At 65.8% G+C, this 115343-nt stretch carries 56 protein-coding genes and 2 pseudogenes (2 of these 58 only partly in view); 31 read left to right on the plus strand and 27 right to left on the minus strand.

The genetic code is table 11. The features are described from left to right. The 4 genes from ACQPXH_RS20230 to ACQPXH_RS20245 all read right to left on the minus strand — a co-directional run. Nucleotides 1–1369, minus strand: the beginning of a protein-coding gene (locus ACQPXH_RS20230; RefSeq protein ID WP_433598099.1) for a type I polyketide synthase. It extends 3953 nt beyond the left edge of the window; the window shows 1369 of its 5322 coding nt (coding positions 1–1369); it begins with the start codon at nucleotides 1367–1369; its stop codon lies beyond the left edge, outside the window. A gap of 29 nt (nucleotides 1370–1398) precedes the next feature. After that, nucleotides 1399–16923, minus strand: a complete 15525-nt coding sequence (locus ACQPXH_RS20235) for an SDR family NAD(P)-dependent oxidoreductase (protein ID WP_433598100.1) — start codon at nucleotides 16921–16923, stop codon at nucleotides 1399–1401. Nucleotides 16924–16971: 48 nt separating this feature from the next. Continuing rightward, nucleotides 16972–18189 carry a cytochrome P450 gene (locus ACQPXH_RS20240; RefSeq protein WP_433598101.1) on the minus strand — a complete coding sequence of 406 codons (1218 nt, stop codon included), beginning with the start codon at nucleotides 18187–18189 and terminating at the stop codon, nucleotides 16972–16974. A 69-nt stretch (nucleotides 18190–18258) separates the two neighbouring features. Then, entirely contained in the window at nucleotides 18259–19152 is an 894-nt protein-coding gene (locus tag ACQPXH_RS20245; RefSeq protein ID WP_433598102.1) for an alpha/beta fold hydrolase, read from the minus strand. A gap of 141 nt (nucleotides 19153–19293) precedes the next feature. On the opposite strand from ACQPXH_RS20245, the gene ACQPXH_RS20250 reads away from it, so the two are divergent. Next, complete coding sequence (locus tag ACQPXH_RS20250; protein WP_433598103.1) at nucleotides 19294–20529, plus strand: NAD(P)/FAD-dependent oxidoreductase; 1236 nt, start codon at nucleotides 19294–19296, stop codon at nucleotides 20527–20529. On the opposite strand, the gene ACQPXH_RS20255 is transcribed toward ACQPXH_RS20250, so the two are convergent. Genes ACQPXH_RS20255 through ACQPXH_RS20265 form a run of 3 tightly spaced genes read right to left on the minus strand, consistent with a single transcriptional unit; the run spans nucleotide 20507 to nucleotide 22999 of the window. Further along, entirely contained in the window at nucleotides 20507–20833 is a 327-nt protein-coding gene (locus tag ACQPXH_RS20255) for a ferredoxin (RefSeq protein ID WP_433598104.1), read from the minus strand. The two genes, ACQPXH_RS20250 and ACQPXH_RS20255, sit on opposite strands and share 23 nt — an antisense overlap. Next, nucleotides 20749–21948, minus strand: a complete 1200-nt coding sequence (locus tag ACQPXH_RS20260; protein WP_433598105.1) for a cytochrome P450 — start codon at nucleotides 21946–21948, stop codon at nucleotides 20749–20751. The genes ACQPXH_RS20255 and ACQPXH_RS20260 overlap by 85 nt, the downstream gene beginning before the upstream one ends. A 37-nt stretch (nucleotides 21949–21985) precedes the next feature. Further along, complete coding sequence (locus ACQPXH_RS20265; protein WP_433598106.1) at nucleotides 21986–22999, minus strand: methyltransferase; 1014 nt, start codon at nucleotides 22997–22999, stop codon at nucleotides 21986–21988. A 241-nt stretch (nucleotides 23000–23240) separates the two neighbouring features. On the opposite strand from ACQPXH_RS20265, the gene ACQPXH_RS20270 reads away from it, so the two are divergent. Continuing rightward, nucleotides 23241–24806 carry an AMP-binding protein gene (locus ACQPXH_RS20270; protein WP_433598107.1) on the plus strand — a complete coding sequence of 522 codons (1566 nt, stop codon included), beginning with the start codon at nucleotides 23241–23243 and terminating at the stop codon, nucleotides 24804–24806. 18 nt (nucleotides 24807–24824) lie between these two features. Here the strand turns inward: ACQPXH_RS20270 and ACQPXH_RS20275 are convergent, their stop codons facing one another. Further along, nucleotides 24825–26318 (minus strand): long-chain-fatty-acid--CoA ligase, encoded by a 1494-nt coding sequence (locus ACQPXH_RS20275; RefSeq protein WP_433598108.1) that lies wholly within the window; start codon nucleotides 26316–26318, stop codon nucleotides 24825–24827. A 186-nt stretch (nucleotides 26319–26504) separates the two neighbouring features. Between ACQPXH_RS20275 and hemA the strand changes: the two genes are divergently transcribed. Further along, nucleotides 26505–27719 carry a 5-aminolevulinate synthase gene (gene hemA / locus ACQPXH_RS20280; protein ID WP_433598109.1) on the plus strand — a complete coding sequence of 405 codons (1215 nt, stop codon included), beginning with the start codon at nucleotides 26505–26507 and terminating at the stop codon, nucleotides 27717–27719. A gap of 31 nt (nucleotides 27720–27750) precedes the next feature. On the opposite strand, the gene ACQPXH_RS20285 is transcribed toward hemA, so the two are convergent. The 4 genes from ACQPXH_RS20285 to kynU all read right to left on the minus strand — a co-directional run bounded on the left by ACQPXH_RS20285 (nucleotide 27751) and on the right by kynU (nucleotide 31954). Next, nucleotides 27751–28791, minus strand: a complete 1041-nt coding sequence (locus tag ACQPXH_RS20285; protein ID WP_433598110.1) for a methyltransferase — start codon at nucleotides 28789–28791, stop codon at nucleotides 27751–27753. A 28-nt stretch (nucleotides 28792–28819) separates the two neighbouring features. Beyond that, nucleotides 28820–29671, minus strand: a complete 852-nt coding sequence (locus ACQPXH_RS20290; RefSeq protein WP_433598111.1) for a tryptophan 2,3-dioxygenase — start codon at nucleotides 29669–29671, stop codon at nucleotides 28820–28822. Then, the gene (locus ACQPXH_RS20295; RefSeq protein WP_433598112.1) at nucleotides 29668–30336 is read right to left on the minus strand and encodes a DUF6875 domain-containing protein; all 669 of its coding nucleotides are present in this window, start codon (nucleotides 30334–30336) and stop codon (nucleotides 29668–29670) included. Before ACQPXH_RS20295 ends, ACQPXH_RS20290 begins: the two co-directional genes overlap by 4 nt. Before the next feature lie 379 nt (nucleotides 30337–30715). After that, nucleotides 30716–31954, minus strand: a complete 1239-nt coding sequence (kynU, locus tag ACQPXH_RS20300) for a kynureninase (protein WP_433598113.1) — start codon at nucleotides 31952–31954, stop codon at nucleotides 30716–30718. Between the two features lie 122 nt (nucleotides 31955–32076). Here kynU and ACQPXH_RS20305 point away from each other — a divergent pair, with 122 nt between their 5' ends. Beyond that, on the plus strand, nucleotides 32077–32925 hold the full coding sequence (locus ACQPXH_RS20305) for an alpha/beta hydrolase (protein WP_433598114.1): 849 nt from the start codon (nucleotides 32077–32079) through the stop codon (nucleotides 32923–32925). Here the strand turns inward: ACQPXH_RS20305 and ACQPXH_RS20310 are convergent. Beyond that, the gene (locus tag ACQPXH_RS20310) at nucleotides 32912–33733 is read right to left on the minus strand and encodes a crotonase/enoyl-CoA hydratase family protein (protein ID WP_433598115.1); all 822 of its coding nucleotides are present in this window, start codon (nucleotides 33731–33733) and stop codon (nucleotides 32912–32914) included. The two genes, ACQPXH_RS20305 and ACQPXH_RS20310, sit on opposite strands and share 14 nt — an antisense overlap. Nucleotides 33734–33940: 207 nt before the next feature. On the opposite strand from ACQPXH_RS20310, the gene ACQPXH_RS20315 reads away from it, so the two are divergent. Genes ACQPXH_RS20315 through ACQPXH_RS20345 form a run of 7 tightly spaced genes read left to right on the plus strand, consistent with a single transcriptional unit; the run spans nucleotide 33941 to nucleotide 40907 of the window. Continuing rightward, on the plus strand, nucleotides 33941–35266 hold the full coding sequence (locus tag ACQPXH_RS20315; RefSeq protein WP_433598116.1) for a beta-ketoacyl-[acyl-carrier-protein] synthase family protein: 1326 nt from the start codon (nucleotides 33941–33943) through the stop codon (nucleotides 35264–35266). After that, entirely contained in the window at nucleotides 35263–36396 is a 1134-nt protein-coding gene (locus tag ACQPXH_RS20320) for a beta-ketoacyl synthase N-terminal-like domain-containing protein (RefSeq protein WP_433598117.1), read from the plus strand. Before ACQPXH_RS20315 ends, ACQPXH_RS20320 begins: the two co-directional genes overlap by 4 nt. Next, nucleotides 36393–37310 carry a beta-ketoacyl synthase N-terminal-like domain-containing protein gene (locus ACQPXH_RS20325; protein ID WP_433598118.1) on the plus strand — a complete coding sequence of 306 codons (918 nt, stop codon included), beginning with the start codon at nucleotides 36393–36395 and terminating at the stop codon, nucleotides 37308–37310. The genes ACQPXH_RS20320 and ACQPXH_RS20325 overlap by 4 nt, the downstream gene beginning before the upstream one ends. Continuing rightward, nucleotides 37307–38137, plus strand: coding sequence for an alpha/beta fold hydrolase (locus tag ACQPXH_RS20330; protein ID WP_433598119.1), 831 nt, complete (start codon nucleotides 37307–37309; stop codon nucleotides 38135–38137). Before ACQPXH_RS20325 ends, ACQPXH_RS20330 begins: the two co-directional genes overlap by 4 nt. Next, complete coding sequence (locus tag ACQPXH_RS20335; protein WP_433598120.1) at nucleotides 38134–39123, plus strand: hypothetical protein; 990 nt, start codon at nucleotides 38134–38136, stop codon at nucleotides 39121–39123. Before ACQPXH_RS20330 ends, ACQPXH_RS20335 begins: the two co-directional genes overlap by 4 nt. A 24-nt stretch (nucleotides 39124–39147) precedes the next feature. Beyond that, nucleotides 39148–40206, plus strand: a complete 1059-nt coding sequence (locus ACQPXH_RS20340) for a beta-ketoacyl synthase N-terminal-like domain-containing protein (protein ID WP_433598121.1) — start codon at nucleotides 39148–39150, stop codon at nucleotides 40204–40206. Further along, complete coding sequence (locus ACQPXH_RS20345; RefSeq protein WP_433598122.1) at nucleotides 40203–40907, plus strand: 2-hydroxychromene-2-carboxylate isomerase; 705 nt, start codon at nucleotides 40203–40205, stop codon at nucleotides 40905–40907. Before ACQPXH_RS20340 ends, ACQPXH_RS20345 begins: the two co-directional genes overlap by 4 nt. A gap of 12 nt (nucleotides 40908–40919) precedes the next feature. Here ACQPXH_RS20345 and ACQPXH_RS20350 read toward each other — a convergent pair whose 3' ends face one another. From ACQPXH_RS20350 to ACQPXH_RS20370, 5 genes are all read right to left on the minus strand, one after another. Continuing rightward, nucleotides 40920–41588, minus strand: a complete 669-nt coding sequence (locus ACQPXH_RS20350) for a methyltransferase domain-containing protein (RefSeq protein ID WP_433598123.1) — start codon at nucleotides 41586–41588, stop codon at nucleotides 40920–40922. A gap of 135 nt (nucleotides 41589–41723) precedes the next feature. Further along, nucleotides 41724–42671, minus strand: a complete 948-nt coding sequence (locus ACQPXH_RS20355; protein ID WP_433598124.1) for a beta-ketoacyl synthase N-terminal-like domain-containing protein — start codon at nucleotides 42669–42671, stop codon at nucleotides 41724–41726. Nucleotides 42672–42714: 43 nt separating this feature from the next. Beyond that, nucleotides 42715–43878 (minus strand): beta-ketoacyl-[acyl-carrier-protein] synthase family protein, encoded by a 1164-nt coding sequence (locus ACQPXH_RS20360; RefSeq protein ID WP_433598125.1) that lies wholly within the window; start codon nucleotides 43876–43878, stop codon nucleotides 42715–42717. Nucleotides 43879–43892: 14 nt separating this feature from the next. Beyond that, nucleotides 43893–50240, minus strand: a complete 6348-nt coding sequence (locus tag ACQPXH_RS20365; RefSeq protein ID WP_433598126.1) for a type I polyketide synthase — start codon at nucleotides 50238–50240, stop codon at nucleotides 43893–43895. 38 nt (nucleotides 50241–50278) lie between these two features. Beyond that, complete coding sequence (locus ACQPXH_RS20370; protein WP_433598127.1) at nucleotides 50279–58552, minus strand: type I polyketide synthase; 8274 nt, start codon at nucleotides 58550–58552, stop codon at nucleotides 50279–50281. A 361-nt stretch (nucleotides 58553–58913) separates the two neighbouring features. Between ACQPXH_RS20370 and ACQPXH_RS20375 the strand changes: the two genes are divergently transcribed. The 3 genes from ACQPXH_RS20375 (at nucleotide 58914) to ACQPXH_RS20385 (ending at nucleotide 62422) form a co-directional block, all read left to right on the plus strand. Beyond that, on the plus strand, nucleotides 58914–60077 hold the full coding sequence (locus tag ACQPXH_RS20375; protein WP_433598128.1) for an acyl-CoA dehydrogenase family protein: 1164 nt from the start codon (nucleotides 58914–58916) through the stop codon (nucleotides 60075–60077). A 322-nt stretch (nucleotides 60078–60399) separates the two neighbouring features. Beyond that, on the plus strand, nucleotides 60400–60864 hold the full coding sequence (locus ACQPXH_RS20380; protein ID WP_433598129.1) for an Lsr2 dimerization domain-containing protein: 465 nt from the start codon (nucleotides 60400–60402) through the stop codon (nucleotides 60862–60864). Nucleotides 60865–61687: 823 nt separating this feature from the next. After that, nucleotides 61688–62422 (plus strand): hypothetical protein, encoded by a 735-nt coding sequence (locus ACQPXH_RS20385; RefSeq protein WP_433598130.1) that lies wholly within the window; start codon nucleotides 61688–61690, stop codon nucleotides 62420–62422. A gap of 18 nt (nucleotides 62423–62440) precedes the next feature. Here the strand turns inward: ACQPXH_RS20385 and ACQPXH_RS20390 are convergent, their stop codons facing one another. After that, entirely contained in the window at nucleotides 62441–63919 is a 1479-nt protein-coding gene (locus ACQPXH_RS20390; protein WP_433598131.1) for a MutS-related protein, read from the minus strand. Next, nucleotides 63916–65433, minus strand: a complete 1518-nt coding sequence (locus ACQPXH_RS20395) for a MutS-related protein (protein ID WP_433598132.1) — start codon at nucleotides 65431–65433, stop codon at nucleotides 63916–63918. Before ACQPXH_RS20395 ends, ACQPXH_RS20390 begins: the two co-directional genes overlap by 4 nt. Nucleotides 65434–65576: 143 nt before the next feature. On the opposite strand from ACQPXH_RS20395, the gene ACQPXH_RS20400 reads away from it, so the two are divergent. The 10 genes and pseudogenes from ACQPXH_RS20400 (at nucleotide 65577) to ACQPXH_RS20445 (ending at nucleotide 79261) form a co-directional block, all read left to right on the plus strand. Next, a complete protein-coding gene (locus ACQPXH_RS20400; protein ID WP_433598133.1) occupies nucleotides 65577–66164 on the plus strand; it encodes a TetR/AcrR family transcriptional regulator in 588 nt (195 codons plus the stop codon). 209 nt (nucleotides 66165–66373) lie between these two features. Then, the gene (locus ACQPXH_RS20405; protein WP_433603704.1) at nucleotides 66374–67351 is read left to right on the plus strand and encodes a hypothetical protein; all 978 of its coding nucleotides are present in this window, start codon (nucleotides 66374–66376) and stop codon (nucleotides 67349–67351) included. A 246-nt stretch (nucleotides 67352–67597) separates the two neighbouring features. Beyond that, on the plus strand, nucleotides 67598–68638 hold the full coding sequence (locus ACQPXH_RS20410; protein ID WP_433598134.1) for a hypothetical protein: 1041 nt from the start codon (nucleotides 67598–67600) through the stop codon (nucleotides 68636–68638). A 755-nt stretch (nucleotides 68639–69393) separates the two neighbouring features. After that, a pseudogene (locus tag ACQPXH_RS20415) lies at nucleotides 69394–70142 on the plus strand (transposase family protein). Between the two features lie 969 nt (nucleotides 70143–71111). Further along, nucleotides 71112–73859 (plus strand): TIR domain-containing protein, encoded by a 2748-nt coding sequence (locus tag ACQPXH_RS20420; RefSeq protein WP_433598135.1) that lies wholly within the window; start codon nucleotides 71112–71114, stop codon nucleotides 73857–73859. Beyond that, complete coding sequence (locus ACQPXH_RS20425; RefSeq protein WP_433598136.1) at nucleotides 73856–74794, plus strand: D-2-hydroxyacid dehydrogenase; 939 nt, start codon at nucleotides 73856–73858, stop codon at nucleotides 74792–74794. Before ACQPXH_RS20420 ends, ACQPXH_RS20425 begins: the two co-directional genes overlap by 4 nt. Continuing rightward, complete coding sequence (locus tag ACQPXH_RS20430) at nucleotides 74794–76029, plus strand: DegT/DnrJ/EryC1/StrS family aminotransferase (RefSeq protein WP_433598137.1); 1236 nt, start codon at nucleotides 74794–74796, stop codon at nucleotides 76027–76029. Before ACQPXH_RS20425 ends, ACQPXH_RS20430 begins: the two co-directional genes overlap by 1 nt. Further along, nucleotides 76026–77036, plus strand: a complete 1011-nt coding sequence (locus tag ACQPXH_RS20435; protein WP_433598138.1) for an ATP-grasp domain-containing protein — start codon at nucleotides 76026–76028, stop codon at nucleotides 77034–77036. The genes ACQPXH_RS20430 and ACQPXH_RS20435 overlap by 4 nt, the downstream gene beginning before the upstream one ends. Next, a complete protein-coding gene (locus ACQPXH_RS20440; RefSeq protein WP_433598139.1) occupies nucleotides 77026–77793 on the plus strand; it encodes a class I SAM-dependent methyltransferase in 768 nt (255 codons plus the stop codon). The genes ACQPXH_RS20435 and ACQPXH_RS20440 overlap by 11 nt, the downstream gene beginning before the upstream one ends. A 481-nt stretch (nucleotides 77794–78274) precedes the next feature. Continuing rightward, the gene (locus ACQPXH_RS20445) at nucleotides 78275–79261 is read left to right on the plus strand and encodes a DUF4231 domain-containing protein (RefSeq protein ID WP_433598141.1); all 987 of its coding nucleotides are present in this window, start codon (nucleotides 78275–78277) and stop codon (nucleotides 79259–79261) included. A 52-nt stretch (nucleotides 79262–79313) separates the two neighbouring features. Here ACQPXH_RS20445 and ACQPXH_RS20450 read toward each other — a convergent pair whose 3' ends face one another. Together ACQPXH_RS20450 and ACQPXH_RS20455 are read right to left on the minus strand one after the other, a co-directional pair. Next, nucleotides 79314–79970, minus strand: coding sequence for a TetR/AcrR family transcriptional regulator (locus ACQPXH_RS20450; RefSeq protein ID WP_433598142.1), 657 nt, complete (start codon nucleotides 79968–79970; stop codon nucleotides 79314–79316). A 522-nt stretch (nucleotides 79971–80492) separates the two neighbouring features. After that, a complete protein-coding gene (locus ACQPXH_RS20455) occupies nucleotides 80493–80717 on the minus strand; it encodes a hypothetical protein (protein ID WP_433598143.1) in 225 nt (74 codons plus the stop codon). Between the two features lie 321 nt (nucleotides 80718–81038). Here ACQPXH_RS20455 and ACQPXH_RS20460 point away from each other — a divergent pair, with 321 nt between their 5' ends. Together ACQPXH_RS20460 and ACQPXH_RS20465 are read left to right on the plus strand one after the other, a co-directional pair. Continuing rightward, nucleotides 81039–81401, plus strand: a complete 363-nt coding sequence (locus ACQPXH_RS20460; protein WP_433598144.1) for a hypothetical protein — start codon at nucleotides 81039–81041, stop codon at nucleotides 81399–81401. Between the two features lie 41 nt (nucleotides 81402–81442). Next, complete coding sequence (locus ACQPXH_RS20465; protein WP_433598145.1) at nucleotides 81443–81991, plus strand: hypothetical protein; 549 nt, start codon at nucleotides 81443–81445, stop codon at nucleotides 81989–81991. On the opposite strand, the gene ACQPXH_RS20470 is transcribed toward ACQPXH_RS20465, so the two are convergent. Continuing rightward, a complete protein-coding gene (locus ACQPXH_RS20470; RefSeq protein ID WP_433598146.1) occupies nucleotides 81979–82662 on the minus strand; it encodes a TetR/AcrR family transcriptional regulator C-terminal domain-containing protein in 684 nt (227 codons plus the stop codon). The two genes, ACQPXH_RS20465 and ACQPXH_RS20470, sit on opposite strands and share 13 nt — an antisense overlap. A gap of 123 nt (nucleotides 82663–82785) precedes the next feature. On the opposite strand from ACQPXH_RS20470, the gene ACQPXH_RS20475 reads away from it, so the two are divergent. Beyond that, nucleotides 82786–82941 carry a hypothetical protein gene (locus ACQPXH_RS20475; RefSeq protein ID WP_433598147.1) on the plus strand — a complete coding sequence of 52 codons (156 nt, stop codon included), beginning with the start codon at nucleotides 82786–82788 and terminating at the stop codon, nucleotides 82939–82941. Nucleotides 82942–84075: 1134 nt separating this feature from the next. On the opposite strand, the gene ACQPXH_RS20480 is transcribed toward ACQPXH_RS20475, so the two are convergent. Together ACQPXH_RS20480 and ACQPXH_RS20485 are read right to left on the minus strand one after the other, a co-directional pair. Continuing rightward, the gene (locus ACQPXH_RS20480) at nucleotides 84076–84399 is read right to left on the minus strand and encodes a hypothetical protein (protein ID WP_433597582.1); all 324 of its coding nucleotides are present in this window, start codon (nucleotides 84397–84399) and stop codon (nucleotides 84076–84078) included. After that, nucleotides 84396–85112 (minus strand): hypothetical protein, encoded by a 717-nt coding sequence (locus ACQPXH_RS20485; protein WP_433597583.1) that lies wholly within the window; start codon nucleotides 85110–85112, stop codon nucleotides 84396–84398. The genes ACQPXH_RS20480 and ACQPXH_RS20485 overlap by 4 nt, the downstream gene beginning before the upstream one ends. 311 nt (nucleotides 85113–85423) lie before the next feature. Here ACQPXH_RS20485 and ACQPXH_RS20490 point away from each other — a divergent pair, with 311 nt between their 5' ends. Continuing rightward, nucleotides 85424–85912, plus strand: coding sequence for a hypothetical protein (locus ACQPXH_RS20490; RefSeq protein ID WP_433598148.1), 489 nt, complete (start codon nucleotides 85424–85426; stop codon nucleotides 85910–85912). A 126-nt stretch (nucleotides 85913–86038) separates the two neighbouring features. Further along, nucleotides 86039–86350: pseudogene (locus ACQPXH_RS20495) on the plus strand (cytochrome P450); the annotation flags it as partial. Nucleotides 86351–86476: 126 nt separating this feature from the next. Here ACQPXH_RS20495 and ACQPXH_RS20500 read toward each other — a convergent pair. Beyond that, nucleotides 86477–86935 carry a YbaB/EbfC family nucleoid-associated protein gene (locus ACQPXH_RS20500; protein WP_433598149.1) on the minus strand — a complete coding sequence of 153 codons (459 nt, stop codon included), beginning with the start codon at nucleotides 86933–86935 and terminating at the stop codon, nucleotides 86477–86479. 641 nt (nucleotides 86936–87576) lie between these two features. Between ACQPXH_RS20500 and ACQPXH_RS20505 the strand changes: the two genes are divergently transcribed. Both ACQPXH_RS20505 and ACQPXH_RS20510 read left to right on the plus strand, forming a co-directional pair. Further along, the gene (locus ACQPXH_RS20505) at nucleotides 87577–87882 is read left to right on the plus strand and encodes a transposase (protein WP_433603521.1); all 306 of its coding nucleotides are present in this window, start codon (nucleotides 87577–87579) and stop codon (nucleotides 87880–87882) included. A 355-nt stretch (nucleotides 87883–88237) separates the two neighbouring features. Continuing rightward, nucleotides 88238–89053: a hypothetical protein gene (locus tag ACQPXH_RS20510; RefSeq protein WP_433598150.1), complete on the plus strand. Its 816-nt coding sequence runs from the start codon at nucleotides 88238–88240 to the stop codon at nucleotides 89051–89053. A gap of 858 nt (nucleotides 89054–89911) precedes the next feature. Here ACQPXH_RS20510 and ACQPXH_RS20515 read toward each other — a convergent pair. After that, on the minus strand, nucleotides 89912–115343 hold the 3' portion of the coding sequence (locus ACQPXH_RS20515) for a PfkB family carbohydrate kinase (protein WP_433598151.1). It continues 2783 nt past the right edge of the window; the window shows 25432 of its 28215 coding nt (coding positions 2784–28215); the start codon falls outside the window, past its right edge — the gene reads right to left on this strand; its stop codon occupies nucleotides 89912–89914.

Genomic DNA, 115343 nt, shown 5'->3' on the forward strand with positions numbered 1-115343 from the left:
GTTCGGCTACTGTGGGTGGCTCGAGCTGGGGTGGTTGTTCGAGGATGATGTGGGCGTTGGTGCCCGAGATCCCGAATGAGGAGACTGCTGCTCGGCGTGGATGGCTGGTGTCGGGCCATGGTTGGTGTTCGGTGAGTATTTGGACATGTCCGGTGGTCCAGTCCACATGTGGTGTGGGCTCATCGACGTGCAAGGTCTTCGGCAATACACCGTGGCGCATCGCTTCGATCATTTTGATGATCCCGGCCACACCCGCGGCTGCCTGTGTGTGGCCGATGTTGGATTTGATCGAGCCCAGCCACAGTGGTGGACGGCTGTGGTCGCGTTGGCCGTAGGTGGCCAGGATGGCTTGGGCTTCGATCGGGTCGCCGAGGCGGGTGCCGGTGCCGTGGGCTTCGACCACATCCACCTGGCCCGCCGAAAGGTTCGCGTTGGCCAGTGCTGCTTGGATGACTCGTTGTTGGGCAGGACCGTTGGGTGCGGTCAACCCGTTGGAGGCCCCGTCCTGGTTCACCGCCGACCCACGCACGACCGCCAATATCTCGTGCCCGTGGCGTTGGGCGTCGCAAAGTCGTTCCACCACAAGCACACCCACACCCTCGGCCCACCCCACCCCGTCCGCGGCAGCGGCGAACGATTTACAGCGGCCATCCGGAGCCAGGCCGCGTTGGCGGGAGAACTCGACGAATATTTCCGGGGTGGCCATCACCGTGACCCCACCCACCAACGCCAACTCACACTCCCCGGCCCGCAATGACAACCCCGCCTGATGCAGTGCCACCAGCGACGAGGAACACGCCGTGTCCACCGACACCGCCGGCCCACCCAACCCCAACACATAGGCCAGCCGTCCCGACACCAACGACCCGGCCTGCCCGATCAACCCGTAATCGTGATACATCACCCCCATGAACACCCCCACCTCGGCACCGCCCAATCCCCGCGGGTCCAGCCCCGCGTTCTCCAACGCCTCCCACCCCACCTCCAACACCAACCGCTGCTGAGGATCAATCTCCAACGCCTCACGCGGACTCACCCCGAAAAACCCGGCATCAAACAACCCCGCCCCTTCCAAAAACCCACCCCACCGCGAATACGACCGACCCACCACACCCACCCGCGGATCGAACAACCCCTCATCCCAGCCCCGATCCCCCGGCCACCGCCCCACCACATCACAACCACCCGAAACCACACCCCACAACCCATCCACCGAACCCACACCACCAGGAAAACGACACCCCACCCCCACCACAGCCAACGGCTCACCCGCCGCGTACTCGAGTTCACGAATACGTTCCCGGACCTGTCGCAGTTCCTTCGTCGTACGCTTCAGGTACTCCACGTATTTGTCGTTGTCCGAACTCATTTCGGCGCCCCCTTTCTCGGTCACGAAACTCAGAGCTCGCGGTCGATGATCGCGAGCAGCTCGTCGCCGCTGGCGGAATCGATATCGTCAGCGGCCGATGCGGCGCCGTTGCCCCACTTCGTGGTGATCGCATGTAGTCGCCGCAGCACTCGGGTTCGCCCGGTTTTGTCGGCGGCGCGCGCGAGTACCGTGTCCAAGCGGTCCAGCAGTTCGTCGACCGAACCGACCGGAGTGCCGTCGAATCCGTTGTTCTGTTCGAGCAACACTTCGTGCAGATAGGTGCTCAGCGCCGCAGGCGTCGGCTGGTCGAAGACGACGCCCGCGGGCAATTTCAGTCCGGTGGCCTGGGTCAGCCGGTTACGGAACTCGACGGCGCTGAGCGAGTCGAAACCGATGTCCTTGAACGCCTGGTCAGGATCGATGGCGTCGGTGTCGGTGCGACCGAGTACGACTCCGGCATTGGTGCGAACCAGATCCAACACCGCGTCCCGCTGCTGAGTGGGTGCCAGCCCGTGTAGACGTTTGCGCAGTGCTGCTGGTCCGGGCCTGGACCCGTTGCGCGCCAATGGCTGTGCCGGTACGAGGTCGGCCAGGATCGGCGGTAGCAGGTCCGCGGCGGCGCGGGCACGCAGCCCGGTCGGATCCCACCGAGCGGCGACGACGCAGTCGGTGTCGGTGCGCACCGCACGATCGAAGAGGTCGAGTGCTCGATCGCGGGCCATGGCCGCTATCCCGGCTCGCTCGAAGCGGTCGACATCGGCGGCGGCCAGATGACCGGTCATGCCGGTGGTCTCGGCCCATAGTCCCCACGCGATCGAGGTGCCGACGCGCCCGCTCGCCCGGCGATGGGCGGCGAGCGCGTCGAGGAAACGGTTGGCGGCGGCGTAGTTGGCCTGGCCTGCGGCACCGATCGTCCCGGATACGGAGGAGTACAACACGAACATGGCGAGATCGGTGTCGGCGAGGAGTTCGTGCAGATGCCAGGCACCGTCGACTTTGGGTGCGAATACGGTGTCGATTCGGTGCCGCGACTGCGAGACGAGGACGGCGTCGTCCAGGACGCCGGCGGTGTGCACGACACCGACCAGGGGCATGTCATCGGGTACGGTCGCGAGCGCCTGCCGCAGCGATTCCCGGTCGGCGACATCGGCGGCGACGGCCCGGACGCGCGCACCGGTGGCCGCCAGCTCGCGCAGCAGATCGTCGACGCCGGGGGCGGCCGGGCCGCGCCTGCTCAGCAGCAGCAGGGAGCGCACACCGTATTCGGTCACCAGATGCCGCGCCAGCACGGCGCCGAGGCCGCCGGTGCCGCCGGTCACCAGCACTGTTCCCGAATCCAATGCGGGACCGGGCATGGGCGCTTGCGCCAGCGTGGTCAGCCGCGGGACAAACTGACGGCCCTTCCGCAGGGCGGCCTGCGGTTCAGTGCAGCGTGCGATCGACGCGGCATCGAGTTCTGCCCCGGAAGCCAGGTCGACCAGGCCGATCCGGTTCGGATATTCAGCCTGGGCCGCGCTCACCAGACCCCACAGCGCGGCACCCGGTAGCGAGGCCGGTGCGCCCGCCTCGGTGTCGATCACGTCGCGGGTTACCACGATCAGCCGGGACCGCTCGCAGCGCGGATCGGTGAGCCACGTCTGCAAGGTGGCCAGTATCTCGTGTGCCAGCGCGTGCGTGTCGGCGATGGATTCGCCTGTGCCCGTGGCATATTCGACGATCACAGTATCCGGAACCACCGGCTTTCGGCCGGGTACGGCGGCCGGCTCGGTCGCCTCGACGACGCTGACGACACCGGGTGCGGCGGTTGCGGTCTGAGGTCGCGGCACCCATCGGGTGACGAACAGCCGTGCGCCCGCACCCGGGTTCAGCTGTGCGACAGCGACGGGGCGCGATCGGAGTTCGCCGATGTCGAGCACCGGTCGGCCGGTCTCATCGGACACCTCGACGCGCACCGTATCCGCCCCGGTTGGGACGATCCGTGCGTGCACATGCGTCGCGCCGGTGTCGTGCACCCGCACGTCGCGCCAGTCGAACGGCATCAGCAACGAGTCGTCGTCGCGGGCACCGCCGAGCAGGATCGCGTGCAGCAGCGCATCCAGCAGCGCCGGGTGCATCGCGTATCCGTCGGGGTCCGCAGCGGACGGCAACACTGCCTCGGCATACCGCTCGTCGCCGTGCCGCCACGCCTCGAGCATGCCGCGGAAGGCCGGGCCGTACTCGTAGCCTCGGTCGGCGAGGTAGGCATAGGTGTCCGGTGTGTCGATTCGCTCGGCCTGCGCGGGCGGACGTGTGTCGGATCGGGCCGGATCGAGCGAATCCTGCTCGGTCAGAACACCTTCGGCGTGCTGTTGCCACTGCGCCGTGTCGTCGGGCGGGCGCGAGTAGATCGCGACCGGCCGTTCGCCACCGCCGGTGTCCGCACCGATGACGACACGTATCCGCGCGCCGCGTCGATCGAGCGGCAGCGGCGCGGACAGGGTCAGCTCACGCACCACAGCGCAGCCGACTTCCCGGCCCACCCGGAGCGCGAGTTCGACGAACGCGGTGCCGGGCAGCAGCGTCCGACCGGTGATCGCGTGCTCGGCGAGCCAGGGCTGGGTTCGCGACGACAGTGTGCCGGTGAAGGTGAGCTCGGCGGTTCGGGGACTGTCCATGGCGCCCGCGAGCAACGGGTGGTCGATCGGAATCAGGCCGAAATCTGCCGCGTCACCGGCCTCCATACCGGGCAGCCAGTAGTTCTGATGCTGAAATGCATAGGTGGGCAGGGCTATTCGCCGTGCCGCCGCACCGTCGAAGAGACGTGGCCAGTTCACGTCCTGACCCGCGACGAACATGCGGGCGAGCCCCTCCAACAGTGACTCCGGTTCGGATCGGTGCTTGCGCAGGGTCGGCACCGTGAGGGTGTCGTCGACGCATTCGGTGATCGCCGCGGACAACCCGCTCTCCGGGCCGATCTCGACGAACCGGACGACGCCCTGTTCGCGCAGGGTGGCGATGCCGTCGGCGAAACGCACCGTCTGTCGCACGTGCCGTACCCAGTAGTCGCTCGATCCGTAGTCTGCTGCGGCGAGTTCGCCGGTCGAGTTCGTCGCTATCGGAATCGTCGGGACGGCAGGGGTTATCCCCGCGATGGCGGCGGCGAACTCGGCAAGCATCGGCTCCATCGCCGCCGAGTGGAAGGCATGCGAAACCGCGAGCCGCTTAGTCCGGCGGCCCTGCTCTGTCAGGCGCGCGACCACCCCCGCTACCTGCTCGGCCGCGCCGGAGAGCACCACGGAGTGCGGGCTGTTCACCGCGGCGAGATCGACACCTGATACCAGCAGCTGCCGGACCGTATCCTCGTCGGCCTGTACGGCGACCATCGCGCCACCGACCGGCAGCGCCTGCATCAATCGGCCGCGCGCTGCCACCAGTGCCGTCGCGTCCGCGAGCGAAAGGACGCCGGCGACATGCGCGGCCGCGATCTCGCCGACAGAATGGCCGATCACGAGATCCGGTACCGCGCCCCATGATTCGAGCAGCCGAAACAGTGCGACCTCAACGGTGAACAACGCGGCCTGCGCGTGCGCCGTCTGCTCGAGCGCGTCGGGGTCGGCACCCCAGACGATCTCGCGCAGCGACGAGTCGAAATGCTTCGTCACGGTGTCCCATGCCGTGGCGAACGCCGGATATGCCTCGTACAGTTCGCGGCCCATACCCAGTCGCTGCGATCCCTGACCCGGGAACACGAACACCGTCCGGCCCGAGTGACGCATTGGTGTCTCGGTGTGCACCGCCGCGAGGCGGGACAGCAGCTCGGCACGATCGACGCCGAGCACAACCGCCCGATGCTCGAACGGGGTTCGTCCTGCCGCGGCCATGCCGACATCCACGGCGTCGAGTTCGTCTCGTGCCGCGACGAATTCGTGGAGTCGAGCCGCTTGTTCCGCCAGTGCCTGTGGTGTCCGCGCCGAAATCACCCAGGGGATCACCGGGAGCGGTGCGCCGGTCGGCTTCGGTGCCTCGGCTGGTGCTTGTTCGAGGATGACGTGGGCGTTGGTGCCCGAGATGCCGAAGGATGACACCCCCGCTCGTCGGGGCTTGTCGTCGGGCCAGGGTTGTTGCTCGGTGAGTAGGGCGACGTGTCCGGTGGTCCAATCCACGTGTGGTGAGGGTTCGTTCACGTGCAGCGTCTTCGGGAGCACGCCATGGCGCATCGCCTCGACCATCTTGATGACCCCGGCTACCCCGGCCGCAGCCTGCGTGTGGCCCATATTCGACTTGATCGAGCCCAGCCACAGTGGTGCGCCGCTACGGTCGCGCTGTCCGTAGGTGGCCAGGATGGCTTGCGCTTCGATCGGGTCACCGAGGGTGGTTCCGGTTCCATGCGCTTCGACGGCATCGACATCACCCACGTTTAGACCAGAGTTCGCCAAAGCAGTACGGATGACGCGTTGTTGGGACGGGCCGTTCGGTGCGGTCAATCCATTCGACGCGCCGTCCTGATTGACCGCTGATCCCCGCACCACCGCGAGTACTTCGTGGCCGTTGCGTTGGGCGTCGGAAAGTCGTTCCACCACAAGCACACCCACGCCCTCGGCCCAGCCGGTTCCATCCGCGGCTTTCGCGAACGATTTACACCGACCGTCTGCGGACAGCCCGCCCTGCAACGAGAACTCGACGAACACTTCCGGGGAAGCCATCACCGTGACCCCACCGACCAGCGCCAACTCGCACTCACCGGCCCGCAACGACAACCCCGCTTGATGCAACGCCACCAGTGATGAGGAACACGCGGTATCCACCGTCACCGCCGGACCCTCCAAACCCAGCACATACGACACCCGGCCGGATGCGACGCTCGCCGCGATCGCGGGGATCCCATACCCTTTGGCTCGGTATCCCTGCGGGGAGGCAACGCCCGCGAACACTCCGGTCGCACTGCCCCGCAACGACTTCGGGTCGATACCGGCGGATTCCAGTGCTTCCCAGGAAACTTCGAGCAACTGCCGCTGCTGCGGGTCCATGCCGACCGCCTCGCGCGGTGTGATACCGAAGAAGCCGGGGTCGAACCGGCCCGCCTCGTGCAGAAAACCGCCCTCGCGCACGTACGACTTGCCGGGCACGCCGGGCTCGGGGTCGTAGAGCTCTTCCAGGTCCCACCCGCGGTCGTCCGGGAAACCGCCCATTACGTCGAGCCCACGGGCGACGATGTCCCACAGGTGTTCCGGTGAGCTCGCGCCGCCGGGGAACCGGCACGCCATGCCGACGATCGCCAACGGGTCGTCGCTACGCGTCGCGGTGGGCGCCGGTGCGCGCTCGCGCGGTGCGTTGCCGGTCAGTTCGCCGACGAGGTAGCGGGCCAGCGCCAGCGGGGTAGGGTAGTCGAAGACGGCACTCGCGGGCAGTCGCACGCCGGTGGCGATCTCGAGCTGATCACGGAAGGCCACCGCGTCGAGCGAATCGAAGCCGAGATCCTTGAAGGCCTGCCCGGATTCGATCGACGCGGCGTCGGCGTGTCCGAGCACGATGGCCACCCGGGCTCGCACGATATCCAGCACGCGTTCGAATCGCTGCTTCTCGTCGAGACCCGCGAGATCGCCTGTCTGAGCACTGGCACCCTGGGCGCGGGCGGCGACGGCTCGCGGCTTGGGCGCAAGGTCGGCGAGGATGCGCGGCAGCGTGTCCGCGGCGGCACGGGCGCGCAGTTCGGGCAGGTTCCAGCGTGCGGCGAGGATGACGTCGGCATCGGCGCGCACGGCCTCGTCGAAGAGCGCGAGGCCGTGTTCACGGGTCATCGCCGCCAGCCCGGCCCTGGACAGTCTGCCGAGATCGGCGTCGCAGAGCCGACCGGTCATTCCGGTGGCCGCTGCCCACAGCCCCCACGCGAGGGACGTGGCGACCAGGCCGCGCGCCCGCCGATAGGACGCCAGGCCGTCCAGAAACCGGTTAGCCGCTGCGTAATTGGCTTGTCCAGGCGCGCCAAGTACGCCCGCCACCGACGAGAACACGACGAACAGCGCCAGGTCGGCGTGTGCGGTCAGGTCGTGCAGATGCCATGCCCCATCGACCTTGGGTGCGAATACGGCATCCATCCGCGGGGCCGACTGTTCGGACAGGAGCGCGTCGTCGAGCACCCCGGCGGCATGAACGACGCCGACGAGGGGCGCATCGTCCGGGACGGCTGTCAACGCCTGGCGCAACGATTCCCGATCGGCGACGTCGGCGGCCACCACACGGACCAGCGCGCCCGCCGCGGTCAGTTCGTCGATCAAACCGTCGACACCGGGTGTTTGCGGGCCGCGACGGCTGACCAGCAGCAGCGAACGCACCGCGTGTTCCAGCACCAGATGCCGGGCGAGCACGGCACCGAGCCCGGCGGTGCCACCGGTCACCACTACGGTCCCCGAGTCCAGCCGCACTGCGAACGGGTCGGCTTCGGGCGCGGACTCCGTGTCGAGCGTGACGATCCGTGGCGCGAGTACCCGCCCGGCGCGGATCGCCAGCCTGTCCTCACCCACGCCCAGGTACTCGGCCGGTTCCGTCGCAGTGTCGGTGTCCACCAGGAGGATCCGGTCTCGGTACTCGGACTGCGCCGAACTCACCAGGCCCCAGACGGCCGCGGCGGCGAGGTCCTCGACCGGTGCGCCCGGCGTCGCGACCGCGCCGCGCGTCTCGACAACGAGGCGCGTACCGACAAAGCGTTCGTCGTCCAGCCAGACCTGCAACGCCGCGAGTATGCGGTGGGTGACGGCGTGCACATCGGGCAGCACGGCATCGTCGTCCGGGTCGGCGGGGGTTGGGCAGCGGAGCACGACGACGTCGGGCGCGGTATCGCCGAGCCGTTCGACCTGCGCCGCGAACTCGGTGAGTTCGACCACGCGAACCTCGGTGTCCAGTGACTGGATCTTGTCCTGCGCCAACGGTATCCAGCGCAGGTGGTGCAGCGAGTGGTTGGCGGTGTGCAATTGCTGCGGGGTGATGGGCCGCGTGTGCAGTGTGGCGGTGAGGACGAGTTGTCCGGCGGGATCGGTCAGGCGCAGAGCGTAGGTGTCGGGGCCGACGGTGGCGAGGTGGGCGCGTAGCCGTGTCGCGCCCGCGGCGTGCAGGGTGGTGTCGGTCCAGGTGTAGGGCAGCGGGGTCTGCTCGGTGTCGGCGGTGGTGAGCAGTGCGGCGTGCAGGACCGCGTCGAGCAGGGCGGGGTGTATCCCGAAACCGGCGGTATCGGTGTCGGCGGGTAGTTCGATCTCGGCGTAGACCTGTTCGTCATGGCGCCAGAGTTGTTGCAGGCCTTGAAAAGCGGGGCCATAGTGGTAGCCCCGTTCGGCCAGTGCGCTGTAGGGCGCGTCCAGCTGCACCGGGTGGGCCTCGGTGGGCGGCCAGGTGAGCTCTGTCGTGGGTATCTCGGTGTGTTGCGCGGTGAGCAGGCCGCGAGCGTGCAGTTGCCACGGGGCGGAATCGGTCGAGTCGAGGCGGGCATAGATCTGGATCGAGCGGTGCTCGGGCTGCTCCCGGCCACCGACCACTACCTGCAGTTGCATGGGACCTTGATCGAGTAGTAGCGGTGTGGTGAGGGTGAGTTCCCGTAGCACCGGGCAGCCGATCTCGTCGCCGGCGCGAATGGCCAGTTCGACGAAGGCGGCTCCGGGTAGCAGGGTGCGTCCGAAGACGGCGTGCTCGGTCAGCCACGGCTGCGTGGTGAGTGAAAGGCGACCGGTCAGGCGGAGGCCGTCCGTTTCGGGGGCGTGGATCGCCGCCGCGAGTAACGGATGTTCGGTGGGCCGTATGCCTGCTGCCGCCAGGTCGGGAGTGCCGGTGGTGTTGTCGGTCCAGTAGCGTTGATGTTGGAAGGCATAGGTGGGCAGGGGAATTCGTCGCGCACCGGCTTGTTCGAACAGTTTGTGCCAGGTGACAGGGATGCCGTTGATCCAGGCGTCGGCGGCGTTGCCGAGCAGTTGTGCCCAGCTGCCGTCGTCGCGGCGTAGCGAGGCGATGGTGGTGAGGCCGCGATCGTGCACGCTCACGTCGTGGGTGGTCGCGTCGTAGGTGTCGTGTATCGCGGCGAGTAGAGCCGGGTGTGTGCTGGTTTCGATGAACATCGACCAGCCCTGGGTGAGCAGGGCGCGGGTGGCCGCTTCGAATCGTACGGTGGATCGCAGATTCCGAAACCAGTACTGCGCTTTCAACTCCGAGCCGTCGAGCCGATCACCGGTCACCGAGGAGAAGAAGGCTACCTCGGATGCATGCGGGTCGATATCGTGCAGGGCGGCGACGAGTTCGGATCGCACCTGGTCGACCTGCGTGGAATGGCTCGCGTAGTCGACCGGGAGTCGGCGCACCTGCACTTCATCGGCTTCGCAGCCTGTGACGAACTCGTCCAAGGCTTGCGCCGGACCGGAAACGACTGTCGCCGTGGGGCCGTTGATCGCCGCGATGCTCAACCCATCGTTCAACCGTGCGCCCACCGCCTGCTCGGACAGTGCTACGGCGGCCATGCCTCCTCGTTCGTCGAGACCGGTCAGCAGTCGTGATCGCACAGCGACTACTCGCGCGGCGTCCTCGAGGGAGAGCACACCGGCAACACACGCGGCCGCGATCTCGCCTTGGGAATGCCCGACCACCGCAGAGGGCTTGACTCCCAATGATTCCCACACTGCCGCCAGTGACACCATCACCGCCCACAACACCGGCTGCACCACATCCACCCGCGCCAACAACTCCTCATCGCCCTCGCGTACCACCTCGAGCAACGACCACCGCACCCACGGCGCCAACGCCCGCTCACACGCACTCATCCGCTCGGCGAACACACTCGACTCCGCCAACAGCTCACGACCCATCCCCAACCACTGCGACCCCTGACCCGGAAACACGAACACAATCCGGCCCGAGTGACGCGCGGGTGTCTCGGTGTTCGCGGCCGCGAGGCGGGACAGCAGTTCGGCACGATCCGCGCCGAGCAGCACCGCCCGATACTCGAACTCCGAGCGCCGCGCCAAGGACGCACCGATGTCGATCGCATCCAATTCCGGTCGTGCGGTGGCGAATTCGAGCAGGCGCGCGCACTGCGCCGCCAACGCCGCTCGCGATCGGGCCGATATCAGCCACGGCACCACTGACATCGCGTTCCGCTCCGGGGCGCCGATTTCGGCGGGTGCTTGTTCGAGGATGACGTGGGCGTTGGTGCCCGAGATGCCGAAGGATGACACCCCCGCTCGTCGGGGCTTGTCGTCGGGCCAGGGTTGTTGCTCGGTAAGTAGGGCGACGTGTCCGGTGGTCCAATCCACGTGTGGTGAGGGTTCGTTCACGTGCAAGGTCTGCGGTAGTACACCGTGGCGCATCGCCTCGACCATCTTGATGACCCCGGCGACCCCCGCGGCTGCCTGGGTGTGACCGAAGTTGGACTTGATCGAGCCCAGCCACAACGGCCGATCACCGTGGCGGTCCTGCCCATAGGTCGCCAGAATTGCTTGAGCTTCGATCGGGTCGCCCAGGGTCGTCCCTGTGCCGTGTGCCTCGACGGCGTCGACATCACTGGCGTCCAGGCCCGCGTTGGCCAGCGCCGCTCGGATGACCCGTTGTTGCGAAGGCCCATTCGGTGCGGTCAATCCGTTCGAGGCGCCGTCCTGGTTCACCGCCGACCCGCGCACCACCGCGAGTACTTCGTGGCCGTTGCGTTGGGCATCGGAAAGCCGTTCCACCACAAGCACACCGACGCCCTCGGCCCACCCGGTTCCATCCGCTGCTTCCGCGAACGGCTTACACCGGCCGTCGGCGGATAGCCCGCCCTGTAGTGAGAACTCGACGAACACGTTCGGGGAGGCCATCACGGTGACCCCGCCGACCAAAGCCAACTCGCATTCACCGGCCCGCAGCGACAACCCAGCCTGATGCAACGCCACCAGCGACGATGAACACGCGGTATCCACCGTCACCGCCGGACCCTCCAAACCCAGCACATACGACACCCGACCCGAAGCGATCGAGCCCTTGCCGTCGCTGGCCGGATAGTCGTGGTACATCAGTCCGGTGAAAACACCGGTGTCGGTGCCGCGCAGCGACGCCGGGTCGATACCGGCGGATTCCAGTGCCTCCCAGGTGACTTCGAGCAGCTGCCGCTGTTGCGGATCGGTCTCCACCGCTTCATGCGGGCTGATACCGAAGAACGCCGCGTCGAACTCGGCGATGCCATCGAGGAACCCGCCCGAGCGGGTGTACGTCTTGCCCGGCACACCGGGTTGCGGGTCGAACAATGTCTCGACATCCCAACCTCGGTCGGTGGGGAACTCGCCCACCACATCTCGGCCCTCGGCCATCAGGCGCCACAGATCCGATGGTGATCCGACTCCACCGGGAAAACGACAGCCCATTCCCACGATCGCCAGCGGCTCGTCGCGGCGTGCGCGGACCGGAACGGGACGCCGCTCCGGTTCCTGGTCACCGATGAGTTCGGCGATCAGGAACCGGGTCAACGCCCGTGGTGTCGGATGGTCGAAGACCAAACTCGACGGCAGGTTCAGTCCCGTCGCCGCGCCGAGCCGGTTGCGGAATCGCACCGCGGCGAGCGAGTCGAAGCCGAGCTCCTTGAACGCCTGCCCCGGCTCGATCGACGCGCTGGCGCTGTGGCCGAGGACAGTGGCAGCGTGGGTGCGACACAATTCGAGCACCAGGTCGAAGCGGCGGTCGACGTCGAGTGTATGGAGCCGACCACGCAGGTCGGGCTCCGCGGGACCGGGGTGCGCGATGGCACGCCGGTTCGGCACGAGCGCGGACAGCATCGGCGGTAGTTGCCTCGCCGCGGCTTGGGCATGCAGGGCGGCGGTGTCGACGCGGGCGGCGACAACCAGAGGAGCGTCGGCGGCAAGGGCATCGTCGAGCAGGCTCGTGCCTTGTTCGGCCGACATGGGCGCGATGCCGGTGTGCCGGAACCGGTCGGCGGATACGTGCGCGGTCATCGAGGTCGCCTCGGCCCACAGCCCCCACGCGATGGAGATGCCGGGCAGACCACGCTCGCGGCGGTAGGCGATCAGTCCGTCCAGAAAGCGGTTCGCGGCAGCGTAATTGGCCTGCCCCGCACCGCCGAGCACGCCCGCGACGGAAGAGAAGACGACGAACGCGGCCAGTCCGGCGTCGGCGGTCAGTTCGTGCAGATGCCACGCACCCTCGGCTTTGGGCGCCAGCACCTTGGCGATTTGTTCCGGAGTGATGGTGTCGACGAGGCCGTCGTCGAGCACACCCGCGAGGTGCACCACGGCCGAGAGCCGCAGCGGTGCGAGCAGCCGGGCGAGCGCCGCGCGATCGGCGACATCGCAGGCGGCGACCTCTACCCGCGCGCCGAGCTCGGCCAGTTCGGCGACGAGTTCTGCGGCCCCAGCAGCTTCCATTCCACTGCGGCTGGTCAGCACGACGTGCCGGATCCCGTGCCGACGCACCAGATGGCGTGCGACGATCGCCCCGAGACCACCTGTCCCGCCGGTGATCAGCACGGTACCCGCGCCGAAAGCAGCTTCCGCGGAAGGCGATAGCGGCGGCATCGGCCGCAATCGCGGTATCCGTGCCTGCCTGCCGCGCAGCGCGATCTCGGGCTCCCCCGCGGTCGCGGCCGTGGCGCAAAAATACTGTGCGAACTCCTGGTCGTCGGTATCGACCAGGACGAAGCGGCTAGGGTGCTCGGTCTGCGCGGCCCGCACCAGTCCCCATACCGCCGCGGCGACCGGATCGATCGACTCGGTGCCCGTCACCGCGACCGCGCCCTGGGTGATCACCAGGAGCGTGGATCGGTCGTAACGAGTGTCGGTGAGCCAGCGCCGCAGCGTCGCCGATATCGCCTTTGTGGCGCTCGCGAGCCGGTCTGTCATGCCGGTCTCCGGAGGTGTGCAGCGCGTGACCATGATCTCGGCGACATCGTCGCCCGCCGCGTCCCATTCGAGCTGGGACAGTGTGGCCGGTCCGCCGAATTCCGCAGGTAGCCAATCGAGTTGATACAGCGGGCCGGTTGCCGTCGGGAGTTGTCCCGGGGTGACGGGCCGGGTGCGCAGCGTGGCGGCGAGAACCGGTTGTCCGGCGGTGTCGGTCAGGCGAAGCGTGTACACGCCGGGATCGGTGGTGACGATACGAGCGCGCAGACTCGTGGCACCCGTGGCATACAGCGCGGTATCGGTCCACGTGTAGGGCAGCGGTGTCCGGTCGACGTCAGCGGTGGTGAGCAGTGCGGCGTGCAGGACCGCGTCGAGCAGGACGGGGTGGATCCTGAAGCCGGTGGCGTCGGTGCCATCGGGGAGCTCGATGTCGGCGTAGGTGTGCGCACCGTGACGCCAGAGTCGTTGTAGTCCTTGGAAGCAGGGGCCGTACTGGTAGCCGCGTTCGAGCAGGGTCTCGTACGGCTGGTCGAGCGGAACCGGTTCGGCATCAGGTGGCGGCCAGGTCGCGGTTTCGTCCGGAATTGCCTCGATGCTGTGGTATTCGGCGAGGACCCCTTCGGCGTGCAGCCGCCAGTTGGCCGCCTGCTCGGCGTCCGGCCGCGAGTAGATGCGCACGGATCGGCCCACCTGCTGCCGATCCCCGACCACGACGTGCAGTTGCACCGGACCTTGATCGAGTAGTAGCGGTGTGGTGAGGGTGAGTTCCCGTAGCACCGGGCAGCCGATCTCGTCGCCGGCGCGAATGGCCAGTTCGACGAAGGCGGCTCCGGGTAGCAGGGTGCGTCCGAAGACGGCGTGCTCGGCCAGCCACGGCTGTGCTTTCACCGACAGCTGCCCGGTGAGACGGATCCCGTCGAAATCCGGGACCGCAACGACGGCGGCGAGTAGTGGATGTCGCGCTGCCCGCATCCCGGCTGTGTCCAGGTCCGCGGGTGTCGAGATGGCGTCGGTCCAGTAGCGTTGATGTTGGAAGGCATAGGTGGGCAAGGGGATTCGCCGTACGCCCGCCTGCTCGAACAGTTTGTGCCAGGTGACAGGGATGCCGTTGATCCAGGCGTCGGCGGCATTGCCGAGCAGTTGCGCCCAGCCGCCGTCGTCGCGGCGCAGCGAGGCGACCGTCGCGATGCCGCGGTCACGGATAGTGTCGTCGGTGACGGTCTCGTAGGTGTCGTGTATCGCCGCGAGTAGGGCCGGGTGTGTGCTGGTTTCGATGAACATCGACCAGCCCTGGGTGAGCAGGGCGCGGGTGGCCGCTTCGAATCGTACGGTGGATCGCAGATTCCGAAACCAGTACTGCGCTTTCAACTCCGAGCCGTCGAGCCGATCACCGGTCACCGAGGAAAAAAACTCGACCTCAACCGATCTCGGATCGATGCCGTCCAATGCGGCAACCAGTTCGGCCCGCACGGCATCGACCTGGCCGGAGTGACTCGCGTAATCGACCGGAAGTCGGCGCACCTGCACTCCATCGGCTTCGCAGCCTGTCACGAACTCGTCCAAGGCTTGCGCCGGACCGGAAACAACTATCGCCGCGGGTCCGTTGATCGCGGCTATACCCACGCCGTCGATCAGCCGCGTCCGCACCGACTCCTCCGACAACGCGACAGCAGCCATACCCCCGCGTTGCGGCAGATCGGTCAGCAGTCGTGATCGCACCGCGACTACTCGCGCGGCGTCCTCGAGGGAGAGCACACCGGCAACACACGCGGCCGCGATCTCGCCTTGGGAATGCCCGACCACCGCAGAGGGCTTGACTCCCAATGATTCCCACACTGCCGCCAGTGACACCATCACCGCCCACAACACCGGCTGCACCACATCCACCCGCGCCAACAACTCCTCATCGCCCTCGCGTACCACCTCGAGCAACGACCACCGCACCCACGGCGCCAACGCCCGCTCACACGCACTCATCCGCTCGGCGAACACACTCGACTCCGCCAACAGCTCACGACCCATCCCCAACCACTGCGACCCCTGACCCGGAAACACGAACACAATCCGGCCAGGCGCCACCGTTCGCCCGCTCAGGACTGCTCTGCCATCCGCGATATCGGCAAGCCCGGCCAGCAGTTCGGCACGATCGCCGCCCAGCACCACGGCCCGATGCTCGAAACCGGTTCGGCGCGAAAGCGCCGCGCCGACTTGCGCCGAAACTGACTCGGGTCGGGATTCGGCGAATCCGAGAAGCTGAGCCGCCTGCGCCGCCAGTGCCTGTGCTGTCCGCGCCGAGATCACCCACGGGATGATCGGCAGCGGCCCGCCTACCGGCTCGGATGCGGTCGCCGGTGCTTGTTCGAGGATGACGTGGGCGTTGGTGCCCGAGATCCCGAACGACGAAACACCCGCCCGCCGCGGCCGATCCAACTCCGACCACGGTGCCTGCTCGGTCAGCAGTTCGACGCGACCCGTCGTCCAATCGACGTGCGGGGTCGGCTCGTCCACGTGCAGCGTCTTCGGGAGCACGCCATGGCGCATCGCCTCGACCATCTTGATGACCCCGGCTACCCCGGCCGCAGCCTGAGTGTGGCCTATATTCGACTTGATCGAGCCGAGCCACAACGGTCGATCGGCCGGCCGATCCTGCCCATAGGTCGCCAGGATCGCCTGAGCCTCGATCGGGTCACCCAGCCGAGTGCCGGTGCCGTGCGCCTCGATCACATCCACGTCCGTCGCCGACAATCCGGCGTTGGCGAGTGCTGCGCGGATGACGCGTTGTTGGGACGGGCCGTTCGGTGCGGTCAATCCATTCGACGCGCCGTCCTGATTGACCGCTGATCCCCGCACCACCGCGAGTACTTCGTGGCCGTTGCGTTGGGCGTCGGAAAGTCGTTCCACCACAAGCACACCCACGCCCTCGGCCCAGCCGGTTCCATCCGCGGCTTTCGCGAACGATTTACACCGACCGTCTGCGGACAGCCCGCCCTGCAACGAGAACTCGACGAACACTTCCGGGGAAGCCATCACCGTGACCCCACCGACCAGCGCCAACTCGCACTCACCGGCCCGCAACGACAACCCCGCTTGATGCAACGCCACCAGTGATGAGGAACACGCGGTATCCACCGTCACCGCCGGACCCTCCAAACCCAGCACATACGCAACGCGCCCCGACACCACACTCGCCGCCGTCGCCGGAATCCCGTATCCCGGCGCGGCATACTCCTGCGGCGACGCCACGCCGACGAACACCCCGGCTGCGCTGCCGTGCAACGTCTCCGGGTCGATACCGGCGGACTCCAGCGCCTCCCAGCTCACCTCGAGCAGTAATCGCTGGCGCGGGTCCATGCCCACCGCTTCGCGCGGGCTGATATCGAAGAACGCCGCGTCGAACTCGGCGACGCCGTCCAGGAATCCACCCGAGCGGGTATACGACTTGCCTGGCACGCCCGGTTCGGGATCGAACAGCGCGTCCACAGCCCAGCCGCGATCGATCGGGAACTCTCCCACCACATCCCGGCCGTCGGCCACCACCTGCCACAGATCCTGCGGCGATCGAACACCACCGGGGAAACGACAGCTCATCCCCACAATCGCCAGTGGCTCCGGCGCTCGGCCCGCCTGCAGCTGCCGGTTCTCCCTGCGCAGCCGCTCGACCTGGCGCATGGCAGCGCGCAGCGCGTCGACGACTTTGTGGTCCGGATTGTCAGTCATTGCGTTTCCCTTGGAACCGAACGGATGTGGGATCGTCGGCGGCCGCGCTCAGACCGCGATCGGCAGGGTCTCCGGCCCACGCAGATTCACTCGGCCGTTCCACTGGACGTCGCCGTCGAGCCGCAATTTGTCGAACCGCTGCACCAGGCCGCCGATCGCGGTCCTGCCCTCCAAACGGGCCAGCGCCGCGCCGAGACAGAAGCGGGAACCGGCGCCGAAGGACAGGTGGGCGCGGGCGTTGTCGCGGTTCAGCCGGAGCTGATCGGCGTCCGGGCCCCAGAACCGCTCGTCCCGGTTCGCCGAGCCGAGACTGATCAGCACGAACGAACCCGCCGGGATGACGGTGTCCTCGACGGCGAAGGGCCGCAGTGTGATTCGCCGCAGCGCCTGCGTCGGCACGTCGTAACGCAGCAGCTCATCGATGGCGGTATCGATCAATCCCGGATCGGCGCGCAGCAGCGCGAGCTGGTCCGGATTCCGCAGCAGCGCGAGCGTCCCGTTCGCGATGAAGTTGACCGTGTTGTGATAGCCGGCCAGATAGATGAGCTCGACCTGGGCGACGAGTTCGTCGTCGTCGAGGACGTCGCCGCTGTCTTCTGCGGCGATCAACGCCGACATCAAATCGTCGGTCGGGTGCGTGCGCTTCCAGGTGATCACCTCGCGCACGATGTCGGCGAGCTCCCGGTCCGCATCGGTGAGCGCGCGGGCAACATCGGGCGTGACACCCGGCTCGAACGACCCCGCCAGCACACCCGCCAGCTCGCGCACTCGGACGTGGTCCGTCTCGGGCATGCCCAGCATCGCGGAGATGACATCGAACGGTAGGGGAAAGGCCAGTGCGGCAACCAGATCCGCGCTGCCCGACGCGGCGATCTCGTTCAGCTGGGATTCGACAAGGGATGCGATGGTGGTCTCGAGCGCGTTCACCGCTCGCGGTGTGAACGCCTTCGTCACCAACTTGCGCAGCCGGGTATGCGTCGGCGGATCCCGGTCCAGCATCGACAAGCCGCCCAGACGTGGTGTGCCGACCGCACCGTAGAGTTGCTCGGTCATATCCCGATACCGGCCGGGCCCGAGATTGGTCAATTCCGCGGACTGATCGGACTTCAGGATCGCCTGTACATCGGCATATCTCGAGAGGAACCAGAAGCCGAGCGGATGCTCGTGGGCGGGTGCGAGCGCTCGCAGCCGGGCGTATTGCGGATAAGGGTCATCGGTGAACCCGGGTTCGAAGGGGTTGAAGACGGCCTCGGTGGTCTGGCTCATTGCTGGCGTACTCCTGTCGATCGATGCCTGCGGGTCGCGCCGGGATGACTCGCATCCGGCGCCGACGGATCACTGCGGAGCCACGGCTGCCCGCACCGAGCGCTGCTCGAGCACCTCGCGCAGGCGACGCGCGTACTCGACCGGATGCGTGAAATGCGCGTTGTGGCCGCCGGGGAAACGCACCACGCCGGCGCCGACTGCCGCGCCGAGCGCGTGCGCGCAGCGGCTGCCGAACAATTCCGGCGGCGTCGCCGCACCGACCGCCGCCACGACGCGCGGTGCCACCTCCCGCAGCGCGGCGGTATCGAGCACGGCCGTTCGGGCACAGGGGATCTCGTTGCGGAGGATGAAGTCGAAGTTCGCGGTGCGCTGTCCCGCCACCGCCGGATCGGACGGCGCGGTGCGGGCCCCGGCATCCCGGTCGAGGCTGTCCTGCACGCGGCGCTGATTTGCCGCGCCCGCGCCAAGCATCCGGGAAATCCGCACGACGGCGGCCGGCAGGCCGTGGGTGCGGTAGTCCGCCTCCAATTCCTCGAAGGCGGCGATGTGTTCGGCACGGTCCGCACCCGTGAGCAGCGCCGGCGCGAGCGGCTCGTGCGCGATCACCGTGGCGAAGAGATCGGGCTGCTCGAGTGCGGCGGTCAGCGCGGGCAGCACGCCGAGGGCACAACCCAGCACATGCGCGGGCCTCTCCGTCAGCTCGATCAGTAGGAGTCGCAGATCCTCGGCGTGCGTAGCGACCGGCACCGCAGTGCCCGGTTGGTCCTGCGCGCTGCGCGCGAAACCGCGCCGATCGTAGGTGACAACGGTGAAGGCATCGGCCAGCTCGGCCGCTATCTCGTTGCTGCGCCGCACCTCGCCGCCCCCGCTGTCGGAGATGAGCAGCACGGGCCCGGCGCCGCGCGCTTCGTAGTGCAGGTCGGCCCCGGGTACCCGCAGAGTCGCCGTGCGGACGTTCGCCATCGTCATTCTCCTTCGTCGACGGATCCGGTCGCGGAAACAATGTCGTTTGGCGGCCGAACAATGTATCCGGATCACAAACCCACCATTGCACGCTACAGTGATTTCAGCTCCGAATCACGCATTCTCAGGAGGATACGAGCAATGACGGCAGAATACGACGTAATTGTCGTCGGCGCTCGTTGCGCCGGTGCTACGACCGCAATGCTGTTGGCCCGCAAGGGGTATCGTGTACTCGCCGTGGACAGGGCGACATTCCCGAGCGACACGGTGTCCACCCACATGGTCCAGGCTCCGGGCGTCGCATTGCTCGAACAATGGGGATTGCTGGACGCCGTGGTGGCCGCCGGAACACCACCGATCGAGAAATACACCTTCGACTTCGGCTTCCCGAGCGGGTCGGTGCGCATCGCGGGTACCGCCCGGATGCCGGACGGCTTCTGCACCGCCTACGCGCCGCGGCGCACCATCTTGGACAAGATCCTGGTCGACGCCGCGGTCGCCGCGGGCGCCGAGGTGCGGGAGAACTTCACGGTCGACTCACTCGCCTTCGAGGACGGCCGAGTCGTCGGCATCAACGGGCATCGGGCGCGCGGCGGGCCGGTGACCGAGCGCGCGCGGTTGGTCGTCGGTGCGGACGGGCGCGACTCCAAAGTGGCGAAAGCCGTTGCCGCGCATCAGTACAACGACCATCCCAAGGGCCAATACCAGTACTACAGCTACTGGCGGAACCTGCCGACCGATGGCTTCGAGGTAGTGATCCGCCCGAGCCGAGTGTGGGCCGCGCAGCCGACCAATGATGAACTGACCATGCTGGTGGTGGCCTGGCCGATCACCGAGCGTCACGCGTTCCGCGCCGATATCGAGGGCAATTACCTGCGCACGCTCGACCTCGCCCCCGAATTCGCGCAACGTGTGCGCGCGGCGACGCGGGTCGAACCGTTCGTCGGCGCCGCCGTCGCGAACTATTTCCGCAAGCCCTACGGACCGGGCTGGGCGCTGGTCGGCGACGCGGCCTACAACAAAGATCCGATCACCGCCCTCGGCATCACCGACGCGTTCCAATGCGCCGAGTTGCTCACCGGTGCGATCGACGAAACATTCGGCGGTGCAACGACATTCGATGACGCGATGGCCGCTTACCAGCGAGCGAGGGACGAGCGGTACACGGCGGTATACGAGCACACCGCGCATATGGCTCAGCTCGAGCCCGCCTCGGCCGACTTCGAGCGACTGATCCGGGCGATGCGGGGGAATCAGGAGGCGATCGACGCCTTCGCCGGCATCAACGCGGGCATCGTCTCCCCGCTCGACTTCTTCGACCAGGCGAATATCGACCGGATTCTCGGCAACGACATCATGGCGCGGGCACGTCACTGACCAGGGCGATGGCGCCCGACGGGCACAGCTCGACCGCCCGGCGCACACCCTGCTCCTGCGCCGCCTCATCGATCAGGACGACCAGACCGGATTCGTCCTGATCGAAGATTTCCGGCGACACCGAAACGCATTGTCCCGCACCGATACAACGATTCCGGTCGATGACGACTCGCGCGCTCACCCCGCCTCCACCACCGGATCCCCGCCCCGCGCCGGCGGTCACCAGCGCACCGGCAACGCGTGCAGGCCGTAGATCCGCATATCGTGTTTGTAGGGCAGATCCGTCGGCTCGCCGTCGAGGCACATGGTGGAGATCCTGCGGGTCAGCGTGGTGTAGGCGACCTGCAGTTCGACCCGGGCCAGTGCCTGAGCCAGGCATTGGTGTGGGCCGAAGGCGAAGGCGAGATGGTTGCGCGGAGCCCGGGTGAGGTCGAGAACGTCCGGGTCACCGTCGAAGGCGCGCGGATCTCGATCTGCCGATTCGATGGCGAGGATCAGGCCCTCGCCCGCGCGGATCAGCGTGCCCTCGACATCGATGTCTTCGCGGGCGACCCGGCGCCTGCCGTGATGGACGATGGTTAGGTAGCGCAGTATCTCGTCGACCGCCCCCGCGATCGACTCCGGGGCGTCGCTGTCGCGCAGGTAGTTCCACTGATCCGGATTGGCCAGCAGCGCGGCCGCGCCGAGCGCGATCATGTTCGCGGTGGTCTCGTGCCCCGCCAGCAGCAGTACCCGGCCTATGCCCGCGATCTGCCGCGGCGCCAACTGTCCCTGGGACACCAGGTGACTCAGGATGTCCTCGCCCGGCTCCCGTGTCTTCAACGCGACCACCTCCCCGATCAGTCCCAGCATCTCGTCCGCTGCGGCGAGCGCCTGCTCGGCCGTGGTCGTGGTCGAGATCGACGTTCTGGCCAGGCGCTGGAACTGCTCCCGCTCGGCGTAGGGCACACCGAGCAGTTCGCAAATGACCATGGAAGGCAATGGCAGCGCGTAGGCGGACACCAGATCGGCGGCGTTTCCGGCGGCCAGCATGGCATCGATCAGGTCATCGGCCATGCGCTGGATATCCGGGCGCATCCGCTCGATCCGCTTGATCGAAAAGTAGCTGGTCAGCATGCGCCGGTACACCGCGTGCTCCGGATCGTCCATCGACATGAAGGTGTTGCCGCGCTTGACGCTCGCGGCCAGAGCGACGGTCGAGAACGGGTACCCCGGTCGCGTCGCGTCGGCGCTGACCCGCGGATCGGCCAGCAGCGCGCGCACCGAGTGATAGCCGGTGACCAGCCACGGCTCGCTGCCGTCCCAAATCCGCACCCGGGAAACGGATGGCACTGTCCGCAGTTCCGGCGGCGGGTCGAACGGGCGGCGCGGGTCGCGCGGCATCGGGAACGGGCGGACCTCGGCGATGGATTCGGTCATCTCGACTCCTGAGCTTTTCGGTGACGGCCCGCCACTGTCAGGCGAGCCGGGCTTCGAGCACCGACACCGCGGCCGGCGTCGGCACGATGCCGGTGATCTCGAATCCCGCCGCCGCCAACAAGTCTCGGTACTCCCGCTCGGTGCGTTCCTTACCGCCGAAGAGCGCGAGCAGGTTCAGATCGGTCAGGAAGCCGAGATTCGGCGCGTTGCCCTCGGGCAGCAGGATCTCGATGACCAGCAGCCTGCTCTGCGGTGACATCACCTGTTTGACATTGCCCAGGATCGTCAGCGCTTGCTCGTCGTTCCAGTTGTGCAGGACATGTTTGAGAATGTAGGCATCGCCACCGGCGGGCACGCCGTCGAAGAATGATCCACCCTCGATCGAGCAGCGATCCGCGACGGGGGTCAACCGCTCGCTCGCGCCCGCCACCACGGGTGGGGTGTCGTACAGAATGCCGCGTGATCCGGGTGTCTGCGCCAGGACTTCGCCGATCAGCCTGCCGTTGCCGCCGCCGATATCGACGATGGTGGGGAACGGTGCGAAGTCGTAGGAGGCCAGCACCGCGCGCAGGGTCAGCTCGGAGACACTGGTCTGCGAGTCGTTGAATACCTTCCCGAATTCGGGGTTGCTGCGGGTGAATTCGAAGAAGGACATGCCCCGCAGCGCCGGAACGACGGCGGCGCCGGTGCGCACCGCATCGTCCAGATGTGACCAGTGCTCACGGTGTTCGGGGGAGCCGATGAACAGCGACCAGGGACGGATGGAGACCTCGGCGTCGGAGCGCAGTGGATCCGAGAGTTCGTTGAGGGCGAAGCGGCCGTCGGGCTCCTGTTGAAAGACACCGCGACTGGACAGCAGGCGCAGCAGGCGGAAGACCGCGTCGGCGTCGGCATCGATCCGGGTCGCGATCGCGGTGGCGTCCAGCGGCCCCGCCGCCAGTGTGTCGGCGATGCCCAGTTTGGCGGCGACGTAGATGGCCTGCGCGAACGAACCGTTGCCGATCATCTCCATCAGTGCCATCGGCGCGGGAACCTTCGGATTGGAATGCACAGGGAACCTCCCTTTCGGCTGCCGATGCAACCGGCGACGATGCACGCCCGAGCGCGGGATAGGCTCGTAGCGGGGAACTTTCACATTGTTCGCGCTCCACAGTAACGGACGGAACCGGCCCGCCGCATTGTTCTGGCCCGGAAAGAATGTTCCGTGGCGGCTGTCGCGCATTGTCTTCTACCATGACATGGTCGAAGCGCCGCCATCACGGTGCCGGTCCTGCTGGCCGACAGGAGCACAAATGACCAGTACAGCAGCTACTTCCACCGCGCGCAGCGGCGCCTACCAGTATGTGACCAGCATTCTGGACGCATTGTCGGATCGGCCCGACGAGGTCGCGATCCGCTGGCGCGACGGCACTTTCACTCGCCAGGAATGCGCGAAAGCGATTCGGACCGCAGCCGATGTACTCCGGCGCCACGGTGTAGGCCCGGGGCACACCGTCGCGGTGCTCGCGGAATCGAACAGTCCGATGATGCTGTTCGTGCGGCACGCCGCCAATTCGGTCGGCGCGGCCGTGGTCTACCTGCGCTCGACCAACGCGGCGAGTTCGGTGCAGCCGTTGCCCGACGATCAGCAGTTCGCCATTCTGCGGGAGACGGGCGCGACCTTCCTCGCGGTCGACGGCGCACATCTCGCCCGCGCACACGAATTGCGCGCCCGGCTCGGCCATCCGCTGCGGCTCGGCGCCTACGGCGGCGGTCCGGAAGTACTCGACCTCGCAGCGGGCGAATCCGGCACGCCGACAACGGATGTCGCGGTAGCCGACGACGACCTCGCGGTGATCACCTACACCACCGGAACGACCGGGCGACCCAAAGGGATCTGTCGCTCGTTCCGCGCGTGGAACTATGCCATCACCACCATGCTCGACGACGCGTGCACGCGCATGCTTGTGACGACACCGCTGAGCCACACCGTCGGCCCGATGGCCGACGCGGTGCTCACCGCCGGTGGCGCACTGCACGTGCTCGAGGGTTTCGATCCGGGGACGGTGCTCGAGATCATCGCCACGCACCGCATCACGAAGGTGTTCTGGGCAACCCCGCAGGTGTACCAGTTACTCGACCATCCCGATCTCGGCGCCACCGATCTGTCCAGCCTGAATACGCTGATGTACGGCGGGATTCCCGCGGCACCGGGCCGATTGGCGCAGGCGGTGGCCGCGCTCGGTCCGGTCCTCGTGCAGTCCTACGGCACCACCGAGTGCTGGGAGATCGGCTGCCTCGACCGTGCCGACCACACCGACGAACAGCGCCTCGCCTCGGTCGGACGTCCGTCCGCTGACGCCGAGGTCGTCATCCGCGACCCGGACACCGGGGCCGACGCGGCGGCCGGGGAGGTCGGCGAGATCTGCGTGCGCTCGCCCGGCATCCTCACCGAATATTTCCGCGATCCGCAGCGAACGGCACAAACATTGCGCGACGGCTGGTTCCACACCGGCGATCTGGGCTACTTCGACACCGACGGTTACCTGTTCCTGGTGGACCGGCTGCAACACCGGATCAAATTCGACGGTGTGAACATATATCCGGCCGAGGTGGAGAAGACGCTGCAGGCCCATCCCGCGGTCGCGCAGGCGGCCGTCTTCGGCGTCGTGGACGACGATCGCGTGGAACGGATCCACGCCGCCGTGGTGCCCAGATCCGGGACGTCGGTGACGGCGGAGGCGCTGCGCGCACATGTCACGGAGCTGATGTCGCCGCGGCATGCGCCCGCGGTCGTCGAGTTCCGGCGCGAGCTGCCGATCATCGGCTCCGGCAAGATCGACAAGCAGCGCCTGCGTCGCGAGGCCGCCGCGCGCTAGCGGCAGCCTGGGCGCGAATCAGGCCAGCAGCGCGGACAATTCGCGCTTGAGCACCTTCCCGCTCGGACCGAGCGGGAACTCGGTGACGAATACGACCCGGCGCGGATATTTGTAGGCGGCCAAGCGGCACCGGCCCCAGGCGAGGATGTCGTCGGCCGCCGCGTCGTCCGGGGTGACGCCGCGGCGCGGGATCACCACCGCGCACACCTCCTCGCCGAGCCGCTCGTCGGGAATGCCGAGCACCGCGACTTGCGCGATCAGCGGATGGTCGATCAGCACATCTTCCAGCTCGCGCGGGTAGACGTTGTACCCGCCGCGCAGGATCATGTCCTTCTTCCGGTCTACCACGACCAGGTAGCCATCGGCGTCCTTGCGCCCGAGATCGCCGGTGCGGAACCAGCCGTCGATCAGCACCTGCGCGGTCGCCTCCGGTCGGTTCAGATACCCGGACATCACATTGTGCCCGCGCACGACGATCTCCCCCACCGCGCCGTCGGGCAGCAACTCGATGCGATGCTCCAGATCCGCGCGAGCGATCTCCACCCGAACCCCCCAGATCGTCCGCCCGACAGTTCCCGGCTTCACCGGCGCGCCAGGATCGTTGTAGGCGACCACCGGTGAGGTCTCGGTCAGGCCGTAGCCCTCGTAGATCTCGCAGCCGAACACCTTCCGAAACCGCTGCAACACCTGCGGTGACAAGGCCGCACCGCCGCAATAGGCCCGTGAAAGTGGGACCGAGACGTCGTCGCCGACCGCGTCCAGCAATGCGAAATACATTGTCGGGACACCCATGAATACCGTGCAATGTTCGGTCGCGATCAACTCCAGGGCGCGGACCGCGTCGAAGCGGGGCATCAGCACGAGTGTCGCGGCGGCCCGGAAGCACACACCCATGCCGCAGATCTGGCCGAAGGTGTGGTGCAGCGCCAGCGCGCCGAGCAGAACGTCGTCCGCGGTGAACGCGAACGGCGAGAGCATGGTGACCGTAATGTTCAGCACGAGGTTCGCGTGCGTCAGCAGTACGCCCTTCGGCTGCCCCGTGGTGCCCGAGGTATAGAGAATCACCGCGGTGTCGGAGTCTGCGGTGCGCACATAGTCGCCGATCGCGTAGCCTGCCTCGCCGCGCATATCGTCGAATAGCGTTACCCCGGCCGAATCGGCCGCCGCCGTGGCCAATTCGCGCAGCGCCGGTTCGGTCACCAGTGCCACCGCGCCGGAGTCGCGTAGCACGTAGGCGATCTCCTCGGCGCGCAGCAGGATGTTCACCGGGACCACCGCGGCACCGGCCGCGAGAATGCCGAAATAGGCCGCTGGGAAGTCCGGCGTGTTTGTCATCAACAATGCGACCCGATCGCCCCTGCCGATGCCGCGGTCGAGCAGGAATGCGGCGCGACGGCGGGCGCGTTCCCACAGCGTGCCGTAGCTCAGCCGCAGGTCGCCGCACACCACCGCGATGTCTTCGCTTGTCCGACTTGCGGTCTCGGCCAGCACGGCCGCCAGCGACAGTTCCACGACTGCCTCGCCTTCTCACGTCCCCTGGGCAGCGGCCACCCACGCACCGGCCGTGCGCGCTACCGAAGAAAAGGCCGGAACAACATTCTTACATTATCTTGCTGAGAAATGTCGCGCGCCGCTAATGTGGTGAATGCCCTTGCACGGCAAGGTCGCCGGACCCAAGCAGAGAGTGACGCGATCGCCATGACACAACTGCTCGAATTCTTCTCCCGTGAAATGGAGCAGCTCGGTGCGGGCCGGCGCGACTTCCTCGAGATCGGCCGTCGCGCCGGACATTTCCCGAGTGCGATCGCGCGCGGCGGGCCGGGCGGCGAACGCGAGATCAGCGTCTGGTGCAGCAACGACTACCTCGGGATGGGCCAGGCGCCGTTCGTCCTGGACGCGGTCAAGGACGCGGTCGACCGGTTCGGCGCCGGCTCCGGCGGGTCACGCAACATCAGCGGGACGAACCGATACCACGTCCTGCTGGAGCGGGAGCTCGCCGATCTGCACGGCAAGGAGTCCGCACTGCTGTTCAGCACCGGCTACACGGCCAATGACGGCGCATTGTCCATTCTCGCCGGACGAGCCGGGGACACCATTGTCTTCTCCGACGAGAAGAATCACGCGAGCCTCATCGACGGCATCCGGCACAGCCGAGCCGAAAAGCGCATCTTCCGGCACAACGACACCGCGCATCTGACCGAACTACTCGCCGCGGCCGATCCGGCCAAGTCGAAGTTGATCGTCTTCGAATCGGTCTACTCGATGGACGGTGATATCGCGCCACTCGCCGAGATCGCTCGGATCGCAAAAGAATTCGGCGCGACGACCTATGTGGACGAAGTGCACGCCATCGGCATGTACGGCCCGCGCGGCGCGGGAATCGCGGCCAGGGAGGGGCTTGCCGACGAGTTCACCGTGGTCATGGGCACGCTCGCGAAGGCCTTCGGCACGATCGGCGGCTACGTGGCGGGCCCGGCCCCGCTCATCGAGGCGGTGCGCGCGTACTCGCGCTCGTTCATCTTCACCACATCGTTGCCGCCCGCCATCGCGGCGGGCGCGCTCGCCGCGGTCCGGCATCTGATCGGCTCCGAGGTGGAGCGCACCAGACTGCGGGACAACGCCCAATTGCTGCACCGGCTGCTCGACGAGCGGGCCATCCCCTACATTTCACCGATGTCGCACATCGTGTCCGTCTTCATCGGTGACGAGCGGCTGTGTCGTCAGGCCTCCGCATTGCTGTTGCAGCGCTACGGGATCTACGTACAGCCCATCGATGCGCCCAGCGTCCCGGCGGGTGCCGCCATCCTGCGGGTAGCACCATCGGCCACGCACGATACGACCGACGTCGAGAAGTTCGCCACCGCGATCGATGACGTCTGGCGCGAGCTGGAGATCCCGCGCGCGAGCCGATGAGTGCCGCGATCCGGGCCGCGCGGGCCTGGGCTCAGCGGTAACCCTCGACGACGCCGTGCGGCGTCCACGAGGCGCCGCGAACCTCGCGCGTGCGTCCGAATCCGCACTCGGCCAGCCACTTCCGGTAGGTCGACCATGGATACAGAGTGCTCTGTGCGAACGGCAACGTCGCGAAATACACATTGTCCAGTGCGGAATAGAGCGGGCCGCGCCCGTCGTCGTCGGACATCGCGTTGAAGATGAGCACGCGCCCGCCAGGACGCAATGCGCGGTGCGCCTTAGCGAGCAGACGCCGATTCTGCTCCGGGGACCAGATCACGAGTTGATGCGCGAAGAGCACACAGCAGTAGCCGTCGGGATAGTCGTCATCGAAGATGTCGGCGGCGAAAGTACCTATGCGCGCCGACAGACCAGCCTGCTCGATATTGCGCCGGGCGATGTCGAGCGCCGGAGCCCGATCGAGCACCGTCACGCGTACATGCGGTTGTGCCTCGGCGAGGGCGATGGCGTTCACCGCGTCGCCGCCGCCGACGTCGAGTACGTGCTCGATGCCGGTGTAGTCGACGGCCTCGACGAGTACCGGATTGGACAGCTTCGACCACGAGTTCATGCAGCGATAGAACAGATCCTCCAGCCCGGGAACATTGGCCAGACGGCTGTACAGGTCCTCGGTGTCCCCTGGGAAGTGCCGAATTCCCACATTGCGGTCCTGCCGTAAGGATTCGGTGTAGTCCGATGCGGGCAGATAGGACACCCGCGCCTGGAACTCGATGATGTCGCGCATGATCGGCCACTGCTGCGCGGCGAACAACTCGGCGATGACGCCGCCATTGCGGTATCCATCGGCCTGCTTATCGGTCAGCCGCAGCGCGGTCGTTCCCAAGAGCAGCAGGTCGGTGGAGCGCGCGCTCAGGGCGAGCGATTCGGCGATTGCCGCCTTCGTGAGTTGTCCCTTGGCATCGAGTAGTTCGAACAACCCGAGTTCGGTGGCCGCGTGTAATTGCTGAAATGCCGCGTGGCCGAACAGGATCGGAACGAATCCGGCCATCATCGGGTGTGCGTCGTCTGCCATGCGCCTGTTCCCCTTTGCTCGATCGGTACTAGAGCCTGGTCCGCATCGACCAGAGCTCGGGAAAGAATCGGTGGTCGTTGACCGTACGCAGCCAGTCCAGCCCTTCGGTGCCGCCCGTGCCCGGCTTGCGCCCGAGCTTGCGCTCGACCACCAGCAGATGCGTCGCCCGCCAGTGTGAGAACTGGTAGGCCACCTCGGTGAGCAGCTCGGCGATGCGGTATTCGGCGGGATAGGCGGCCGGCGAACGGTAGATCGTCAGCCAGACGTCTTCCACGGCCAGGTGGCCCGCATAAGGTTGCTCGAAATCACGGGTGAGCAGTTGCTGCGGTACCGGGAATCCGCGGCGCGCCAGGAACCGCAGCGTCTCGTCGTACAGGCTCGGACCGCCCAGCTCCGCACGCAGATCCGGGTACAAATCGATGAACGCCGAGGCGAGCCGCACCATGTCCGGATCCTTATTGCCCATGGCGAATTCGAGCGTGCGGTACATGTAGGACTGGATACCGGACGCGTCGCCGAGCACGTCGCGGAAGGCAAGGAACTCGTCCGGCGCGATGGCGTTCATGCCCTCCCACGTCGTCACCAGGATTCGCTGCGTGCGGATCATTCGTTCCAGCGCCCGGCAGGCCTGTTCCACCCGATCGGCCCGCAGCTGGCTGCGGGCCTGTCCGAGATCGACGTAGGCCATCCGGAACAGCAGTTCTTTCACATGGCTGAGCAGGATGAAGGAGAGCTCCTGCGCGGATTCGGTGCGGGGATGGGCCAATTCGTGCAGCCGGTCCATATGCGCGTAGGACACATATTCAGGAGGTATCGGCTCGGCGTCACTTGCCGCACCGCCGAGGGGACAGCTCAGCGGGCGCTCGAGATGCTCGGTCATTCGCCTTCTCCTTCCGTATACCCGTACCGCCGTGCCGCGGCGCCGTACAGGTCGCGCAGGAATCGGTCGACACGAGTGGTGCCGGTGTAGTGGTGCCCGTACGCGCGCCGATAGCGCTCGAACCAGCGCCGTTCGTGGTGCAGGAACAGGATGTCGTGCACGGCCATCTGCCGGATGGCGTACAGCGGATACGGCGCGCGGTTGACCGGGAAGAGCGGGTTGCGGGCGGCGGGCTCCTGGCAGCGGGGGTGGAATTGACCGAGCATGTACCCCTGCTCGATCACCGAACCCTTTGCGGCGCGGTGTCCTTCGTCGACCAGATCGAAGTGGTTCTCCGGCAGGCCCGCGATGACCACGACCATGGCGTGCAGCTTCCGGTTCGGCGAAATCGGTTCGGATTCGCGGTAGCGCCGGGTGATGTCGTCGATCAACGAGACCATCCCGGTGACGTCGTGCGGCCCGTGCCAATCGTGGATCAACACCGACAGCGCGTCGGCGCGCAGGGCCGGGAGTACGAACGGGCAGACCGGTCCGGCGCGTCCCAGCCCGGGATGCGGCTGGCTCACGACATTTTCGAGCCAGTCGGAAACGGTCTCGGCGATCTCCCGGTCGACTTCCGACAGGTTACGAACCACGGATTCCCGCCCCTCCCACAATGTGCTCACGCACATTGTTTCCGCGGAACGACACGAGGTCGTTCCCGACCGACAGCACGCTGCCCGTGGGGTGCCCGGCGACGATCAGAGTGACGGAAATGTCTGTACGGCGACGCATCCGATGTTCTCGCGACATCCATCCACACCTCCTCCCGGTGCGCGGCAGGCACCCGAGACGGGCCGTCCACACCGATCCGGCGGAGAGTTGCATTCCCTCCGAACAATGACAGTACCGAAAAGAATCCATTTACATCACCCGTAGGGAACAGTCGGCCGACCATCGGCCGAACATTGTTGCCCGGTGTCCGCGCGACACGACAATGACGGCTGCGTTGCCGGGATGCGCACCGATCAGGTTGTGCCAGCGATGGTTTCGAATGATTACCGATCAGGTGATCAACCTGCGCGTCGCGAACCTGGCATCCAGGTACACCCCGGACGCCACAATATCGCGCAATTCCGCCGCGGCCCGGTGCACATCACGGAATGAGACGTAGAGGCCGTTGAAGCCGAAGCGAAGCAGATCCGGCGGGCGCATATCGCCGATGACATCGCGTTCGATGAGCGCGGTGATCATCTCGTAGGCCGCGCGATGGCGCAGGGCGAGCTGGCTACCACGCCGGTGCGGCGCACGCGGCGTGACGACCTCGAAGGTGCCGTCGAGCACGAGATCGCCGAGGCAGTCCAGGAAAAAGTCGGCCAGCGCCAGGCTTTTCGCGCGGACATCGGCCAGGTCGGCCTTGTCGAATACGTCCAGCGCGCTGTCGAGTGCGAGCAGCGACAGCACGTGCGGGGTGCCGATCCTGGTGCGTGAGATGCCTTCGGCCGGACGGAATTCCGGTTCCATGGCGAACGGCGCCGCATGGCCGTGCCAGCCCGTCAAGGGCGGTTCGAAGGCGCGCTGATGCCGGTGCGCCACATAGACGAACGCCGGCGCACCGGGACCGCCGCCGAGGTATTTATAGGTGCATCCGACGGCGAAGTCGACGCCGTCCTCGTCCAGCGAAAGCGGCACCGCGCCCACCGCGTGACACAGATCCCAGACGGCCACCGCACCCGCGGCGTGCGCGGCGGCGGTGATACCGGCGACGTCCCACAGCTCGCCGGTGCGGTAGTCCACCGCAGGCACGGCGACGACGCCGACCCGGTCCGCCCATTCGGAGATCGCGTCGGCCAATTCCGCTGCGGGAATGGCGATTACCCGCAGACCGAGTAGTCGGCCCACCGAGTCGGCCAGATATCGATCGGTCGGAAAATGGCCCGCGTCGGTGAGGAGTACATCGCGATCGCGGTCCAGTCGCGCGGCGGCGGCGAGCGTGTTGAACAGTTGCACCGAGGTCGACTCCCCCACGCTGACCTGCCCGGGTGCGGCACCGATCAGCCGTCCGATCCGGTCGCCGACCCGTAACGGCGCGCTCCACCAGTCGTGGTCGGTCCAGGCCCGGATGAGCGAACCACCCCATTCCTCCCGGATCACCCGCGCCAAGCGGTCGGGCACGGCCGCGGGTAAGGCACCGAGCGAGTTCCCGTCGAGATACACCACACCGGCGGGGAGATCGAAAAGCTCACGCATCGGCCCGAGGGCATCGGTTGCGTCGCGTCGCCCGGCGTCGTCACGAGTCGGCATTGCGGTCGCCCTTTCACCTGCGCCGCCGCGTGCGCGGCCGGGCGATTGATTCGGTTCCAATGACAATTATGTGAAATGATGACTCGGTTCGCCATTGTTCGAGACGATCCGGAGTCACCGCGATGTACGAGCAGCTGACCAGGCAGGAGCTCGACCAGCAGTATTCGCCGAGCTCACGAGCACCGGACTACCAGGCAATTCTGCGGCGCTACCGGGAGCTGAGCGATGGTGCGCGCCAACGGTTTCGACATGAGGCCGACGTTTCCTACGGCACGTCCGCCGCCGAGACCCTGCATTTCTTTCCGTCGGCGCGCCCGTCCGCGGACATTCATGTCTTCGTGCACGGCGGGCATTGGCAGGAATCGAGCAAAGAAGACGCCTGCTTCGCGGCCCCCGCATTCCTACGGGCGGGCGCGGCATTCATCGCGCTCGGTTACGGTCTGGCGCCCGAGCGCACACTCGACGATATGGTGCATTCGGTGCGGCGCGGGCTGTGGTGGGTCGCCGAGCACGCCCGTGACCTCGGCGTGCGCCCCGGCGGCGTCTACGCGGGCGGCAGTTCGGCGGGTGCGCATCTGGTGGCGATGGCGGTGGCCCACACCGGCGCCACGCCACCGCCGGTGGCGGGTGTCGCGCTGCTGAGCGGGGTGTACGACCTGGAGCCGGTGCGGCACAGCTATGTCAACGAACGGGTCGGCATGAGCAGGTGCACCGCGCAGGCCAACAGTCCGGTCGGCCATCTGCCGCTGGCCACACCGCGCGTCCTGGTGGCGCGCGGTGTGGCCGAGACCCGCGAATACGCCCGTCAGCAACAGCTTTTCGTCGACGCGCTGCGTGCCGCGGGACAGGCGTGCGCGGATCATGTGATCGAAGGACGCAACCATTTCGATCTACCGCTGGATCTGGGCGACCCGGCGACCCGGCTCGGCCGCGCCGTGCTCGCGCAGATGGATCTGCTCAGCGACCGATGAAGCGGGACTCGCGACCGGTCGCTACCGCGTCCAGCGCCTCGATCAGGTCCTCGGAGGGCAGGAATGCCGAATTCCATGCCGCCACATAGCGCAATCCGGACGCTACCGCCTCGCGGCGGCCGTGCTCGGCGATCTCCTTGACGCCCTGGACGACCAGTGGCGGGTTCGCCGCGATCTCCCGCGCGGTCGCCCTCGCCCGTCGCAAGGCAGCCACCGCGTCCGGCAATACGTCGTTCACCAGCCCGATCTTCTCGGCGCGCGCGGCATCGATCTCCTTGCCGGTGTAGGCGAGTTCCCGAAAGTGCCCCTCGCCGATGATCGCGGGCAAGCGTTGCAGCGAGCCGACATCGGCGACGATCGCCACCTTGACCTCGCGGACGCTGAATTTCGCATCCGCGCTCGCGTACCTGATATCGGCCGCGGCGATGAGATCGATCCCGCCGCCGATGCAGACGCCGTGCACGGCGGCGATCACGGGTTTGCGGCAGTCGGCGACCGCGGTAATGGCCTGCTGCATCCGGCGCAGCGCCGTATGAAAGGCGTTGCGCTGCGCGGCAAGCGAGCGATCCGCGAGCACCGCCTCGAAGACCGGCTGCATGGCCCGCAGGTCGAGCCCGACGGAGAAGTTTCGCCCCGAACCCGTGACGACGACGGCGTGCACCTCCGGATCCGCGTCGAGTTGCGCGAAGACCTGCGGTAGTTCGCGCCAGAAGTCCGGACCCATCGCATTGTGCTTCCCCGGTCCCGTCAAAGTCACCTCGGCGACCCGATCGGCGATCCGGAGCGTGCACGACTGCCATTCGGTCATCAGGGCATCCCTCCTTGCCGAACAATGCTAGCGCAACAATGCCGTTGTGCACGGCTATGACGGCGTGGAAGTCGCGTCTCCGCGTACCTGCCCCGGTCGCCGTCCGATCATTTCGAGCTGATCACCACATCATCGAAACATGCTCTGAGACAACAAGTTGCACAATGCGGGATGCTGGATGACGGACGTCCGGGTATGGTCGAATAAATGTCGGAGAATGCGTTGACGCATTCCCGGTGTCCGCACGGTGACTCGCGGGTCGAGCACGAGCAGGAAACGGAAAGTGATCACATGCCGGTCACCGAACACGATGAGCGCAGGGTTGTCGTCACCGGACTCGGGCCGATCAGCAGCGTCGGCGTGGGCGGCGCGGAATTCCTCCGCGCGCTGGAGTGCGGTCGCTCCGGTGCACAGCCGATCATCGGCTTCGACACCACCGGCTTCACGTACAGCACCGGCTGCGAGGTCGTCGGCTTCGACCCGGCGCCCTACCTCGAGCGTAAGAAAATGGATGAACTGGGCCGTGCCACCACCTTTTCGGTCGCCGCGGCGCGGATGGCCGTCGCCGACGCCGGGCTGGCGGTGGCCGAGTTGCGGGCGATGCGCAGCTTGATCGCGATCGGCACCACCGATGGCGAGTCGCGTGATCTCGACGCGTTGATCGAATCCTGGATCGCTACCGAACCGCGCCTGCTCGCCGGCGATCGCGCGCGACGGGTCCCCGCCGCCCGCCTCTCCGCCGCCATCGCCGAGGAACTCGACCTGCGCGACACCGAGGCGGTGACCCTGCCGACGGCATGCGCGGCCGGGAACTACGCCATCGGCTACGGCAGCGACGCGGTGCGCGCAGGCGACGTGGATGTCGCGCTGGTCGGCGGTGCGGATGCCGTCTGCCGCAAGACTTTTGCCGGATTCTACCGGCTCGGGACGATCGCCCCGCACCGGTGCCGTCCGTTCGATATCGACCGCGAGGGCATCCTGACCGGTGAAGGCGCGGCCGTCCTGGTGTTGGAGCGCCGCGACCGTGCGCTGGCACGCGGTGCGCGCATATACGCCGAGATACTCGGATACGGCTTGAACTGCGATGCTGATCATCCGGTCGCGCCCAACCGCGCGAGCGTGGCACGGTGCATGTCCCTGGCCCACGCCAATAGCGCGATCGCACCGGCGCAGGTCGATTTCATCTCCGCGCACGGCACCGGGACCAAGGCCAACGACATCACCGAGGCGGCCGCGATCCGCGAGGTCTTCGGCGCCGATCCACCGCCGACCATCTCCACCAAATCAATGATCGGGCACACCATGGGCGCGGCCAGCGCGCTGGCCGCGGTGGCCTGCTGTCTCGCCCTGACCCATCAGTTCATTCCACCCACCATCAACCACCGGCACACCGACCCCGAATGCGGTCTGGACTGCGTGCCCAACCACGCGCGCCCGGCCACGCTGCACGTTGTGCAGAACAATGCTCTTGCCTTCGGCGGCAACAACGCGGTGCTGATGTTGGGGGCCGACACCGGGCGGGCGGTCGCGTGACGAGCCCGGCGGCCGTGGCGATCGCGGGAGTCGGCGCGATCGCCTGTCTCGGCGATGACTCGGCGAGCCTGTATCAGAACCTGTGCGCGGGGCGGTCCGGCCTCGCACCGCTGCGCCGCTTCGCGCCGGAACAGCACCTCTCCGGTCACGCCTACGAGATCGATGCGCGTGACGACGCGGCCGACGGCGCGCGCAACGCCGGGCGGTGGTTGGCCCGCGCGATCGCCGAGGCGATCGACACGGCGGGACTCGACGCGGCCGAGCTACCCGATATTCCGGTCCTCGTCGGCACCGGGCTGCGCGAGCTGCGCAGTGCCGAATTGTGGTGGACCGGCCGGGCCGAGCTATCCGCCGCGGACCTGCATTTCGGGCCCGCACTGCGGAAGCGCTTCGGCTTCACCGAGATTCATACCCTCAACAACGCCTGCTCGGCGGCGCTGTATGCGCTCGGTCTCGGCTGTGACCTGGTGACCTCGGGCGAATCCGAGGCGGTGATCGTCGCGGGCGTCGACACCATCACCGAGAGCATGTTCGGCCTGCTGGCTCGGGCGAGCGGGCAAGGGGTGGATCGGATACGCCCGTTCGATGTCGACCGGCGCGGTGTCCTGATGGGCGACGGCGCGGCGGCTGTCGTCCTTCGCCGCGGCGGTCCTGCGCGCGGCTGGCTACGCTCGGTCGGGCTGAACTGCGACGCCCACCACGTGACGGCGCCGAACCGCGACGGCATCGCGGCGGCCATGCGCGAGGCGTTCGAGCGCGCGCACCTAGAGCCCCGCGATATCGACGTCGTATTCGCGCACGGCACCGGCACCGCGCTCAACGACCGGGTCGAGGCCGAGGTACTCAGCGACCACTTCGACTTACCGAACGCTCCGCTGGTCACCGCGATCAAGTCGATGATCGGCCATACCTCGGGGGCGTCGGGGCTGCACAGTGTCGCGGTCGCCCTCGAGACGCTCCGGCAAGGCGTCGTGCCTCCGATTGTCGGACTGCGGAAACCGGCGGCCGAGGCAAGCGCCCTGCGACTGTGCCGAACGGCCACACCGGCGTCCGACCTCCGGATCGCGCAGGTGGACGCCTTCGGCTTCGGCGGCGTGAATGCCGTTGCCCTGCTGGAGGCGGCTTCATGACCGACCGCACCGCCGAAAACGCACTACCGGTGGGGATCACCGGTGTCGGGGTGGCCTCGGACCGCCACGACACCGTCGACCAGTTGCTCCTCCCGGACGCCCCGCGACGCGCCGACGCCGCGGATCGGCTGCGGCGCGAACTCGGCCGCGGCTTCCGCTACAAGGACCAGGCCACCAAACTCGGTGTGCTCGCGGCCATTCGGGCGCTGAGCACCGCCGCGCATGATCAGCAGCCCGATACCGGCATCGTGGTCAGCAGCAATTTCGGCAATCTGCAGACGGTTTGCGATGCGGCACGGCTGATCCGGACCGAGGGCGTCGCCGCGACCAGTCCGATGGATCTGCCGAACGCGTCGAGCAATGTGATCGCCTCGACCATCGCCATTCACCTCGGACTACGCGGCCCCAACCTCACGGTGTGCAATGGCGCGCCCGCAGGTCTGGACGCACTGCGCTGGGCGATGCTCTTGATCCGTGCGCGGCGGGCTCGACGGGTCGTCGTGGTCGGCGTGGAGTCGGCCACCGAGGCCGCCGCCGCGCTACAGAGTTGCGCACCGAGCGAGTTGTTCGAAGGGGCCGCGGCCGTGGTCGTGGAGCCGCTGGTGCGCGAGACGGCGGCGGTCGTGGTTCGGCACTGTGGCCGCGGTACGGATGAAAAAGACGCTGTCACAAAGGCACTCGCCGCGGCCGCGGATCCTCCGGTCGACCTGTGGCTCGGTACGCAAATCGGCTCGGCGGGCACGGTGCTCGATGTCGAGACGTATCTCGGCCGGGCGAGCGGCGCACTCGGCGTCCTGCAGTGCGCGGTGGCCGCGCAATGGCTCGGCACCGGCGGGCGGACCGCGGTCGCGGTGGCGGGCGGCGACGATGAAGGCGCGGCAGCGACCGTCTTGACTCACGCGGAGCCGTCGTGACCACCCGGCCGGTCGTCCCGGTAGTCCTGCGGCGCGCCGCGGTCGCGGGCCGGCGCAAGCCGCCGATGCGGGTGCTGCTGTTGCACGGTATGGCCGGTGGCGCGGCGAGCTGGACGCCGCTGGAACCGCTTCTCGATCCGGCCGTCGAACTCTGGGAGGCTACGTTGCCGTGGGCGGCGCTCACCGACCCGGGCTGGGCGGTCGAGGGTGACGCTGCGGGCTGGGTGCGCAAGGCGCTCGCGCACTTTCCCGGGCACGGGCCCGATGTGGTGGTGGCGCATTCGTTCGGATGCAACGCGTTGCTCGAACTCATCGATCGCGAACCGGGCAGACAGATCGCCACCGTGCTCATCGCGCCGTTCTTCCGCCCCGCCACCGAAGACTTCGAATGGGACAGCGTGCGTTACTATTTCGAAGGCTTCCGGCTGATGCTCGACCAGGGACTTGCCCTGTGCGCCGCCGACCGGCTCGCCCCCGACATCCGCGCCGAGATGGTCCAGCGGCTGTGCGCCCGGCTCGGGCCGTATACCTGGCTCCGGTTCTTCGACACCTACCTGCGCACGCCACTGCTGCGACCCGCCCGATTCGGCGCGCCCGCCTTGCTGATCGGCGGTGCCGACGACCCCGGCGCGCTTGCCAGCGGCGTTCGCGCGCTCGGGACTGCCATGCCCGGCGCGAACACGGTAATCCTCGACGGCACCGGTCATTTCGCGATGCTCGAGCGGCCGGAGCGCGTCGCCGAGCTGATCAACGATTTCGTCGGTCGCGTTGCCGCAGCCAGCCGCGTTCGCTCCCGTCCCGCCGATCCATCAGGAGTTGCCTCATGACCAGTGAGCTGATCAGCCTGCCCACACCGCTGCTGCGGGAGTCGACCACACACCGGCTCCGGCCCCGATTCGAGGGCTCCAATATCTGCACCTGGATCGGCTTCAAACACGTCAACTATCTGGTGGAAGAGGCTGTGCTGGCACACTTCCGGCACGTCGGACTGCCCGCGCGGACGCTCTACGAAGCGCACGGGCTGTGTGTGGAGTTCATCGACCTGGACACCCGGATCCGCTCGGCATTCCATCTCGACGACGAAGTATCCGCCGAGGTGTCGCCCGCGCCGCACGCCGATGCGGACCAGTTGCGCTTCACAGTGGTCCTGCGCAGGCTGGTCGATGGCACTGCCACCCGCGCCGCGAGCTCGACCGTCGCGGTGGTGCTGCGGGGCGATGAGCGCGGGGGTGCCCCGGCCCACCCGGGCCCATCGCATCTGGCCCCGTATCAAAGGTCCCACCTGCGCCGTCAGCTGCCCGAGCGGCATCCGCTGCCGGCGATCCGCCGCAACTCACTCGGTCGCGGCGGCGTCGGCGGCGATGCGGTTCTGCAGGAATTGACCGGGGGGACAAACAGTTTCGCATGGCGGTGGCGGATACCGTACCCGTACTGTCACTTCACCGAACGGCTGCAGATGTCGGGCTACCTTCGCCAGCTCGAGGAAGTGGTCGATCTGTTCCTGATGTCACGGGGGGTGTCGATCAAACGGCTGCTCGACGAGCAGAACTACATCCCGGTTGTCCCGCGCTCGAATATCTCGATCATCGATGAGGCGCTGATGGAGGAGGATCTGTATACCGTATTCACGGTGGAGGAGGTCTTCAAGCGCGTCACCTACACCGCACGGATGGACTGTTACGTGCTGCGCGAGGAAATGCTGGTGCCGACCGCGACCGGACGGATCACGCACGGCTACGCCGAGATTCGCGATCGCACCGACTGGGCACTGGTCGACTTCGACGACCGGCTGCTCACCGCGCTGCGCGGCTGACCGTTCGGTGTCGAGGAGGAGCCGATGACTGCCACGCTGGCGATTACCGGATGGTCGGTGTTGTCACCGTACGGACCGGACCGCGACGCCTTCACCCGCGGCCTCACCGAACGGCGCTGCGCCTTGCGGGCAGTGCGCGACGAGGAGGGTTTGCCGCACGCGAGGGTCGGTGCGATCGATACGTTCGAGACGCGAGCTCATCTCGGCCGCAAGGGAACTCGGGCGATGGACCGCGCGACCGGTCTCGCGGTGGCGACGGTCGGCATGATTCTGGCCGCGCGCACGATCGAGCCGGCCGACACCGCGCTGGTGCTGGGCACGACCACCGGCAGTGCCCGCTCGATGATGGAGTTCACCCGCGATTCGCTCACCGAGGACAAGCCGTACCACGTCGACCCGGCGCGGTTCCCGAACACCGTGATGAACTGCGCCGCGGGTCAGTGCGCCATCTGGCATGGGCTGACCGGACCGAACACCACCATCTCCAGCGGCCGCGGGACCCTGCTCGCCGCGTTGAATTACGCCGAACGACTGCACCGCAACGGTCACACCGAGCGGGTGCTGTGCGGGGCGGTCGAGGAACTGTCCGAACACCGGGCCTGGCTGGAGTGGCATGGGACGGCTGATCCGGCGCGACGGACCGAGGCCTTGTCCGAGGGCTGTGCGATGTTCCTGCTCGAGCCCGCGGCGCGGGCCGAAGCCGATGGGGGCGCGGTCTACGCCGAGATCCTGGCCGTCACCTTCCGTCGTGGCGCACCGGAGCAGCGTCGGGATTCGGCGGCCACGGCGATCCGGGCGTGCCTGGATCGCGCGGGGATCGCGCCGGAACAGGTCTGGGCGCTGGCCATCGAGGACGACATCGACTCCGTCGCATCGGTATTCGGCACCCATACCGATGCGCTGCGGCACCTCCCGATCGCCGAGTTGCTCGGCGATCTCGGTGCGGTGAGCGCCGGCATGCAATTGGCCGCCGTCCTCGCCCACGCCCGTGCGGATGAGCGCGGACGCGCGGCGGTAGTGGCGACGACCGATCCCGATGGGGCGGCCACGGCGCTGGTGCTCAGGCTCGGCAATCCGCGATGACCGCCCGTCGTCGTCCGCCCCCGCGCTTCTACTTCAACCTGCGCAGCCCCTATTCCTGGTTGGCGGTAACCGATTTGGTGCACGGGTATCCCGACGTCGCCGCGTCCATCGAATGGCGGCCGTTCTGGGAACCCGGTGAACGCGACCTGCGGTGGCTGCGCGCGGCCGGTGGTGAGTTCCCGTACGCGCCGATGACCAAAGACAAGCACCTCTACATACTCCAGGACGTGAAACGGCTTGCGGCGGAACGAGGTCGGACGGTGCACTGGCCGGTCGACATCGAACCGCGCTGGGAGGTAGCGCATCATCCGTACTTCATCGCCCGACGGCACGGCTGCGCGGTGGACTACGTGCGGGCGATGGGTCGCACGCGCTGGGAGGAAGGCCGCGATATCTCCGATATCGAGGTGGTCGCCGCGTGTGCGGGCGGGCTCGGCCTGGATCCGGACGAGGTGCGTGCCTGCGTCGACGCGGAGGTGACACGCGGCGAGGCGACCGAGGCGCTGTTGGATGTCTATCGCGATGGCGTCTTCGGTGTGCCGTTCTGCATCGCCGGGCGGGAGAAGTTCTGGGGTGTCGATCGGCTGGACCGCTTCGTCACCGCGGTCCGCGCCACCGGAGTGACCGAGGTGGCCTCGCCCGCCGGAGTACCTGGTTCGCCGCCCGGATTCGACGACGGTCACGCCGGCGGGTGCGGGTGAGTTCGCCGTAGGTCAGGCGGGTTTCGTCGCGACGACGCACCCCGTCCACGGCTTGAAGAAGGTGAACTCGACGTTATCGGCGCCCGCTTCGCGCAGCGGTTCCACATACCGACGCGGGTCGATGGCCTGCATGACGGCACGGCGCCGCCTGCCGTAAGCAGTGCGCTCCTGCGGGTGCAGATCGGCGATCAGTAGCCTGCCGCCGGGGCGGACCACGCGGTACATCTCCGCCACGGTCGGCAGCCGATCCTCTTCCGGCACATGGTGCATGGCGAAGGTGGCGGTGACGGTGTCGAAGGCGCCATCCGGCGCATCGATGGCTTGCGCGTAGCCGACCCGGAATTCGGTGTTCGGATGCCGCTTGCTCTTCTTCGTCGCGAACCGCACCATCGGCTCGGACGGATCGAGGCCGACCACGTGCCCGTTCGGGCCCACTCGCTCGGCGAGCAACCGGGCCAGGATTCCCGGCCCCGCCCCGACGTCGAGTACCTGGTGACCGCTCGCGGCCCCGCTCTTCTCGACGAGCGCGCGGTCGAGCTTGCCGCGGCCACCGAAGAAGAACATGGTGATGATCGCGTTGTAGATGCGTACGTGGGTGACGAGCTCGCCCCCGTACTTGCGTGTCTTGGTCTGGTCGGCGGCCGATCGCTCCTGCGAGGAGCGCATTTCATTTCGCGACATGGAACAACGATAGCCGATGAAACACATTTATTCGCGGCCGTCGAAGAATTCGTCGACTACATTCATTTGCGCCACATATGAGCTGCAAAAATGAAGAGCGCCAAGACATTTGGCGACCAGGCAAACAATGCGTGTTCAGGCCGACAATTGTCTACGATCGACATGCGCGACGGCAATGTTCCCGGTGCTCGCCGCGGTGATCAGCAAGGACTGCGGCGGCCCCTCCGCGAGGCACCAGGCCAAGCGCAGCAATGGTTCGAGGCAACCAGGTCCCGCGATCACCGGCTCCACCTCCGGTGCGAGTGCCCGCGCCACCGCGGCGCCCACCGCCGAGTCGTCCAACACCGCGACCACGGGCAGCGCCGCCGAGCTTACGCCGCCGACAAACAGCGTGTCGAGCCGAGTGCGCGCACCGGCGGCGGTCACTTCATCCGGTGGCAGAAAACCCGAGCGCACCGTGCAGCGGCCATACGCCGTCGCACCCCTGGCCCACACCCGCTCGGCCGGTTCCACGACGAGAATCGCGGCGCCCTCCTCGGATTCGGCCGCGCCCGGCTCGGCGGCGTCCAACCTGGCTTCGGTGGCCCCGGCCAGTAGCCACCGGGTGCGTCCCAGCGCGAGCGCGCCCGACCCGAACCCCAGCGCCTCGACACCGGCGACGCGGGGGCTGGTGAAGGTCAGATTGAACCCGGTCAGCTCATGTTCGATGGCGAGCTGACCCGCCACCAGATTGATCGAGAAGAAGGTGGCGGTCATCGGGCTGAGTTCGTCCGCGTCCGCGCCGACGATGGTGCGGTCCAGCTCCGATTGCCAGACCGATCCGGCATTGTTGGTACCGATCGCGGCGGCGGCGGGCAAATCCTCGGCCGGACAACCGGAATCGGCTACCGCCCGGCGGGTCGCGGCGAGCAGATAGTGGCAGGCGGGCGGAAAGTACTTGTAACCGTGACGGCCGAGCTCGGTGCGGTAGTCGAACCACGGCTCGGGGCCGATCGGGCTCGGCGGCTCGACCATCTCACTCGGTGTGCGACCGCGCGGGCTCACCACACCGATTCCGCTGACCACCGGTTCCGTCGGAATCACGGCCACATCCCTCCGTCGTACCCGGCCATGCGCATGCCGCCGGTCATGGACTCGTGAGCACAAGCGAGACATTGTTTCCGCCGAACCCGTACGCGTTCACCAGGATCGCCGGACTGCGCAGCGGCACCGCCCGCGCCGGAAGCCACACCGGACACTCCGGATCCTGCGCACCCAGTGGCGGATTCGGCGGGACCAGCTGATGCTCGAGCGTCAGGATCGCGGCCACCGCGGCGAAAGCACCCGCGCCGCCACCGGTGTGCCCGGTGAGTGCCTTCAAGCTGTACAGCGGAGTCGTTTCGGTGCTCGCGCCGAGAACGCGCCGCAGTGCCCGCGCCTCGATGACGTCATTGAGGATGGTGCCGGTGGCGTGCGGAACGACGCAGCCGACGCGGTCCGGTGCGATGCCCGCCGCCGTGAGTGCCTCGTCCATCGCCCGCGCGATCTGGGTGCCCTCCGGTTCCGGCGCGGTGAGATGGAAACCGTCGCAACTCCAGCCGACGCCGGCGAGCCGTGCGTAACGGCGGGCCCGCCGCTCGGCGGCGTGGTTGGCGGATTCGACCACCAGCATGGCCGCGCCTTCGCCGAAGATCGTTCCCTTCCGGTCGGCGTCGAACGGACGACAGCGTTCGGGATCGACCGCGACGAGCCGGTTGAAGCAGCCCATAGAGGTGCGATGGTAGGTTTCCACGCCCCCGGCGAGCACCACGTCGGCCTGACCGGTCCGGATCAGATCCGCGGCGAGTGATAAGGCGTAACCGCCTGCGGCACAGGCATTGCTGATGCTGATATTGGCGCCGAGCGCGGGCAGTTGCGCCCCGACGGCGGCGGCGACCGAGAAGGTCGGAGCCCAGCCGCCGAAGGTGGGGAAGCCCTCGGTGCGCCAGTGCTCATGCAGCCGCCAGTCACCGAAACCCGAACCGACGACGACCGCCGTGCGGGCCGGATCGCGGTCCGCGAGCCCGGCGTCCGTGAGCGCCTGCCGAGCGGCGTCGAGTGCGAAGCGCACGGCGTCCCCGACGGGTAGCTCGCCCACCGTCGCCGGCTGCGCGGCCACGGTATCCGCCGGCACCGCGTACAGCTTGCGGTAGGTCATATTCGCATGCGGGTCTGTCACCTCGACCGGCGTGCTGGCCGCGGCATTCATTCCGGCCCATAGTGTTTCGATGCCGCGGCCGAAACAGGACACGGTCCCGAGGCCGGTGATCACAATGTCATCCACGGCTACCGGCCGCCCTCGGCGCCGCCATGGGCGGGCTCGTCGGCATCCGCGAGGGCCATCGCGACGAGAGCGTCGGTGTCCATCGTGTCCAGCGATGTCTCGAAATCGGTCGCATCCGCTTCGTCGGAGTTGTTCTGGGCCGCCAGATCCAGCAGGGTGTCGAGAATCCCGGCCGCGCGGAAGCTTTCGAGTGGCACCGACCGCAACGCGGCACGCAGTGCGCGGTCGTCGACGACCCGTTCGGGGCGCTCCTGGAAGAACTGTCGAGCCAAGTGAGTGGCCAGTGCGTTGGGTGTGGGGTAGTCGAAGATGAGGGTGGCCGAAAGCGGGACTCCGGTGGCGGTTTTCAGTCGATTGCGGACCTCGACGGCACTGAGCGAGTCGAATCCCATGTCCTCGAACTTCTGTTTCGGATCGACCGCCGCGGGTCCGGCGTGACCGAGCACCACCGCGATCTCGCCGCATACGACCTCGAGCAGGACACGATGCCGATCCCGCTCGCGGGTGCGGCGTAGCCGATCGGCGAGGGTCTCCTCGGCGGGCGAGGACTCGAGCGCATCGGCGGGTATCAGTTCGCGCAGGATCGGTTGCGGCCGCGCGGCTTTCGGCTGTGCCCGCAGTGCGTTGGTGTCCCAGTGGGCGGCGACGACATGGGCGATATCGGTATCGAGAGCGGCGTCGAACAGTTCGAGCCCCTCAGCGGTGCTCATGGCCGTCAGTCCGTCGCGGCGCAGGCGAGCGGTGTCGGCCGCACCGAGATGCCCGGTCATACCGCTGGACTGTTCCCAGAGTCCCCACGCGATCGCTTGGGCGGCAAGGCCACGGCCACGTCGCCAAGCCGCGAGACCATCGAGATACGCATTCGCCGCCGCGTAGTTGCCCTGTCCTGCGGTGCCGAGCGTGGCCGCGACGGAGGAGAACAAGACGAACAGCGACAGGTCCCGGTCGCGGGTCGCCTCGTGCAGATTCCACGCGCCAGTGACCTTCGGCGCCAATACCGCATCCAGCCGCTCTCGCGTCAGCGAGCCGACCACTCCGTCATCGAGTACCCCCGCCGCGTGAATAACCCCGACCAGCGGGTGTTCGGCCGGGATAGCGGCGACGAGTGCGCGAACCGCGGCGGGATCGGCCACATCACAGGCGACCACATCGACCGCCGCGCCCGCATCGCGCAACTGGCGCGCCAACTCCGCGGCGCCCGGTGCGGCGGGACCGCGCCGACTGGTCAGCACCAGCCGACGGACCGCCCACCGAGACACCAGATGCCGCGCCAGCACCGCACCCAACCCGCCGGTGCCACCGGTGATCAATACGGTTCCACTCTCGAGCCCGGCGGGCAGCGCGAGCACGAGCTTGCCCACCTGCCGGGCCTGGCTGAAGAAACGGAACGCCTCGGGTGCGCTCCTGATATCCCAGGCAGTCGTCGGCAGCGGGTGCAGGACGCCCTGCTGGAACAGGTCGACGATCTCGGCCAGCAGCTCACCCAAGCGGACGCGTCCGGCGTCGAACAGATCGAACGCGCGATAGGTGACACCCGGGTAGCGCGTGGCTATGTCATGCGGGTCGCGCACGTCCATCTTGCCCATCTCCACGAAGCGCCCGCCCCGGGGCAGCAGCCGCAGCGAAGCGTCGACGAGTTCGCCCGCCAGGCAGTCCAGGACGACATCGACCCCGCGGCCGTCCGTCGCGGCGGCGAAGGCGGTCTCGAACTCGGTGCTTCGCGAAGTCGAGATGTGCTCGGCGTCGAAGCCCATCTCGCGCAGCGTATTCCACTTCGCGGGGCTCGCGGTGGCGAAAACGGTGGCACCGCGGTGCCGGGCCAGTTGGACCGCGGCCATGCCGACCCCACCGGTGGCGGAGTGGATCAGCACGCTGTCACCGGGCCGGAGTCCGGCCAGGTCGGTGAGTGCGAAGTGGGCGGTCAGGAATGCGACGCACACGCCCGCCGCCTCGGTGAACGACAGCCCGGCCGGAATGCGGGCGAGCAATCGGCAATCGGCGACCACCCGTGGCCCGATACCTTCTTCCACCAAGCCCAGTACTCGATCGCCTTGGACCAGCCCCGTGACATCGGGACCGATCTCGACGACGATCCCGGACACCTCCGAGCCCACCGGGGTGTCGGGGTTCGGATACATCCCCAGCGCGATCAGCACGTCACGGAAGTTCAAGCCCGCCGCCTCGACGGCGACGCGTACTTGGCCAGGGCCGAGCGGACGGTCGAAGTCGTGGCATGTCGTGAGTGCGAGCCCCGCGAGCGTGCCCTTCTCCCCTGTCGCGAGCCGCCATGCGCCTGCCGCCGGCGGTGGAATCCGCAGGCGCTCTTGTGCTTTCACTGATTGCAGGCGGGGAATCCGGATGACCCCGTCGCGCACGAGCATCTGCGGTTCGTTCGCGGCCGCGATCGTCGCGACGTCGATGTCCTCGCCCGCCGCCACGTCGACGAGCAGGATCCGGCCGGGATTTTCGGACTGCGCCGACCGGACCAGCCCCCACACCGCCGAACCGACCGGGTCCGTGACCTCCGCGCCGACCGCACCCGCGGTCAGGACCACCAACGTGCTCGCGCCGAAACGTTCCTGCGATGCCCATGCCTGCAATACCGGTAGTACCCGGCCCGCCGCGTCGAGTACGTCCGCCTGCCCGGATCTCGAGGTTCGGCAATCCAGGACGACGACCGGTGGTACCTGCGCCGTCTCCGCCACGGCGGACCATTCGACGTACCCCTGCAGACCGTGCGGCACCGACGCCGACGCGACCCACCTGACCTCGGTCAAGCGGCTCGGCGCAGCACTGCCCGCCGGTGGCAGGGCGCGCAAACGCAACGACTCCACCGACAACCGCACCCGGCCTGTCTCGTCCACGCCAAGCACCGAGAACGCGTCGGAACCGCAGGGGCGCAACCGTACTCGCAACACCCGCGCTCCGGTGCCCGCGACCGCCACTCCCGTCCATATGAACGGCAGCACTGGCCGATCGGTGACGTCGCGATCCAGCAGCAGGACGTGCAGCGCGGTGTCCAATAGGGCCGGATGGATACCGAAGCCCGCGGCGGTCCCGGTATCCGGTTCCGGAAGGACGACCTCGGCCAGGATATCACCATCGGCGCTGCCGACGCGGCGCAAACCCTGGAATCGGGGGCCGTACTCATAGCCGAGTTCGGCCAGCCGTGGATAGATATCGGCCGTATCGATCGCCGTGGTCTCCGGCCACGGCCCGGCAGCGTCGGCGGTGACACCGGTGTACAGCGTGCCCACCGCGTGTCGGAGCCACTGCGCGCCGTTCTCCGCACCCCGTGAGCGGATCGAAACCGCCCGCTCCCCCGCACCGTCCGGTGCTTCGACGATCACCTCGACCAGGCGAGTCGCGCCGTGGTCCAACTCCATCGGAATCTGTAATACCAACTCGCGCAATGCGTTACATCCGGCTGCCGTCGCGGCGCGCAGTGCGAGCTCGACGAATCCGGTGCCGGGGAAGAGTACCCGGCCGCCCACCCGATGGTCGGCGAGCCACGGATGCGAGTCGAGCGATAACCGCCCGGTGAGCCGGATCCCGCCGCGGCTCGACCCGTAGGCGACGCCGGAGAGCAGGGGGTGATCGATGGGGCGTTCCCCGGTATCGCCCGCCAGCCAGTACCGCTGTCGCTGAAAAGCGTAGGTGGGCAGTTCGACCCGGCGTGCACCCGAGCCTTCGAACAATGCGGCCCAATGCACGGCCTGACCTGCTGTGAACAGTCGGCCCACCGCGTCGATCACCGCGGCGGGCTCGGACCGGTCCCTGCGCAGCATCGGTACGACGACCACATCGCGAGCGCATTCGGTGAGCACCGCGGTCAGGCCCGCGTCCGGGCTCAGCTCGACCAGCCTGGTCACCTCGCGGGTGCCGAGCGCGGCCACACCGTCCGCGAACCGCACCGTCTCGCGGACGTGCCGGACCCAGTACTCGGGCGACCCGTAGTCCGCGCCCGCGAGCGTGCCGGTGCGGTTCGAGACGAGCGGGAGCCGCGGCGCACGCGCCGTGAGACCGGCGATCGCCGCGCGGAATTCGTCGAGCATCGGATCCATCAGTCCGGAGTGGAACGCGTGCGATACGTCCAGCCGCTTCGTCCGCCGTCCCCTGGCCACGAAGCCGGCCGCCACATCGAGCACCCGCGCCTCGATGCCCGAAAGCACCACGGACGTGGGCGAATTGACAGCGGCGATCTCCACCCCCGAGGCCAGCAGCGGCGGCGCGGCGTCCGGCACCGCCGCCATCGATGCCAGCAGCAGCGCCACCTCGTCCTCGCTCGCCTGCACCGCGACCATCGCGCCCCCGGACGGCAGTGCCTGCATCAACCGGGCCCGTGCCGCCACCAGCGTCGCCGCGTCCGCGAGCGAGAGCACACCGGCCACATGGGCGGCCGCGATCTCGCCCACCGAATGTCCGAGTACCGCATCGGGTTCGACACCCCACGACTCGAGCAGTCGGAAGAGCGCGACCTCGAACACGAACAGCGCGGGCTGGGCGTGCAGTGTTCGCGCCAGTAACGCGGCGTCCGTGCCCCACGCGATATCGCGTACCGCGCCGCCGTGCTGCAGCAGCGCGTTCGCCGCCTCGTCCCACGCGCGCGCGAAGACCGGATACGCCTCGTAGAGTTCGCGACCCATGCCGAGGCGTTGCGATCCCTGCCCGCCGAATACGAATGCGGTCGCACCCGAGAGGATTCCGGGCGGGTCGTCGACGGCAGCCAGCGCGGCCAGCAGCTCGTCACGGGTGGTGCCGGTGATCACGGCGCGTTGCGCGAGGGCGGCACGCCCGGCCAGTGACCGCCCGACATCGACCGGATCCAGCTCCGGCCGAGCGGTCACCCACGCCGACAGCCGTGCCGCCTGCTCGGTGAATGCCGCAGGCGTTTGTGCCGAGATCACCCAGGGGAGCACCGGTGGCGGCACCGATGTGCTCGCGGGTTCGCGTGGCGGTGCCTGTTCGATGATCACATGCGCGTTGGTGCCGGAGATGCCGAAGGAGGAGACCGCCGCCCGGCGCGGCCGGTCCACCGCCGGCCATGGATGCGGCGCGGTCAGCAGCGCGACATGCCCGGCGGCCCAGTTCGCATGCGGCGACGGCTCGTCCACATGCAGCGTCTTCGGCAGCAGGCCGTGACGGATCGCCTGGACCACCTTGATGATTCCCGCCGCACCCGCCGCGGCCTGCGTATGGCCCATATTCGATTTCACCGAGCCGAGCCACAACGGTTCGCCCGCGTGGTCGCGTTGTCCGTAGGTGGCCAAAACGGCCTGCGCCTCGATCGGGTCGCCCAGCGTGGTGCCGGTGCCATGGGCCTCGACGACATCCACCTCGCTCGCCGCCAGCCCCGCGTTCGCCAGTGCGGCCCGGATCACGCGCTGCTGGGACGGTCCGTTCGGCGCGGTCAAGCCATTGCTCGCGCCGTCCTGGTTCACCGCCGACCCGCGCACCACCGCGAGCACCTCGTGCCCGTTGCGGTGGGCGTCCGAAAGGCGTTCCAGGACAAGCAGTCCCACGCCCTCGGCCCAGCCGACACCATCGGCCGCCGCGGCGAAGGATTTGCACCGGCCGTCCGGCGAGACGCCACGCTGGCGAGAGAACTCGACGAACATCCACGGTGTCGCCATCACAGTGACCCCGCCGGCGAGCGCGAGCGAGCACTCACCCGACCGCAGGGACTGCACGGCCTGATGCACTGTGACCAGGGATGACGAGCAACCGGTATCCACGGTCACCGCGGGCCCTTCCAGCCCCAGCGCATAGGAGACACGTCCGGAGGCCACACTGCCCGCGCTGCCGGTCAGCAGGTAGCCTTCGGCGCTCGGGTCGGACTGCCCGCGCACGGAGAATCGGGATCCGTAGTCCCCGTGCATGACTCCGACGAACACGCCGGTGTCACTGCCGCGTAGCGACTGGGGGTCGATGTGCGCGGATTCGAATGCCTCCCAGGCGACTTCGAGCAGCAGCCGCTGCTGCGGATCGGTCGCGAGCGCTTCACGTGGGGACATGCCGAAGAAGGCCGCGTCGAAATCCCCCGCCGCGTAGAGGAACCCGCCGCTGCGCACCGTCGATCGGCCCGTCGCGTCGGGGTCGGGATCGAAAAGACCGGCCAGATCCCAGCCGCGATCGGTGGGAAAATCACCGACGACGTCGCGGCCGTCGGCGACCAGCCGCCACAGATCCTCCGGGGAGCGCACCTCGCCCGGGTACCGGCACGCCATGCCCACGATCGCGATCGGCTCGGACCGCGCGGCCTTCAGCTCGGCGATCTCGGCCTGCAGACGCTCGTTGTCCTTCGCGGCGACGCGAAGCGCTTCGAAGAGCCGGTCTTGCGACGTGGTCATGCGGGTGCCACCCTCCGTCGGTGCTGGGGGTCGTGCGGTCAGGAGCTGCTGTTGGGTTGCATGATGTGCCGGATAAGCGCCTCCTGGTCCATCTCGTCGATCGCCGCGGCACCGTTCGGCGCGACGGCGGCTCCGGGCTGAGCGGAGGCGAGATCCAGGAGTGCGTCGAGAATCCCGGCCGCGCGGAAGTTCTCGAGAGGCACCGACTGCAACGCGGCACGCAGCGCGCGGTCGTCGACAACCCGCTCGGGGCGCTGGGAGAAGAACTGTTGCTCGAGGTGAGTAGCCAGCGCGTTGGGCGTGGGGTAGTCGAAGACGAGGGTCGCCGAAAGGGGTAGGCCGGTCGCGATCTTGAGCCGATTGCGTACCTCGACGGCACTGAGTGAGTCGAAGCCCATCTCCTCGAACTTCTGTGCTGGATCGACCACCGCGGGTCCGGCGTGACCGAGCACTACCGCGATCTCGCCACGAACCACATCCCGGATGACACGATGCCGTTCCTGTTCCGGCGTTTCCCGCAATCGCAGCGCCAACCCGTCGTCGCGCGGCACCGGGGGGCGGGTGGGGACCGTGGGTATCAGTTGCCGCAGGATGGGCGGAAGGTGACCGGTTCGCGCCTGTTCCCGCAATACGGCGGTGTCGAGCCGGGCGGCCAGCAGCCATGCGCTGTCGAGGCCGACGGCGGCGTCGAGCATGGCCAGGCCCTCGGGTGCGGACAATGCCACCAAGCCCGCGCGCCGGACGCGCGCGAGGTCGGCCTGATCGAGTCGGCGAGTCATGCGGCTGTCCTGTTCCCACAGGCCCCAGGCGATGGCCTGCCCGGCCAGACCCCGGCCGCGCCGCCAGGAGGCCAACGCGTCCAGGAAGGTGTTCGCGGCGGCATAGTTGCCTTGGCCCGGGCCGCCGAGGACGCCCGCCTCGGAGGAGAACAGCACGAACAGTGCCAAATCCAGGTCACACGTCGCCTCGTGCAGATGCCAGGCACCATCCACCTTCGGCGCCAGCACTTGGTCCACTTGCTCAGAGGTCAGCGAGCCGATCATGCCATTGGCACCGACACCCGCCGCATGGATGACGCCGACGAGCGGTTCCTCGGTCGGAACGGCCGCGATCAGATCGCGCACCGCCGCCGCATCGGCCACATCGCAGGCGACGACGTCTACGGCGGCCCCCGCGTCCCGGAGTTCTCGCGCCAGTTCCCCCGCGCCCGCGGCGTCCGGACCACTGCGACTGGTCAGCAGCAGCCGCCGAACGCCCCAGTGCGCCACCGCATGCCGCGCGACCAGCGCGCCGAGACCGCCCGTACCGCCGGTGATCAACAGTGTCCCGTCGGACAACGTCGGTGCCGCTGCGCCGCTGCGCGCGATGTCGACCCGCTTCAGCCGCGGTGCGCGAACAACCCCGTCCCGGACGATCACCTGCGGCTCCGCGCTGCCCAGGATCGCGGCCACATCGAACTCGCCTTCGGCTACATCGGCGAGCACGATCCGTCCCGGCTCCTCCGACTGCGCGGAGCGGACCAGGCCCCACACCGCCGCTGCCGCCAAGTCGGGCGCCGCGGTGTCGACCGCGCCGGATGTGACGATCACCAGCGTGCTCGACCCGAATCGTGGCTCCGACAACCAGGTTCGCAGCACGCCCAGCACCCGGGTTACCGCCGCGTGCGCCGCGGTGACCACAGTGGATCCAGCGCCGAACCCGCGGCAGTCCAGCACCAGGGCCGGCGGCGGCGGTTCCGCCTGCGCCGACCAATCCGCCCATGGCAGGGCCGCTGCCCGCTTGACCGGCCCCAGATCGATCCATTCCAATTCCGTCAACCAGCCAACCGTGCCACTCGCTGCCAGTTGTCTCACGGCCACCCCGCGCAACCGCAGCGACCGCACGACGAGCACGGTCCGTCCAGCCGCATCGGCCGCGGTCATCGCGAACGCGTCGACCCCGCACGGCCGCAACAACACTCGCGCAACCGGCGTTCCGGGCAGCAATACCGAAACGCCCTCCCACACGAACGGCAAGAGCACGTCCCCACCGGCGCGCCGCATCCGCAGTGCATGCAACAGCGCATGCAGTGCGGCGTCCAGCAGCGCCGGATGAATCTCGAAGTCCTTTGCCTCCGCCCGTACCGACTCCGGCAGGATCGCCTCGCCGAACACGTCATCGCCCCGGTGCCATGCGCCGGTCAGCCCGCGAAACGCGGGCCCGTATTCGTAGCCCCAGTCGGCCAACCGGGGGTACCCCTCGTCGAGATCGAGCGCCACGGCACCGGCCGGTGGCCACTGGGTGAACTCGTCGACCGGCGGCGGCGCGTCTGCGGTGAGCGTACCCGTGGCGTGCACCGTCCAGAATTCCTCTGCCGCGCCGCGCGAGTGGATCGAGAGCGCACGCTCGCCGGACTCGTCCTGCGCTTCGATCAGCACCTGCACTTGGCGTGCGGCGTTGTCCGGGAACACCAGGGGTGCGGACAGCGTGAGTTCCTGTACGAGGGTGCAGCCGACCTCCGCGGCGGCGCGCAGTGCCAGTTCGAGGAAGCCGGTGCCGGGCAGCAGCACTGTGCCGTGCACCGCGTGATCGGCCAGCCAGCCCGGCATATCGGGCGCCAACCGTCCGGTCAGCACAATCGTGCCCGAATCCGCCTGCGGCACAACGGCACCCAGCATCGGATGGGTTGCGGCCGTCAAGCCCGCCGCGGTGACATCGCCGAGTCCGGCCGCGACCCCGCGCAGCCAATATCGCTCGCCGAGGAACGGATAGGTCGGCAGCGGCACCCACCGCGCACCGGTGCCGTCGAATAACGCTGACCACCGGACGTCGGCACCGGACTCGAAGAGCCGGCCCACCGCCCCGAGCACCGACTCGACCTCCGCCCGACGACGGCGCAACGACGGCAGTGCGACCACCGCATCACCACTGACCGTCTGCTCGACCAGCGCGGCCAGCCCCGCGTCGGGTCCGATCTCGACGAACCGGACCACCCCGGCGGACTCCAATGTCCGCACACCGTCGGCGAATCGCACCGCATCCCGGGCGTGTCGCACCCAGTATTCCGCCGAACCGTAGTCCTCGTCCGCGACCGCCCCGGTCCGGTTCGATACCACCGGGATGCGCGGCGCACGTACCGTGAGGCTGGCGGCGACCTGCGCGAATTCGTCGAGCACCGGCTCCATCAGTTCGGAGTGGAACGCATGGGACACCGCGAGATCTCTGCTGCGAAAACCCTGTTCCCGCAGCCAGAGCACCACCTGCTGCACGGCGTCGTCGGCACCGGAGATGACAACCGAGTTCGGTGCGTTGATCGCCGCGATGCTGACGCCGTCGCCCACCAGCGGGCGAACATCATCGATCCGGGCCTGCACCGCGACCATCGCCCCACCAGGCGGCAACGACTGCATCAGCCTGCCCCGCGCCGCGACGAGCGCCGCCGCGTCCGCGAGCGACAGCACTCCGGCGACGTGTGCGGCCGCGATCTCACCGACCGAGTGCCCGAGCACGAAATCCGGTGTCACACCCCAGGATTCGAAGAGACGGTACAGCGCGACCTCGATCAGGAACAGGGCGGTCTGTGCGTACCTGGTCTGCTCGAGTAGTCGTTCGTCCGAGCCCCAGACGACATCGTCGAGTGATACGCCGAGGTGCCCGGACAACGCGGCCGCGGTCTCGTCCCAGGCCGCGGCGAACACCGGATACGCCTCGTGCAGTTCACGTCCCATGCCCAAGCGTTGGGCACCCTGACCGGCGAATACGAAGGCGGTTTTCCCCGCGACGATGCCCGCGGCGGCCGCCTGCACGGCCACCAACTCCTCCAGCAGCGCAGCACGGTCGCCGCCGGTGACGACCGCGCGATGCTCGAATGTGCCGCGGCGCGTCAACGCCGAGCCGACATCCACCGGCTCCAATTCGGGGTGCGCGATGAGGAATTCGAGCAGCCGAGCGGCCTGCGCGGCCAAGGCCGCCGGGCTGCGCGCGGAGAGCACCCACGGTATCGCCGGGATGGGCGCACGCGGCGGCTCCGGTTCCGGCGGGGGTGCTTGCTCGATGACGACGTGCGCGTTGGTTCCGCTGATGCCGAACGACGAGATGCCCGCCCGGCGCGGACGATCCGTCGCGGGCCACGCCAGTTGCTCGGTCAGCAGTTCGACGGCCCCCGCCGACCAGTCGACATGCGGTGAAGGCTGGTCCACGTGCAGCGTCCGCGGTAAAGTGCCGTGCCGCATCGCCAGCACCATCTTGATCACACCGGCGACACCCGCTGCGGCCTGGGTGTGCCCGATATTCGACTTCAGCGACCCGAGCCGGAGCGGGCGATCGGCGGGCCGGTTCCGGCCGTAGGTCGCCAGGATCGCCTGTGCCTCGATCGGGTCGCCGAGCGTCGTGCCGGTGCCGTGCGCCTCGACGGCGTCCACGTCGGCCGCCGACAATCCGGCAGCGGCGAGCGCGGAGCAGATGACCCGTTGCTGGGCAGGGCCGTTCGGCGCGGTCAGGCCGTTGGAGGCGCCGTCGGAATTCACCGCCGAACCGCGCACCAGCGCCAGCACCTCGTGCCCGTTGCGCCGCGCGTCCGAAAGGCGCTCGACGACAAGCATTCCCGCGCCCTCCGCCCAGCCGACGCCGTCGGCCGCAGCCGCGAAGGACTTGCAGCGGCCGTCCGGAGCGAGGCCGCGCTGGCGGGAGAACTCGATGAATATCCACGGCGACGCCATCACGGTCACCCCGCCCACCAGTGCGAGCGAACATTCGCCCGCGCGCAGGGACTGGCCGGCATGATGCAGCGCCACCAGTGATGATGAGCACGCGGTGTCCACGGATATCGCGGGTCCTTCCAGCCCGAGGAAGTACGCGATCCGCCCCGATGCGACGCTGCCCGCGCTGCCGGTCAGCCGATATCCCTCGCTCTCGGCATCGGAGGCGTCCAGTCGCGGCCCGTAATCCTGGCCGTAGATTCCGATAAACACGCCGGTATCCGTGCCACGCAGCGAATTCGGGTCGATACCCGCGGATTCGATTGCTTCCCAGGACACTTCGAGGATCTGACGCTGTTGCGGGTCCATACTCAGCGCCTCGCGTGGGCTGATGCCGAAGAACGTCGCGTCGAAATCGCCTGCTCCGGACAAAAATCCGCCCTTGCGCACCGTGGATCTGCCGTGCGCGTCGGGATCCGGATCGAACAGCCTGTCCAGATCCCAGCCGCGGTTGGCCGGGAAATCGCCGACGACGTCGCGGCCCGCCACGACGGCTTCCCACAACTGCTCCGGCGAGCCCAAGCCCCCGGCGAACCGGCAACCCATGCCCACGATCGCCAGCGGCTCGGTGGTTTGTAGAACAGTGCCCGGCGCGACGTCGGCGGAGCCGCTGACCAAGGCCGCGATCCGCAGGGCCAGCTCCGACGGCGACGGGTAGTCGAACACGGCGCTGGTGGGCAAAGTCAGCCCGGTGGCCGCATTGAGGCGGGTCACCAGTTCGACGGCCGTTCCGGAGTCGAGACCCGCGTCCTTGAACGACCGATCGAGCCGCACGGCCTGGACGTCACGGTGGCCGAGCACGATCGCGGTCTGCTTACATACGAGCGGCGCGAAATCGTCGACATCGGGGACTGGGTCGACCGTCGTCTCCGGCACATGCGCCACGTGCGTGGCGGCCGACGCGAGACCACCTTCCCCTACCTCCGGCCAGTACCGTCGCCCCTGAAAGGCGTAGGTGGGCAGCTCGATTCGATGTCCGGGTCCGGCGGTCGCGGCGAGGATGTTCGTCCAGTTCACCTGTGCGCCGTCGACGAACAGGCGTGTTGCCGAGTGCAGCAGTCGGGTCGGTCCACCGTTGTCGCGGGCCAGCGAGCCGACCGCCGATCGTCCCGGCACGCCGATGTCGGCGAAGATGTCCTGCATGCTGCCCACCAGCACGGGATGCGGGCTCGCCTCGAGGAAGATGTGGCGTCCGTCCTCCACCAGGGCACGGACCGCCGCGTCGAAACGCACGGGCTCGCGCACATTGCGGAACCAATAATGCGGGCCGAGCTCGGTCCCGTCGATCCACCGCTCCTCGACCGTGGAGTAGAACGGGACCGTACCCGCCCGCGGGGTGATGCCGGAAAGCGCTGCCAGCAGCGGGGTTTCGATCGCATCCACCTGGCCGCTGTGCGAGCCGTAGCCCACCGGCAGCAGTTGGGTGCGCACACCGGCCTCGGCGCATTCCCGCGCCACCTCGGTCAGCACGGCCACCGCGCCGCTCACCACGACCTGATTCGGCCCGTTGCTCGCGGCGATCTGCACATCGCCGCCCCGGCCGTCCAGCCACTCACGCATCGCCGTGGCCGACAATCCGACCGAAAGCATGCCGCCGCCGCGCGGGAGCCGGTGCAATAGTGCCGAACGCAACGCGACCACGCGCGCCGCGTCGTCGAGCGACAGCATGCCAGCGACGTATGCCGCCGCGATCTCGCCCTGCGAATGCCCGAGCACCGCCACCGGCTCGACTCCCCAGGACCGCCACACCGCGGCCAGCGACACCATCATCGAAAACAGCGCCGGTTGCAGCACGTCGTCGCGATCGAGGGCGTCAGCGGCGGCACCGCCGAGCACGTCCAGCAGCGTCCAGTCGACGAAGGGCCGAAATGCCTGCTGACAGCGGGCGATCGACTCGGCGAAGACCGGCGAGGTCAGCAGCAGTTCGCGCGCCATGCCCCGCCACTGCGAACCCTGCCCGGGAAAGACGAATACCACCCCGGTGTCGGACACCGGTCGCGCCGCGACGGTGACGGACTCGTCGGGTTCCCCCGTCGACAGACTCCGCAGGGCAGCGAGCGCCCCCGCGCGATCGGCGGTGACGACCGCACGGTGTTCGAATACGGTGCGGGTCGTCGCCAATGACCAGCCGATGTCGCCGGGATCGAGCGCCGGATCGGCATGCACCGCGTTGAACAGCTGCTCGGCCTGTTCGCGCAGTGCATGCGGCGAGCGGGCGGAAAGCACCCACGGGATCGCCGCCGGCTGCCGGCGAGTCCGGTGATCAACTGGCGCGGCGGCGTCCGGCGGCGCCGACAGCACCACATGACAATTGGTGCCGCCGATGCCGAACGAGCTGACTCCGGCCACCCGCGCCGAATCGTACGCCGGCCAGTCCCCGAGCCGGTCTTGAACCCGCAATCCCAGCTCCGCCACGGGGATTCGTGGATTGGGCGTTCGATAGTTGAGACTTGCCGGAATCGCGGCGTGCTGGATGGCGAGGATCGCCTTGATCATGCCCAGAATGCCCGCGGCGCCCTCGAGGTGGCCGATATTGGTCTTCACCGACCCGATGTGCAGTGGTGCCGCCGGGTCCCGTCCCGTGCCGAGCACCGCGCCGAGTGCGGCCGCCTCGATCGGATCGCCGATTCGCGTTCCGGTGCCGTGCAATTCGACGTATCCGACCTGACCGGGGGCGACACCGGCCCGCGCGTAGGCGGCGCGCAGGACCGCGGCTTGCGCATCCGCGCTCGGCGTGCTCAGTCCCATGGTCGCGCCGTCGTTGTTGGTGGCGCTACCGCGGATGACCGCGCGGATCGGGTCGCCGTCGCGCAGCGCCGCCGATAAGCGTTTCAGCAGGACGATGCCGCCCCCTTCGCCCCGCACGAAACCGTTGGCCCGGGAATCGAAGGTGAAGCACCGTCCATCCGGGGAGAGCGCGCCGAGCTGGGCCAGCGATAACCCCGTGTCGGGCAACAGATTCAGGTGGACTCCACCGGCGAGCGCGTAGTCACAGCCGCCGGAAAGCAGACTCTCGCACGCGATGTGCACCGCGACGAGCGATGAGGACTGCGCGGAATCTATCGCGAGACTCGGCCCGTGCAGGCCGAGCGCGTAGGAGATGCGGTTCGCGATCAGGCCGCGACTGACCCCGGTCGAGGTGTGCGCGGTAACCACCCGACCGAATGTCGCGAGCAGGGCGGCGAAGTCGCTGCCCGAGGATCCCACGAAGACACCGGTCGACCCGCCGCTCAGCCGCGCGGGCACGATCCCCGCGGATTCTACTGCCGCCCAGCTCAATTCGAGCGCGAGCCGTTGTTGCGGATCCAGCACCGCCGCCTCGCGTGGGGCAATGCCGAAGAATTCGGCGTCGAAATCGGCCACGTCCGGTAGGTAGGAGCCGCGGCGCAGCTCCGGTGGGATCGGGTCGGTGCTGTACCAGCGATCGGCGGGCATGTCGGTTACGGTGTCGCGACCCGCCGCGAGCAACCGCCAGTACTCGTGCGGTGCCCGGATATTCGGCAAACGGCACGCGATTCCGATCACGGCGATGTCGTCGCGGTACTCGCCTTGCCCTGCGGCAGTCGCTGTCTCCATCGCGTCGCGCTCCCCGTGTCGTGGCTGGCACCAGGACGGTCCTCCTAGGACCATATCCGATGTACCCACAATTGTGCCCAAACTTTTCGCAAAGAATGATGAATGCGTGGTGCGCGGCTGGCACAGCAGTCGACTGGCCGCCCTAATCGCTTGTCGTACAAGCAGTTCAGCGCAGCAACCGCCAGCGATCAATCCGGCGAAACAAGTGCCTGGGCACACCCGCTTCGCATTGTGTCTATGATTCCAACAATGCGTTCGTCCCGCGCGAACCGACCGCTCCGGCGCGCATTTTCGCCAGGCTGTCCGACCGGGCCCTCGGGTGGGATCCGGCGCGCATCGTCCGGCAGAGGAAGGCTTCCCGATGACACTCCAACCGCAGCATCTGCAATCGCTCCGTGACTTCGTCGCCGAGGAGCTGATCCCCCGGCAGGACTATCTCGATTCGTTCGACAGCGCTCCCCTGCCGCTGTACGAGCGGTTCCACAAGACCGGGTTGTCGAACTGGTGGATCGCCGAGGATCTCGGCGGCCTCGGCATCGGGCTGGAAGACAGCGTGGACATTGTCTCGGAACTGGCCTACGGCGACGCGGGCGCGGCCTTCACCCTGTTCGTCTCGATTCTCGGCACGAGCATCGTGGACCTGTACGCCTCGGCCGAACTGCGCGCGCGATACCTCGAGCCGATGGTCGCCAACGGCACCTTCTGCGCGACCGTCGGCAGCGAGGAGGAGGCGGGCAGCGAACTGTCCCGGATCACCACGACCGCCACCCGCCAGGGCGCCGGTCTCGTCCTCACCGGCGAGAAATACTTCTCCACCAATGCCGGATTCGCGGATTTCTACATCGTGATAGCTCGCTCCGACGAGGCCGCCGACGGCTACGTGGGGGTACTGGTGCCGCGGGACACACCGGGTCTGCGCGTGGTGCGGCGCTGGGAGATGATCGGCCTGCGCGCCTCGGCCACTTACCAACTGAGCTTGCGGGACTGCCGCGTCCCGGCGACGCACCTGCTGGACGGACACGGCCTGCGGCTACTGGAGTTCGGGCTCAACGCCAGCCGGATTCTGATCGCGGCGACCGCGATCGGGATTTCGCGTCGGATCCGTGATTTGTGCATGGATTACGGGAAGACGAAATACATTCGCCGTGAGCCGCTGACCTCGAATGCCGTCTTCGCGGCCAAACTGGGGCAGCTGGAGACCATGATCGAGGTCATGCGCAACCAGTGCCGCGCCGCCGGCCGCGAGTACGACGCCCTCATGCGATCCCCCGGCGCCGCAGTCGAATTCCGGCGCCAGGGGTCGCTGCGGTCGGCGCTGACGACCAAGCTGTTCTGTGGCCAGACCGGCTGGGCCATCGCGGGGACCGGCTCCGAAATGTTCGGCGGACTCGGGTACACGACCGATTCGATCGTCGGCAAGCTGGTCCGTGACATGCGCTATATCGCCATAGTCGAGGGCGGGGAGGACGTGCTGCGCGACATTGTGTACAACCGGTATGTTTTACCCCCGTCGAAACGAATCTGAGTCCGCTTCGATACCGAGGAAATGGCCGGGCGGCGGCATTCGAATGTTTGTTCTATCGGTAAAAGTGCTTCGCATTTGTTGCGCCACCGTCGGCGTGGCGCGCCGCACCCGATGTGACCTGAGTCTCCGCCGATGTGTGCCATGCGCCAATCATGTTGCCGCCCCGCGCTTCCGATCCCAACCGGAACTGTTGCTTCAGGTAACAAATCCGCAGCGGTAAGCGCGGAATACGAACGTCCGACATCACGATGCGCTCGTTTTCCGGCCCGAAACCGTGTGATTGTCGCCGAGCGGTTGCATTCCAATAATGTATGTGGCTACGATGTTCACCCAACGTGTCGGCCCCCATGAAAGGACTCTGGTGGCGCGAAAAGTCATCTCCAAGACCGTCGTTACCGACGATTTCGATGGAGACGAAATCCAGGATGGGCTCGCTATCGAAGTGAAGATCAGCATCGCCGACATTGAGTATCGCCTGGATCTACGCCCCGAGAATGTCGAAAGGTTTCGCGCCGATGTTCGCAAATGGATTGCGGCCGCCGAGGCAGGTGCGGGGGAAACCGAGGCGGAGGAGGACGTTTCCGTCACCCGCCGGACCACCGCGTCCCGCGCGGCGCACCGGCAGCGGGGCGCCAAAGCCACCGGCCGCCGGAAGGGGCCGGCGCCCCGGCGTCCCCGGGAAGAGATCCAAGCGGTTCGAGAATGGGCTGCCCGCCACGGATTCGAGGTGTCCGAGCGTGGCCGAATCTCGAACGAAGTTCACGACGCATTCCAAGCGGCACACTGACCCGCTGCCGCGTTCGGCCGTGCCGTCGCGCCGTCCCCTGTCGAGTGGGCGGGGAAGCCGAGCGACGGCAGACGGCCGGACTCGGTCACCCATGTCCGCGTTCTCGCCACTTGGGATGAAATCGCGAGCCGACACCTCCTCCGCGCAATCGATGCCCGGGATGTACGAATGCCGCCCGCCCCGCGGCCTTGTCACACGCATGGGTAGCGCCTCTTCAGTGCCGCAACATCTTTCGTAACCACCAGCTGGTTCCGATCGGCCGACTGTCGCATTGATCATCGGAACCAGGGTTGTCGAATAGGTACCTTCCGCGCATCGGTAGACCCGCGGTCGGCATAGGTATCCGCCACAATCTCCTCGGCCGCGGGCCGGAGTAATCGCAGCTCACGGCCGCTGAATGTGGGTCAACATTGTTGGACAATGCGATCAATCGATACGTGCCGCCCTTCTCACCGCGTCCGATCCGGCCCGTTGACACGGCTTCCGCGCGCGGGCATCATCTCCATAACGCGCGGTCCGGTTAGCGTCGAGCGCGGTCGGCGGACAGAGGAAAGCGCTAGAGCGGCAACCACATCGGCATCGGTCCTGACCAGGTACAGCCCGGTTGCTGACGGCTTGTTCGATGAGCCTATAGGATCGAGTTCGGAACCTTGTGGGGGGAGAAGCATTGCGCAATCAATCATCTTCGCGACGTGACGGAACGGCGGCCAAGGTCCGACAGGTCGCCATCAACATACTTCTCGGTTTCGGTATCACCGTCACGCCGGCGGCGTCGCTCGAATTGATTGCGGTCGACGGCACCAGGTACTCATTGAATACATTGGTGACGAAATGTCGCCGAGAACCCGATCACGTGCGCTGGCCCAACATTGTTTACGACCATTTCGCGGAGGTCACCGGACACACTCCGCAGAAGGCGGCGGTGGATGACGAGGAGCTTGCCGCGCGTATCTGTGTTCAGGTCGTACCACCCCTGACGACGTCAGTCGCGGGTCCGGAAGCATTGCGCGCGCGTCCGATAGCGTCCGATATGGATACCCGAGTGCCCGTCGCCGAGCTGGTGCTGAACAGACCCGACCGCCTCACGCCCGTCGACAAGAATGTTTTGGTCGGCTCCGATATCGATGCATTGTGGTCCATCGCGCATGCCAATACCGCGGCCGAACCCATTGATCGGCAGAGTCGGATAAAACGCGATGACGTGGTGATCGAGGTACTCGAAGGCGATTCGATGTTCGTCGCCTCGAAGATCGGCGACATGTCGCGCCTGGTCGTGAGTGAGATCGGCGAAGCGCCGTTCGGCGTGATGGTGGCGATCCCGAATCGGCACACGCTGGCCTTCCACCGCCTGACCAAAGCATCGACAGTATTGGCCAACGCGCACATACTGATCGATTTCGCCGCCGACTTCGCCCGGTGCACCACCGACCCGGTGACGCACGAGATCTTTTACTGGTACGACGGTCAAATGCAGCAGCTGACCCGCACCGACGATAAGGGTGTCACCGAGCTGCACATCACGGGTGCCTTCGACCAGGTTTTTCGCGAGATGCCGTGACGCGGAGGCCATCGCGGCTCACACTCCCGGTCGGTAGCCGAACACTCGAGCAAAAATGTCGTCGCCGTGGCTGGTCGACTCCGGAGCGCCGACGGTCAGGCGATATGTTCGGCGGCCGTCCGCGGCGCGCTGCGCGTGCAGGAACAGATCGACAAAGTGATCGGCGGCGTAGCGCTGCCGCACGAAATCGAACAGATGCGTCACCAGAACGATCTTCGTGCCTGCGTCGACCAGCGCGGAGAAGATCGGTTCGGCGATAAGCGATGCCTCTCGGTCGTTGGTGGAGGCGAAAGGTTCGTTGCACAGCAGCATTCCGCCGGGGCGCAGTTGGTCGGTGATCCCCCGCATCCGGGTGAGTTCCTCGTCGAGCCTGCCGTGTTTCATGGTGGCGTCCTCGCTGCGCACGAAATGCGTGAACACACCATCGCGCACATCCGCGGTGAAGTCATCGGCCACAACGAACATTCCCGCTTGCATCATCAGTTGCGCGAGACCGACACTACGCAGAAATGTCGACTTGCCACCGCTGTTAGCGCCCGTGACTACCACGAAGGAACTGCCGGCACCCTCGATATCGTTGCCGATCACCGTCTTCGCCGACAGGCACAAGGCCGCGTCGCGCAGATCGCTGCACCGCAACATCGCGTTGCCAGCTGGCACCGGCTCCGGCATGCACACTGGGGCACCCGCCCGGCTGAGCCGCTCGTGCAGGTTCAGGCAGCCGAGATAAAACGCCAGCTCAGCTCGCAGCTGGCGGAAGAAGTTCTGCACATTGTCGGTCGCGCGGGAGATCACCTCGGCGACCGAATCGAGCGCCGGTTCCACCACAGCTGCCAGTGGATCGTTCTGGATGTCGAAGTCGCTGGTCGCCTCGAACACCCGGCCGGACCGGCTACTGAACAGCGAGCGCTTCGAGTTCTTCGGCGGCTCGTGCAATATTATGCGGTCGGCCTTGTTGCCGGGCCCGAGTCCGGCGCTGAACAGCACGCCGTTATCGAAATACAGTGTTGCCAAATGGGTTTCGAGCTCGGCGAGATAGTCGTCGCGGAGCTTGTCGGCCAGCACCTCGCGCAACTGGCGCAATCCCTGCGAACGGCCGGAGCTTGCGTTGCTGTCGCAGGTCTCGCGCAGTCGGCGCAGATAGCCGACGAGCGCCTCGAGCGGTTGCAGCGCAAGCCCGAGCTTGGTTCGTGGCGTACGAGTGCGGCCCGCTGTCCAGCGGCGCACCGACGTCGCCTCGGCGGCGATGTCGTACAGCGAGCGGAGCATATCGGGGTTGTCGCGGCAGTCCGCGAACACGTCCTGCCGGTACCGGATCACCGCGATGTCGGTCAGACTGGCGGGGACAACGGATTTCACCACCGTCGCCACGAATTCGTCGTTCGCCGCCATCGCCGCATACAGCTCGGTAAGGCCGAGATCCTCGGCGATCGAGTCACCGTTGCGCGCGAGGTGCGGGGCGTGGCCCGGGGGGTGCAGCAGACCGACCGGGATCATCGGACCCTGGCCCGGATCGCGTCGTAGGTCAATCCATGCCGCTGCGCGACCACCGCGGCATGCGCCAGCCCGTCGGGAGGGCGCCGCGCGATCCGGAATGTCCGCAGCGCGTCGTCGCCCGGTTCGACACCCGCGACCATGCTCACCACCTCCGGTCCGAGATCGGCGAGCTCTTCGAGGAATGTGACGTAAACTGCTACCGCGCCGCGCTCGATGATCTGCCGTAGTACCTCACTACCGAGCCGGGTGGCGTCGCCGACGGTTGTCGTGCTCAGACTTTCGTTCAGCACCACCAGGCTGTGCTCGCTGATGCGTGCCAGGATGTCGTGCAGGCGGGCCAGTTCGCGCGCCAAGCCGCCGTCCGGATCACTGACGTCGTCTTCTCGAACGAAATGCGTGAAAACATTGTCGGTCAGCGGCACGCGGGCCCTGGCGGCGGGCACCGGGCACCCGAGCGCGGCCAGATACGCCAGCTGGCCGCACATTCGGGCGAAAGTACTCTTTCCACCCTGATTGGGACCGGTGACGACGAGTACGCGCTCCGCGCCGTCGAGCCGGAAGTCGTTGCGCACCAAGGGAGTTTGCTCCCGAATCAGCTGCGGTGCCAAGGCCGCATCGTAGGCGTCCTCGGCATACATTCCGCGGAAGCCGGTCGTGACCTCCGGAATGCAGAACGGGAGACCGTGCTCGTCCAAGTGCCGGACCAGCCACAGGTAGTCGAGATAGAACTGCAATTCGATCTGGAATCGGTCGATCACCGGATCAATGAAGTTCTGGTGTCGTCGCGCGTGCGCCTCGAGCTGCCCGAACACCTTCGGATGCTGCTCGGCAACCAAGGCGATGACCTGCTCCTCCACCTCGTTCATATCCGGCCACGGCTCGGTGAAGCGCTGGCGATCCAGATTGTCGTCCACGGCGAAGCGGGCGAAGGCCGCGGCGATGACATCGCTGTAGTCGGGCTGATCGTCGAACCGGTCGATAACCAGCTGACGGCCCGCCACTCGCACGGTGTACCGCACCGAATCCAGCCCTGCGCGAACCCGCGCCCCATCGGCCATGAGTGCGCGGAAATCCGTGCCGTCGACGTGGTCGGCCAGCCACCTCCGCCACTCCTGAAATCCGTTGGCGCTCAAGGGTAATTCACCCAGGGCCGTGTGCAGATCCAGCACGGTGCGGCAGTACAGCATCTCGGCATCGAGCTGACACCGGTCCCGCTGCTGCGGATTGCGCAATTTCTGCCAGCGCTCCCGATGTTTGCGCACCGAGTTCATTCCCGCCACGAACACCTCGAAAACAGCGCGTACGGCGTCGTCCCGAAGATCGATGAACACCTGCTGGCGGTAGTGCACAAGTTCCAGGTCACGCAGCGGACGGCGGTGCGCCGCTTCATGTTTCGTTGCGCCGGTAAGGACGAAGATCTGGTCCATATTCAGATCGGCAACCGTGTCGGCCCCGACAGCGACCGCGCTGTTCTGGCCGCCACCACCCCAAAGGATGCTTCCGAACCTACTCAAGTCGCATTCCTTCCCCAACCGTGCGCCGAAGATAACTACGGAACAATGTCGAAATAGATGATCAACTTATCGCCGGCATGCTTTTCGAGGTAGGCAAGAGGTTAAGCTCTTACCTTGCCGGTCGTCAAGCAAAGGGGATCTCCATGGACAAGCGCCGTAGTGACACCAGGGAGCGGATCCGCACGGTGGCGATCGAGTTGTTCGCCGAGCGCGGATACGAGACGACATCGTTGCGCGAGATCGCCGAGCGGCTCGGTGTCACCAAAGCCGCGCTCTACTACCACTTCCGGACCAAGGAAGACATCGTGGCCAGCCTGATCGAAGATCTGCGCCGCGGCATAGACGACATCGTGCAGTGGGCCGAGTCCGCGCCACCCGGCCAAGCCCGTGCCGAGCAGATCATCACGCGCTACGGCACGCTGCTGCACGACCTCGGCAGAGATGTCATTCAATTTTGGGCCGAGAACCAGTCCGCGTTGCGCGAAATCGGCGTCGGCGCGAGCTTGCGTATCCAGTTCCGGGTATTGGCGGATTTGATGACCGGACCCGATCACACCCCGATCGCCGTCTTCCACGCCCGCCAAGCCCTATTAGCCATCAGTTGGAGCCTATCCATGATGGGCGACCTCGACCTCAGCGACGAGGACAGCTACACGGCCGCGACCCGCATCTCCCTGGACATCGCCACCCGGATATCACCGGCATCACCCAACGCCCACATCGCTCGATGACCACTGCCGATGTGCTGGCGGATAGCCAGTCCGGCGCTGTGGTATGTCCAGCCATCTGGACCAGCCCCTGTTCGGCCCCGCGGGTCGGCTCCTACTGCTGCGCGGCCCACAACGTGCTGACAAGGCCGCCGATAGGCCGCATCCGTATCGGAGCCCGTTGAGCCGGGCCGCGCGGAGAGCGCGGGCAGCGAGCCGCGGTCGCGCAGGCGGTGCAGCAGCTTCTGGATGCCCAGCGAGGCCGCGGCGAAGATCACGTGTTCGGCGGTGAACTCATGGCCAACGGCATCCTCACCGCGCTCGCCCCCGTCTGCGACAGCAACCCCGGGGTTGTGCTCAACGACGCCCGCACGCACTACCGTCCCGCACCCGGACCTGTTGCCGCTCGGCCTCGGGTGATCGTCTGGGGCACCGGCGAGGTCGCGGCGGCCACGTTGACCGCGGCGGAGCACGATCCCGCGGTCGAGGTGGTCGGCCACGGACTCGATGATCTCGCGGAAGTGCTTGCGCTGGAGTCGGATTGCGTGCTTGTCGCCGCCGACGCCGCGCCCGTGTTGAGCGGGGTCGCCGAAGAGGATGTGCTCGCGCTGCTGGAATGCGGCCGGAACGTGGTCTGCTCCGGCAGCCCGGCGTCGCCGGAACGCCTGGCCGAGGCGTGCGAACTCGGCGCTGCCCGCGGGCACACCGTCGGCGGGCACGCGAACCCGATCGCCGAACGGGTGATCCCCACACTCGCGCGCCGTGAGCGGGGTACGGCACATCAGTTTCGTCGAAGCGCTCGACCTGCACACCGCGTCGATGGGCGGTGCGATCTCACCCGTCGTGGTTATATCGGTGACCGGCACGTCCTGACCCACGATATCTGTCACTACGACGGCCCCGACCACGCCTTTCGCGGCGAAGGTCTGCCGCTCGGCGGATTCACCGACCCGGCCGGCTACACGATCCAGATCACCGGCACTCGCGCCATATTCCATTGCCAGCTCGCATCCGAGCCGCTCGATCGGCCGAATGTCGCCGCGAGCATCCTCGCGCGGGCACTGCTGGACGCGATACCGGCCGTCGCCGCTGGATCGCCGGGAATTATCTCCACCGATCCAACCCCGCACTTCAAGATGGACGACCGCATCCACAGCGCGAGTCCAAAGCCCGAGCCTGTCTTGGCGGGCGACCGGCATGGCGGCGTTTGACGATCGCCTCCGTGACGGTGGCCGAAACCGTCGAGCTCATCGGTGATCTCGCGTTCGCGGTGACCTGCGAGGTCGGCGACGAGCAACCCGTCGCCGACCTCGCCGATACGAAGGAGTAGAGAATGTGTGACCGTGAAGTCGTAATCGTCGGTGCCGGATTCGGTGGCATGGCGGCGGCGATCAAGCTGCGTGCCGCCGGTATCGAGGACTTCGTCATCCTGGAACGTGCCGGGGAGGGTGGGCGGCATGTGGCGGGACAACACCTATCCGGGCGTCGCGGTCGACATCCCGTCGTTTACCTACAGCTTCCACTTCGAGCCGAACCTGCACTGGTCGCGCACCTACGCACCCGGTGCGGAGTTGTTCCAGCGCACCCCGATCTGGATGCTGCCTCGGCTCGACGCGGAACTCGGCGCTGCCGTGCAAGGCGTGTTCGATCACGTTCCATTCGCCCAGAAGGCCACGCGACTGGCCACCAGAGTGCTGACCGAAACCGTCGTGACCTTCGGCGCCGTCTACAACCAGCAGCTGCCGTTCCTGGTGAAGGGCATCGAGCAGATCTGCTCGGTGTTCCTGCACAAGCAGGTGCCCGACCCGGTGCTGCGCGAGAAGCTCACGCCACGTTATGGATTCGGGTGCAAACGGCCCTCGTTCTCCAACACCTACTACCCGACCTTCCTGCGCGACAATGTCGAGCTGGTCACCGACGGTATTACGCGAGTGACCCGCACCGGCATCCGCACCGTCGACGGCGAGCTGCGCAAATTCGACATGCTCGTCCTGGCCACCGGATTCAAAATGGGCGACATCCCATACCGACTCCATGGCAGCAGCGGCGAGACGCTCAACGAGCTGTGGGACCGCGATCGGCGGCAGTCCTTCGAGGGGATCATCGTGCACGGTTACCCGAACCTCTTCCTCAACCCAGGGCCGTCGCTGTTCGCGACATTCGACTTGCGCGCCACCCACGCGGTGCGCGTCATCAAGGCCGCACGAAAACGGGGCGCCACACGCGTCGAGGTGTCCGCCACGGCGCAGGACCGGTTCATGCACGACATGCGTCGGCGCGTGCGACACACGATGTTCTTCCGTCCGGGGTGCGCCGATGCGAATACGTACTACATCGACAACCACGGGGACGCCCCCTACCTACGGCCTACATCCGGCCCGCACGGCTGGTGGCGGCAGCACCAGTTCTCCCTCGAGAACTACGAATACACGGCCACATCGGCCTCCAGCCGAGACTGCGATCCGACGCCCAGCGGCCCCGTCGCGCAACCCGTCTGAGCCCCGCCTAGCCGAGAGTCGGAATACGCCACGCCCAACGGCGTCAGCCCCGCGGCTCCCCTGCCACCCAGAGGTGCGAACCGCCGCACCTAGCCGTCGATGCGAAACCGCTTCCAATGGTGAATACCGTGTGCGTAGTGGTCGTGTCCCCCTCCGGACACAAATAGCACGTCACGTCACCCGTCCTACCTGCGGGTTATACAGAAAGGGTGGGGTGACAACGTCGAGCCGAATCAGTGCATAACCGCAGGTGGGATCTCCGTGGGGGTTCAAGTCGGGTTCAGCTGAGAGAATCCTGAGAAACCGGCACGTCGGCCCAGTGAATCATGGACAGCCATATCACGGAAGTCTTTCCAGCTCTGTAGAAGTCGGTTGCGGCCTTCACAATCTGGGATACGGCGGCCCGCTCGCTTCCTCGGTCGGGACCGCCCCTGGTCGACGTGTCGCAGGACAGCGCGAGATTAACAGAACTCAGAGTCGTTGTACCGCACCGATCAGGTCAACGCGTCCGTCGAGGCATCTGCAATCACATCGACGGGGACGCACTGCGTAGTATCTGCTCGAACGCCTCAACCGCCGCTTCGAGGTCAGCATATCGGCGTGCCCAATCCCGAGCGCCGACATTGAGCCTTTTTCATCCTCGGCTGAGAGTTGTTGTCGCCATTGAGAATTGGTGCGGCGTGTCGCCGAGGTGAATGGCGAAGCCCCTGGTAGATCAGCTGTTTACCACAACCGCTGTTCACCAAGGGCTTCAGATGCTTTTCTACCGTTCCGCGCTGCCGTTGTCACGTCAGACCCTCGACTACGTGGCCGGAGTGATCCGGCGCCACCGCCGCCGGATCGGGTCGATGTGGCGGCTGCTCAACCCAGGCCGCAGCCCTGCTCGTGCTCGCCTACCTGCGCAAAGGCGAGACTTTCGATGATTTGGGTGCCGGGTTCGAGATCTCGACCTCCACCGCGTGGCGGTATGTCACCGAGACCGTGGAGTTGCTGGCCGCGCGAGCACCGGCATTGCGAAACGCGTTGGGCCAGGCCAGGACTGCCGGGCATGGCTACCTGATCCTGGACGGCACGCTGATCGCGATCGACCGTGTCGCCGCCGATCGGCCCTTCTACTCCGGCAAGCACCGCCACCACGGGATGAACGTGCAGGTCATCGCCACACCTGACGGTGAGATCGTGTGGATCTCGGGCGCGTTGCCCGGCAGCGTCCACGACATGAAGGCCGCTCGAACACGATGGATGGATCATGTTGGCCGACAAGGGATATCACGGTGCCACCGCGGCGCTCACACCGTACAAGGGCAGAAACAAGCCGGAATCGCAGAAGCAGTTCAACCGCGCGCACGCGAAGCTACGCGGTCCCGGCGAGCGCGCCAACGCCCAGCTCAAGAGCTGGAAAACCCTGCGGAAACTCCGCTGCTGCCCCTACCGGACCAGCCAACTGGTCAAAGCCATTCACGTCCTTCAAGACCGCGAGATCCAGGCCGCCCGGCGAGGATAAAAGGCTCATTGTACGAATGTGCTGCAGCAACGCTCCTCGGGTGGTGTTGATTGTAGGACCAGCCCGCGGCTACTGATTGCACGTCGATGAACCCGCCCTCGAGAGTAGCGATGCGAACAGCGCCTCCACAGGCAGGTGCGGCGTGAGACAGAACGACATCAGCATGCGCGGCACAGAGGCGACGCAATGCCCGCTGCTGCGGACGCAGTCTGTGCTCATCTTCAATTCTTCAACGCCTTCTGTTACCGGGTCACCCGATCTGGAGTACGGCATCGCAGGCGTCAAAATAGGATGACCAGAGCAAAATTTTGCCCGCACGTTATGACTCGGCATAGAGCGAGCACAGGATTATATAGCGCGGGCAAGATCTTGCTGGAAATGAGATCCCTGCCAATCCACTCTGGACGGCATGTCGGAATCGGGCCACGACGGCCCGAAATATTCTTGCAAAGCTGGCTCGCTGATCGACATAATTGATCAACTGGCACTGCTCGCAAAGGGGGCAAACTATCGAGAAGATGTGCCAACCGGCATGTTTCAGCGCTGCAGGTCGTCCACCTGATGGTTGATAGTCAATACCCCTGGGGCTACGGGGATTTAGGGTCTACCTATCCCGCTTCAAGCCTCGGGGCACACGGAGAAATGACATGCAAGGATAGGCATACGCCTTGGAGAGCAACATAACTAGCAGCCCAGCGGGGACCACCGGTCTTGGATAAATCGACTGTCTGGTTTGAAACAGCGAGCGCGGCTCTGGCGTGTCGCAGGCGGCGTGGCGTAACGAATCTATATCACACAAGATTAGACGGGGGTGTCGCGACAACTGGAGACATCCGCAGGTGATCGAGGCTGTGCCACGATCGTTGCGTTTCCCCTTCTCCCAAAGGTGCTGTCATGTATGATTTTCCATGCTCAACCTAAGGGCTCAAACGCGAAAGTCATTGGCCCTTGGCGCAGGGAAGGGTGGGCATGACAACTCCGGCCAAGAGTCGGCGACGACCATCGGTCTTCATCAGTTTCTCCTCGGCAGAGTTAGCTGCGGCAGAGGCGTTGGCAAATGCCCTCGAGTCGTCTGATGTCCCAACCTTTTTCGCGCCACGCGACATTCATGGTGGAATGAACTTTGCGGTCGAGATCGTCAAGGCTGTCGCCGCGTGCGATGTGGTGGTGGTACTTCTCTCGCCGACGTCGATCAAGTCACCGCACGTCCGCCGAGAGGTGTCGCTGGCGATCGATGAACGGCGGACTCTCCTCCCTTTGGCTATGCCTGGCACCACATATCCGACCGACTTCTCGACCGAATGGACGTACTGGCTCAGCGCCGTCCAGGTCATGGATTATCTCGGGCCTGACGCTGCTGCCGGTCAGATTGAGAGGATGTTGCCGTCAGTCGATACCGGCGGCATCCCGATCGAGCGTGGCGCTACTACACATTCACCACGCCGACCACCACGTCCGCCCAGGCGTCGAGTCGGCGGCACCGGAAGCCCGAGCGGTCTCCTGCGTGCCGACAGGCAGGATATCGCCATCGAGGGTAGAGAAGGTGAACTTACGAGGCTGGAGCAGTGGTGCCTTCGCGACGATGACTTCGATACTCGAATCCTCACGGGCGCGGCGGGGCAAGGTAAGACCCGCTTGGCGCATGAGCTCATGAGACTGGTCGGTCAGCAAGGCTGGGACACAGGGCTTGTGCCTGCAGGAGTGTCCGGCACTGATGAGATACTCAGGTTGAAGGGCAACCCGACATTGATCGTGGTGGACTATGCGGAGACGCGCGGACAGCAGCTCGCGAACCTGTTCGACGCACTACTCGAGCACGGAATCCACGATAAAGTCCGCGTACTGCTCATCGCCCGCACCTCGTCGGACTGGTGGAAGGCTCTCCTAGCGCGCAGCGACGCTCTGGCAGGTCTGTTGGCCGATGTGACCGTCCAGCCGCTCGCCCCAATAACAGGGGATCGAGACCTTGTCGACCGAATATATGTCTCAGCTTGCCAGCGGTTCTCTGCCGAACTGGGCGTCTCGCCGCCGGGAGCAGTGGTGGCACCACTGAGGCAGTTCGGTTCGGTTCTCGAGATTCTCGAGGGAGCCCTTGCTCGGGTTCTCGGGGCCGCGCCGGAGACGGGTGCAGGCACTGACCGACTCCTCGCTCATGAGCGCCGATACATTGCCGCCGCAGCGTCCGCCGACAACATTCCGGATATCGATGCTGTCGACTTGAACCGGATAGCCGCTGGGCTCACGCTCTTCGGTGCCGACACCGAGGATGAGGCAACTGCGGTCATCGAAGACTGCAATAGCGATCTGACGCCACTTGTCCGGCGGCGCATTGCGCGACTGTTTCGCCGCCTTTATCCCGGATCATCCTCGTACATTGAAGGGATACGCCCCGATGCCCTGGCAGAGGACCTGATTGCGGATGTGATGGCTGACGACGGCCGGCTGCCTGGTACCGCCATAGACCGGAACGGGGACAAGCGGTCACGAACACAGAGCCGCCGGGCTCTCACCACGCTGTCGCGAGGCGCCACGCGTCATATTGGGCTCGCGCCTGTAGTCGACAGCCTCATCCAGTCGGGCAGCGAAGCCTTTATCCGCATGGCGATGGACGTGGCAACACAGCTCGAGCAACCTGAAGTCGTCACAAAGTCGATCGCGGACGCTGTTGCCATGCGCCCCGAACTCGATGCCTTCACCCTACTCACGAACATCCCCGACGAAACTGTTGCGTTGGCTGACCTTGCCGCACAGTTGGCACGCCGCGTAATCGCCGGCCTGCCTGAACCCGAGGTAATGGACGCCACCGATGTCCAGCTCGAGATGGACTGCTCAAACCGGTTCAGTGATGCAGGCTGGTCCTTTGACGCCGCTGGCGCCGCGCAGCTCGCGGTCGATCGCCTTCTCGGGAGTGCGCTCGACGTCAACGGTCAACGCCAGCTTGGCCGAGCTCTCACGAATCTCTCGAACCGGTTGTGGGAGATCGGTCGAATCGGTGTCAGCCTCGAGCCTGCGCGGCAGTCGGTCGAGTACATGATCAGCGCAGGCTCGCCTGTAGGTGAGCTGGCGGCAGCCCGCAGTAATCTGGCATTCCGAATGAGCGAACTGGGGCATGTCGACGCTGCCGTGGCACAAGCGCTCGAGGCTGAACGGCTTTGCCGTTCTTCAGACTTCGGATCAAGCTCCGACATTGACAAGACCCTGGGATCGGCGCTGAACAACCTCGCATGTGTCATGCTCGCAGGTGGGGATAGCGACAGAGCGCTAAAGTACGCAACCGCTTGCGTGGACCTTCGCCGCTCCCAGGCACTGACCAACCGAGATCGTTATTTGCCTTACGTCGCCCGAGCGCTCGCCAACGCGGCATCCGCAGCCGAAGTAAGCGGCGATCGAGCAAGGGCCGATCGGCTTATCATTGAAGCTCGTTCACTCCATGAGCTCACTGGTCCGCAAGCACCGATCTTCCGGTTTGAACAGGCAGAGAGCGCAACAATCCACGCCATTATTCTGTTGTCGCGCTCGGACTGGAATGAGGCATGCACCATCGCAAATGATGCCCGTGACATGCTCGGATCGATCGACGCCGACCTCGGTGGTCTTACCGTGCGTCTTTCCGCCACGCAGGCATGGATCCAGGCAAGCGCTGAAGCCAAGCAATCGCCGGAGATTGGTGGCCCGCAATGCAAACTGCCTCAGTTGCTGGAGTATCGCGATCTATGAGCGAGCAGCTTGCCGTCGGAGTTTCGGAACGGACTTTGAGCGATCTTGGAACCATGTTCAGGCCATGGCTCAGATTAGTGTGCGCCGATGACCCTGACGTGTCGATTCTATGGCGCCGTCAGACCGACCGGACGTCGTGGGTGATCGAGGCGATCGCGCAGTTGCCACGCCTCCAGTGGCTGCACACGGACACGGCGGGCATCGATCGCCTACCTCTCGACGAACTCTCATCCCGAGGCGTTTTGGTAACAAACGCTCGAGGTATACATGCCGTCGCCGTCAGCGAATGGGCGCTGGCCGCTATCCTCACGGCGGCAAAGCGTTTCGACGAGATTGTGCGCAGGTCCGATCGCCGGGAGTGGGCCTTCGACGCTAACGCACACGAACTTGCGGATCGCACTGTCGTTATTCTCGGAGTTGGGTCGATCGGTACGGCCCTGGCCCGAGCCTGTTCGGGCCTGGGCATGCGTGTCGTGGGTGTGTCACGGACGAGGCGTCCACGGCCCTACCTGGACCGCCATGTCTCGGTGCTGGACCGCTGGATCGATGAACTGCCGCAAGCAAGCTTCTTGGTGAATTGTCTCCCGCTTACTCCTGCGACACGCAATCTCGTCGACGAGATTGCATTGGCGAGGTTACCCACAGGAGCATGGTTCGTGAATATCGGCAGGGGGGAGACCGTCGATGAGGACGCGCTGGTTCGCGTCGTAAGCACCGGCACGCTCGGCGGCGCGATTCTGGACACAGTTACCAACGAGCCGCTGGACTGCGAAAGCAAGCTCTGGGGACATCCGAACATCATCGTGGGCTCACACAGATCGAGCTTCACCGATCGGACCAGTGAGCGAACTGTCGAACTGTTCATTGCCGAAGCACGCAGGTACGGACGAGGCGATCCTCTTGTCAACGTCGTCAATCTTAATGAGGGGTACTGATGCGACCATCGGATGTCGCACGCTGGCCGGTCTATTCCGCAGAAATTGGTGACCGCATCAGAACAATGATCACGCGCGGCGATGTGTTCGACTACGCGGGCGCACCGCCGGTTACCGAACTGGAGCAGAAGTTCTCGTCGTTGCACGAGGGGCTATACGCTGTCAGCCTGAATTCCGGTACCAGCGCAATGTTCGCCGCCTTGCTCAGTCTTGGTGTCTCCGAGGGGGACGAGGTGATCATCCCAAACCTGACATTCATGGCAAGCGGCTCACCGCTGCTGTGGTTGGATGCGAAATTGGTCCTCGCCGACTCCGACTCGACCGAACCCTCTATTGGTGTGGAGGCGATAGCATCAGCGATCACCCCCCTAACCCGAGCTGTCGTCGTTACGCATTTGTTCGGTAATCCCGTAGATGTTGTCGCAATCGCGGCGCTCTGCCGATGCCACAATATCCGGTTGATTGAGGATTGCTCGCATGCCCATGCGTCCACGGTGGATTCCAGACATGTTGGCACCTTTGGGGACGCGGCGATTTACAGCATTGGGGCGGGGAAACTCGTTAGTGGTGGTCATGGCGGCATCTTGATCACGCCCCATTCGTCGGTGCGCGATGTCGCTGTACTGCTCGGCCATTTCAAGCCCCGTACTCGGCGGGATCTGCGATCAGCCGATCTCCGCCAATACGCCGAGTTCGCACTCGGAGGTAATCTTCGCCTGAGTCCCGTCGCCGCAGCGCTTGCTTTGGATCACCTCGACAGGCTCTCCGAGCTGTCACATGCACGGCAAGCCAATGTGGACGTTCTCGACGAGGCGTTCACTGGGTTGCTCGAACCCGTGCGCTCTTCCCGCCCGCGACGCAACGGATCTCACTTCGACATCGTGTACATGCTCCCAGCTGGGGTTCCATCAGCGCGGCGCGATGAGCTCCTTGACGCGCTTTCCGCAGCTGGCACCCTGGCCACGGCTCCGTCGACTCGGCCGTTGAACCGCGTGCTGCACGACATCGGATCTTCTGACGGCGCATTGTCCGATGTTTCAGTTATTAGGAGGCTCAGAGCATTTGCTGACGCGGCGCCACCAGATGATCGCCTTGCCTATAGCACGGGGCAGCACGACCGCATGGTGAGCTTTCCTGCGGCTCGGTTATATGCGGCCGATGCGCAGGCCGCTCGCTGGATCGCGCGTGCTGCCAGACCAATTATCAAGCGATTGGTCGAGGAGTTCGAACCGTGAGCGAGACCTGGCTGACTGTGGTTGCCCCGTTAAGTGTAGGATCCTGGTTTACTCATTTCTCGAAGGACTTGGACGCACCTCTTGTCGTAGGAGAGGAGTCCGACGATCCGATCACGCTTGCCGACCGGATTGAGGACTATGCATGCGGCCGTTCGGTTCGATTCCACTCAGGCCATGATTCACTTCTGCGCGATTGGGTGGCCTCACGGGAACTGCGCCGCCGCGCGATCGAGGTCGAGTCACAGTCCGGAATGGCCGTCGCCGCTGGAATAGACAAGCTCCTCCAAAAGCGACTTCTTGCGCTGGCAGACATTCCGACACCAGCTTGGGGCGATGTCGATGCGCCTGGCCCCGCGAATACGTGCACTCTCCGCAAGGGGCGCAATTCGACTCAAAGCCGCGGACTGGCCTGGGCAGCGCACCAGTCCGTTGGAGCAACCGAGTCCTATTGGGAAACTTATGTGGCGGGCATCGAGTATTCCGTAGTCTTGTATTGCGGAGGCATCGGCCTGACCGTATTTCCACCGGTCTGGAAGGGGCGGGTGCGCGATGATCTCCTTCCACCATGGCGACGATTGCGTCTCGTCCCTTCGGGTCTCACGTCAGGAACAGAGCTCGCTCTGCAGCGAACGGCCGCTGCCGTCGCTCAGTTGATAGATGCTTGGGGCTTCGTAGAAGTCGAGTTCATTCTGACCGACGACGGTGTGGCCGTGGTCATTGACGTCAACCCAAGGATCTGCGGCACGATGCGCATTGTAGCGATGGCCACCGAGACCCCAATTTTCGATCTCAGCGATGTGAATCGTAGCGGCACAAGAATTGAATCGGCCAGGAGATTCGCTGCGGAGGTGCCATATAGCGGGGTTCCGTTCGCGGCTGGTGGGGTTATCGCGACATCCCGGCTGACTTGCTCGGCTTCGTCTCCTGAGGCTGTTCGCAGCACTCTGGCGACCCACGGCTACACAGCCTCCGACAGTGACTGGCCCGGAGCTTGGTGTGCGAACTGACTACGACACCGCTGGCTACGCGGAGCGTTATGCGCGCTCGAGACGATTGGATGGCCCACTCCGCGCGCTGTGGGTTCGGATTCTTGCGAATGCGATTCCCGCAAGTGAGGTAGGCACCGTGCTCGACCTGGGCGCCGGAATCGGGCGGTTTTGGCCGATCATCCAAGAAGCGTGGGATCCGGAGATCATAGTCGCAGTCGATAGTTCGGCTGAGATGCTGAGAACCGGCGGTGCCTATCCTGGGGTGTCTCGTGTAGTCGGCGACCTCGATGCGGCGCCACTCCGCCCCAATTCAGTTGATGTTTGCTTCTGCTCCATGTCGATTCAATACAGCGCAGACCCCGCCCTTCTAATGCGCCGTTTGTACGCGGTGATACATCCGGGCGGCTACATGTGCATTCGAAGCGGCACGAAGGTCACTGTGGCATCCTTCGAGTTCCTTAGATTCTTTCCGACCGCGTTAATGGCCGAGACTCGTGCCATGCCGCAAGAAGGGGCGATTTCCGCTTGGTGCCAAGAAGTCGGCCTCGAAGTCCTGATAAGTAAAATGGCGACCATGCCAGCAGAGAGAACCCGCATGACACTGCTGCACAGGGTGATTAACCGTGGATTCCCCTCGCTCCAACTAGTCTCACTGGGCGAGTTCGCATGCGGGGTGATCCGATTCGCCTGCTACCTATTATTGACCTGGCTTCGCGGTACCAGGCTTCGCGGCGAGTCTGTTGTCCTCGTCGTGGCTCGACGGAGCGAGCAATGAATTCTCGCTCGGTTTTCTTGGCATACCCCATTAGCGGGGTCGCAGACTCGTCGGGCATCAATGCGTTCGCATGCGCCCTCGAATACTATTTTGTGCAGTTGGGGTGGCGGGTGCGACCCGATACGATAAATATAGATCGAAGAGTAGAGATCTCCGATCAACTCAATAATTCTGCCCTACTCCTAAGCAACATCGAAGGTATCCTCGCAAGCAATGCCGTCGTAATCATCGCGGCCGATGCGGCCGAGCCGACAAGCATTTGGGTCGAGTTCGGCATCGCGCTCGGAGCAGGAATACCAATTGTACTCGCGGCCACCACGGGCCGCCCGCTTCCGTTTCTTGCCCGCCTTGCCGCGCAGTCGAATCCCTTCCGGGGAGTCGCGCTGGTCACAGTCGACATGAGAAATTCTGACGAACTAGCTGAATTCGCCCAACGAACTGTCGCGGTTTCTCAGCGGCTTCTAGATGTTGGAAGTGGATTATGAATCCACAGATCGCACCGATACCTCTCGGTCGGATTTTTACTATCGTCGCAAGCGTGATCCAGGAGGCCTCGCAAATGAATTTCAAGAATCCCGACTTCCCCTTGGCTTTTCATCAGGCCGATAAGTTCTCGTTGGATGGTCAGCGCCGGACACTTGCCGGAACATCTACGCGACTTGTTCTTGCCATTGTCGCAACGCTCTGTCTGGCGCTGGCCCCTCTTTGGCCCACAGAATTGTTCGAGCATCGAGAGATCGAGTTAGTCGGTATCGTAGCCGCACTGCTCTTCTTGTTGGCGTTGCTGATCGAACTGAGGTTGTTGCGGCAACGCCCTGAGCGAGCCTGGTACGACGGCCGCGCCCTCGCAGAGTCAGCTAAGACGCTCAGTTGGCGGTATGCCGTCGGCGGCGCGCCCTACCCAATAGTTTTAGGTGCTGCGGCGGTTGACGATGCGTATCGGCGCGACATCCAGAACCTCGCAACCGACCTAATGGCGCTCGAGTCGGCGGTTGCCTCCGGCGAGGAACCAACCAATTGGATGCGCGACTTGCGAGTAAGTGAATTACCTGTACGGCAAACGGCATATCTACATCATCGAGTCCGAGATCAGGAGGAGTGGTACGCACGTAAGGCTACGTTTAATATTCGGCGTGCTCGTATGTGGGTGGCCACCCTGTTGGTCGCCGAAGCAGCGGGTGTCATCTTGGCGTTGCTCAAATCCACGTCCGTCGTGCCGGTCGATCTGGCGTGCGTCGCGGCGGCTGTAATCGCTAGCGGCGTAGCATGGACAGCGCTCAAGCAGCACGAATCCGTGGGTGCGGCGTACACATTGGCCAGTCGCGAACTTGCGTCTGTCCACGTCCGGTTGTTGGAAATCGAGTCCGAGGAACAATGGGCGCAGGAGGTCGCGAGTGCTGAAGGGGCGATCAGTCGTGAACACACGATGTGGCGCGCTTCTCGGCTTACTGTCCCCCAACCGGATTGATCATCGAGTCGCGGGCCTGAGGCGATTACCCAATTGGGTATAAGGAAGGGCTTTAGACGTCCGTGCCGCCAGTGTCAGATGTCACGTGAGTGTACGCCACTAAGACATGTGCGAATAAGTCGATACGGTGCTGATGAATTGCGGGGTTGCTGGGGTCCATCAGAATTTGAAGGCTAGTTCCGTCATGTACTGCAGCCAGCGCCCTCCCCAGCCCGTCCCGATCTGTCACGGCTCGACCGACTCGGTTGATCAACTTCTCCACTACCAGCATCATCGTTGTCATGATGGCTTGCTCGTGGGCAACGATGATTGGCTGCAGTGTCGGCCTACGCAAGGCATGTGCAGTGAATTCGGAGGATATGCGAAACCACTTGTCGTCCAACGGAATGGCGGCCAGCGACCGTGCGACAGTCTGACGAGTGTCGCCAATAACGGTTGGACAGTCCGTGTCGAGGATTGCCTTTACGTTAGCCAGCATCTGCGCCGACCGTTGCTCCCACATAGCTAGGAAGAGCTCTTCGAGAGATACGAAATTCGAGTAGAACGCGCCTCTGGTGAATCCGGCGCGCTCACAAACCTGCTCGACGGTTGAGTTTCCGAACCCAGCCTCGGCAAACGTTTCGAACGCCGCATCCAGTATTCGCTGCCTCGTGCGCGTGCGCCGCTTACTTGCTTGTCGCGGGGCAGAGCCTTCTGCGCTGGTCGGCACCAGACCCGGCCCTCCCTCCAAGAGTAATGCCGTAGCGGTGACTAATAACCTTGCTTGGTACGTCGGATCCTGCTGCGCGTAGATAATTGTGGTGACCAGATTGTGATCGGTACCTTCGCGCGTCCTATTCTATCGGGTCCGACCGATGGGCGTACACCACCTATCTGGGTGCAGCAGTGCATGTATCGAGGAGGTCAGTGTCGCCAAGCAGGTGGATCAGTTCCAACGCTGGTACATCGACGTCACAGATGGTTTATCGCGGCGGACCTCGAATGCGTGGGCACGCTCAGTGCGGTCCGTGCTGAGTGAGGTCGCGGTGGCGGCGGCACAGGTCCGGAGCGTGTGCATGTTTCGCCGGAGTTGCTGTACCGCAACAGGGTCCGGCTACGCAGTGATCCCGGCAGTAGCGAGCAGGCGCTCACGGACGACGGTGATTGCCGCGATCGCGGCCAATTGGCCGGTGTCGTCGAGAACCCGTTGGCAGTTCGGTGCCCCGCCACTAAGCAGTGCGGGGAGCAGGTGTTAATCGGTCCATGCCCGGCCTATGTGTCCGAGGCGGCGGGCAAGATCAGCCCAACTCGGGGGCACACTGTTGGCGCGGCCTGCGATCTCGGTCAGGTCGCGGTTGCGGGCGATCACGGCGAGCTGCTCGATGCTTTGTTTGCGGGGAATGGCGCCCTGGTCTGCGGTGTGATCGGTGTGCCGCAGGCGGGTGGCGTCGGCGGCCAACTGGTAGATGCGGCGCAACAGCGCGGCCTACTCCGGCGGGATGTCCCCACTGCGCGTGCCTGGTCCCCGCTTGGTCACCTACCTATAGCTGATGGTCGGCTTCGTATCACCACCGCCACCTGAAAGCTCCGGTTCGTCCCCGTCCCATGTCCGATGTGCCCCGCCGAGGGCACGAACCTGTGGCAACCGGAGCAGAACCGTCACGCCACCACTATTTGCCGATGACCAGCAGTCTTCGGTGTTGTAGGAGGTTGGCGTACTGGTCGATACCCTCTCCGGACACGGCACTACGCCCACGGGCGGTTTCGGGTTGGCTTCAGCCAGCACCGTCCGCGTGGCATGGTCATAGGTCAGTTTCAAGCCCAGCCGTCGATAGAGTTCCAGCTTGTCGTCGGGATCGGGTTTGTGAAGTATCTCGATCAGCCCGCCGAGGGAATCGATGAGTTGTTTGATTCCTTCCGTGCTCAGGCGCTGATGAGTGGTGGATTCGAGTGCGGTCTTCTGGGCGGCAACGATTTCTCGTTCCTTCTGGACCTCTCGTGTCCACCCCGCGACCAGTGCTGGGTCGGCTCCCGCTTCGAGCGCGGCGCGATGGCAGGCGAGTTTCCGGTCGAGGGCGGCCAGCGACGGGTCTGTCCAGTATTTACAGTCCCCGCGATCCGCTTGGGTTCACGGATTGAGCGAAGTCGAAATACCGGCTAAGTTCGATTTTAACTTAGTTCAAATCGACTCGGGAGATAGCTGTGTCTGTTGCCGTGGTGATCGCGAGCCTGTTGCAGGTGGGGTTGGCGGGGATGTTCGTTGTGATGCTGGGCGCCTACCGGACTGCCGGGCCACGGGCACAGCGCGCGGCGGATGCGGCGGCGGCACGGCAAGGGGTGGCGCCGGAGGTGCTCGCCGAGCACGGGGTCCGGTTGGACGAAGGACGAGAGGCTTTCATCGCGGGATATGCGATTGCGGCGGTGCTGATCGTGTTGGCAGTACTCGTTCTGACCGGGATCGAGATCGGACGGGTGCTGTCGTGGGTGGTGGAGCCACTGGTTCTGTTCGGGGTCGGTTTCGTCACCACGATGCAGGTGTTCGCGATGCGAATGACGGTGTCCGCGTTCGCGAAACTCGACGATCCGCGAGTGCGGGGGCTCGATATCGGTACGGTGCTGCAGGCTGCGGTCGATGCCCTGCCGTCGTGGTATCGACCGGCGATCGTGGCGCGGTGGCTGCTGGCGACCGCAGGCTCGCTCGCGGTGATCGTGTTGCTTGCTCTGCCGTCGGCCGATCGCTACTTCTCGTGATCGAGCCGGGCCTTCAGGCCATCGAGCACGGTGCGCAACCCGAACTCGAAACCCGTATCGGCGGGCAAGGTTTCGATGCTGTTCGGCGCCGAGGTTTCCAGTCGTGCCCGGAGTCGGGGGAATTGCTGCGCGGTCTCGGTGATGTAGGCGAGCACCTCGGCCTGACCTGCGTCTTCGTCGACACCCGCGCGTCGCATCCGGGCCTGCCAGGCGCGTTCGGCGGCCGAGCCATGTGCAGCGCCGATGACATACATCAGCACGGTCGCGGCGGCATGGTCCGCGTGCGGCCCCGTGAACCCCGCATCCTCGAATACCGCCAGGCAGCATTCGTCGAACCGGGCTTTGCCCGGACCGTAGATCAGATGCGTGCTCATGGCGGGCAGCAGCCAGAAATGGCGGCCGACCATCGCGTACACCTCGCGCGCCAACCCCGCAGCGGCCGAACGCCACTCGGTGACCGCCGGGTCGGGCAGCTCGATCTCCCGCCAGACCAGGTCTGCGGCGAGGGTGACCAACTCGTCCTTGTTCTTGACGTAGTAGTACATCGCCGTGGACGCCACACCCAACCGACCACCGAGCCGACGTACGTTCAACCCGGCGACACCCTCGGCGTCCAGTACCGCCACCGCCGCCGTGACGATCTGTTCCCTGGTCAACGTCTCTCGGGGCACAACCGCTACCGTACCCAGCGCCAACTCTGACTCGGCGGATCGGACCGGTGTGGCTTCCCCGACCGGCGACCCACGCATAGGGTGGCGGGTCGTGACCGATGCCGAGCTGTTCGATCTTCGGCCATGGCCGCGGCCGGTGGCACGAATGCGGCTGACGAATTGGTCGAACTGGCAGGTGAGCGTGGCGATCTCGATGAGCTGCGGCGACTGGCGGCCGATGGCAACCGTGACGCGGTCGACCAGCTCGTCGAGTTGGCGTCCGACTACCGGGGGCGATGAATTTAGCGCGACATCTGTAATAGACGGCGTCGCGGACCAACTCCGCCTGCATCTTTCGGCCACGTGCATCGCAGCGGACGAGTCCACACAGTAGGTACGGGCGCAGACTGCTGGCTGGTCTGTTGCGTTCGAGATTGCTGCGCGACCTGTTGCCAGTGCCCGCTCGCCATCGCCTGAGCAATTGTGCTCGGGTGAATCTCTCGACCGAGACGATGCCAGGATGGGCCGGTCGTTTCGAGCAGACGACGCGGTGGGTGGGCAATCGCCGGAACCGGGTGATGTTGTCGGTGGCGCGTCTGCGAAATCCGCCGCACTGCGCCAGCCCAGTCTCGCGTTGACGTCAGCGGCACCGATGCATCCTTCGCGGCCGTCCAAATCTCAGAAATCGCCTGCGCGCCGAAGCTGTGACGCCCATCAATGACGACGTGAACAGCACCAGTCACGTTCGCATCTACAGGCTCCGAATCCAGTACGGGTGCAGCCGATTTCATGACTCTGTGCCTGCTGTCTCGGATCCTCAGTGGAGCGGTAATGGTTGAGCTCCTCTCGCTGTCTTGCCGTCAACCTGTTGGCAGGATCCGGGCGGGCACGAGGTTGACACAAGACCGCGTAGTGTGGCACGCGGACAGCCATGGCCGCGATCGCGACGCATCCCGATGCTGTTCGACATACCGGCACGATCGCCGGCGCGCATCACGATCCCGCGATCACAGCCAGATCGTTGCATGCTCTATCGAATGCCGCGGCGGTGTCAGTGGCACGTACATCACGATGGTCGGTCCGGACCACGGCAACCAGCTCACCCTCGCTGTCTGAGAAGCTTGCCTCGAATTCGCACGCGAGACCGTACCTGCGAGGTCAGCTGGCGCGTGGATAGGCCCAGTGGTTCGCCTTCGGCAACCGTGCACCGGCAGCGGCCCGTGCAGGTGGTGCGGCCGTCGCGGATTCCTTTTGAGGATCCTCAGCCGTGAGATCCTGGATGGGGAGAGTTTGTGCAGGTCAGCAGCTTTTGCGGGAAATTCAGCAGATCACGACAGGTGCGGTGCAGTAGCTGATGCGGATCCGCCCCAGTCAGAGAACCACGATCGTCGTGCATGATAACCACGGGCCGACGAGCAACCAGAACACTAGTTGTCAGCTGTGAATCGCTTGGTTGAACGTCAACACCGCCCACATCGGGGCTGTCAGGGCGTAGTACTGCATCGGAATGCCCATCAGTCGATGACGATTCACCGACAGCACCGGTCGTCCGGTCGACCGATCGTAACCGGGTTTCGGGCGGTTGAGGGCACTGCCGGCGAACCATACGGCGACACCGCCCACCACGAACCCGATCGACGTACCCAGATTCGCACCGGAAGCGGATTGTCCCAGCAGGTCGGCGATTCCGGTACCGGCGCCCGCGCATGCGGCGAGGATCGCGAGCGCGAAGATCCCGAGGCCACTCCAACTGATCACCGAGCCTCCTCCGTTGCCACAGTGACAACGCCATCGGTCGGTTCGACCGGGCCGAGCCCGAATCCTGTTGCCGACGCCGGAATAAACGTCGAGGTCTGCATGCCCGACGACTGGTGAAGGACCGGATCGTGCATGATCGCGTATAGCACCGACAACACCAGAATCATCAATACCGCCGCGACGAGGACCGCGATATCCACTCGCCTTCTCCGGCGCCAGTATTCGGGGTCCACCTCGATGGGCGCGGTCACCGAGGCGCCGGGCAGCGACCCGGCCGGTGGTGACCCACTCCCCGCCGCGTGCGCCGCGCGCGACTCGGCCGAGACGGTCGGCAGGATCGTGTCCAGTCCGTTCAACGGCACGCCGAGGATGTCCGACTGCAGGAAATCCAGCAATTCCTCACGTGACAGTCCGCCATCGCGCAAGGCCTGTGCCGCAGCGCTGGAATCGTCGGCGACCAGGCCGATTGCCAGGATTCCCACCGGTAGCGGCCACATGTTGTACCGATACGTCAAGCGCCAAGCGACATCGAGAGCCATTGAGCACGTCTGCGTCAGCTGGATATGCTCCCAGCTCCGTTCGCTGGCGGTATTGGGATCGATGACAACCTTGCCGGCCACGGCATCGGCGTCTCCGGCATGGAGCCAGATGCGATGCCACGCCCCGGGTGAGTCGGCCCGCATCAACGCCACGAGCACGTCCCTCGTGTCCACCGGGCCCCTGGCGGCCCGCCCACCCGTGGCGCGCAACGCTGTCGACACGGTGGAATGCAGTGGTACCCCTGGCAACACAGCAGTCATCACCGGCGGTCTGTCATTCATCGTTCCCCCGGGTTGTTTACTCACGTATGGCGCATTGATGGAGATCATGACGTCATAGGTAGATGCGACACATCGGTAATTCCGTAGATAATCGAGAACTCCAATTCTTGATCGGGATTCTCACGATATGACTGCGCTGTCCTGGACTGGGACATCCTTGTCGGCAGGAGAATTCGCTGCTTCTGTGGTTGAAGTTGGCTCAGGTGAATGTTTCCTGGCTCTGGTGTTTCGCGGTCGACGACTTGATGCGTGCCCTGGCGTTGACGATAGTGACCCGCGGGCTGTGCTCGACCGAGCCGACTCGGGACGCGACAACGCTGATCGAACGCGACCTACCGCTGGTGGCCCGCGGCCTAGCTTGGCGGGTGCTGTTGTCCGGCAAGGGATTCGAGTGGATCCTGCAGGTGACCGGTCGTCGTTTCGAGGCCGCGAACTCCCGCCTGCTTGACACCGTCGCCCAACTCGTCACGCAGTATCGCGCCGACGATCACACCCGAGGCGATCTGCTGGCGTTGTCAATTGCGGCACGCGACCCGGACACCGGAAACGGACTCACCGATGACCAGATCTGCGACGAGATGGTGAACCTGCTTTTGGCGGGCACCGAGACCACCCGGCAACGCGATGGCCTGGCTGTGGCAGGCCGTGGCGGCACACCCCACAGTGACACCGGTTGCACACCGCGGCACTGACCGGCGAGCTCGACTACCCTATGCGCGTCGCGCGGGAGACACGCGGCTGTATCCACCGCCGTGGCTGGTATCCAGACAAGCCTCCCGTCCGGTCCGTTGGGGCACATATAGCAACTTCCGGCAGGCGCGCAAATCCTGTTCAGCCCCTATGCGATTCAACGCGATCCGGCGTATTTTTCCGACCCGGTCCGATTCGACCCCGACCGCTGGTCGTCGGACCGAGCGCACGCCCCCGACAGCCGCGCCTGGCTCGTCTTCGGCGCCTGCTCCCAGAACTGCGGCGGCCAGGGATTCGCACTACTGGAGATGGCAGTCGTAGCCACCACCATCGCCCGCCGATACCGGTTGGTACCGACCCGCCCGGCACACGAGAAAGCTTCGGCCGCATTGGTTCCCGACCGCCTCCCCGTGCGGGTGGAGTCGTACACGTCAGATTGATCGCAGACCGGCGCGAGCACGCATAGCAGCCCCGCTGCGAACAATCGAAGTGTGATGCTTCAGGTCGTCGAATTCCCCAACACTCTCGAATTCGAGGACCGTCGAGGACGCGACGGAATGACATCGTCAATCCACCCGCTCGTCATCGATGTCCGCCGTGCCAGATGCGGACTCGTCCGACACCGACGGGTTCGGATCGCGAAGGCTCGGCGCACCCGACATCAGATCTGGCAGATCTGGTATGCCACCGACGATAGCCTCGATCGGAGCAAGCATCTCTGATGCTTGCTGTTGTGCGAGACGCGCTGCTTCCCTGATGGTTTCGGTGATGGTCCGGCTCAAGTCCTGCGCTGTCTCGCACTGGGCTCGAGGATCCAATCGTAGGTCGGTGACGAGTCCGGAGACATCGACGGTCGCTTCGACCAGCCCGTCGGAGGAACGAGCATGAGTACGCACTTCGGACAGCTGGCGCCGGATGTCGCCTAGTAGAGCGCGCTGCTGCTCGTATGCCTGAAAAAGGTGATCGACATGGCTGCGCATGCCGTCGTTTGCCGAGCGCAAACCTTCCCACCGCGATCGGTCCATCACTGTGTCTCCTTGTCGAGAAATGCGTAGCTGGTCAAGACATCCGGCGCCGCATGGAGACGATGTGGTCATTCATTTCGATCCTCTCTCGCCAGCAATGTCGGATGGTCGAGGTGCGAATGCTGCAGATCCACCCCTGCAACGCCTCGAAAATCGCCTTCGCCCACAGCCCACCGAAGGCGATTCACCCTCCGAGATGTAAATCATCGACGGATCGGTAGATCTCACACATCGGCTGATGATCGGTAACAGCGGACTTCGGTCCACTGACATCTAATTCGGCGGCGGGAGTAGCTCTTTCGTAGGGAGTGTTTGAACTGCGGAAACGGGTTTGGGGGTGTTGCGGTGGCAGCGTGGCGGCCTATCGTCGAAGCCGGGGGTTCGGAGGCGTCGATGGGCTCGTGGCTGGAGGAATTGCAGCGGCGGGAAGCCGGTGCGCGGGAGCGGGCGGAGGGGTTGCGTGCGCGGATCGCGGATTTGACCGAGCAGCTCGCTGCCGAGGAGCGGCTATTGTCGCGGTTGCAGGTCACCAGGGAAACGATGATCGAGATACTCGGTGCGACAAGTGATCTCGGTGAGATGGTCGGGTCCGGTGATAACGGGGCCGACCCGCAGGAATCGGAGTCCGAGTCCGGTAGTGGATCACCGATCGGGGTGGTGCTGGTGCCGCAGCGTGGGCCAGGGATGAAAGCTCCCGCGGCTTCGCCGCCAACCAGATCTGGCCGGCCATCGTCACCCTCGCGCTCGACCTCGTCGCCTGGTTGCAGACCATCGGCCTGCACGGCCGGCCCGCCCGCCGCTGGGAACCGAATACCTTACGCCTGCACCTGTTCTCGATCCCAGCACGAATCACCCACCACGCCAGACAAGTCCACCTGCGACTATCCCGCACAGCCGCAGCCACCAGCCTCGCACTCACCGTGCTCAATCGGCTACACGCCACTTGACCAGGTGAAACCCGCACCAACAACCAACGAAAGACCCCCGGGTATGCGGAACTCGGCACCCAGCCCGCAGCACGGGCCGTCCCTTCACACCGTTCTGCAGCCGGACCGGCCACAGACGGGCCACCGACCCACTCGGACCAGCACATCACCGGCGAGAAATATCGAGGCCAGCACTGCTGCTCGTCGTTAGCGTTGGCCTCGGGCACTCGCGCGCTGGAGGGAAACCGTTCCCGGGGTGGTTGTCAGTGCGCCTGTTGCACAGCCGAATCGGGTCGCTGACGACGGCCAGCCTCTCCGGCGGCGGACTGCCGGTAAGGTAAAGTCACTTCAACCAGTAAATACATTCAGGATGGAAATGGCAACACAGGCAGCCACTGTCGTCATTGACGAAACAGGCAACATCGAACACCTTCGGATGGAGGATACGAATCCGCTGTCCTGGTTGAGAGGAACACTGAAGTCCGACACGGTCGATCATATTGCACTCGGTCCACAAATGCGACTGTACTATGATCCTGAATCGACGAACCGTGAAAATCCTGTCGCATCCGAAATGCTTAGTGCGTACCCCACAGAAGCGCCGATTATCATCCGTGGAACGATCGCTGTATGCCGATGGGATCAGCGAACTGCCACGATGGGAGATTTATTTGTCGCTCAGGTCGACCGGATTTCGGAACGTTTCCTGCGAGATATCGTCTCGCGTAAGCAAGTGTGTTCTCTATCTATCGATTCTCGTTCCGGAAGCATTGAAAGAATCAATATACCTCCCGGATCGTCCGAGGCCGTGATTGCCCAACTGCTGGCCGAGAGGAACAAATCACAAACGCAGAGTCGAAGTCTTTCGGTTGACAGACTACAGGGCGAGATAGTAATGGTCTCGATAGCGACGATGGGCTGGCCGAACCTCGCTGCCCAAGACTTGTTTGCCGCCTTCGTCAACAGAGCAGAACCATTCATAAGTGATACGGCGCTGGTGTGCCGCGAGGACCCAAACACTGGGATGTATACCGACCTGATGAAAGAGCAGCTCGATCGTGTGATGATCGTATTCAACGCTATGCCGAACTATTATCGTTCGATGGGGTACTTCGGGACCGGGCGACCTGAGCAGCGATGGACAAATTCCGAAAAAGGCGAGCTCGGTTTCAGGTTCGACACCGATAATTGAAATAGTGAATCGCTCGCACAGTCCGATTCGCAGCGCATATCGAGAACCGACCGGATAGCTACTACGCGAACATCTGGGACGATCTCGTCCTGATCTCCCGCACACACGTCGCCTGTCTGTCGCTAACTGTCACCGATTGACGGTCCCAACCTCAAAATTTGACGTCGAGTAACGCATCCCATCGACACCGACTTTGCACGAATGGCGTTGCGCTGCGATGGCTTCCGATGTCTCGACCCTGGTGAGTCGAGGGCGGCGTCATCGACGGCCGGGCAGAATCTCGCTCGAGACCTCCGCCGAGCCATGCAGAATGGCGATCTCGACTATTACGTGGCCAAGGCGTGGGTGCACGACGAGCTCGACCCTGGCCGGCAGCAAGGTTCCACACCCCGACGACCAGGCCAGTACAAGAAACCTCCCCGATGAGCTGGCTACAGCCTGATGCATATCGATCTGGACCGGCCACCGAAGATTCGTGGGGAGTGACGAAACCGTGCGCACTATCGGGTCTTCGAGCACTTCCGTCAGTCCCTCTTTCAACAGCCCGCAGATCAGCGACACGACCATGCGCGGTACCTGTCACCGACGGCAACCACTCCATTGGTACATTCGCATCTCCCACCGTTTCCGCCAAGCACGGCCGTCATCGTCCGACGATGGATCAGCTGATTCCTCGGCATGACACCCGGCACCGCCTTGCCCGACGTCGGTCGATGCGCCGTCTCCGCGGCGGGATCCCGTTGCGCGGCAGGGTTGTTCGATTCGGTACCGGAAGACCCGCGCTGGCGCCGATGGTCCGCGGAAGCGTGCCGTTCGAAGTTGTCGGATGGTGCCGCCGATGTTTCGCCCGGGCTCGGGTCACCCCTCGCCGCGCTCGGAATCGCCGCTCGGCGTCGCCGGTGCCGATGGAACGCCTTCCCCGGGTGACGCACTCATGAACGAGAGATCCAGATCAGGGATATACGGCATCGACTCATGCCCACCGGAATGCGCTACCGCATGCGCGCCAGCCGCCAAACCGAGCTGCACCGCGCGATTGACTGGCAGCCCGGCCGCGACACCCATCGCCAGTGCGGCGGTGAACGCATCGCTCCCGCCAGTCGTGTCGACCACGGACGTGCTGTGCGCCGCGAATACTTCTGTGCGCCCCTCATGGTGCACGGCGCAACCAGCCGCACCGAGCGTGACCACAATCGTCGGGACACCCAGCAACTCGAACAGGCGCTCGGGCAGCAGGTGCGCGTCGAGGGTCGCCACATCGCTCGAGGCCACATCGCTCGGGGCCGCGGCCAACAGCGCCCGGGCCTCGGCCTCGTTCGGCACGAGAATATCCGCCATCCGCACCGTGTCGAGAGAAAACCCGTCACGCGCCGGCGCCGGCTGCAAGACGACCGTGGCACCATTTTCCCGCGCGACGGAAGCGACTTGCGCGAGGACCGCGTCCGGCATTGTGAAAGTCAGCAACGCTAAATCCGCGTTCTCGATAGCGCCGATATTACGCAGAATGTCATCGCCGTTCAGATCCAGCTCGGGGGTCAGGTGGTCGATGAATGACATTTCCCCGTCCGGCTCGACAAGACATTCAACCCTCCCCGTCGAAATCCCGTCCTCGACCCGCATACCGCCGTAACCAATTCCCTCGCGCCGCAACTGTTCCCGAATTTCGACGCCTCCCTCATCATTTCCGGTCGCGGTCACGAATTCCACCACCGCGCCGAGCCGCGCTGCGGCAACCGCCTGGTTGAGGGATTTGGCGCCCGGCGTGTTACGAATGGACCGCGGGACACGATACTTCGACACTCCGGCTGGTTCATCGAATTCGACAACGCGATCGGTGAGAGAGACACCAACCGTAACTATCCGTGGACTACCCAGCGGTCCGGGTCCAAGAATTCGCGGAGCAGCAATGCGAAGCATATCGTCCGAAACATCGCAAACACGACCGAAACCACGCAGGTAATCTTCTGTTACGCGCGATTCATTCTCCGCCGATCCGACCGTCGACCGAGTTACACCCATTGCTTCGGCGAGTTGCTCCTGAGTCATCCCACGGAATACCCGGACAGCTCTGTGCCAGTCACCGAAGGTCCGGAGGTCACGATCTCGGGGGTCAGGAAAAGTCGTATCGAAAAACCGTGCCAAATGACGTGGAGAAACGACACGGAGCATGTCGTCCGAAATACCGACAGCGCGACCGAAAGCACGCATGTAATCAACGGTAATACGTACGCCGCGTTCGGCCATTCCTACGGCGTTCCTGCTGAACCCCATGGCGTCGGCGAGTTGTTGCTGTGTCAGGCCGTGCAGCATCCGGACAGCCTCGAGCCATTCACCGAAAATGACCATATTCTCGCGGTGGCTACGGGGCGGTGTACGCGGATGGAAATCACCCGTCACAAGAGGTCGATCATCGCCCCACGAACGACTGTTGTCTCGGCCGATCCGGTCAGCTTCCGGACCACGGGCCTCCAGGGTCGGAGCATCCGGTCCGGTGTCGTTCGCTGCCGCCTTCGAGGACCAGGGGGTCGGCGCTGGCGGATTCCGTTGCGGATCCGCGATACCGCTCGATGGCGTCGACGCGGACCGATTCACCCCATCACCGTCGGACCGGCCATCAATCGGCTGGTCACGAGTGGTCGCTACTTCATTCGCGGCACCGGTCTCGTCGGTCGGCGGTCTGAACTCCACCTCTGACTCGGCTCGAGTTTCGGTCTGCTGATCTGCAGTCCCAGCTGGTCGCGACCACGGCGTCGCGCTCCGCGATTCGCTCGGTGACTCCGACGACGCACCGACTTGCCCATCAGCAGACCCAGCCGATCCCCACAGCAGTGGCTTGATCTTACGGCCGCGAGCAGATTCGCGAGCGAACGCGTTTGGCGAAAACCGCGCGGGATTGATTTCGGAGGGCGGACGCCACGCCTGCGCCCTCTCCTCATAGGCATACGCGAACGCCAACAGCCGCGCCTCCGTGTGCGGTTTGCCGACCAGCGTGGCACACAACGGCAGACCTGTGCGTGGGTTGTATCCGATCCGCACTGTGACCGCCGGGTACCTTGCCCGGGCATACAATTTGTGTGCGGTGTCCTGGAAGAACAGCAACGCATCCGCTCGGCTCGCGTCGAATGCTTGCTCGAGTCGGTCCTTCGCATCCCTGATCGCATGATCACGATGGGCGTGGTACTCCGCCAATACCACTGGGTCGTCCAGGTCGATGGCGTTGGCGGCAATCAACCTGACCTGTCCGTACGTGAGTGCGCCCTCGAAGATGTGAGCTTCTTTGGAGCGAACCAGGTCGTCCATCGTCCTGATCGGCGCATTCTCAGGCAGCCCAGCCAGGTACAGATTCATAGCCCGCTTGAATTCGTAGGTGGCAAGAGGAACCGGTAGGTCGGCCTCGTGCACCTCGACCGGGATCAGCGTCGCGCCCAGCTCTCTGAGCAGGGTGTGCGCATCTGCGAAGATATGGGGCCCGCCAACCAGCCCGATCCGTGAGCCACGCAGAGCGTCGACGGACAGCGCAGCGGTGTAGTCCGTACGAACCTTGTCGGGAATGCTGGTTGTCGCGGGATCCGCGGGGTCGGCTGCGGCCATCACAGTGAGCAGAACCGCCGCGCCGTACACCGTCTTGGCTATCGGACCCACGGTATCCAGGGTTGGGGAAACCTGCATGACCCCGGTTCGGCTGACCAGATCGTACGATTTGACCGTGACCAGCGAGCTGGCCACCGCCGGAAAGACAAGCGAGCCAGCGGTCTCGGTACCGATGGCCACCGGGGCCTCCCGTACCGCTACAGCGACAGCGGACCCTGTGCTGGACCCCCCCGGGCTCGCACCAACTGCGTACACATTGAGCATCGAACCGTCGAGAGTGCTGTACCCAGCGGGCATAGCGTCGGCGACAAAGTTCGCCAGTTCGGTCATCTTGGTCTTGCCGAGAATTATCGCCCCCGCCAACCGCAACCGACGCACCACAAATGCATCACCAGCGGGATACGAATCACGCAACTCCGGCACCCCACCAGTCGTCGGCAAACCAGCCACATCAATGTTGTCCTTGATCAGAACCGGAATCCCGTGCAACGGCCCCCGGATCCGCCCTTGACGGCGCTCGGCGTCCAGCCGCTCGGCCTCGGCCACCGCATCCGGATTCAAGACCCGCACCCCATTCAAACGCGGATCGGCCTTGTCCAACAACTCGATCCGCCGCTGATACGACTCAACGAGCTGCACCGAGGTCACCGCCCGATCGGCCAGCGCACGCTGCAACGTGTCGATGTCGGCCCGCTCCAAATCGACCGCGATCGTTGTCCGCTCCGACACACCCGCACCGATCCGCCGGTCGGCCCGAAACGCACCGTCCTCTGCCTCCCGCAACCGCAATGCGTTGCCTGCCCGGTCGAAGCCCATCAACCAGCGGCAGGCCGGAACCTCGGATGCCGTCGAGGCGTCCCATGGCTCGTACCGCCCTGCGCCGGGATCCTGCCGTTCTATCCAGGCGTTTCGCCCGTCCTCGTCACAGCGGTACTCCGCGCGATAGGCATACGCGCCCACGCCGTGCTCATTCACCGCGTGAGCCTCGTCGACCACCACGATCGAGACGCCGTCACGCCGCCCCATAGGGATGCGCGCAACCGCAGCGAGCAGCGCTTGCTCGACCGACCGATGCGGATTGTCCGGGTCGACGGAGAATCGCTGCGGAACTCCGCGCAGCAACCTCGCAAATCTTTCGAACGACAGCCCCTCGGGCCCGACGTTGCCCGGGACGCCGACATTCTCGTTGCCAGTCCGGTTCCGGTGCAGCGCCGAAGTCAACGTCGCACTTCGACTCGACGCATGTCCATCGGAAAGAACGGATGCCCAACTGCCGTCGTCGGACCGGAAGATCAGGTCGTCGGCCTCACCCGCGACATCCAGCGCCGAATCCAGCCACCTATCAAGATTCGCGTCGAACCGATCGATATGCGATGTCAGGTCTACAATCTCGTCGGCGGCATCGACCATCGTGCTGAGGTATCGGCAGCGCTCGGCGCGCTCGCGCACCGCGGCGCCTCGCGGATGAACGTCAGCCAGTTGGCGCGACACCGATGTGAGCGCCGGAGGCAGCGAACGCATCTCGAGCGATTCCGCGGGAGTCGAGTCCAGCTCGCGCAGCTGTTCCGGAGTATCCGATCCGAGGACCAGTGTCAGCCAGCGCAGATCCTGTTTCACCATGCGCCGCAACGCTTCCCGCTTCTCAGGGAGCGTGTCCCACCGGCTCAGATCCACACCGATATGCGTGGCGGCTTGCGACAACCGATACTCGGCCGCCGCGCGTTTCGTTTCGGCATCACGTCGGCGCTGCACCGGCTCGTCGAATTCCTCCCCATGCCTGCGCAGTCTGATGCACCGATACCTCCACGGGGTTTCGGCATCGAAGGCATCGATCAGCCGACGCAGTCCGACATAACGGTCAGCGAAGTGCGACTCTCGATCGGCCTCGCCATTCATCCACAGCGCGGCCACACGCCGACGCACCTCATCGAGGGGCGACTCCGCCCACCCGTCGCCGGGCAACTCGGCCTCGCACGCTCGTGCCGCCGCACGCATAGTCATCGGATCGGGCTCGAGTTCCCCCCGGCTCAATCGACGATCCCACGGGTACGCGCGCAGGTGGTCCGCCTCCAGGCGCGCCCGCACCTCTCGCCCGAGTTTCCTCCGATGGTCGGCTTCGTCCAACGCCGCAACCACCGTATCGATTCGCGTGAGTTGCATACTCGCGCGGGCGATTTCGTGAATCAGACCGATGGTGGTTTCGAGCCGCTCGGATTTCGTCGACTGCAGACTCATCAACCGCATCAGCTCTTGCCCGCCCGCACCGAGTTCGTCGAGCGCCGGAAGATCGAGTTCGAACTCGCTGGCGAGCCCGCCTACAAGGGCGACGAACCCACGGTCTCGTCGGCGCGCTATATCATCCCGCACAGCGGTCAGGCCATCGCGCAAGGACGCCAAGCCTTCGCTCGTCTGCGCCGAACCGGGCTGTTCGTCGGGTTGTTCGTGCAGGCGCGGCGAGGATCCAGACGCTGCCGCCGATACACCGGACAGGTCCCGGGTCACATGCTCGATCGCAGCGTCCCTATCACCATTCAGCCGATCTATCGCGCCGTAGAGTTCGGCAACCCAAGTCGCTCGCTGCATCAATCGACGCAGCTCCTCGAAACCACCCGCACCCCCAGCGCTTCGAGCAGCCGCCAGCAAGCGCCGCAGGCGAGCAACCAGCAGCAACACCCCCGCACGTGAATCCCACGCCGGCAAGCCGTACTGCTGCGCCGCCGAGAAGATCTGCTGGTACATCGGCCCGAGCGACCGCAATACCCGCTCGTAATCCGCCACAGCCATTCCCAGCGCATAGAGCGAGTCGGCCTGCCCGTGCAGACGATGCGTCGCCTCGATCTGATCAGCCGCAACGGTAAGCATCGAGTCGATCAGTCGAACCGGTACACCGAACGGCCGGAACCCGGCAGCCGCATACTGCAGGCCGCGCACCCGGGCAATCAACCGGAACGTTTCGTCGGTGCGCCGCGCCAGCTCCGTTTCCACCGCATCGACCGTTCGGCTCCACGCGCTCAGGCGACGAATCTCGGCGACATGCTTTGCGATCGCAGCGGATTCGGCGAATACCTGTCCAGCGGCTATGAGCTCGGGTGTCGGGTAACCCAGTCGCTGCCGCTCCGCCAGAACATGTTGTATCCATTCGTCGTCCACCGCCTGGCCCCGCTCGATATCGAGCATTCCGACCAGGCCGCCGCGGACCTGCTCATACCTGGTGAACCAGCTCTCCGAGGTGGACGAGCCGGTGCGCAACAGCTCGTCTGCGTCGAGGTTGTGTGGCCGGAGCAGTTCGACCAGTTCCTGCCGCAGCTGCGCGGCTCTGTCGTCGACCCGGCGCGCCAACGCCCGCCGGATATCCGACTCCGCGTGAGCGAAATCGTGCCGTCCGAAGTCATCGGAAGGTCTGCTACCGATGTTTCCGCCCGGACTCGGGTCGCCCTCGATTTCGGCGAAGTCTGGTGAGTCGGGGAACTCGGCACCGATTCGTTCGCCGCCGAATATCTCGGTGGTGGCCGCCCGGATATCGCTTGCCGCTTCAGGAGAGGCAGGAGGACGGTCTTCACCGCTTGTGTTGGACGCGTCTGGTTCGGTAAAGGGGTCCGGCTCGTCTCCCGGGAGGTCGACTTCGAGTTCGGGTGTGATCACCGGCGGTCCCAGGGTGGTGACCAAATGGTGGATCGCCCATTGCGGACTGCCGATGGTCGCCCCGTTGATCTCCGCATCGGTGAACCCCACCGCGAGTGCCTCGCGCTCGTCGAGGTCGAAGTAATCCGGGCCTTCGAACGCGTATGCGGGCAGCCGGGCGATCCATGCCCCGTAGGACTCCTGCACCAGGCCGAGTCTGTTCAGTTCGGCCCACGTGTTCTGCAACATGTCCGGCAGCTGCTGACTGAGCCGCCTGTGGTGCGCGTGGTCGATCGCGTGCACGAACTCGTGCACGATGATGTCGTGGTAGGGGCGCCCACTGCTGACATTGAAGCACTCATGCAGTTCGCGCTCGGCGTCCTGCAGCGCTGTGGCCCGATCGGAGGCATAGTCGAGGCTTACGGTGAGCCACTCCGTTCGGCCGCTGCCGGGCAAGCCGTAGGTCGTGGCCTTGGACTTCGAGTCGTCCAAGAACCCGATCCGCAGTCCGCGGATGCTGGTCATGACGCGCCTGCGGCCGTCGGGCGTGTACCGGAACCTCGTGAGCAGGCCGTCCAGCGTCGCGATGATTTCCTTCACGACGTCGAGGGGCACGTCGGGATGGTCGAATCCGATGATGGTGAAGTACGGGTGCTTCAGGTAGAACTCCTCGACCTGCCGAGCTTTTTCCCGTCCTTCGATCGAGAGTCCGGCGAAATGGAGCACTTCGCCCGGGTCGTTCAGGGCGGCATGCCGTTCAGCGGCGGCCAGCTCGGCCATCACCCGCTTGTGCACGTCGACCAGGTCGTACTCCGCGAATTGCGGTTCCCGGTAGCCCACCAACTTCCGCAATTCGGTGATTTCGGCGCGGGGGATGGTGTGGTCATGCCACACGCGGCGGCCGTTGTCGTCGAGCGACACGAACATCGCCGAGTGAGCGTCGTACTTTCCCGTGATCGCGTGAAAAAGGCCGAGCAGCTCGTCCGAATGAGAACCGGGCTCCGGCAGGTCGGTCATGGGCTCACGGAACAGGACATTGCTCAGCTCGGGGTAGCTGCGGGTAATTGTGATCGGCGCCCTCATCGTCGAACCGATCCGTGTGAGCAACCATGCCTCTCTTGCCCTCTCGGCATCGGGGTACGTCTCCCGGATCAGTTGTGTGCCGTTGTCGAGGGTGATCAGCTCCACCGTCACCTCGGATGTGCTCTCGATCATCCGAGCCTGCACCACGGCGTGCCGAAGGGCCTCGTTCTCGCGATCTCTGTGCATCCCGTAGGCCGGGCGGTGTCGATCCTCCGGGTTCTGGTTCGCATCGGCGGTCGGTTCGTCGGGTCTGCTGCCGATCCGTCCACCCCGCGTCGAGCTACCCTCGCCCGGTACGGAATCGCTGTTGCCGTCGGCGTATCGCCCGCGCTCGGAGTCGATGGGTCGCGCGACCAACCCGCGGCCGGATCGACGGCGATCCACCCGAACAAGGGTGGCGCCGCGTCCGGCGGTGATCTGCGCGGCGTTGGCAAGCGCTTCGGTGGGCAGCCCGGTCGCCGGGTCGCGGTGCAGATAGCCCTGATGCACGGCCTCGGCGCCCGCGAAGTTCGGTGAGTCGGGGAACTCGGCGCCGATTCGTTGACCGCCGAACGCCTCGGTGGCCGGATCAATACCGTGGCCGAGCCGCTGGTGCACGCGGCTGCGCGCGCCGGGCTCATCCGCTCCGAACATGGTCACCGGATCGCGCCACGACGCGGCGACATAAACATTCTCCGCACCGATGCCGAACTCCGCGGCATGGCGAACCGGGCCCGCTCCCGGCGACCCCGACAGGGTGATCGAGCCGACCAGACCGGCGAGCCTGCCGTACCTGCCCGCATAGCATGTCGTCACCGAACCGTAGCTGTGCCCGTATAGCCGGTTGACCAGCCGGTCGGAGGCCGCGGTCCCGGCAAGACGTCTGGTGGCGTGGAATGCCGCGATGTCGCACAGCAACCGGTCCCCGCCGACGCGTGCGCGGCGTCGGAAGGCGGCTTTCACATAGCCGGTGTGCACCGGCCCGGTCGGCGCGTCGTATCCGATCCAGATGATCGACGCCAGCTCGAGCGACGGATCGACCCGCAACGTCTCCTCATACAGGTTGCGCAACGGTTTGAACTGGTAGGCCAGCGAGGAAGAAGTCGTATTCGTCCCCGGCACATGCCAGTTCACCGTGTGCGCGGTATCCACATTGCCGAGCGCAGCGACGACCTTGCCTGTGCCCTGGAAGGCCGTGGAGTCGTAGGACAGCAGATGCACCGGAGGACTGCCCGCCATCTCGGCGGCCTGCCGGTCCAACTGTCGCAGATGATTTCGGATATGGATCAGGTTGCCGAACTGTTTCCGCTCGGCGGCGGTGAGTCCGGTCCGGATCCAGGCGAGCATTCCCACGCCGACCGGCTTGCGGGCGATGAACGCGTCCAGATCGCGGCGGATAGACAGCCGGTTGGCATGGTCGCGGATCACGGCGGGAAGGCCGTCGGCATTACCGATCTGGTGCGGGTAGACCTGGATGAGTGCCCGTTGCGTGCCGCTCAACCCACCGGGTTCGCTCAGCGAGTTCCACCACTCGCCGTTCTCGGTCGCACGGCGTTGTGCCGACCCCGCCGACAGGCGGCGATACCCCCGATGCTGCAACATATCCGCGTTGTCGAAGCCGCCCGCATGCAGCGCCTCATCGGCCAGCCGCCGCAGTTCGTCATCGAAACCGTGATCCACCGGCAACGAACGCCAGCGGTATGCCGGGGCCGCATCCGCCTGCATCGGGTCCTGCCGGTCCATCCATTCCACGACCGCGTCCAGACATTCGTTCGTCGTATACGTCTGGGCAGCCGCGGAGTTCGCGTGCTGCACCGCGTTCAGAAGTTCGTTCCGCGCGCGATGTTGTCCGTTCTGGAATTTGCTTCTGTCCGAACCATTTTCGCCGTCGAGGGATATTCCCGCACGGGTCGCGATCCGCATAGCGACTTGTCGGACGATATCGACCGCGCGCAAGCCACGCACGGAGTCCTCGGGCTCGAAGGCGGCAGGTGATGTCGCCGGTCCGAACCGGTTGATCAGGAGTTGACGTTCGGCGGCGGTGAGTTCGTCGAGTGCCGTCTGCAGGTCGCTAGAACTTGCCTCGGCCAGCGCGGTGGCCAACACCGCCTGCGATCGGTTGTGTTCGGCCGCAAGCACACTCACCGAGCGACGAGCGGCGAGGAGCGCCATGTTGCGGATCACCCGGCTGCGCGCTCCCGCTCGGACTGGACGCAGCGCTCCCCGATGAGCCGAATCGAGCTCTTGCACAGCGCGTTCCAGCTGCTCTGGGCTCGCCTCGGCGATCAGCTGTCGCGGATCCGGCGGGTCGGCGCCTATCAGGGCGGCGTACATGGCCGCTCGGAAACGGTCGGATTCGGATGTCTCGGACGGCTCGGCCGCACGCCCCGCCGTCACCAGCCGTGACCGCTGATTTCGGAGCTTGCGGCGGACACTGACCAGGTTCGCCCGCACATCACGCTCGGAAAGATCGAGCATCATCGCAATTTCTTTGTGCGTCAATCCATTTCGTGCGTCAGCGAGAATTTCCGTCTCGCTGGGCGTGAGTGATAGTCCTTCGATCACCTCGCGCGACCAGGGCGTCGTCTCGCCCGGTCGGCTGCCGATCCGATCGCCGGGTACCTGGCGCCCGGTGCCCGATTCCCAGGGAGGTGCATCGGGGGCGGATGCGGTTGACGCGGAAGGAGACTGGCCGCTCCACGACGTCCGCGCAGGCGTCGCCGGGGCCGGATCGGACCCCGTGGCCACCCACCGGGCAATAGTCGTCGCTCGGGCGAACTCGTCGTCGGAGAGCTGCCAGCGCTGTCGCATCTCCTCGACGGGGCTCGGCGACGCGATCATCTGGGTTCCGACCCGCTCGTCGAAACCGGTGCCGTTCACCGCGAATCCCAGGATCCGGGCAGTGCCCGGGTCGCAGCCGTGCGCTAGGGCGCGGTCGTGGAGCAGTTGCGCCGAACGCAATTCGTCATAGCCGTGCTGGTTGTCCGCACGCCGCCCGCCGCCGTACACGATGTCGCTCCACGCGTCGGCGACCATCGCCAGCATGATGTCGCGCACATCCGCACTCCGCAGCTTGCCGTTGTCCAGAATGTGGCGCAGGTCCGCGGCGACGTCCATGCCGTTGTGATAGAAGGCCGCCACGCCGAACTCGCGCAGTTCGAAGGCGTTGTCGTAGAGGTGATTGGCGCGACCGACGTCCGGGTGGCCGTATAGTGTCCGGTTGACGAACAGCCCTTCGGCTGCGAGCCGAATACTCCGCCGGATCTCCTCGTCGAACTCCGGGCCGATTTTTTCCTGCGGAAGCCCCGACCGCAGGATCTCGGTCACCTCGCTGATCTCGCGCCGAATCATGTTCTCCGGCAACGGCGGACACGTCCGGCTCAGCAGATGGTCCTTGATCCGGTCGACCAACTCCAGATCCTGCGGCAGACCCCGCTGCTGCGTCCAGGCATAGATATCGGGCAGCCCGGCGAAGTGCATACCATCCGCCGCCTGTTGCCACGCCCGACTCAGCAGATCCTCGTGCGACACCACGCCGTGCCAACCCACAGTCACCCGCACCCGGCCACGCTCGAGCCAGCGTCCGCCCCGACGCCCGGGAATAGGCGCCCAAGCCCAGCCTTCCGCCCTGAGCCGCTCATACAGCCACTGCGGAACCGACACCTCGACAACGTCGGGCGCACCTGGCAGGAGCGAACCCAGCGCCGGGGCCGCTGCCGCGCGTCCCAGCACCACACCGTGCTCGGCCAGCATCCCCTCGATCTCCGCGCCGATCGGCACAGCCGACCCCGGCGTACCTTCCAGTGTGTCCTCGTGGGCGCGACCTTCGTAAATGAGCTCTGTGAACCCGGCCCACGGACGCATGCCCCGGTCCGGCTCATTCTCGTGAGGTCGGGTACCGATGCGACCACCTGGACCGTCCGGGCGGTCCTCGGTAGGGTTCTCGTGGCCATGGACCAGATCGTCGGTGATGCCGCCGACCAGGCCGCCGGGTACGTCTGGGCTGGTGCCCGGTTTCCGACTGTCCGGCACCGGAGTCTCGCTGGGTGTGCTTGTGCTGCCAGAAGATTCGGAAGCGCTCGAGAGTATCGCCGAATTCGTCGGCTGGTTGCGGTGCCGGCGTGCGGCACCCTCCGGCGGCTGGGCACTGATGTGCAGCCCGTTGGCCTGCTTGCCGCCGACACCCAGACTCTGGCCGATCGCGGCGCTCAACTCCCGCGGGGACGCTGCCCGCAGACCGGATAACGCTTTCGCCAGTACATCGTGCTCGGGAAAAACGCCGTTCGCGGGTGCGATTCGCCAGGCTTCACCGGGCCCAGGCTGTTCTCCCACCACCCGTACCCTGGCTGCGCCGATATCAACGGACATTTCCTTCACAGAAACGCCTGGCGATGGCTTCGGCCAGTACGCCCGCAGCATATCCATTTCGAACCCCAGCGGCTTGTAGCGCATCGGTTCGTGGTCGGCGGCCCACCGCCGATGCACCGTGCCGGTGGGGCTGCGCGGATTCAAGGGGCGAGCATCGCCTGCCCAGAACCCTTCCGGCCCAGCCTCGTCCGGCTGCACGGTTCTTTCCTTGTGCGGATCATCATCGGACTTGTAGCTGTATCCGGAAAGCTTCTCCGGGCCATCGTCGAGCCACCCGCTGAATGAGAGTTTTCGGTCACTATAGTTGAGATAGGAATCGAGCAGATCTGCCACAATCATATGGCGGCACGGTCTGACTCGTTCCAACGCGTGGCCGCCCTCGTGTTTGATCAGGCGGTAGAACGGTCGATCTTCCGCACCGGGGCCGTGGAATCCGGTCCGAACATATTCTCGAGATTGCTCGTAGTAGCTTTCTGGATCGAGGAGGCGGTGCACATTGACCAGTATTATGCTGCCGAGCTCTCCGTCATCATAGACAGTATTATCGGTGTGCGCGGAAGCTCTATTATCCGCATACGTGGAATATTTCTTGTTCGGCCATTCGATCGGATCGACGATGCGCACTTCTCGGATATTGATATCCGGGTATTTCGTATACAGGTCGTCTATCGCCCGAGCGATCTCGCGAACCGCCTCCGGATCGATCCCTGGATAGTCGAACCCGACGGCCCTTTCCAAGCGATCCCACTTCGCCGTCAACTCTTCGGCGATCCGAACCGGATCGACACCCTCCCAAGCCAGGGGCGCCGAGGCTCCGGCGCTCGCAGACACCGCACGAGCGGCGACCTGCCCACCACCCGCCGACGACGGAGAGCCCGCACCTGCATCGTCCGACGGCCGTGCACCGTCGGGCCAAGGGCGATCGACCGGAACGGACTGCGGCGCTGCGGGTTTGGCATTCCATTCCACGGTGGGCGCCGAGGCACGCGACGACCACGGGGTCCGCCGTCGGACCACGTTCCGCGACTTCGGCACCGCTGGATCCGAGTTCGTGTCGCCAGCTGGCGCCGCGTTCGGATCCGAAATATGGAACCGCTCGGCCGCGCGCAGCGTCATGGCCGCCGAGACATAGCCCTCCTCACGCAGCCGGTGCAATTTGGCGAGTGCGGCCTGCTTTTCCGCGGCGGAGGCACCCCGAAAACCCGATCGGCCCCTAACGTCCCGGAAAGCCGCTGCGGCCGTCCGGTGATAGCAGCGGGTGGCCTCCTTCCAGTCGAGTATCGAATCGAAGTCGCCGGGGTCCGGAGCCGATTCCCCGAACGGATCCATGCGGTACGAGAATCCCCAGGCCGCGGCAAAACCGTTCCAATGACCGCCCTGCCACAGCAATCGGTCGTACAACCGGAGCGCACCGTCTACGCGGGCCGACGCCGTTCGACCCGGCTTCCAGTGGCCAAACAAACGTTCTATATCTTTATCGGCGAGCCTGTTCACCCGCTGAAATTCGGCCAGATACTCGACCGGATATCTCGTCAGGCGCGGGTCGGGGAAGAGGAATATTTCGGCGGCGTAGTCGTGGTTGCGCTGCCTTACGAGTCGAGTGATCGGAAACGACTCCACGATGGCACTGCGGAGAGAATGATCGAACTCATCGTCTCCGAGATACGCGTCCACCATCTCCATCGACAGCGGAACAAGGCCTCTCTCACGCTTTCCGATCATAACTTCCGTCATGCTCATCGCGGTCGCCGCCTGCAACAGAGGAATACCGGCCCGCTCCCGGCGATAACGGAGATAACCACCCGCATGCGGGTACCCTTCCGGGAAATTCGGCGTACCGGGAATAATCGAGCAGAGATACACTTCGACGATATCTTTCGAAGGCTGGGCACGGCTCGCCTCGATATCGGCGACGGTATCCTCCACCATTTTCATCTTGGCCGCGAGATGACGACGCGGAAGACCGGCTCGCAGCCGCAGTACCCGCAGGCACATACCGATGGGGGCACCGCCGTCGATAGCCTCCGACAACCGGGCGGCCAGGGCACGCAGATGCGCCTCCCACCCGATGGGCGCCAGATGAGACGCAACCTCCCGATTCAGGATCGTCGTGGGGATGACGCCGAGTTCGTCCGCGAGTTGTTCATGGGTCGCACCGGTGAATTCACGGAACCGCCGGAGGCTGCTGCCGACATAGGCCGGTGCGTCCGCCGCCAGCTCCGGACAGAAGACCTGGGAGAGCGGAGCATAGAGATGGCGGGCATCGGGAACACGGCGCAACAGCGCCCGCATGTGGTCAGCAGCCGGCTGCTGACCACCTTCGACATTCTGCCAGGTCCCTGGAGCCGCGTCGGTGAGAACATCCATCTCGCCGGGTGTCAACGCGAGGTACGTGCGAACGGCATGCGACCAATCATGAGCGACGCCAAAAGCATGCGGATGCGGTACGAATTCATCAGGCGCACTGTCGGGTTCAACACCGATAGCCGAGAGCCACCACCTGATCCGACGGCCGTCCACGCCGTGCATCCGCGCGTACTGCCCGAGACTCTGCGTGACGAACCCGGCCTCCTGGTTCCGCGCGCGGGCCTCGTACCAGCGCCGGAATGTGTCGATTCGGATGATGTCCGCATCGGTTTCGGGGCCTGCCTCGCGAGCACCGGCCTGCGGGTTCGGAGCATTGGATGTTGTGCTGTCAGCTGCCGCCTTCGCGGGCCGCGGAGTCGGCGATGGCGGATTCCCCTGCGGATCCGCGGGTGTACGGTCTGCGATCGGCAGTGGTGGGAGGACAATGGGGCCGTCCAGGGGTACCAGGTTGCCCGCAGGGTCGTATTTGATCGCGACCAGACGGTTTTCCTCGGGCGGTAGCACAGCGTCGGCAGGGCGCCGGCCGTAGGAGTATTCATGGACGCGATCGTCGTCTGTTTCGTAGAACTCGAGCATGCCCGCGACATGACCACGGGACAGCACGACGGTGTGCGCCGACCGCGAATCGATGAAATCGATCGGCGGAGCATCGACGATGCCGCGCGGCCAGTGGACCACGAGGATCGTGGTTCCCGGCGGTTCGAGGGACAGTTGCTGCTCGAGCAGCCCCCACGTGGCGATCTCGCGGAAAACGCCGCCCGCGGCCACCTGCGCCGGTACCGGAAGAACTCCTCGGCCAGTGACCTGGGCAGATTTCCACGTTCCCACATGTGCGCCCGTCACCGCGCGCACACGATCGAGTCCTCGCCGGAAACACACCACCGCGTCCTGAGATCTGCTCTCATCGTGCGCGGCGGTGAACCAATCGACGAAATCCGACTGACTTCTAGAATATGCCTGGATATCCACGTCGTGCTGATGAGTCAGCGCCGTACCGAACATGAATTCGTAGACGATGGCCGCGAAGATTCTGATCGTCGTGTCGCTGCCACGATGCATCAACGGCGCTTGGAAGAGCAGATACACCGCATTGGCGAAACGCCGAACGAGATCGGCCGAAGGTTCCGGCGAACGCTCCTCGAGCAGTTCGTCGATTTCGGTGATCGCGGCCTCGAAGATCTGTCGTTGATCGTGTGGCTCCGCCGTCACCGTTATGAACTTTTCGGCGTTCCGATCGAACGGATCGATCCGGCCGGGCGTGGTTTGTTGTTTTTCTGCGCTGGCTGCCTCCGCCGCAGCGCCCATCAACAGGGTATTGCCGTTGACCCGAGTGCCGTCGGGCAGATCCAAGATATTCCGCAATATCTCGCTGGTCGGCGATTCCGCCGCAAACCTGGCTCTGATGCGTTCACCTGCCATGCGGAATGTGCGGAAGGCGGGAGTTTCCGACCCGCCTTCCCATCGTCCGCTTTCCGGATCGAACCGGGCCCCGTCGAGTTCGCGGCCACGGGCACCGAACATGTCGAAATTCGGCTCGCCGGGCACGAGCCGCTTGCGGAACTTGTCAGGCTCGACGGTATGGGGATCACGGCGCGCATTGCGACGCGCCACGGCCGGGTGCAGGTCGCCGGCATTCGGATCACGCACGCGTTCGACGGCCCAGACCGCATGCACAGAGCGCTGATGCGACACCCACGCATACAGTTCGAACAACACCCTGCGGCGAGCCGACGGCGTGGCCGCCGCATCCCGTCGGCTACGAAGCTTCCCCCGTCCTCGGTCGGTAATGTGCGCCTGCCACAAGGCATACATCCGACGTGCCGCGATCCGCGCAGGATCGGTACTGCCCGTTACCAGTTCGGGCATCGGATAGTGCCTGGCGAGGAACGTCCCCGATCCAGCACGCCCACGCCAGGCGGCCACCGTCGCGCGGTCCCCCGTGCGCTCGCCGATCTGCGGGTCGAGCGGAATCGTACCGACTTCCCCGCCGGGCGAAGGCTGACTCCTGCCGAGACCGTCGGGCCGAACAGCGAACGCACTGTCTTGGGAAGCCCCGGCCGTAGCGGCCACTCGGCCGATCCGCAGACCGGGTGGGATCGCGCCGGGTCCCGCGCCCGGCAACCGCAAGGCGTTGCCCGCCCGGTCGAAACCCATCACCCAGACACCGGCCAGGGCGGCCGAGTTCGTCGCGCCGTCCCAAGCCCGCCGCAGCCCCCTGCCTGGATCCTGTACCTCGAGCCAGCCGTTGTTTCCTCGCTCGTCACAGCGGTATTCGACACGGTACGTATACGCGCCCACACCGTGCTCGTTCACGGCACGCGCCACGTCGATCACAATGATCGACACTCCGGCACGCTGGTCTGCCGGACGACTCGCCACCATGTCGAGCAGCGCCTTCGCGACCCATCGATGCGGATGATCCGCGTCGACCGGAAACCGCTGCGGAAGTCCCTGTAGCGACTCCACATAGCTGTCGAAAGACACCCCGTCGAAACCGACATCTTCTGGCACGACGACGTTTTTGTTGCCGGTCCGGGCCCGATGCAACGCCGCTGTCAGCGGCGCGCTCTGACTGAGCGAGTGGGCGTCGGGAGGACCATATTCCACAGCGCCGTCGTCGGGGGCGACCTCGAGTCCGCCCGTCTCCCCCACGGTGCCCAGCGCCGCGTGAAGCCACTCGGTCAGATCCGCGTCGAATCGGTCGATATCGGTTGTCTCGTTGCCGATCTTGTCGACATCACCGACCATTTCGGCGAGGGAAACGCAATGATCGGCGCGCGCCCGCACAACGGTGCCTCGCGGATGCCGGTCCGCCAGCCGGAAGAACACGTCCCTGAGCGCCGGCTGTACGGAATCCATCAGCAGCTCGTCCACCCGGACCGAGTCCAGTGCGCGCAGCGGTTCCGGAGCATCGGATCCCAACACCAGTACCAGCCAGCACAGGTCGCGTTTCACCATGCGGCACAGCGCTTCTCGCACCTCCGGGAGCGTCTCCCATCGGGTCAGGTTCGCATCGATCTTTGCGGCGCGCTGCCACAGCCGATACTCGGCCGCACGGCCCGTCAGGTCGGCCTGACGCCGTCGTTGTACGAGCCGGCTGAGCGTCGAACCATGCTTGTCGAGCTTGTAGTACCAATTACGCCACGGGGTTTCGTCGTCGAAGGCATCGATCAGCTGCCGCAATCCGAGGTAACGCTCAGCAAGATGCGCCGCGTATGCCGCCGTGGCATCCTGTCGCAACGCGGCCACGCGTCGGCGTACCTCTTCCAGAGGAGTCGGCTCGCCCCACCCGTCGCCCGGCAGTTCGTCCGCAAAAACGCGCGCCGCCTCGCGCATCGTCATCGGATCGGGTTCGAACACCCCCCAGCTGATCCGACGATCCTTCGGATACTTCCGTAGGTGGTCCCACACCAGGCGAATGAGCCGCTCCCGGCCCAGCTTCACACGGTGGTCGGCCTCGTCCATCGCCGCGGTGATCGTGTCGATGCCCGTTAGTTGCTTACGCGCGCGGCCGAGTGGATGAATCAGGCGAATGGTGGTGTCGAGCCGCTCCGATTGCCCTGGCGGCACGCTTATCAATCGACTCACGTCATACATGCCCGCGCCGGGTTCGTCGAGTGCCGGGATATCGATCCCGAATTCGCCGCTCAGCCCGTCCAGCAGGGTGAGGAGGTTATGTAGTCTCCGGTGCGCGATATCGTCACGCACAGCGACCAGACACTCACGGAACGACGCGGAATCGGAGAGTTCGGGCAAGCGCCACGAGTTTCCGTCCACCGCACCGGGAACACTGGTCAGCGTCCGATTCACATGCTCGAGCGCGGCGCGCAGATCGGTTCTGAGCAGATGGCTCGTGTCGTAGAGATCGACAAACTCGTCCGCCTGCGAAATCAATTGGCGCAGCCCTGTGTCCGCCTGTCCCTCCGAGTAGTCTGCGACCTCCGAGAGGTGTCGCAGACGAGCGAGTAGCAGCAGCATCCCGTGCCGCGAATCCGAGGATGACACGCGGTAGCGCCGAGCCGCCGAGAAGGATGGGTGTTGCGACGGATCGAACGACAGCCGCCGCTCGTATTCCTCCACAGCCGTTCCCAGCCAGAAGAGGTCGCGCGCTTGCGCTTCCAGCAGTTGTCTGGCCGCGATCTGCCGCTCCACCTCGGCGACCAACCCGTGCACTTCCACATCCCTACGCGCCAGCTCCGCTTCCACCGCCTCGACCGTGCGCGCCCATGTGCTCAGGCGATGAATCTCGTCGACTAGCTTCGCGATCGCAGCAGATTCGACGAACGCTTGTCCGGCGGTCGTGAGTGCCGGTGTCGTGTAACCCTTTTCGTGCCGCTCCGCCAGCACGTGATGGATCCACTCGTCGTCCACCGCCTGGCCGCGCTCGATATCGAGCATTCCGACCAGGTCGCCGCGAACCTGCCGATACCGGGTGAACCAGCTCTCCCAGGTGGACGAACCCGTGCGCAATAGTTCGTCGACATCGATGTCGTGGGGCCGGAGCAGTTCGACCAGTTCCTGCCGCAGCTGCGCAGCTCTGCCGTCGACCCGGCGCGCCAACGCCCGCCGGACTTCCGACCCGGCATCCGCGGAATCGTGCTGTTCGAAGTTGTCGGATGGTCTGCTGCCGATGTTTCCGCCCGAACTCGGGTCGTCCTCGCCGCGCTCGGAATCGTCGATCGGCGTCGCCGGTGAGCTGTGAGGCGTCGACAGCTGAACCGGTTCCGTTTCCGCGCTCCACGGCGTGATCGGCATCCGCGCCGATGAATCGCGGTATTCGCCTTCGGCCGGGCGGCTGTTCGACGGCGTGTCCTGTTCGCTCGTGCCCGCGATGATCCGAGCCAGATGCCCAGGGGGCGGCAGCTCGGGGCCCGACACCTGGCGCGCAGGCATTCGGCGTGTCGGAGAGCCAGAGCCTGGGACGCCCTGAGCCATGACCGCCGAGCGGTCGAGAAGCACCCAATACTCGCCGTGGTAGCCACTACCCGGACTGATTGCCCGGTAGGCCGGGTAACCCATCGCCGCCGCGAATCGTCCCAGATCCGAGAGCACTTCCCGGCGATTGCGGAGGGTCTCCTGGCGTGCGATCCGATCGTGGGTCTGCCGCATCGTGGCCAGGTGCTGCAGTTCCGCGGCAATGGAGTCGAGTTCTTCCCGCTGCTCGGCCCGCAAGCGGTCGTAATTCACCGTCTGGGCAACGGCGTCGGGATTCAGCACCATCCGGATCACGCATTCCGGACGGTCGGCGGCGTATTCCAAGGCCGCTTTTCTGCTTGTCGTGACGTATGTCCCGTTGCCGTTGTTGGCAACCCGCCATCGTCCGGGGAAGTAGGGTCCGCTGCGGAACAGCTCCACGTGACCTCTGGCGCTCACACCACGGAAGAACTCGAGCCCGCCCGCGGCGATGAGGTCATCGAGTGCGGTTGGCCCGGCGACGACCGGCAAACCGTCGAATCCTTGCTGTCGGCAGATCTCGCCGAGTGCGGGATCGGTTGGCCACTCGTACCCGCGAATCATTGCGGCGACGGCGTCGTAGTCGATGTCGTCGCGCCGATCACGACCGATTACCTGCGGGCGGCCGCGGGTGATGGCTCCCGTCGGCCCGAGCACGAGTGGGCCGCCGTCTCGGATGTCGACATCGCCGCCGCGGCCGGTAACCGGGCCACTGTCGGGGCCGTCCGGATCAGTACTGTCGGCCCGGCGGTTGCCGGCGTATCCGCCCGGCTGCCCGCTGGTTTGGAGATGCTGACGGGTATCCGGTCTTGTCGAGGCGGTCTGGAACTCCTGCCGGGTTTCGGGTGTGGCGGGGGCGGAGTTGTCGTGTGGGCGGTTGCCGGCTCTGCGCGACCAAGGCGCCGATGGGCGGTCTTTCTGGCCCGGTTCGTTCGGCTGGGGTTGATCCAGTGGACGACTACCGATGGTCCCAGCGGGACGATCGTGTTCAGCGGTATCGCCTTGGCCGCCACGCTTGCCCAACGCTCGGTCCAGATCGATCCGGGTATTGGTCAGTTGGATCAGTCGGGCCGTTTGCTGGTGGTCGGCGAGAGCCGCCAAGAGGCGGCCAGTTAGGGCGGCGGCGTCCGACGCGGCGGCAAGGCGATCGAGCGCACTCAGTCGGCCTTGGGCGCCGACATCGACGGCGGCTTCCGGCGCGACAGTGGAGCGACCTAACATGTCGTCGAGCTCCCGGCTCCGCTGGGCAGCTCTGTCGATGTTCGACGTGTTGAGCGCGGTGTCCGGTGTTCCCTCGATGGCCAGTGCGGTGGCCCGTTGAACATCGTCTTCCAGTGTCAGGCCGCAGCCGATCCAGGAGCCGAGCCGTGTCAACCGCTCCTGTCCAGCGCTGTCCAGCAGTTGGTCCCATTGTGATCGGGTGAGTGCATTCAACCGCCTGTGCAGGATGTTGAGCACGTCGTTCAGATGGGTTGTCACCAGTATCGGGTCGGCACCGGTCAACGTCGAAATGGTGGCAACGGCTGCGGCATGGTCCTGGTGCCACGCGTCCAAGGCCGCCGCCTCCTCGCCTCGAACCGGCGGCTCTTCTCCGCGCCGCGCCGCGACAACCTGCAGTTCCTCGACGATGTCCGCGCGGTTGCGAATGATTTGAGCGGTCCGCTCATCGGCGGCGTCGGACTCGGGCGGCCTGCTGCCGATGAATTCCTTCGGCTGGTTGGGACCGGGTGTGGTGTAGGTCCGATTGAACGGAACCGTCGACGAATGTCGAGCCGGATCGCCCGACTCAGGTGTGGCATCTGATGGGCGGCTTCCGATGTGACCGTCGGGCCGGTCCTGGCTCGCGTCTGATCGATCGAGATGCTGCTTGAAGGTATGGACCACCTCGGCGGTGTCCGGGTGCCACTCGACACCCTCAGATTCGGCCACCCACCGGGTCATCCGCTGGTGCAACTCGTCGAACACGAGGGCGACCTGCTCGGGTTCGGCACCCAGGTCGGGGTCGCGATACCGGACGACGGTGCGCTCGCCCTCCCGGTAAGCGACGACCTCGATATGTCCTGGTTCGCGGCGAAGCGGGCCGAGGGTCAGCGGCACCCGTACCTCGTCGGCGCTCTGTGTTATATCTTCACGAACGGGCCTCACCCAGAAACGATCGTCGTACGCAGCGAAGATTGCCACGATGCTGTTCTGGAGACCGGACTTCGGCATCGTGAACAGCTCGGACACCGGCACCGAGTTGCCCTGCCACAGGTCGGCTTGGCGCTCGTTGTCGAAGCCTGCGTCGGTGAGGTCGAACCCCGCTCTGGCGAGCACATCGCGAAGTTGAGCGGTGGCCATCGGGTCGGATACGGCGCCCCACGCGTAGGGATACACCTGGCCCTCCGGTCGCCCGTTCTCGTCGGTGAACACGACGCCCCACCCGGCCACCTCCTCCCCCATCGCCGACAGCAGATGGATCATGTGAGCGTGTTCGCTGTCACCGAGCATTCGACCCCACCGGTCCATGACGATGGAAATCCCGGATGGTTCTGCGCCAAGGGGGTCGACAGACGTTTCTTTCGGGGTCACGAACTGCGTGTCGAGCACCCCGAGCACGCGCGGCCGGAGGCCCGGGGGGATTTCATCTCGATAATCGTCGTCGGTGAACGTTTGCCCGTGGGTGACCGGGTGAGCAGTGTAGGACGGCCGGATCGGTCTTCGCGTTTCGGAGCCGTGGTGGGCGAGGACGTCGAGCGCTCGCACGATCCACGCGATCATCTGCGGCAGGAGGGGATTCTCCTCGAAGGCGTGCATAGTGCTGGACCGCATCGCCGAGGCGACCGCGCCTCCGGCAGCCGCGATCGCCTGATGAATGTCTATGCGCAACTGAAAGAGTGACAGCCCCGCTGCTGTGGCAGGCTCGGAAGGCCCGAGGCGGTCGACCGAAGCCGCGACTGCATGATCCAGATCGCGGAGCCGGTCGATCGCCTGCTCGGTATCACGGGTGTAGGTCAGGAAATGCAGCGCCGCCCGGTAGGCATTGGGGATATATCGCCGGGCCACCTCGCCAAAGGTCCGGTCCGAGCCGGTGAGGGCCTCAGCGAACTCAGCTGCTTGCGACGGTAGTGAGCGCAGCGAGCGGATCAGTTCTCGATCCCAGTCGCCGCCCCGACTCGCGACCAGGTGGTCGTCGGCAAGCCTTGACCAGTCCGCCCCATCGACGATCCGTACTGCGCCGAGTGCAGCGGCAGCGACCAATTGCTCTGGGAATCGGGTCAGTGTGTCGAGATCGTCATCAAAGGGCGCTGTCCTCGTCCCGGCCACGTGGAGCGCCCCGATGATCTCGAATACGCCGGTGGCGGCATCGGCCGCGGCGATCGCCGCCTCGGGACCGCCGTCGGCGATCCGGCGCCATTGTTCGGCGGCCAGCGCGGTCTGAACTCGAGCCGTACCGATGGCCACCTCGATCGCAGGTGGTTCTCCGCGATGAACGGCTTCGATGTGCGCCGACGTTTCAGCATGTGTGCCAGCGAGATATGTCCGCAGACCGTGATCCGACAGCCGAGTTGCCCATTGGGCGAGCTCTTCTCGCGTGGCATGGATCGGATCCGGCCTGGAGGGCTCAGGCCGCGTCTCGAGATTCTCGGCCGCAGGCTGCCCATCATCCGGGTCGGGCGTGAACTCCGGTGGGCGGCTGCCGACGCGGTCGTTCGAGGTGGTCGCGGGCGGATTCGGCAGGGCCTCGGGTGTCGACGGAACTTGCCCGCGTTCGGGTGCCGGGTCGGGTGGATCGGTGCTGTCGTATGGGCGACCGCCGACCTTGGCGGGTTCGGCCTGCTGGGGGAAGTTCGGCTCGTCGGGCGAGTTCGCAGGGATCGTGGACGGCTGACCGAGCGGTACGTCCAGTGATCTCGGCGAGTCGTGCACACGCACCGATTCGCCGATCTCGTCGATTTCCCGGATTCGTTCCGGGGACAGTCTGATCTCGGTGCGACGATTGACGTGGGCGGCCGAGTCGGGAACGAGCTCGCCGTGCTGATCGAAGTCGATGGTCCAGAAGGCCCGCTCGGCTTCGGGCACTCTGTCGATGAACTTCTGCTGTTCGCGCTGCCACGTGTCGAACCTGACGGCCTTGTTCAGCAGTGCATGGCGGTACTGCAGGTCATTCGGGCCGAAATCATTGTCGGTTTTGCCGTCTCGGGACGCCGCGAGGTCCACCACCTTCAGGTTCGGGGAGTCGACAAACTTGCTGTCGTTGACCAGCAGCACCAGGTGATTGTCGGCCTCGTCGCTGCCTTGTCCCTCGGTGTTCTTCCACTTGTAGACCAAGACTTGAATGCCTCCCGGCCGCTTCTTCAGCGACTTGACGGCCTGATCCAGCGAATCGGCCGCCTTGCGCGAGCCGTGGCGGAACGACGATTTGACGGTGTCCCATTTGTGGCCGCACAGCGGTATTTCACCGGGCGGCATGGTGAACCGGTCCGCGTTCTTTTCGCACAGCACTCGCATGGCGGTCACGCCGTTGTTGACGCAACTGTTCGGGCTGTGCCGGTGTATCTGGTTAACCAGGTCGAGCAACGCGGCGGTGGCCAAGTAGAGCGACGCCGCGGCAACGACGTTCTCGGCGTCGGGGTTCTCATTAACAGCACTGCGGGCCGCGAGGTCGTCGGCCACTGGGTTATCGGCAACGGTCCGATCTGCGGGATGGGCATTCGTACCCGGAGCGACCCGGTGGGTGCTGTCGCCGGACAGCTGCCGAGCGACGGCTTCGCCCAGTACATCCCGGGCCTTTGCGGTGGTGGCGTCAGAGTCGGCAACATCCAGGGCTTGGGCCAGGTCGCGCTGGGCGATGGTCATGGCGGCGCCGACACGGCGCAGTCCTTCCGCGCCCTCGATCTCCGCGAGGTTCTTCCAGCCGATCGCCTCGGCCAGCCGGTCGCGTCGCGGGATGAGTTCATCGAGCGCCTGTTCATCGGTGAACAGCGCATATTGCACAGCTTTTCCGGGCGCGGTCGCGTAGAGGTGCTGACGCAGTGCTGCCACCGCGGCGGGTGGGAGGTTCGTCCGGTCGAGCAGTATGTGGGCGTCGTTCTGGTCGAGCGCGTGGTCCTGGCCGAGCGCCGACGCGAGAGCAGTCGCGGTCGACGTGGGAATCTCCAGTAGCCCGGCGAGCCGCGTGGACCGGTCCACCAGCTGGTCCGGTCCGACGAGGTTACTCGGGTCCCAGCGCGTCATCGACGGGTCGGTGTTGGGTGCGTAGTGGAGGATGAAATCGGCGGTGGCACGGTGGTGGGCGCGATCTCGCAGCCCGGGCACGAGCTCGGCGAACTTGTGGCCTGCCGCGACGAGGTTGTCGTGCGTCGCGGGAGTGGGATCGGTTCGGTAGTCGGCGACGGCTTGTTCGTAGTGGATCACTGCCTCGCGGACCCCGCGCAGGTGCATGGCGTTGCGGATCAGTGCGTCCTGCGGCGACATCAATGCTTGCGCTGTGCCGGGTTTGCCGTTGCGGGCGGTGCGGTTCTTGGCCTGGTCGTAGATGTACTTGTGTTCAGGGACCTCGGTCATCCACACATGCATGCCGCCCTTGGCCAGCACCGCGTCGGATACCGAGATATCCACACCGCGCTGGCCCTGCCGGTTGATCACCAGGATCCTGCCCTGTTCACCGGCGGCGTCGAAGACCTTCTGCAACTCGGTTTCCCAGTCCGCACCCCACTTGGCGATCCGGTCGGCGTCGACCGCCTCGATCGCTTCCCGGGGCACCCCCGTGCGCAGCAGCGCCCGGACCTGCTTGTCGACCAAATCGTTGCGGTGGCACAGGATTTCCTGGAAACGGCCCTGCCCGCCGTCCCACATCTGGTGGGCGTATCCGGCCAGCGCGTTCAGCTTGGCCCTGGTGTTCTCGTGCACGTCGGGCTGGCCCTCCACCAACCGCGACGGGTTGAACGGATCGACCGCGTGCGGTATTTCCAGCCCGTATACGGTCTTCAGCACCCCACCCAGATCCGTCAGCGTGCCCGAGGCGCCGGTGATGTGATCGAAGAAGCGATCGGTGCCGTAGATCTCGGCCGCGGTGATGCTCTTGGCGGAGTCGGCGTCGGCGCGCACCACGATTCCGTGCCGCTCGGCGCTCATCCCGATGGATTCGGCGGCCCGGATCTCCTTGGCCTCGACGGCTTGGGCCAGGCTCGCCTTGCCCGGCTCGGCGCTCCATCGTGATTCGCTCGAGGTCTTCGGATTGCGTTGCAAGCCGTGCTCGCCCTGATCGATGATGACGATCTTGCCCTGATCCATCACGTAGTGCGTGTTGTTGCGGCAGGTGAACTCGGCGGAGGCGGCCATCTCG

This window comes from Nocardia sp. CA-135953 (assembly GCF_050955735.1).
Lineage (GTDB): Bacteria > Actinomycetota > Actinomycetes > Mycobacteriales > Mycobacteriaceae > Nocardia.

Coding starts and splice junctions, on each gene's coding strand:
- ACQPXH_RS20315 (WP_433598116.1), top strand. CDS start 33,941: ATGTCGGAGAATGCGTTGACGCATTCCCGGTGTCCGCACGGTGACTCG.
- ACQPXH_RS20260 (WP_433598105.1), bottom strand. CDS start 21,948: ATGACCGAATCCATCGCCGAGGTCCGCCCGTTCCCGATGCCGCGCGAC.
- ACQPXH_RS20475 (WP_433598147.1), top strand. CDS start 82,786: ATGGCCGCGGCCGGTGGCACGAATGCGGCTGACGAATTGGTCGAACTG.
- ACQPXH_RS20340 (WP_433598121.1), top strand. CDS start 39,148: ATGACTGCCACGCTGGCGATTACCGGATGGTCGGTGTTGTCACCGTAC.
- ACQPXH_RS20305 (WP_433598114.1), top strand. CDS start 32,077: ATGTACGAGCAGCTGACCAGGCAGGAGCTCGACCAGCAGTATTCGCCG.
- ACQPXH_RS20335 (WP_433598120.1), top strand. CDS start 38,134: ATGACCAGTGAGCTGATCAGCCTGCCCACACCGCTGCTGCGGGAGTCG.
- ACQPXH_RS20345 (WP_433598122.1), top strand. CDS start 40,203: ATGACCGCCCGTCGTCGTCCGCCCCCGCGCTTCTACTTCAACCTGCGC.
- ACQPXH_RS20235 (WP_433598100.1), bottom strand. CDS start 16,923: ATGACTGACAATCCGGACCACAAAGTCGTCGACGCGCTGCGCGCTGCC.
- ACQPXH_RS20250 (WP_433598103.1), top strand. CDS start 19,294: ATGACGGCAGAATACGACGTAATTGTCGTCGGCGCTCGTTGCGCCGGT.
- ACQPXH_RS20400 (WP_433598133.1), top strand. CDS start 65,577: ATGGACAAGCGCCGTAGTGACACCAGGGAGCGGATCCGCACGGTGGCG.
- ACQPXH_RS20380 (WP_433598129.1), top strand. CDS start 60,400: ATGTTCACCCAACGTGTCGGCCCCCATGAAAGGACTCTGGTGGCGCGA.
- ACQPXH_RS20430 (WP_433598137.1), top strand. CDS start 74,794: ATGCGACCATCGGATGTCGCACGCTGGCCGGTCTATTCCGCAGAAATT.
- hemA (WP_433598109.1), top strand. CDS start 26,505: ATGACACAACTGCTCGAATTCTTCTCCCGTGAAATGGAGCAGCTCGGT.
- ACQPXH_RS20410 (WP_433598134.1), top strand. CDS start 67,598: ATGTGGCGGGACAACACCTATCCGGGCGTCGCGGTCGACATCCCGTCG.
- ACQPXH_RS20420 (WP_433598135.1), top strand. CDS start 71,112: ATGACAACTCCGGCCAAGAGTCGGCGACGACCATCGGTCTTCATCAGT.
- ACQPXH_RS20290 (WP_433598111.1), bottom strand. CDS start 29,671: ATGACCGAGCATCTCGAGCGCCCGCTGAGCTGTCCCCTCGGCGGTGCG.
- ACQPXH_RS20310 (WP_433598115.1), bottom strand. CDS start 33,733: ATGACCGAATGGCAGTCGTGCACGCTCCGGATCGCCGATCGGGTCGCC.
- ACQPXH_RS20240 (WP_433598101.1), bottom strand. CDS start 18,189: ATGAGCCAGACCACCGAGGCCGTCTTCAACCCCTTCGAACCCGGGTTC.
- ACQPXH_RS20375 (WP_433598128.1), top strand. CDS start 58,914: ATGACACTCCAACCGCAGCATCTGCAATCGCTCCGTGACTTCGTCGCC.
- ACQPXH_RS20445 (WP_433598141.1), top strand. CDS start 78,275: ATGAATCCACAGATCGCACCGATACCTCTCGGTCGGATTTTTACTATC.
- ACQPXH_RS20500 (WP_433598149.1), bottom strand. CDS start 86,935: ATGGACCGATCGCGGTGGGAAGGTTTGCGCTCGGCAAACGACGGCATG.
- ACQPXH_RS20285 (WP_433598110.1), bottom strand. CDS start 28,791: ATGGCAGACGACGCACACCCGATGATGGCCGGATTCGTTCCGATCCTG.
- ACQPXH_RS20460 (WP_433598144.1), top strand. CDS start 81,039: ATGGTCATAGGTCAGTTTCAAGCCCAGCCGTCGATAGAGTTCCAGCTT.
- ACQPXH_RS20270 (WP_433598107.1), top strand. CDS start 23,241: ATGACCAGTACAGCAGCTACTTCCACCGCGCGCAGCGGCGCCTACCAG.
- ACQPXH_RS20245 (WP_433598102.1), bottom strand. CDS start 19,152: ATGGCGAACGTCCGCACGGCGACTCTGCGGGTACCCGGGGCCGACCTG.
- ACQPXH_RS20425 (WP_433598136.1), top strand. CDS start 73,856: ATGAGCGAGCAGCTTGCCGTCGGAGTTTCGGAACGGACTTTGAGCGAT.
- ACQPXH_RS20390 (WP_433598131.1), bottom strand. CDS start 63,919: ATGATCCCGGTCGGTCTGCTGCACCCCCCGGGCCACGCCCCGCACCTC.
- ACQPXH_RS20350 (WP_433598123.1), bottom strand. CDS start 41,588: ATGTCGCGAAATGAAATGCGCTCCTCGCAGGAGCGATCGGCCGCCGAC.
- kynU (WP_433598113.1), bottom strand. CDS start 31,954: ATGCCGACTCGTGACGACGCCGGGCGACGCGACGCAACCGATGCCCTC.
- ACQPXH_RS20325 (WP_433598118.1), top strand. CDS start 36,393: ATGACCGACCGCACCGCCGAAAACGCACTACCGGTGGGGATCACCGGT.
- ACQPXH_RS20510 (WP_433598150.1), top strand. CDS start 88,238: ATGGCAACACAGGCAGCCACTGTCGTCATTGACGAAACAGGCAACATC.
- ACQPXH_RS20370 (WP_433598127.1), bottom strand. CDS start 58,552: ATGGAGACAGCGACTGCCGCAGGGCAAGGCGAGTACCGCGACGACATC.
- ACQPXH_RS20365 (WP_433598126.1), bottom strand. CDS start 50,240: ATGACCACGTCGCAAGACCGGCTCTTCGAAGCGCTTCGCGTCGCCGCG.